The following is a 113,569-nucleotide window of genomic DNA, read 5'->3' as shown; positions in this document are numbered from 1 at the left end:
CGCCCGTCCAACAGGGCTGAACGTGCGTTACCGTGTGGAATCCTTCGGCACAACCGCCGACGGCCGAGACAAGCAGGAGTGGACATGGCCAGCAAGGCTGAGAAGATCGTCGCCGGGCTCGGCGGCCTCGACAACATCGAAGAGGTCGAAGGCTGCATCACCCGTCTCCGCACCGAGGTCGTCGACCCCTCCCTCGTCGACGAGGCCGCCCTCAAGGCCGCCGGCGCGCACGGCGTCGTGAAGATGGGCACCGCGATCCAGGTCGTCATCGGCACGGACGCCGACCCGATCGCGGCGGACATCGAAGACATGATGTGAACGTCGCGCGTCGAAGCCGCGAGGTGAGCTGAGCCGCCGGGCTCACGCTGAGCCGCCGCGCTCGCGCCGAGCCACCACGCCCGCGCTGAGCCGCCGCGCTCGCGGCGAAGGCCCCGTCCGTACGTGCGTACGTACCCGGAACGGGGCCTTCGGCATTCCCGATAGGGTCGTCACCATGTCTCGAATCGACGGCCGCACCCCCGAACAGCTCCGCCCCGTCACCATCCAGCGCGGATGGAGCAAGCACGCCGAGGGCTCCGTCCTCATCTCCTTCGGCGACACCAAGGTCTTCTGCACCGCCTCCGTCACCGAAGGCGTACCGCGCTGGCGCAAGGGCAGCGGCGAGGGCTGGGTGACCGCCGAGTACTCCATGCTCCCGCGCTCCACCAACACCCGCGGCGACCGCGAATCCGTCCGCGGCAAGATCGGCGGGCGCACGCACGAGATCTCCCGCCTCATCGGCCGCTCACTCCGCGCCGTCATCGACTACAAGGCCCTCGGCGAGAACACCATCGTCCTGGACTGCGACGTCCTCCAGGCCGACGGCGGCACCCGCACCGCGGCGATCACCGGCGCGTACGTCGCCCTCGCGGACGCCGTCGCCTGGGCCCAGGGCAAGAAGCTCATCAAGGCCGGCCGCAAGCCGCTCACCGGCACCGTCTCCGCCGTCTCCGTCGGCATCGTCGACGGCACGCCCCTCCTCGACCTCTGCTACGAGGAGGACGTCCGCGCCGAGACCGACATGAACGTCGTCTGCACCGGCGACGGCCGCTTCGTCGAGGTCCAGGGCACCGCCGAGGCCGAGCCCTTCGCCCGCGACGAGCTCAACGCCCTCCTGGACCTGGCCGTCACCGGCTGCACGGACCTGGACAAGGCCCAGCGCGAGGCCCTGGCCGCGACGCTGTGACGGGGCGCGCGAGCGCGCCGGGCGGTCGGTGTTTCTGCCGTTTTCAACGGTCCATTGGTGATCTGTGACGTTCCCCTCGTGGGGCGTGCATCTCTAGGAATGCACGTGCCACAGGCGCAAGGTGGGACGTGCGCCCGTACCGCGAGGTACCCGGGTGCGCGTCCACCAGCACCCCACGACGAGGAACCGCACCGTCATGCCTGCTGAAGCCGCTGCCGCCGCCCTCGACGCGCCCGCCGCCCGCACGGGTGGCCCCAACGACCACTCGCCGTGGATGGAACACGTCCTCGGCTGGACCCTCGTGGTCGTCCTCGCCATGTTCCTGACGCAGACGGGCCTGGTCTGACCGGACGGGCCTGGTCTGGCCCGATCCGGCCGGCCGAGCGGGCGTGACTTACGTATCGTTCCGCCGCAAACCCGGCACGATCCGGCCCCGTCGGCAACCAAATCCACGCGCCACGCGTTCCTCCCTTTGCCGGCTTTACCTGCTTTACCTGTTCCTTTACTTGTCATTGCCAAAGGGAGGGCCCTGCCCATGTCCGCGTACCGTCTCGCCCACCGCCGCCGCACGCCCGGCTCCGGTGCCCGGCCCGCCCGCCGCGCGGCCATGACCACCGCCTCCGCCGTGGCGGCCATCGCCCTGGCCGTTCCCGTCCTCACCGGCTGCGGGGCCGTCCAGACAGCCCTGGACTGCGCGCAGACCGCCACCGCCGTCGGGAAGAACGTCGACGAGCTTCAGCAGGCATTCTCCGGCGGAGCCGAGAACCCCGCGGAGGCCCAGCAGGCCCTCGACAAGATCGACAAGAACCTCGACGAGCTCGGCGACCAGAGCGACAACGCCGACATCGGCAAGGCCGTCGACGACCTCTCCCGCGGCGTCAAGGACGCCCAGCAGTCCCTCGACCAGGGCAAGACCCCCGACACCGCCCCCATCGAATCCGCCGCCGCAGAACTCACCAAGATCTGCACCCCGGGCTGAGCCGGGCGGCACGAGGGGCGACCCACGGGGGGCGAGGGGCCGCCCCCCCCGGAGGCGGGACCTGCTCATCTCGTGCGGCCCGACGGGGCGCCGGGCGGAGCCCACTCATGCCGTTGTCGTGCGCCCCGACCCGGCGTCGGGCGGGCCCCTCATGCCGTTGTCCTGCGGCCCGACGGGGCGTCGGGCGGGGCCCGCTCATCTCCTGCGGCCCGACCGGGATAATCGCTCACCATGAAGCACCAGCGCCTGATCCTCGCCACCCGCAACGCCGGCAAAATCACCGAACTCCGCGCCATCCTCACGGCGGCAGACCTCGACATCGAGCTGGTCGGCGCCGACGCCTACCCGGACGTTCCCGACGTCAAGGAAACCGGCGTCACCTTCGCCGAGAACGCCCTCCTGAAGGCCCACGCCCTCGCCCGGGCCACCGGCCACCCCGCCGTCGCCGACGACTCCGGCCTCTGCGTGGACGTACTCGGCGGCGCCCCCGGCATCTTCTCCGCCCGCTGGGCCGGCCGCCACGGCGACGACCAGGCCAACCTGGACCTGCTCCTCGCCCAGCTCTCCGACATCGCCGACGAACACCGCGCGGCCCACTTCGCCTGCGCCGCGGCCCTCGCCCTCCCCGACGGCACCGAACGCGTCGTCGAAGGCAAACTGGAGGGCACCCTCCGCCACACCCCCGCCGGCACCGGCGGCTTCGGCTACGACCCCATCCTCCAGCCCGAAGGCGACACCCGAACCTGCGCCGAGCTGACCGCGGACGAGAAGAACGCGATCAGCCACCGGGGTAAGGCATTCCGCGCCTTGGCGCCGGTGGTCCGGGAGCTGCTGGGCTGAACCCTGAAAAACAGCTCGGTCGTCTCCTCGCAGCGAGGAGACGACCGAACGCGGTGGGCCCGGTGGGACTCGAACCCACGACACACCGGACCTAAACCGGCGCCCTCTTGGCCAGCTGGGGTACGGGCCCGCGCCGCCCACTCTACTGGGTCCGGCTGGTGACATTGGGTCCGGTTGGCGTCAGCGGACGCCGCGGCGCCAATCACCTCCCCGGCACCAGGTACTTGTGATCGCATGGCAGTTGGGGCAGAGCAGTCGCAGATTCTCGGCCTGGTTGTCACTCCAGTCCCCGCTGATGTGATCGATCTCCAGCGTCATCGGCCGCCCGTGCCACGAGGGGGTGTGCCGCATGTGGCGCACCGTTCAGCGACGCCGATCTCCAGCAGCGCGCGGCGCAGCAGTGACGTGCGGGTGCGGTGCACGGCGTTGTTTTTCACCAGTACCTCGTCGGCGCGAAGTCTGGCAGGGTCAGGCTTTCCCCGCTTGTGCGCCTGCCCCAGGAAGTGGGTGGTATCGGATGACGTCTTCGGTCACCCACTGGCGGAACAACGTGCGAGTACGGGCGTTGACCGGCCTGCCCAGACGCCGGAGGGCACCTGCCACGGAGGACGATGCGCTGACGACAGCTCGCAGTGACTCCTTCGGGGGGCGCGGGTGCGCGGTGCGTCGTGGAACGGACGTGAAGTGCGATATGTCGATACCGAATTCTTCGAAGTGCCTCGCCAGACGACGCCGCAACTCCGGGTGCGAGTGACTACCGCAATAGGCGATCACCTCCTCGATATCGGTACAGCGGGTCGCGGCTTCGGTCAGCAGCTCCCGGGTGTACCGCACGCTTGCGCTCATGGGCGGCGGCCCCGGTAGGAGTCCGTCGTGGAATGACAGTTCGGGCACAGGAAGCGCAGGTTCTCCGGGCGGTTGTCGCGCCAGTCGCTGTTGATGTGATCCACCTCCAGCGGCAACGGCTGGTCCTGCCAGGTCGGGCCGATTCCGCACATGGCACAGCGCTCGGCCGCGCCGCGGACCAGTAGGGCGTGCCTCAGCCGTTGTGCCGGGATACGGCGGGCGTTGGCAGGGTCCTGCTTTCTCAGCAATTCCTCCCGTGCGCGTCGCCGACGCGTACTCGGCCCAGAGTGCTGCGTGTCGCCGAAGTGCGACGTGTCGATCCCCAACGCTCGTATCCGGCGGCTGATGTGCGTGTGGTGGCCGCCGACGACGTCCAGGCCGAGGTGGCGGAGGACGTCGCACATGTTGGTCGAGGAGGCCACGGCCGCTTCCAGGGCTTCCTTTGTCCAGCGGTTGCCTTCGCGTTCGAAGTGCGACGTGTCTATGCCCAGGGCCTTCATGCGGGCGCGCAGATAGCTGCGGGACGGACCTTTCGGGTCCACGCCGAGGCGGAGTAAGGCTTCCGAGAGGGTGCCGGAGGCGGCCGCGGCCTCGGAGAGGCGGGCTTGGGTATATGGGCTGGCGGGCATGGGGTCCCCCGTTCGACGGCCATCCGATGGGGCCGGTTGTTCTGATGTCGAACGGGTCAACGGCTGGACACTAGCGAGAGTTACGCAGAGTGAGGGCAGAAATGAAGAATCCCCCGATCGGGTGATCGGGGGATTCGGGGGAGGCGGCCCGTCGTCAGAAGCGGGGGTCCGGGGACTGGGCCGAAACCATTTCGACTGCTTCCTCGTGGGTGGCTACCGAGGGTGGGGAGCCTTCGAGGGGCTGTTGGGCGGTTTCCTTCATGAAGAGGACCGCGATGACGCCGACCAGGGCCGCGCCCATCGCGTAGTACGCCGGGACCATCTCGTTGCCGTGGAAGGCGCCCATCAGGGCGGTGATGACCAGCGGGGTCGTGCCGCCGAAGAGGGACGTGGAGAGGTTGTAGCCGATGGAGAGCGAGCCGTAGCGCACGTTGGTCGGGAAGAGCGCCGGGAGGGCCGCCGACATCGTGCCGAGCAGGCAGACCAGGGAGAAGCCCATCAGCAGCATGCCGATGCAGACGAACAGCAGGCTGCCGTCCTTGACCAGCATGAAGGAGGGGATGGAGAGGACGAAGAAGCCGAGCATGCCGGTCATGAGCAGCGGCTTGCGGCCGAAGCGGTCGTTGAGGCGGCCGACGTAGTTGATGACCAGCATCAGGACGACCATGGTGCCGAGCAGGACCAGCAGGCCGTGCGACTCCTTGTAGTGGAGCGTGTCGGTCAGGTACGTCGGCATGTACGACAGCAGCATGTAGTCGGTGATGTTGTACGCGCCGACCAGGCAGATGCACAGGATGAGCGCGGGCCACTGCTGGGAGAAGATCTCGCCGAGCTTCTTCTTGGGGGCGTTCTCGGAGAGGTGGGAGAACTCCGCCTCTTCTTCGGAGAGGGAGCCCGTCGCGCTGTGCGTCTCGCTGGCTTCGAGCTTCTGGAAGGCGGGGGTCTCGTCGAGCTTCATCCGCAGGTAGAGACCGACGATGCCGAGGGGGCCCGCGACGAGGAAGGGCAGGCGCCAGCCCCAGTCGCCCATGGCCCCGGAGCCGAGCAGGGTGTTCAGGAGCAGGACGAGGCCGGCCGCGCCGGTGTACCCGGCGAGGGTGCCGAACTCCAGGAAGCTGCCGAAGTAACCGCGCTTCTTGTCGGGGGCGTACTCGGCGATGAAGGTCGAGGCGCCGCCGTACTCGCCGCCCGTCGAGAAGCCCTGGACCAGCCGGAAGAGGATCAGCAGGACCGGCGCCCAGACGCCGATGGTGGCGTACGACGGGATGAGGCCGATGGCGAAGGTGCCGACGGCCATCATGATCATGGTGAACGCGAGGACCTTCTTGCGGCCGATGCGGTCGCCGAGCGGGCCGAAGTACGCGCCGCCGATGGGCCGTACGAGGAAGGCCACGGCGAACGTCGCGAACGAGGAGAGCAGGCTCGCGGTGTCGCTGCCGCTGGGGAAGAAGACGTGGCCGATCGTGACCGCGAGGTAGCTGTAGATGCCGAAGTCGAACCACTCCATCGCATTACCGACGGCGGCGGCCTTGACGGCGCGCTTCACGATCTTTTCGTCGGTGATGGTGATGTCGGTGCGGCGGAGTTTGGGGTTCCTGCGGCGGGCGACGGCACGGAAGAGCGTGCGGTGGCGCCTGACTGCCTCCCGGTCCAGCTCGGTCCCGGAGGCGGCATCGGTACTGCCGGTCGGCACGAGTGCGGTCCTCTCGCTCGGTCGGTCCGCGCACTGCGCGGTGGGCTCGTTTCGAAAGGGGCGCCTGCGCGGATACGGAGCCGGTCAAACCACTTTGAAGGCAGAACGCGAGATTCGTCACTCGGTGTGGGCCAGCGGGCCGCCAGCGCTTGCCCGGTCCGTGGGCCGGGAACGGCCCCGGGTTACAGCCCCAGGTCCTTGATGATCTTGGCAACGTGGCCGGTGGCCTTGACGTTGTACAGGGCGCGCTCGACCTTGCCGTCCTCGTCGACGATGACGGTGGAGCGGATGACGCCGGTCACCGTCTTGCCGTAGAGCTTCTTCTCGCCGAAGGCGCCGTACGCCTCCAGGACGCTCTTGTCGGGGTCACCGAGGAGGGTGACCTTCAGCTCCTCCTTCTCGCGGAACTTCGCGAGCTTCTCGGGCTTGTCGGGGGAGATGCCGATGACGTCGAAGCCGTGGCCGGCCAGGAAGTCGAGGTTGTCGGTGAAGTCGCACGCCTGCTTCGTGCAGCCGGGGGTCAGGGCCGCGGGGTAGAAGTAGACGATGACCTTGCGGCCCTTGCGGTCGGCGAGCGAGACCTGCTTGCCGTCCGCGTCGGGGAGGGTGAAGGCGGGGGCGGTGTCGCCGGGCTGCAGTCGCTCGCTCATGGTTCTCCTCAGAAGGGGAAGAAGGGTGGGCCGGTGGTACGTGCCGACCTCGGTGGGCGGGTGTTCCGTCCCGAGGTTACTGAGGGCCGCTGACAGGCCCTCCCGGCATCGGCCGGTTCCCCTCTTTGTACGCCGCGCGGGCGCGTTGATCGGGGGTGCCGTGGAGCGGGAAGGGTGGTGAGCTGACAGACTGTCCATCAGGAACCATCGAGGATCTGTACTCACCGGCCGAAACGACGGAGGCAGCGCGGTGTCGGATGCCAGGACCCCTGCGCAGATCGAGGCGGACATTCTCCGCCGGCGGCAGGAGCTCGCCGTGACGCTCGACGAGATCGGCGTGCGGCTGCACCCCAAGACGATCGTCGGCGACGCGAAGGCGAAGGCGGCGGCGGCCGTGGACCGTACGGCCGGGCGGGCGTACGTAGTGGCGAACCGAGCGGTCTCCGACGTCCGCGCGCAGCTCGTCTCGGAGGACGGCGCGCCGCGGATGGAGCGGATCGTGCCGGTGGCGCTGGTCGCGGTGGGCCTGGTGGGGCTGTTGGCGATGGGCGCGCGCAAGCGCCGGTCGTAGGACCAGTGGTAGGCATCGGTCCTACCACCGGTCGCAAGTGCCAGTCGTACCACCGGTTCGTAGGCACCAGTCGTACGCAGGGGGGCTTTACCTGCCGGGCCGGGGCCCGGCCCGTGCCCCGGTGCAGGTACGGTCTTGGCGTGAGCCCGAACAACACTCAGGACAGCCACGACAAGCTGCCGATCCGGATGCTGCACGACAGGGTGCTCGTCCGTACCGATATCGCCGAGGGCGAGCGGCGCTCGACCGGCGGGATCGTCATCCCCGCGACGGCCGCGGTGGGCCGTCGGCTGGCGTGGGCCGAGGTCGTCGCGGTGGGGCAGAACGTCCGTACCGTCGAGCCGGGGGACCGGGTGCTGTACGACCCGGAGGACCGTGCCGAGGTGGAGGTGCGCGGCGTCGCGTACGTACTGATGCGGGAGCGGGATCTGCACGCGGTGGCGGCGGAGCGCCTGGAGGGCGCCGAGGACTCCACCGGGCTGTATCTCTGAGCCGCCTCCCTGCCCGTCCAGCAAGACTCTGACCAGCACGTTCCGCGGGCGGTGACCGGTGTCACCGCCCGTTTCGGCATGGCTTGCTAAGGTCGGAGACATCCCGACGAGACGCGCCGTACCGGGTCATGACAAGACGACGCACCCCTGTAGATGCGCGCACGTGTGTGCGCTGGTCATGGAGGTGCCGTCATGGCATGGGTACTGCTGTTCGTCGCCGGTCTGCTGGAGGTCGGCTGGTCGATCGGGATGAAGTTCACCGAGGGGTTCACCCGGCTCTGGCCCAGCCTGTTCACGGGCGCGGGCATCATCGCGAGCATGGCCCTGCTGTCGTACGCCGCGAAGACGCTGCCGATCGGTACGGCGTACGGCGTGTGGGTGGGCATAGGTGCCGCCGGTGCGGCGGTGGTGGGCATGCTGGTGCTGGGTGAGCCGGCGACCGCGGCCCGGATCTTCTTCATCTGTCTGCTGCTGGTGGCCGTCGTGGGCCTGAAGGCGACCTCCGGGCACTGACCCCGTGACGAGAGCCCGCGACGGGAGCCCGTGACGAGGGCCCGTGACAAGCGCACGAGAACGGACCCCGGTGGCCGCCCGGCCACCGGGGTCCGGTGCGTCCTACTCCTGTCCCGGCGGTGTGCCCGGCGCCCCGCCCGGGCCGCCGCCCGGTTCCACCGTCGGGAAGTCCTCGGTGGGTGCCGTGGTGGGCGGCGGTTCGGACGGGAAGGTGGGCTCGGGCGGCTCGACGGTGGTGGGCGGCGCGGTGGTCGGCGGGAGCGTGGCCGTGGGCGGGGTCTGCGCCGGGGTGCTGGGCGCCCCGGTGTCGCCGCCCGGGGTGGTGGGCGGCGCGGTGGCCGTGGGCGCCGGTTCGGTGGCGCCGCTCTCCAGCTCCAGGTCGAAGTCCTTGGCGGGCTTGCCGTCCAGCGCGGCCGCGGTGTAGTCGGCCCAGATCTCGGCGGGGAAGCCGCCACCGTTGACGCGGGGCAGGCCGCCCGCGCCGTACAGCGGTTCCTGCGCCGCGGTCTTGGGGTTCTGGCCGAGTACGGCGACGACGGTGGCCAGGTCGGGGGTGTACCCGGCGAACCAGGCTGCCTTGTCCTCCTCGGCGGTGCCGGTCTTGCCGGCGGCGGGGCGGCCGGCCGCGCGCGCGGCCGCGCCGGTGCCGCCGGGGCTCTCGACGACGCTGCGCAGGATGGAGGTGGTGGTGTCGGCGGCCTCGCGGGGCATCGCGGTCTGCTCGGGCCGGTCGGGCAGGGTGAGGTTCTCGCCGTTCTTGGTGATCTTCTGGATGAAGGTGTACGGGACGTGCTTGCCGTGGTTGGCGAGGGTGGCGTACGCGCCGGTCATCTGCAGCACGCTGGGCGTGGCGGTGCCGAGCGAGATGGCGCCCTGGGACTCGCTGAGGCCGGGGGTCTGCGCGGGGATGCCGAGGTCGACGGCGGTGTCCTTGACCTTGTCGGGGCCGACGTCGATGCCCATCTGGGCGTAGACGGCGTTGACGGACTTGTCGGTGGCCTCGCTGACGGTGATCTGGCCGTAGCTCTTGTCGTCCTCGTTGGCGGGGGCGAAGCCGGTGGGCTGTCCGTCGTTGACGGTCATCCGCTTGTTGGTGCCGTCGTAGACGGTCTGCGGGGTGATCGTCTGCCCGTCCTGGGTCGTTGCGTGGTTGGCGACGGCGGAGGCGAAGACGAAGGGCTTGAAGGTGGAGCCGACCTGGTAGTCGGCGCGGGTGGCGCCGTTGACGAACTGCTGGGCGTAGTCGATGCCGCCGTACATGGCGACGACCTTGCCGGTGGCGGGGTCGATGGAGGCGCCGCCGGCCCGGACGTTCTTGTCGGCGTCGCGGTTCTTCTTGTCGAGCCGGTCCATCAGGCGGTCGTCGACGGCCTTTTCGAGGGCGAGCTGCTTCTTCTTGTCGATGGTGGTGGTGATGCGGTAGCCGCCGCCGGCCAGGTCGTCCTTGTCGAGGATGTCGTTCTCGGTGAGGTAGTCCTTGATGGCGTTGACGAAGTAGCCGCGGCGGCCGGAGAGGCCGGAGGGGGTCTTGGCCACGCCGGGCGGGTCGAACTTTATGGCGGCGCGCTGGGAGCCGGTCAGCCAGCCCTTCTTGACCATGCCGTCCATGACGTAGTTCCAGCGGGCCTCGGCGCGCTGCCGGTTCTCGGGGTGGACGACGATGTCGTACTCGCTGGGGGCGTTGAGGAGGGTGGCGAGGTAGGCGCCCTGCGCGACGTTCAGGTCCTCGACGTCCTTGTTGTAGTACGCCTGGGCCGCGGCCTGGATGCCGTAGGCGTTGCGTCCGTAGTAGCTGGTGTTGAGGTAGCCCTCCAGGATCTCGTCCTTGCTCACCTCGCGGTCCAGCTTGATGGCGATGAAGAACTCCTTGGCCTTGCGGGTGACGGTCTGTTCCTGGCCGAGGTAGTAGTTCTTGACGTACTGCTGGGTGATGGTGGAGCCGGACTGCTTGCCCTTGCCGATGACGGTGTTCCAGGCGGCGCGGACCATGGCGACGGGGTTGACCGCGGACTCGCTGTAGAAGTTGCGGTCCTCGGCGGCGAGGACGGCGTGCTGGACCTTCTTGGGGATCTGGCTGAGCTTGACGTTCTCGCGGTTCACGTCGCCGTCGCGGGCGAGCTGGGTGCCGTCGGTGAAGAGGAAGACGTTGCTCTGGGCCTTGGCGGCCTGGTTGGCGGGCGGGATGCCGACGAGGAGGTAGCCGGCGAGGAAGCCGCCGACGACGATCAGCAGGACCACCAGGATGCCGCCGAGGGTCATGCGCCAGGTGGGTACGGCGCGGCGCCAGCCGGTGCGCCGTGGGCGGCTCTTCTTGCCGGAGGGCGGTGCGGTGCTCGGTTCCTCCTCTGGGGAACCGTTACTTCCCTGACCGTCCTGCTGCGGATCGTCGTTCATGTCAGTACTGACTCCTCGGCCGCCGCCGATGGTTGTGCTGCGGCGGGATCGGTGTCGTGGTGGGCGATTCGCGCCCTACGTCAAAAAAAGGCTTTATCTATCGAAAAGAAGGTGTCGCCCGATAAGGGGCTGTCGCCCGATAAGAAACTCTCGCATCATGCGTTCCAGGCCCAGAGGGTGGCACGCACATGTGACCGGTCTGTGACCGGCCGAATGGGTTCCTTGCCTCACCAGTACGGGTGATAAACGCGTGGTGCGTCCCCGCCGACAGGGCTAGCCTCGGGTGTTTTGGCACCGGACGGCGGGGGGCGGGGCAGTGGGCGGAGCCGTGGGGCTGTACGCGGCCGTCGCGCGGGGCGGTTTCCGGCGGTACGCGACCTACCGCACCGCCACCGCCGCCGGCGTGTTCACCAACACCGTCTTCGGGTTCATCATCGCCTACACGTATCAGGCGCTGTGGGCCGAGCGGCCGCGGCTCGGCGGCTACGACCAGGCACAGGCGCTGACCTTCGTGTGGGTCGGCCAGGCGCTGCTGGCGACGGTGGCGCTGGCCATCGGGGGCGGCCTGGACGAGCTGCAGGAGCGCATCCGTAACGGGGACATCGCCGTCGACCTCCACCGGCCGGCCGACCTCCAACTGTGGTGGCTCGCCGCCGACCTGGGCCGGGCCGGCTTCCAGCTCCTCGGTCGCGGGGTGGTGCCGATGGCGGTCGGCGCGCTGGCCTTCGACCTCGCGCTGCCCGCCGATCCGGCCCTGTGGGCGGCCTTCCTGGTGTCCGTGGTGCTCGCGGTGACCGTCGGCTTCGCCCTGCGCTACCTCGTGGCGCTCACCGCTTTCTGGCTGCTGGACAGCGCCGGGGTGGCGGTGCTCAGCGGTCTGGCGGCGATGTTCTTCTCCGGGATGCTGCTGCCGCTGCGGGCCTTCCCCGGCGGCTTCGGCGAGGTCGCGCGGCTGCTGCCGTGGGCCTCGGCCCTCCAGGTGCCGGCCGATGTGCTGCTGGGGCGGTACGAGGGGGCCGCCGTGCTCGGCGCGCTGGCGTTCCAGGCGGGCTGGGCGGCGGCGCTGCTGACGGTGGGCCGGCTGGTCCAGTCGGCGGCCACCCGGAAGGTGGTGGTGCAGGGTGGCTGAGTCTTTCGGGCGGGCCGCGCTGGTGCGGCACGGGGTACGGGCGTACCTGCTGATCGTAGCGATGTGGGTCCGGTCCACACTCACCTACCGGGCGTCGTTTGTGATCATGGCCGTCGGCAATGCCGCGGGCAGCGGCCTGGAGTTCGTGACGATCCTTCTGATGTTCTCGCACATCGACACGCTCGGCGGATTCGGGCTGCCCGAAGTGGCCCTTTTGTGCGGGTCGTCGGCCACCGCGCTGGGGCTCGCGGACCTGTTGCTGGGCAACGTGGAGCGGCTCGGCTCACGGGTGCGCGACGGCACGCTGGACATCCTTCTGGTGCGCCCGGCGCCGGTGTACGTGCAGGTGGCCGCGGACCGGTTCGCGCTGCGCCGGGTCGGGCGGCTCGCGCAGGCCATGGTGGTACTGGGCTGGGCGCTGACCCGCGTTCAGGTGGACTGGACGCCGGGCCGGGTGGTGCTGGTCGCGGCGATGCTGCTGAGCGGCGCGGCGATATTCGGCGCGATCTTCACGCTCGGCGCCGCCTTCCAGTTCTGGGCCCAGGACGCCGCCCAGGTGCAGAACTCCTTCACATATGGCGGAAACGCGATGCTGCAGTACCCGCCCTCCGTCTTCGCCAAGGACCTGGTCCGGGGCGCCACCTTCGTCGTCCCGCTGGCCTTCGTGAACTGGCTGCCCGCGCTGCGCCTGATGGGCCGCGACGACCCGCTGGGGCTGCCGGGCTGGGTGGACTTCATGGGGCCGGTGGTGGCCGCGGTGATGTGCGGGGGAGCGGCGCTGGCGTGGCGGGCGGGGCTGCGCGGTTACCGGAGCACGGGGAGCTGATCATGACGGACGGTACTGGCGCGGAGACGCCCTTCATCGAACTGGACGGGGTGCGGAAGGTCTTCCAGGTGCGGCGCAAGGCGGGCCGGCTGCGGCGCACCAAGCACGAGGTGCGGGCCGTGGACGGCATCTCCTTCACCGTGGGGCGCGGCGAGATGGTGGGGTACATCGGCCCGAACGGCGCGGGGAAGTCCACCACCGTCAAGATGCTGACGGGCATTCTGGTGCCCAGCGCGGGCCGCATCCGGGTGGCGGGCATCGACCCCTCCCGCGAACGCACCGGGCTGGCCCGCCGGATGGGCGTGGTCTTCGGGCAGCGCACGACCCTGTGGTGGGACCTGCCGCTGCGGGACTCCTACGAGCTGGTGCGGCGGATGTACCGGGTGCCGTACGACACGTACCGCAAGAACCTCGACCGGTGCGTGGAACTGCTGGACCTCGGGCCGCTGCTGGCGGCGCCGGTGCGGCAGCTCTCGCTGGGGCAGCGGATGCGCGGGGACATCGCGGCGGCGCTGCTGCACGACCCGGAGGTGCTGTACCTGGACGAGCCGACGATCGGCCTCGATGTGATCAGCAAGGCGCGGGTGCGGGACTTCCTGCGCGAGGTGAACGCCTCGCTGGACACGACCGTCCTGCTCACCACCCACGACCTCACCGACATCGAGCAGTTGTGCCGGCGGGTGATGGTGATCGACCACGGGCGGCTGGTGTACGACGGCGGGCTCGCGGGGCTGCACGAGGTGGGGGAGAGCGAGCGGACGCTGGTGGTGGACCTGGCGCGGGAGATGGCGCCGATCGAGGGCGTGCCGGGCGCGCGGACGGTGAAGGTGGAGGGGCCGCGGCAGTGGCTGGCGTTCCCGGCGTCGCAGAGCGCGGCGCCGGTGGTGGCGGCGGTCGCGGAGCGCTGGCCGCTGGTGGACCTCTCGGTACGGGAGCCGGACATCGAGGACGTGATCGCACGGATGTACACGGGACGCGCCGAGTGAGGACCGGACCGGCGGGCGCTGAAGCAACAGCGCCCGCCGCCCTTACAGCGCCCGCCCTTACAGTGCCGCCGGCGTCGACCCCTTGAGGTGCTTGAGGTCCACCGAGCGGGCCATCGCCTTGTAGCCCTCGTCGCTGGGGTGCAGATGGTCACCGGAGTCGTACTCGGCGCGCAGCCGGTTCGGCTGGGCCGGGTCGCGCAGCGCCTTGTCGAAGTCGACCACGTTGTCGTACACGTTTCCGGCCCGGATCTGGGCGTTCACCGCCTGGCGCACCTGGTCCATCCGGACCGAGTAGCCGCGGTGGCCGTAGAACGGGGTGAGCGTGGAGCCGGTGACCCGCAGGCCGCGTGCGTGGGCCTGCTTGACGACCTTGCGCATGCCCGCGACCAGCTTCGCGGGGTCCCACTGACGCGGCGTCTTGAAGAGGTCGTTCAGCCCGATCTCGACGATGACGGCCTGCACGCCGGAGCGGGAGAGCGCGTCGCGGTCCAGCCGGGTGAGCACGCTGGGGCCGTTGTTGGGGGAGTAGCGGCTGCCGTCGATCAGCAGGCGGTTGCCGCTGATGCCCTGGTTGAGGACGCCCAGGCGGGGCGCGCCGGGCTCCTCGCGCAGCCGCTCGGCCAGGAAGTCGGTCCAGCGGTGGTTGGCGCCCATGGTGGAGGTGATGCCGTCGGTGATCGAGTCGCCGATGACGACGACCGAGCCCTTGGCCTCGCGGCTCCACACGTCGACGCCGGTGAGGTAGCGCCAGTACGGGCTCTGCTCGGTGTACGCCGTGCCCGCGTCGTCCGCCGCCCGGTCGCCGCGCGCCAGGTAGGAGGTCTGGCGGGCGTACGGGTGGTAGGTGACGGGCCCGGAGGGGGCCGGGGAGTACGTGGTGACCAGCAGGTCCGCGTCGTGCGGCACGTCCAGCCGCACCGGGTCGCTCGTTATCGCGCCGCCGGCCGGGATGACGACGGAGGTGCGGTCACCGAAGCTCAGGCGGCGCATCGTGCCGGCCGCCGCGGAGGGGTTGTTCGGGGCCGCGGCCAGCGCGATCGTGGCATGGGTGATCGCCAGAGGCCGGGTGCCGTAGAGGTTGGAGAGCTGGATGCGGGCGCTGGAGCCGCCGACGCTGGTGTGGATCACGTTCCGTATCGACATGCCCGCGTACCCGTCCAGGGTGCCCGGCTCGGCGGCCGCCGCGGAGGCGGACCAGGTGCCGATCCACTGGCCGGAGACGGCGGGGGCCGCGGAGTTCGGATTGTGCGGATCGCTGCCGGTGCCGCCGCCGCTGCCGCCGACCCCGACGAAGATCGCGGTCGAGACGAGGACCACCACTGCCGCCAGGCCGGCGAGCAGGGCGTAACCCACACTTTTGGTCATGCGGGGGCGTTCTCCTGGAGAAGGCGGAGCCACTGGCTCCGGATGGGCAAGGGCAGCGTCTGATCAGCGGCGCCGTCGCACTCCGATCGATCCGTCATGATCCCATGTCGGCCGGTGCGGATGCCCGGCGGCTCCCTCCCGCCGAAGAGGCTGAGAGGCGTTGCGCTCGACCTGTGGGACGACGGGAACTCGTGGTTCGTTCCAGGAGCGGGACCAGGACTAGGTCACAGTTGGACATACACGGGGACGGGGCGAACGGATGGAGCGGATGGAACGGACGGAGACGGACGTGGCCGCCGGCGCGGAGGAGGCCCCCGCGGCCGGCGTCGCCACCGGCCCTGTGGCCGGTTTCACATTCAACGAGGCCGACGAGGAGAAGCGGCGCGGGGTGCGCCGCATGAAGACCCTCGCCACCTGTCTGCTGCTGGCCGTCGCCCTGGTGTACGCGCTGGCGAAGTGGGCGGGTGCGGCCGGGGCCGGCGGCTGGACGGGCTATGTGGCAGCGGCCGCCGAGGCCGGCATGGTCGGCGCGCTCGCCGACTGGTTCGCGGTGACCGCGCTGTTCCGGCGGCCGCTCGGGCTGCCCATCCCGCACACCGCGATCATCCCGACGAAGAAGGACCAGCTCGGCCGGAGCCTCGGCGACTTCGTCGGGGAGAACTTCCTCTCCGGCGAGGTCGTACGGCAGCGGCTGCGCAAGGTCGGCATCGGCAGCAGGCTCGGCCACTGGCTCGCCGATCCCGAGCACGCGGACCGGGTCACCGCCGAGCTGTCGACGGCGCTGCGCGGCGCGCTGACCGTGCTGCGCGACTCCGACGTACAGGCCGTGGTCGGCGAGGCGATCACCCGCCGCGCCGACGCGCAGGAGATCGCCCCCGGGCTCGGCACGATGCTGGAGAAGGTCGTCGCGGACGGCGGCCACACCCGGATGGTGGACCTGGTGTGCGCGCGGGCCCACGACTGGCTCGTCACGCACTCAGCGCCCGTCATGGCGGCGGTGGCCGGCGGCGCGCCCGGCTGGACTCCGCGCTTCGTGGACCGCAAGGTCGGCGACCGGGTCTACAAGGAGCTGCTGCGCTTCGTGACGGAGATGCGGGACATGCCGGACCATCCCGCGCGCGGCGCGCTGGACCGCTTCCTGACCGACTTCGCGGGCGACCTGCAGACCGATACGGACACCCGGGCGCGGGTGGAGCGGCTGAAGTCGGAGGTGCTGGGCCGCGGCGAGGTGCAGGACCTGATCGCCTCGGCGTGGGGCTCGGTGCGCGCGATGATGGTCGCGGCCGCCGAGGACGAGCGGAGCGAGCTGCGGCTGCGGGTGCGCGGCGCGCTGCTGTCGCTGGGCAAGCGGCTGGCCGCCGACGGCCGGCTGCAGGGCAAGGTCGACGGCTGGCTGGAGGGCGCGGCGGTGTACGTCGTCACGACGTACCGCGACGAGATCACGCTGCTGATCACGGACACGGTCGCGGGCTGGGACGCCGAGCACACCTCGAAGAAGATCGAGGCGCACATCGGCCGGGACCTGCAGTTCATCCGGATCAACGGCACGGTCGTGGGCGCGCTGGCGGGCCTGGTGATCTACACGGTGTCGCGGGCGGTGGGCGGCTGACCCGGGCGCAGGGCCGCTGACGTGGCGTCAGCACTCTGGGGATTGCTCTGGTGATTGCAGGGCGCAGGCCCTACCGTGCCCGCGTGCGGGAGCGGATACCGGTGGTGGTGCGACTGGTGTGGACGGCGGCGGAGCTGGCGGTGACCCTCGGCGCCGTCCTGGTCCTGCTCGTGGTCCACCAGCTCTGGTGGACCAACCAGGAGGCGCGGGCGGACGCGCGGCAGCGGGTGTCCCGGCTGGAGCGGCAGTGGCGGGCGCCCGCGCCGCGGCCCGGTCCCTCCGAGGCCCCGAGCGCCACGCCGACGGCGAAAGTTCCCCGCCCCGCTCCGGACCCGGCGTACGCCGTCCTCCGCATCCCCCGCCTCGGCGTCACCGCGCCCGTCGCGGAGGGGATCGGCAAGACCGGCGTGCTCGACAAGGGGTACGTGGGGCACTACCCGCGGACGGCGCAGCCCGGCCGCGCGGGGAACGTCGCGCTGGCCGGGCACCGCAACACCCACGGTGAGCCGTTCCGCCGCCTCGACCGGCTGCGGCCCGGCGACACCGTACGCATCGACACCGCCGGGGCCCGCTACACCTATGTCGTCGAGCGGACGCTGCCGCAGACCACGCCCGGTGACGGGACGGTGCTGGCGAGGATCCCGCACAGCTCCGTCCACCCCGGCCACCGCTACACGGCCCCCGGGTACTACCTCACCCTGACGACCTGCACGCCGGAGTACACCTCGACGTACCGGCTGGTGGTCTGGGGGCGGCTGGCGAGGGCCGAGCCGCGTTAGTACGAGTACGAGCCGGTTGCCGCGGCCGACTTGGTGATCTTCTTGCCGTCCGGGCCGACCGTGAACCAGGTGCCCTTCACGCCCTGTCCGTTGACGTCGCCGGGCGCCTTGTCCCCCTTGAACAGGTACATCGGCCAGCAGTCCACGGCCAGTTGCTCGGTGCCGTCGGGGCGCTTGACGGTCGTGATCAGCTTGGCCGCCACCCCCTCGATCTTGCTCTTGTCGGCCGGTTTCGCGGGTTTCCAGGTGTCCAGGCAGGCGCCGGTGCAGGCGAACTTCATCGGCCAGGGGCTGTCCTTGGTGAAGCGGTACAGGGTGCGGCCCTTGCCGTCGACGATGATCTTCCCGAGCATCGCGTTGTCGGCGACCGAGACGTCCGCCCCGGGCGCGGCGGGGGGCTTCTGCGGGGCCGCCTCGCCGGCCTTGCCGCCGTCCGCCGCCAGCGCGTGCCAGACGCCGCCGACGTCCTGGCCCTTGGTATCCCCGGGCCCGGTGTCCTTGGCGTACCGGTACACCGGCCAGCCGCCGAGCGTGAGCTGCTTGCCGCCGTCGGCGCGGGTGACCGAGCCGAGGTCGGCCGCGTTGATGCCGGCGGCGGCCTTGGCGTCGGCCGCGGGGACCGGCGGCCAGGTCGAGGCGCAGTCGCCGGCGCAGGCGGACTTCGGCGGCTTGGCGGTGTCCTTGTCGAAGCGGTACAGGGTCACGCCCTGACCGTCGGTGACGATCTTGCCCAGCCCCGGCGCCTCCTTGAGGGCGAGGGTCTTGGCGGCCGCGCCCAGCCCGCCGGCCGCGGCGCCACCGGCCGAGTCCTTGCCGTATCCGCCGCCCTTGTCCGACCCCGACCCGTAGTCGTAGCCGGAGCCGTTGTCGGAGGCGCTTTGGCCGGCGGGCTGGACCCGGTCGCCGGCGGACGACGCGTAGTCCTTGCCGCCGCAGGCGGTGGTCAGGGCGAGTACGGCGAGCGCGGTGAGCGCGAGGCCCGCTTGGCGGCGGTTGACCGAGGCGGCTCGGGTGTTCATGGGGATCTCCTTCGGTGGGGGCGGCGGAGGTGCCGTCGGGACGGGGATACGGACCGGGATACGGGAGGCGGGGCGGCCGCCGTTCAACGCCTGCGGAAGTTGTCACTTCACGTCAAAAGACGGTGTACGGCGGGCAGTACAAGGGCGGAGGCGGATCGGCGTACGTCCGTTCGGGATCAGCCGGCGGCGGGCCGGAGGCGGAGGGCCAGCGCCGGGCAGCGGCGTACGGCGAGCCGGGCACGGCGGCGCATACGGGCGGGCAACGCCATGGCCGACTGCTGCGGGTAGCCGTCCGGGCCGAGCCGGACGACACCGGGCGCGAGGTCCGCACACAGGCCGTGGCCCCGGCACAGGGTCCAGTCCACGACCAGGTGCTCGTCCGGCGCGGCTGCGGGGACCCGGGCGGCGGGCGGCGCGGCGCTTCCGGGGAGCGGCAGGGCGCCCAGGACCGGGCGGCCGCAGCCGCCGCCGTACGCGTGCGCGGCGAACTCCCCGGGGAACGCGGCCTGCGCGGAGGCGACGAACCGGGACGTGCCGTCGGGGTGGCCGCACGCGCCGCGCCGCGCGACGGCCCGGGACCGGTCCCGTACGGCGGCCAGGGCGCGCTCGCCGCCGCCGCGCACCACCGCCTCCAGCGCGTCGGCGAGCGCGGGCAGGCCCAGCGCGCACGGGCCGCACTGGCCGGCCGACTCCCCGGCCAGCCAGCGCGCCACCGCGGCGGCCTCACCGGCCGGGCAGGTGCCCTCGGGGAGCGGGAGCACGGCGCCCGCGCCCAGGACCGCGCCGTGCGCGGCGAGCGCGGCACGGTCGAGCGTGACGGTGCGCGCGGCGGCCGGGGAGAGGAACGTGCCGTGGTAGCCGCCGATCAGCACGCCCTGGCCCGGACCGGTGCCGCAGTGCTCCAGTACACGGGCGAGCGGCACGCCGGTGGGGGCCTCCAGGACGCGGGTGCCGGCGACGGTCAGCAGGAGGGTGCCCGGCTCGTCGGGCACGCCCACCCGGCGGTACCCGAGCGCGCCCAGCCGGGCGGCGACGGCGAGCTGGGCGTATGTCTCGGTGTTGGACAGCAGCGTGGGCAGACCGCCGAGGCCGCGCTCGCTGGACCGGACCTTGCGCCCGGAGGGCAGGCCGGGGCCGCCGTCCAGACCGTCGACGAGAGCCGAGCCCTCGCCGGTGACGAACCGCTCCGGCAGGCGGGTCACGCGTAATTCCACGGACAGCGGGCCGAGTTCGGCGACCGCCCGGCGCACCGAGTCCGCCACGTCGGGCCGGGTCACCCCGACGGCGACCTGCTGCGCGCCGAGCGCCCGCGCGGCCAGCAGCGCACCGTCCAGCACGAGGTGCGGCGCGTAGAGCAGCAGCGCGGTGTCCTTCAGGCAGCCCGGCTCGCCCTCGGTGCCGTTGACGACGACCGCGGTACGGCTCCCGGTGCGGCGCCCCGCGGCCAGGACGGCCGTCAGCTTCCGAGCGAAGGGGAAGCCGGCGCCGCCGCGGCCGCGGAGTCCGATGTTTTCGGAGAGCGCTACGAGTTCGGCGGCGGGTAGTGCGCCGGGCAGGCTGCCGTGTGTGGCCAGATGGGGCACGCGGTCGAGCCGTGTGGCGTCGCCGTACGGGGTGGCGACGCCTGCCAGGAGGCGGGACGGCCACGGGGGCGGGACTGCTGCTTCGATGCCGGGTGCAGCGTCGTTGTGGCTGGTCGCGCAGTTCCCCGCGCCCCTGAGAGGCGCCCTCACGGGCGCCGTCCAGGGGTGCGCAGCCGGTATGCCAGGGTCGCGGCCGCGGCCGTCACGCACACGGCGTAGGCGGTGGTTACCCAGCCATCCGACGGGCGGCCCGCGCGCAGGCCGTGCACCAGGGCCGCGCCCCAGGCGAGGTACGCGGCCATGTGCAAGGCGCGCCACCAGCGGGCGGAGGACCGGCCGGTGAACGCGGTGCGGGCCGCGCCGGTCACCGCTACCGCGAGGAACGCATAACCGGCCAGCGTGCCCAGGCCGATCAGTACAGGCCGGGCGCCGTCGGCGAACGGCAGCGCGGCGGCCCGGCCGGTGGTCTGCCCGCGCGCCACCTTCACCCCGATGTGCAGCGCGAGGAAGCCGAGCCCGGCCACGCACGTGCCCCGGTGCACGGCCTGGGCCAGCAACCGGTGTCCGGAGGCCAGCACCCGCCGGTCGGTGGCGGCCAGGCCCCACAGCACGGTGCCGGTCAGCGCGACCAGGGCGAGCACCCCGGCCCCGAAGTCCAGGAAGTCCGCCGCCCGGGCGGCCGCGCCGGAGCGCAGCAGGAGGGCCAGGAAGAGCAGGAGGGCGGCGGGGAGCGCGGGGCGCAGCGGGAGCCGTCTCGCGGAGCGCGGAGCGGAATTCGGGCGGTGGCGGGTGCGCGGACCTGGCGCGGGCATCGGGCCTCCACGGAATTCGAGCGGAAGAATATGTAACGCCCAAGAAAAGGCGGGGAATTGCCGTACGTTCCGGCGGTGATGTGTGCGGCAGCATCGCGGACGCGTCCGGGGCCTTCCGGACCTTTATCGCGCTGTGACAAATTCCTGCACCGGCATCGCCGTCGCCGTGCCCGGTGCGGATGATGCCGACTCAGGCACTGACCCTCAGGCCCTGGCTCTCCGACACAACGGCCGTATCCCAGCCGCCCCCCGACGGCAGGAACGAGGTAGCGATGTGTGATCTCCTGAACCGCATCTGGTCACGCCCCCGAGGTGAGTGGACCCGGGTTCTGCGAAAGGAACTCCCGTCGCTCGCCGAAAAGGTGGTGGAAGAGCTGCGCATCGCTTTTCCCGCCTTTTCCGCCCTTCTCGCGGAATCACCCAGAGAAGAATCGGCCCAATGGGCCATGGAACAGGCCCTGTTGACCTCGCTCGGTTACCAGGAGCGGACGGAGTGCGAACGCCGCCCGGCCGGACTGGTCATCACGCCGATGCCGGTGTCCCGCGCCCGGCAGGTCCTCTTCACCGCGCTCGCCGGGCAGCGCCCGCTGTCGCCCGCCGCGCTCGCCGAACCGGCCCGGTGCGCCGGCTGGCCCGTACCGGCCGCCCTGCGGGCCGTCGTCCTCGGCTCCGCCGCCGAGGCCCCGCAACTGGCCGCGGCGCTGGGCGACGCGCTGATCGGCACCGTCGACGGCGACACCTGCCTCTTCGTGCCCGACCCGGACACCCAGACCCGGCCCCGGCTGGAGGCCGCGCTCAAGGGCCGCCCGGCGGCGGTCGGGCACACCGTGCCGGTGGCCGACGCCGCGTCCTCACTGCGCTGGGCCCGCGCGCTGCTCGCCTTCGGGCCGGCGCGCGGCGGGCCCGATGTGCGCCCGGTGTTCGTCGACGACCATCTCTCGGCGCTGCTGCTCCTGCAGGACGAGTCGCTGACCAGGGCGCTGGCCTCGCGCCGGCTCGGCCCGCTGGACGAGCTGACGCCCCGGCAGAGCGAGCGCCTGGAGGTCACGCTGCTGGCCTGGCTGGAGGGCGGCGGCGCGCCCGAGGCGGCGAAGGTGCTCCAGGTGCACCCGCAGACCGTGCGGTACCGGCTGCGCCAGATCGAGAAGCTCTTCGGCCCCGAGCTGCGGGATCCGCGCACCCGCTTCGAGCTGGAGATGGCGCTGCGCAGCCGGCGGCTGCTGGCCCACGTACGGCGGTACCGCTCCCGGACCGGGCGCCGGGCCCGGCCGGTGACCTCCGGCGTCCGCCCGCTGGGCGTCGCCAGGGAGGCGCGGGTGAACGGCCTCTGATCCGCCGTGCGTCGGCGCCCCACGGCGGCGGCCCCGGACCACACCAGGTCCGGGGCCGCCGCACGCACTCGGGCGCCCTCGCTCAGCCGCAGTCGCGGCCGCCGTTGATGCACTTGACCGCCTTGTTCATCAGCCGCTCCGGCATGACGTTGATGAAGTCGCCGTGGTCGGTGACCGGCTTGTGGAGCTGCTCGGGGAAGCTGTCCACCGCGAACTGCTCACCGGCCGGCACGTCGTAGGTGATCTTCTCCTGGAGCTGCGGGATGGCGCGGAACCCGGCCGGGCAGGAGCCGTCCTGCTGCGCGAACGCCACGTGCGTACGGTGGTTGGCGCTGTCGGTGTTCTGCCCGTCCCAGCAGCTCTGGAAGTTGAAGGTACGGACGACGTCCGCGCCGTTGGGGCAGATCGGGTACTTGTCCTTGAGCTGCCGGTCCTCGAAGCCCACGCAGCTCCAGGAGGCGTTGGCGTTGGCGGGCCCGTTGGTGAACGCCTTGGCGTCCCCGGTGATGATGCGCAGGAAGCGCGGCATCGCGGTCACGTCACCGGCCTGGCTGCCGCTGAAGGTGAGCTTGACGTCGGACGGGGTGAGGACCGAGCCCACGTTGCCGTCGTGGCCCGCGCCCGGCTTGTGCTCCGAGGTGCCGTCCAGGGTGCGCAGGACGGGCCAGTAGTACGTGGACAGGTCGCCGTTGCCGCAGGTGGTGCCGGACGCGGCCAGGCTCTGGTCGGTGGAGAAGGCGTCGGTGGTCTCGTTGCCGACGTAGTCGTGGGTGTGGTGGGCGCCGTTGCTGACGCCCGGCGTCACGATGACGTTGTCGGAGTTGAAGTGGCCCTCCTCGTTGGTACCGCACTCGGAGACGAACGTGCCGGTCGAGGCGCCGTCGCCCTGCGGCGGCTGCTGGGCGTTGGGCTGGACGGACCGGATGTCGGCGAAGTCGTCGGGGGAGGGACCACCGGGCGGCTGCTCCTGCGCGCCGCCGTCCTGCCCCTGCTGGGCGGCGTCTCCTTGACCTTGCTGGGCGCCGTCCTGCCCCTGCTGCGCCGCGTCGCCTTGGCCTTGCTGCGCGTCGTCCTGCCCTTGCTGGGCCGCGTCTCCTTCACCCTGCTGCTCGCCCACCGATATGGCCTGCCCCGTGGGCTTCATCTTGCAGGCGCTCATCTTCAGCAGGGCGTCGGGGCGGGGCGCCGACCGGCCGATGGCGTCGGCCATCGCCCCGATCGTCTTCTCGCGCTGCTGCCGGAGCTGCTGGAGCATCGCGTCCGTTTTGCCGCCGCGCCCGCCCGCCGTCATCTTCTCGTACGCCGTCGCCACCTGTCGGTCCAGCGCGGCGAGCCCGCGGGAGACCGGTAGTTGGGCACCGCGCGGCACCTGGCGCAGCCGGTCGCCGACGTCCGGGCAGGACACGGTCGAGGCCACGGCCGCCGGGCCGCTGCGCTGCGCCGGGCCGTCCTCGTCCGCGCCGTCGGCCGAGGCGCCGGCGGCGATCAGCGCGGTCCCGCCGCCGCCGAGCAGCAGCGCGGCTGCCGCGGCCACCAGGCGGGTGGTCAGGCGCGAGCGTTTATGGGCCTGTGGAGTCATGCGATCACTTCGCTTCGTGGGGAGTTGCGTGGGGAGTGGTAGGCAGTGGTGGGGAGAGTGAGGTGGGGGTGCGGCCGCGTGTTCGGGGAAACGTACGGCTGCCGGGGCCGGGCCGTCGCCAGGTTGCCGAAGTCGACCAGGCCGGTACCTTCCAGGACCGTGATGTGGTCCAGGACGACCGCATTCGTACGAGTGGCCAGCCGTCGCACCATCGTGTTGCGGCTCTGCGCCCGGACGAGCGCGACGAGTCCGAAGACCTTGCCGTGCGCGCGGCGCAGCAGTTGGGCGAAGAGCCGGTCGAAGTCCTGGCCGCGCGCCGAGTCCAACTGCCCGAGCCAGCCCTGCTGCTGCGGGGTGGGCTCGTCCGGCAGCGATACGCCCAGGTCACGTGCGGTCTGGACGGAGAGCCGGTCCAGTTCGGTGTGGCCGGCCACGAGGTGGTCGCCCGCGGTCCGCACGGCCTTCCGCGTACCGCGTTCCCGCGCCTGGCTCCCCGCGGGCAGCTCCCACAGCCCGGCGAGCCGTACCTTGCGCACGAAGTCCCGGTCCATGGGGGTGAGCAGGCCGTACGGGGTGCGGACGGTGCCGCCGCCGTCGTCCTCCCAGCCGGCGGCCGCGGCGGCCGTCGAGGTGTTCTGGCCGAAGAGCTGGACGGGCAGCAGCAGCGCGACGAGCGTGGCCACGAGGGCGGCGACGATCAGCCCGGTGGCGAGCGTTCGCGCGGGGACGGCGGAGAGCCGGCCGGCGATGGAGCGCACACGAAACCTCCCGGTCGGTCCGGTGGGGACGCCTCGGACGCTAGGCCGGTGCGGGGCGGCGGAACGCGGGGTTCGCGCGCCTGGACAAGAAAACGCCGGGACGGCGCGTGCGCTGCTACGGTGCGGCGCTCAGCCTGTGCACGACGCTGTGCACGGTGCCGTGCATGGCGCTGTGTACGGTGCCGTGCATGGCGCTGTGTACGGGGACGGCGCCGTGCACGGCGCGCCGCTCAGCCCGCGTACAGCGCCTCGATCTCCGTCGCGTACGCCCGCTCGATCGCCGCCCGGCGCAGCTTCAGCGAGGGCGTCACCAGGCCGTCGGCGACGCTGAACTCGCCGGGCAGGATGCGGAAGGCGCGGATGGACTCGGCGCGCGAGACCGAGGCGTTGGCGACCGCGACCGCCCGCTGGACCGCCGCCCGGACGCCTTCCTCCGGCGGGTCGCCGGGGCGCGCGTCCTCCAGCCCGCCGCGGTAGCGCCGCCAGTGCGCCAGCGCCTCGGGGTCCAGGGTGATCAGCGCCGCGACGTAGGGCCGGTTGTCGCCGACCACCAGGCACTGCGAGACCAGCGGGTGCGCGCGTACCCGCTCCTCCAGGCCGAGCGGGGCGACGCTCTTGCCGCCGCTGGTGATGATGATGTCCTTCTTGCGGCCGGTGATCACGAGGTAGCCGTCCTCGTCCAGGTGCCCCAGGTCGCCGGTGGCGAGCCAGCCGTCGTGCGGCGAGGTCCCGTGCTCGTCGACGTACCCGGCGAAGACCACGTCACCGCGCACCCACACCTCGCCGTCCTGGGCGATCCGTACCGCACAGCCGGGCAGCGGCCGCCCGACCGTACCGAACCGCACCCGCCCCGGCGGGCAGGCGGTGATCGCTCCGCTCGTCTCGCTGAGGCCGTACCCGTCGTAGACGGTCAGGCCGGCCCCGGCGAAGATCCGCCCCAGGTCGGCGCGGAGCGGCGACCCGCCCGAGACGGCGTTGCGCACCCGCCCGCCCAGCACCCCGCGGACGCGCCCGTACACCAGCCGTTCGTACACCGCGTGCCGGGCGCGCAGGGCCGGTCCCGGGCCGTGGCCGTGGCCCTGCTCGCGGCGCTCGACGGCGCGCGCGTACCGCAGCGCGGTGGCCGTCGCGACGTCGAACATCCGCAGCCGGCCGGCCTCTTCGGCGGCCCGGCGCGCGGTGTCGTAGATCTTCTCGAAGACGTACGGGACGCCGAAGAGGAAGGTGGGCCGGAAGGACGCGAGCGCGGGCAGCAGGGCCTGCGGGGTCAGCTCGGGCTCGTGGCCGAGCAGGATGCCGCCGCGCAGGCAGGCGACCTGGACCATCAGCCCGTAACTGTGCGCGAGCGGCAGGAACGCCAGGACCGACGGCTGGGTGCCGGGCGGCCCGGTGAGCCGGCCCCAGCCCGCGAGTAGCGTGTCGCACTCGGCGGCGAGGTTGCCGTGGGTGATCACGCAGCCGCGCGGCCGTCCGGTGGTGCCGGAGGTCTGGACGACCGCCGCGGTGTCCCGCGGCGTGACGGCCCGGCGCAGCCGGTGCACCTCGGCGTCGGGCAGATGCCCGCCGAGCCCGCTGAGCAGGCCGACGCAGTCCTGGTCCAGTTGCCAGACGCGGCGCAGCCGGCGGTCGGCGCCGCAGGCCGCCGCCACGGTCATGGCGTGCTGCTCGTGCTCGATGACGATGGTGTCGGCCTCGGTGGCGGCCAGCAGCGCGCGGAGCTGTTCGGTGGAGGCGGTGGGGTAGACGGGGACGAGCTGCGCGCCGAGCGACCACACCGCGTAGCTGAAGAGCGTCCACTCGTACCGGGTCCTGGACATCACCGCGACCCGGTCGCCGGGCCGCAGGCCGTCCGCGAGCAGCCCCTTGGCCAGCGCCAGCACCTCGGCGCGGAAGGCGGCGGCGGACACGTGGTGCCAGCGGCCGGGGTCCGCGGGGTCCCGGCGGGCGAGCTGGGCGAGCGCGGGCACCCGGTCGGCCAGGTCGTGGACGGTGTCGGCGAGGCCGCCGGTACGGGCCGCGGTCACCAGGGCGGGCGTGCTGACGTCGCGCACCACACCTCCCTCGTACGTCCCGGCCGTACGGCCGGGAGGGACGCAAGTTACCCGCTGGTGGCCCTACTGCACAGATCCCTGGTTACTCTTGAGCGGAAGAGGACAGAACCGAGCGGTTTTTGCGCACTCGGGCGGGAAGAACCGAGCGGGGGAGAGGAGAGCACGTATGCGGCGCATCGCCGATGCCTGGCGGCTGTACGTCGGCGCGCTCCTGTTCCTCCTGGCCGGCGTGCTGCTCACGCAGAGCGGCCTGACCTCGGCCCTGACCGCCGCCGCGACCACCGCGGCCGTCCTCCTCCTCTGCCGCGCGGTGCTCGTCGCCACGCTGGCCGGGCCCGCCCCGCCGGGCCGGGTCCGCACCGCCATCCGGGACCGGGAACGCCGTACGGCCTTCCTGCCCCAGCGCGATCCCGACGCCGCGGGCCGCCCGCGGCCCAGGGCACCCGGCCGCCGTCTGCCGACGGCCGCGTAGGCGCGCAGGCGCGCGCTCTTCTTCTCCGCGTACGGCTCCGCCACGCGGCTCGTCACACCGAAATCCGCATTGCCGAATTCAGCATTGCTTTCTTTCCGGTACTGACGAGACCCCCGGAGGGCTCACCCATGTCCGTTTTCGCCCCGCTCGGCGCCGCGCTCGGCCACCTCGCCGACGCGCTCTCCCCGCTCTTCGGCGCCTCGGCGACCGCCGCCGCCATCGTCGTCTGCACCCTGGTCGTGCGCGCCGCCCTGCACCCGCTCGCCCGCGCCGCCGTCCGCGGCGAGAAGTCCCGCAGCGCGCTGGCCCCGCAGATGGCCGAGATACGCCGGAAGTACGCCAAGGACCCCGAGCGCATGCAGCGCGAGGTGACCGATCTCTACCGGAAGGCGGGCGCCTCGCCGCTGGCCGGCTGCCTCCCGATGCTCCTGCAGCTCCCGGTCTTCTTCCTCATGTACCACCTCTTCACCTCCCGCAGCTCCGGGCTGCTGGGCGAGCGGCTGCTGGACGCGCCGCTCGGCGGCCGCTGGGTGGACGCGCTCGCCGACGGTGGCCCCTTCGGCGCGCACGGGCTGGTCTACTGCGCGCTGTTCGTGCTGGTCGCGGCGGTCGCGACCTGGAACTACCGGCGGGCGCGCAAGGTGACGGCGGCGGCCGGAGCCGCGGGCTCCGCCACGGAGGTGCCGGGCATGGGCGCCGTGACGAAGCTGGCGCCGCTGCTGTCCTTTGGCACCCTGCTGACCGTGGCCTTCGTACCGCTGGCCGCGAGCCTGTACGTGGTGACGAGCACGACCTGGACGGCGTGCGAGCGAGCGCTGCTGCTGCGCGACCGTGACCGTGCGCGGGGGCGGACGGGGGAGGAGACGCAGCCCGCTGCGGCCACTGCCAAGTCCCGGACCGCTACCGCCGAGTAAAGGTCCAGTACGTGAACGGGGTCTTGCGGGCGGGACCCCGTTCTTGGAGGATCGGCCAAATCGCTCGATGGCCGCACTCCATCGGCCGGCCCGGGAGACCCCTCTCCCGGGCCGACCCTTCGCATACGACCACGGGAGTTGTACTGATGAAGCTGCTGCGTGTCGGACCGGTGGGGGCGGAACGCCCGGCGCTGCTGGACGAGTCGGGAACCCTGCGTGACCTGTCGGGCATCGTGCCGGACATCGACGGAGCGCTGCTCGCGGACGAGACGGCGCTGGACCGCGTCCGTACGGCAGCGGCGGCCGGCGACCTGCCGGCGCTGGACGCCGCCGGGCTGCGCACGGGCGCGCCGCTCGGCCGCATCGGCAAGGTCGTGTGCATCGGGCTGAACTACCACGACCACGCCCGGGAGACCGGCGCGCCGATCCCGGCCGAGCCGATCGTCTTCATGAAGGCAGCGGACACCGTCGTCGGCCCGGACGACACCGTGCTCGTCCCGCGCGGCAGCGTGAAGACCGACTGGGAGGTCGAGCTGGCCGTCGTCATCGGCCGCACGGCCCGCTACCTGGAGACCGACGAGCAGGCGCTCGCCGCCGTCGCGGGCTACACCATCGCGCACGACGTCTCCGAGCGGGAGTTCCAGATCGAGCGCGGCGGCCAGTGGGACAAGGGCAAGAACTGCGAGACGTTCAACCCGCTGGGCCCCTGGCTGGTCACCGCCGACGAGGTACCCGACCCGCAGGCCCTCGGCCTGCGCCTGTGGGTGAACGGCGAGCTCAAGCAGGACGGCACGACGGCCGAGCAGATCTTCCCGGTCGCCGAAGTCGTCCGCTACCTCAGCCAGTTCATGACCCTCCACCCCGGCGACGTCATCAACACCGGCACCCCGGCCGGCGTCGCCATGGGCCGCCCCGACCCCAAGCCGTACCTCCGCGCCGGCGACGTGGTCGAACTCGAAATCGACGGCCTGGGCCACCAGCGCCAGGAACTGAAGGACGCGTGACGGGTGGGGTGGCCCTCAGCCCTTCGGGGTGAGGGCCACCCAGACCGGGCCCGGGGCGAAGGGGAGGGCGTGGCCTTCGGGGGTGGTGAAGGTGGTGCCGCCGTCCGCCGTGGAGCGGGACCACTCGGCCTGGTACTTCTTGCCGTCGCGGAGGACCAGGGCGTCGCCCGAGCCGACGGTCTGCGTGTACGGGGTGACGCTGCCCCACTTGTCGTGGAGGCGGGAGGAGCGGACGGTCACGTACTGGATCACCACCGTGGCGACGCCCAACTGCCCGGCTCCGGTGGTGCGGAAGGGCGTGCCGTCCATGGCGACCAGCCAGCGATCACGGCTCTCGGACCAGGTGAAGGAGAAGCGGGCCGCCGGGTAGCGGACGTCCTGTCGCATCGTCCTGGTGCCGCCTTTCGCGGGGGCGGCGCCGAAGCGGAAGCCGATGTCGGCGGGGGCCGAGGCGTCCGAGGCGGCTTTCAGGGCGCGGGCCGGGCGCACGTACAGGTTGTGCGGCGCGGCGCGGTCCGTGCTGCGGACGTACGCGTCGGGTGCCTTGCGTGGCGGCAGGGCGGAGATCGGGGCCGACTCCAGCGTGGGGCGCAGCTTGGCCTGCGCGCCCGAGTAGGCCAGTGCCGGGTGCCCGAACTGGCGGAGCAGTTCGAGGTCGGACTCGCGTGCGCTGCGGACCGGGCCGACGCGGTCGGGGAGGTGGGAGGCGAAGACGGCCAGTATCCGGGACAGGCCGGCCTCCACCTCTTCGGTGTAGAGGATGTCGGCGTCCTCCAGGCCGGTCTGCGGGCGGGCCGCGGCGACGTTGTCTATCTTGACGGCCAGTACCTGGTCGCCCGCGCCGTCCTTGCCGGTGAACGGCGACTTGCCGTCGTCGCCCGCCTGACACCCCGCCACCATCGGTGACAGGCCCGCGGCCAGGCCCGCTGCCAGCACGGTCCGCCGCGATGATCCCGTCCAGCTCGTCCGCCCGCCCGTCCACGCCATGGGGGTACCGCCTCTCTCTCGCCGGTTCCCCCACAGCTTTCCCGGTGGACCGGGCGGGCGCACGGATTCCGTCAGGCGGGGCGCAGAAAACGCTCCAACGCCTCGACGACGAGGGCGTGGTCGTCGGCCTGCGCGAGGCCGGAGACGGCCACCGCGCCGATGACCCCGGTGCCGCGGAGGCGGACCGGGAAGGCGCCACCGTGCGCGGCGTAGGTGTCCGGGTCCAGCCGGGAGGACTCCTCGAAGGTCCTGCCCTTGGCGCGGAATCGGGCGCCGACCAGGAAGGACGCCTCGCCGTACCGCTCCACGACCCGGCATTTGCGGTCCAGCCAGGCGTCGTTGTCGGCGCTGGTGCCGGGCAGCGCGTAGTGGAAGAGGCGCTGGGCGCCGCGGCGGATGCTGACCGTCACGGCGGCGTCCCGTTCGCGGGCCAGTTCGACGAGGAGGGTGCCGAGGGCCCAGGCGTCCTCATTGCTGAAGCGGTCGAAGACCAGCCGGCGCTCGTGCTCTTCGAGGGCCGCGATGTCGTCGGCGGCGGCGGTCATCGGGCGGCCTCGATCCGGACCGAGCGGCCCTCGGCGGCCGAGAGCTTGGCGGCCTCCAGGACGCGCAGCGCGGCGGCCGCCTCCAGGGCGGTGACCGGCGGCTCGCCGCCCGTACGCAGCGCTTCGGCGACCGCGGCGTAGTACGCGGGGTAGTCGCCCGGCAGGGTGGGCACGGGCTCGCCGCCGCCGGTCTGCGGGGACTCGCCGGCGCCGATACGGCCCCAGGCGGACTCCGGCTCCACGCCCCACTCGGCGTCGGCGGCGCCGGGCCGGCGGCCCTCGCGCAGCGCCGCCTCCTGCGGGTCCAGGCCGTACTTCACGTAACCGGCCTCGCTGCCGAGCACCCGGAAGCGCGGGCCGAGCTGCGCGGTGGTGGCGCTGACCCACAGGTGCGAGCGGACGCCGCTCGCGTGCGTGATCGCGATGAAGGTGTCGTCGTCGGCCTCGGCGCCGGGGCGGCGCACGTCGGACTCCGCGTACACCGAGACGGCCGGGCCGAAGAGGGTGAGCGCCTGGTCGGCGACGTGGCTGCCCAGGTCGTACAGCAGCCCGCCGATCTCGGCCGGGTCGCCGGACTCGCGCCAGCCGCCCTTGGGCTTGGGCCGCCACCGCTCGAACCGCGACTCGAAGCGCCACACCTCGCCGAGCGCGCCCTCCTCGACCAGCTTGCGCAGGGTCAGGAAGTCGTTGTCCCAGCGGCGGTTCTGGAAGACGGAGAGGAGCAGCCCGCGGTCCTTCGCCAGGGCGGCGAGCTGCTCGGCCTCGGCGGCGGTCCCGGCCAGCGGCTTGTCCACGACCACCGGCAGCCCGGCCTCCAGGGCAGCCGTGGCCAGCGGTACGTGCGTCTTGTTCGGCGAGGCCAGCACGATCAGGTCCAGCTCGGCGGCGCGCGCGAGCACCTCGTCGGGCGTGCCCACCGTGCGCACCTGGGGGTGCTCGGCGCGGGCCTGCGCCTGGCGGTCGGGGCTGGAGGTGGAGACCGTGTCGAGGACCAGACCCTCGGTCGCGGCGATCATCGGGGCGTGGAAGACGGAGCCGGCCAGGCCGTAACCGATGAGGCCGACGCGCAGGGGGCTGCCGGGGAGTGCGGTACCGGGGGAGTCGCTCGGGCTGCTCATGCCTCCCACTTAAGCAACGCTGTTGCCAAAGTGCAAGCGGTCCGCACAATAGAGGGGTGAGCAGCGAACACCCTCCCCCCTCCGACCTGGCCGAGCGCGCGCTCGGCGGCGCCAACCTCCCCCTGCTGCGCGGGCACAACGCGGCCGTGCTGCTCGGGCTGCTGCGCGCGGCGGGGGAGGGCGGCGTGAGCCGGCTGGAGCTGGCCGAGCGCAGCGGGCTCACCCCGCAGGCGGTCAGCAAGATCACGGCCCGGCTGCGCGAGGCGGGGCTCGCCGCCGAGGCCGGGCGGCGCGCGTCCACGGGCGGCAAGCCCCGTACGGTCCTGCGGCTGGTCCCCGGGGCCCGGTACGCGATCGGGCTGCACCTGGACCGGGACGAGAGCGTCGCGGTCCTCGCCGACCTGGCGGGCGAGCCGGTCGCGGTCCGCCGCGCGCCGCTGGACCTGGGCGCGGGCGCGGACGAGGTACTGGCGGCGGCCGCGGACCGGGTCGCCGAGGTGCGCGCCGCGGCGCCCGAGGCCCAGGTGATCGGCGCGGGTGTCGCCTGCCCCGGACCGCTGGACCACCGTACGGGCGTACTGCACCGGGTCACCGGCCTCCCGCGGTGGGACGGCTACCCGCTGCGCGCCGCGCTCGCCGAGCGGCTCGGCCTGCCCGTGGTCCTGGACAAGGACACCAACGCGGCGGCGCACGGACTGGCCCAGCAGGCCGACGGCGCCGAGTCGTTCGGCTATCTGCACCTGGGGACGGGGCTGGGCGCCGGGCTGGTGCTCGGCGGCGCGGTGCACCGCGGTGCGCGCACGGGTGCGGGGGAGTTCGGGCACCAGGTGGTGCAGCTCGACGGCCCGCGCTGCGGCTGCGGCAAGCGCGGCTGCATCGAGGCGCTGTGCCTGGCCGCGGTCGCGGCAGGTGACCCGGCGGAGGCGGCGCGAGTGCTCGGCGTCGGCGCCGCCAACCTCGTCGAGCTGCTGGACGTCGACCGGATCCTGCTGGGCGGCCGTACGGTACTGGCCGACCCCCAGGCGTACGTACGGGGAGTCGCCGCCTCGCTCGACGCCCAACTGCGCGCGCACGGTGCCGCCGGGGCCCGTGCCGTCCCGGTCGTGCCCGCGCCCGGCGGCGCGCAGATGGTCGCCCTCGGCGCGGCCCATCTGGTGCTGGCCACGCTCTTCGCCCCGCCGCGCGGCCCGTTCACGGGGGCGCGGGCGGCGCTCTGAGCGGGCTGCCCGCGGCGCTCTGAGCCGCGCCCCCGTGGCGCGCGGCTCAGACGAGGTCGACCAGGTCCGCGATCGAGTCGACGACGCTGGTCGGCCGGAACGGGTAGCGGTCCAGGTCGCCCTTGCCCGTCAGCCCGGTGAGCACCAGGAACGTCTCCATCCCGGCCTCCAGGCCCGCCAGCACATCGGTGTCCATCCGGTCACCGATCATGGCGGAGGTCTCGGAGTGCGCCCCGATGGTGTTCAGCGCCGTACGCATCATCAAGGGGTTCGGCTTGCCGATGAAGTACGGGTCCTTGCCGGTCGCCTTGGTGATCAGCGCGGCGACCGAACCGGTGGCCGGCAGGGCGCCCTGAGGGGAGGGCCCGGTGTTGTCGGGATTGGTCGCGATGAACCGCGCGCCGTCGTTGATCAGCCGGATCGCCTTGGTCAGCGCCTCGAACGAATACGTACGCGTCTCGCCCAGGATGACGAAATCCGGGTCCGCGTCGGACAGGACATAACCGGCATCGTGCAGAGCGGTGGTCAGCCCGGCCTCGCCGATCACATAGGCGGAGCCGCCGGGGTGCTGGTTGTCCAGGAACTTGGCGGTGGCGAGCGCCGAGGTCCAGATGTTCTCGACCGGCACCTCCAGCCCGATCCGGCTCAGCCGGACGTGCAGGTCCCGGGCCGTGTAGATCGAATTGTTGGTGAGCACCAGGAAGGGGCGACCGGCGTCGCGCAGCTTCTTGATGAAGGCGTCGGCTCCGGGGACGGGGATGCCCTCGTGCATCAGCACGCCATCCATGTCGGTGAGCCAGGATTCGATCGGCTTGCGCTCTGTCATGAGCGCCATGCTATGCACTCCCGCTCGCGTGCATCAGGGGTGACGGGAGAGCTTCCCGTCACCCCTGCGGCGCAAGCGGCGGCCCGCTCAGGATGCGGAGCGCGGCCGCCGGGCGGACCTTCGAAGTATCCGGAGGTTCACCATGCGTCCACCGCGTTTCACCGTCTGCACCTGCACGGCCTTCACCGCCTGCGTGGTCCTCGCCGGCACCGCGCACCCGGCGGGCCGGCTCGACGGGCAGCCCGGGCCGGTCGCCGCCACCGCGGGGGTGACGGCGCCGGCCGCCACGCCGCCGCCCGCCGAGTACCGCTCCTCTGGCTCGGTTCACCTCCGGGGCGCCGGAAGCCGGTGTCGAGAGGCCGACCGTGCTCAACCCTTCGGGCCTCCGCGCTCCCCCAAGCTCTCGGCTTCGCTCGAGCAGGGAGGTGCCCCCATGCCTCTCGACACCGGCGCGCCCCTTCGGCTCGTGACCGAGGACCGGCGGCCGGTCGGCGGGATGAACTCGGGCCGGTCGGCGGGGCTGGTGGTGGCCGGCGGCGTGGCCCTCGTCGTGATCGGCCGCATCGTGCACGTGCTGCGGAAGCGGGGTGGCGGTGGTGCCGAGTGAGGGGCTGCCCCTGGCGGGCGGGTACGGCCGGCTGCTGGCCGGCGTGGCCTGGGCACTGCTGCTGCTCGGGCTGTGGATATGGGGGCGAGGGCCGAGCGACGGGCAGCTCCCGGGCGCCGCCACCACCGGCGACGTCGCCGCCGTGGGCCGCCCCCTCCTCCAGGAACTCCCGCGGGCGCACGACCCGTTGCCCGCCGCCCGGCCCACCGCGATCGGCATCGGCGCGCTGGGCACGGCCCACGCAGACGTGGTGCCGGCCGCCGCCGGTGCGCCGAGCGGCGTCCTCGCGCCACCGGCCCGTACGCCGGGTGCCGTGGCCTGGAACGCGACAGGGCCGCAGCCGGGACGGCCGGGCGTGGCCGTGCTGGCCGGGCACGGTGCGGCGGGCCCGGGGCGCGGCGTCTTCGCCGGACTGGGCGAGGTCCGCGCCGGGGAGACCGTGCGGGTGGCCCGGTCGGACGGCTCCATCGCGGAGTTCACCGTGGAGGAGGTACAGGCGTACTCGCCGGCACGGTTCGACGCCGCGCGGATCACCGGCGCGCACGAGCGCGGCCGCGCCGAGCTGCGCCTCGTCAGCGACGACCGGATCGTCGTCTCGGCCTACTTGAGCGCGGTCAGCGGTCCCTGAGAGGAACGAGGAGGTGAGCGGAGTGCGGCACGCGGACGGCGGCGTACGATCGCCCGGCCGGGCCGGCGGCTCGCTCCCCCCTGAACCGCCGGCCGACCGGTCCTCGACCGCCGCGATTCAGGACTGCGGGAGTTGCCCTGCCGTCGGCGGGAGGCGCCATGAAGTGCGCGTTCCAGGCCGGGGGCCAGGGCCAGACCCACACTTTAGAACGCCTGCGCGCCCTCCGCATAGAGGGCGTTGGCAGCGGGCTGTAACAGGTTGCCCACGGGCCGTCGCCAGTGCACACGGGTGTGCCAGGATTGCTGCGACCGGCCAAGTTCCGTGCTCCGAGGGGGGAGTGGATGTACGGCGAAGTACCGGGGTCCGGGGGGACTTCGAGTGGACGGCGCGGTGACCGCCGCGTCATGAGGGTTGCCGTACCGGCGCTGGCGGCGCTGCTGCTGGCGGCCGGGGCGCTGGCCGGATGTTCCTCGTCCGACGGCTCCGCCGGCGGCCCGCCGGAGCAGCGGCCCAGGGGAACGGTGCCGTACTGGGTCAACCCGGACGGCAAGGCGGCCCGGCAGGCGGCCGCGTACCGCAAGGGCGACAAGCAGCACGACGCCGAGCTGATCGACCGCATCGCGACGCAGCCCGTCGCGGAGTGGATCGGCATCGAGGACCCGCAGGGCGAGGCCCGCGGCTTCACCGAGGCGGCCGCGAAGGCGGACCGCGACGCGCTGCTGGTGCTCTACAACATCCCGCACCGCGACTGCGGCAGCTATTCCAAGGGCGGCGCCGCCGACGGCAACGCGTACCGCGCGTGGCTGGACGGCGTGGTCAAGGGCATCGGCGACCGTGCCACGACGGTGATCCTGGAGCCCGACGCGCTGCCGCACATCGAGGACAAGTGCACGCCGGAGCAGTTCCACGAGGAGCGGTACGCGCTGCTGACCGAGGCCGTCGGCAAGCTCAAGGCGCTGCCGCACACCAAGGTCTACCTCGACGCGGGCAACCCGCACTGGATCAAGGACCCGGGGCGGATGGTGGAGCCCCTGAAGCGGGCCGGCATCGACCGCGCCGACGGCTTCGCGCTGAACATCTCCAACTACCAGACCACCGAGGAGAACGAGAAGTACGGCAAGCGGCTCTCCGCGATGGTGGGCGGCAAGCACTTCGTCATCGACACCAGCCGGAACGGCAACGGCCCGGCGCCGGGCGGCGACGACCCGGAGAACTGGTGCAACCCGCGGGGCCGGGCGCTGGGCGAGCCGCCGACCGTCAAGACGGACGACGGGCTGGTGGACGCCTACCTCTGGATCAAGCGGCCCGGGGAGTCGGACGGCCCGTGCAAGGGCGGCCCGCAGGCGGGCAAGTGGTGGCCGTCGTACGCGCTGGAGCTGGCCCGCAACAGCAAGCAGTGACGCGGTGAACGGCAAGCAGTGACGCGGTGAGGGGGCGCCCCGAGCATGGGGCGCCCCCTCCGTTCTTACGCGGCGTCAGGGCTTCTCGGCCGCGGGCACCTTCACCCACACCGCCTTCGACGGTGTGCCCTCGTCGTCGACGGCCATGACCATGTACCAGCCCGGCGGGACCAGGGCCGGGTCCTTGGGCAGGGTCACGGTCACCGAGTCACCCTTCGTCGTGAAGGCCAGTGCGAGGGAGCGCTGTTCGACGTTGGTGACATGGGTGAACGAGCCGGGCCTGATCAGCCGCAGCTTCTTGAGCGAGGAGCTGTGGGACGTCCCGAACGTCGCCTTGCCGCCCAGCTGCACGGTCGTGGGGCCCTTGGCCGTCAGGTCGGGGCGGGCGCCCTGGAAGAGGTAGGGCGGGGTGTAGAGGTCGATCTGCTGCTGGAAGACGCCCGGCCTGGTGTTGTCCTTGTCGGCGAAGAGCGAGTCGGAGCCGAAGGTCATCACCCGGCCGTCGGGGAGCAGCAGCGCGCCGGAGTGGTAGTTCCGGCCGACCAGGGGGTCTGCGACGCGGCGGGAGGTGTTCTTCGCCGGGTCGTACAGCTCGGCCGCCAGGATGTTGGAGTCGCTGCGGCCGCGGTAGTCGCCGGAGCCGTTGGTGGTCAGCACGGTGTCGTCCGGCATGATCACGCTGCTCGGATAGCGGGTCTTCGCATACAGGTCGGGCCCGTCCTGGAAGCGCGGCTTCGGCTTGGTCAGGTCCACGATCCGGGTCTTGTCCGTGGCGCGCGGGTCCTCGCCGACCCCGCCGCCGCCGAGAACCATGTACCGCTGGTCCTGCGCGGGCGGCAGCAGTACGGACATCGACGTCTCCAGGATGTCCGGATCACTCATCCCGGGCACCACCTGGAACTTGTTGCTCTTCAGGTCCCAGATCCCGGGCTTGCGGCCCTTGTTGTCCGGGCCGTACCCGGCGTTGGAGCCGGTGTAGAAGACCTGGCCCTTGCCGGACAGGAAGAGCGTCGGGTAGGTCGGGAAGAACCGCTGCTCGGGCAGGTACGTCCACTTCTTGGTCTTCGGGTCGTAGAGCTCGTTCTTCCCGGGGACGACCTGGCCGATCTCGTCGAGGCCGGAGACCGAGAGGACCTTGCCGTCCTCCATGGAGGTCAGCGTCGGATACCAGCGGGCCTCGTTCATCGGGTCGACGCGGATGTACCGCTCGGCGACCGGGTCGAACTCGAAGGTGTCCTTGATCCCCTGGAAGTCCTTCTTGTCGAAGGACAGCTTCTGCGCGATGCCGTAGAAGTTACGGGCGTCCGCGCCGGTCAGGCCGTGGATGCGGTAGTTGTCCTGGGCGCCTGTGGCGTACTGGCGGCCCTGCTTGCGCGCCTCGACGTAGACCCGGGCCTCGCTGTGCTCGACCCGTACCTTGCCCGTCGCCTTGTCCTTGATCTTCTTCGCCCGCGGCACGACGACCGGGTCCTTGGAGACGAACGTTTTGCCGTTCTCCTTGCCGGTGAAGAGCGTGCCGGCGGGGAAGGTCTTCGGGCCGTCCGGGTCCTCGTTGTAGATGATCATCAGGCCGCCGGCCTTCTTCACATCGCCCTTGAGGGTCTCGTAGCGCTGGGTGCCGCCCGCCACCAGCAGCTTGCCGTCCGGGAGCTGGGTGTGGCCGGAGCAGAACAGGTCGGTCGGCGTGGGGATGTTCTTGAAGGCGTTCTTCGCCGGGTCCCACAGGACCGTGCGGAAGGACTTGGCCTTGAAGTTCGCCGCGTTGTTGCCGGAGCCGGCGACCAGCAGGACCTTGCCGGTGTGCAGCAGGGCCGCGTGGATCGTATTGATCCTGTACTCGGCGGGGACGTCCAGCACGTCCCAGTGGCCGTTGCGCTGCTTGTACTCCGGCTGGTTGATCTTGTACGAGTGGTACTGCTCCGAGGCGAAGCCGTACACGGCCGGGCCGTTCATGGCGGCCAGCGCGGTCACCACCACCGCACCTATCCCCAAACGGCGGGTGCGGCGGCTCGGTCGGTATCTCATCGGTTGGTTCCCCCCACGGGAATCTGCACGGTCTGCGCGAGCTGGTCTTCGGCGGTCCCGGCCTCGGTGGCTCCGGCATCGGCCGCTTCGGGGGCCTCGGCATCGCCGGCGGGCCGCGCGTCCCGGCGCAGCGACCAGCGCCAGAGGGCGATCGGCACGCAGCAGACCAGCAGGGCCAGCACGGCCCAGACGATCATCGCCGGGTGGGCGTGGCCGAAGAAGAAGGAGGCGATCAGCGAGGAGCCGAAGACCAGGAGGAAGAAGAGGTGCACCCGGAAGGTCCCGAAGAGGGTGTCGGGGCTGGAGGAGTCGCCCTTCGGGGTCACCACGAACTTGCTCTTGCGGCGCAGCGCCGCGTCGAAGAGGGAGCGCGCGTAGATCGGTGCGGAGAGCGCGGACATCAGCATGCCGGCGACGCCGCCGGAGCCCTCCGGCTCATGGGGGGAGACATTGTGCCGGCGGTTCCACACGTACAGGCCGATCTGGAGCGCCGAGGCGTTGCCGTAGAGCATCATCCACACGGCCGGGTCGATCTGGACGCCGGAGGCGCCGAGCCCGAGGAAGAGCGCGCAGCTCAGGGCGGCGAGTATCCAGTTCAGCGCGGACATCGGGTAGAAGATGACCATCATCGTGTAGTTGAAGAAGCGGCCCGGGGACAGCGTGAAGGGCGCCTTCCAGAACTGCTTGAGCAGCGTTTCGTACGTCCCGCGCGACCAGCGGAGCTGCTGGGTGAAGAAGTCGGTCCAGGCGGTCGGGCCCTCGCCGACGGCGAGCACGTCGGGGGTGTAGACGGAAGCCCACTTCTTGCCCGTGGCGGGGTTGCGGTGGCGGTGCATCTCGAAGCCCGTGGCCATGTCCTCGGTGATCGAGTCGTACAGCCCGCCGATCTGCTTCAGGGCCTTGATGCGCACGGCGTTGGAGGTGCCGACGAACATGGGGGCGCCGTAGCGGTTGCCGGCCCGTTGGATCAGCGCGTGGAAGAGGAACTGCTGGGACTCGGCGGCCTTGGTGACGAACGTGTCGTAGTTGCCGTAGACCTGGGGCCCGATGACGAAGCCGACGTTCTCGTCGCGGAAGTAACCGAGCATCCGCTCCAGGTAGTTGGGCAGCGGTACGTGGTCGGTGTCGACCGAGGCGAAGAAGTCGTACTCGTCGCCGTGGGCCTGCAGCCAGGCGTTGTAGTTGCCGTGCTTCGTTCTTGCGCGGTGCGGGCCCTTGGGGCGGTTCCACTCCGGTATGCCGTGCCGGGTGAAGTGGCGCACCCCGAGTCTCGCGCAGACCTCTCTGACAGCCGGGTCGTCGCCCTCGTCCAGCAGCCAGACGTGCACCACGCCGCGGTGCCGCACCCGGACTGCGGCCTCCAGCGTCTTCGTCACCATCTCCAGTGGCTCCTTGCCGGGCACGAAGGAGGTGAGGAAGGCGACGCGGGTGCCGTTCTCCGGGACGACCGGTATGGGATCGCGGGCGACGAGCGTGGCGTGGGCGTTGGAGAGGACGTTCAGACAGCGGAAGAACTCGATCAGGCCGATCGAGACGAGCATGACGACGTCGAGGACGGGGAGGAAGGCGAACTGCGGATAGTCGCGCTGGGTCCAGTGGGCGGGCTGCAGCAGCCAGGCGAGAAGTCCGAGGGAGACCAGCGGGGCCGCGCCGAGCAGCAGGGCTGCCCGTAAGCGGTGCGGCTCGTCGGCGAGCAGGCTGCGGTACCGGACCTTGTACGGCTTGCCGGGCTCGGGCTGCGTCAGCGGGCCGGCGAGCCGGCTGTAGTGCTCGTAGTCGTAGCGCGGGAGCGGCTTCTTCTCCACCGGTCGCCGGCGCTGGTGGCCCGGCAGGCGTAAGCGCGTCGTCGCGGACGGGTCGTACTGGTGTTCCTGCCGGGCGCCGGTAGGCGTCGACGTCATGACTCCATCCCCCCGCACGCAGTACTGGCTGCGTGTCCGTGTGCTCTCGTCCGAGGCTTCGGTCCCCCTCGACCGGCTCGGCCCTGTGGTCTCGGCCGCCCGCGTACTCAGACGCGTGCCGTCCGCCTTCCGGTTGCCCGGTCGTGGTCTGCCGGCCTGGCAGCGCGCAGGGTTCCCCAACCCCTCGTGCGGCGCGGCCGGTGGTTCCTCCCCACGTGCTCGTCAAGGCCATGTTCGACCCATCCGTCACGTCAGGGTCCCTAACCGGCCTTCATGATCGCAAGGGCGGAATGCGTGCTTACGGGAGGTGTGGGCGTATCGGTGGACTCGGGGTAGTGCGCGGCGTTCCGCGCGCCCTCTCCTTCAGGAAGCGGAATCGAGAACCCGGGGCTGGGGTCTCTCCTGTTCGAGCGGAGCCGAGAGCTTGGGGAAGTCAGCGCTCGCCGGAACTGCGCAGCCGGTCGCGGATGTTGTCGAAGTGGTCGCGGACCGCCCGCTCCGCGCGGGGCCCGTCGCCGTCCCGCACCGCCGCCAGGATCTCCTCGTGCTGGCGGACCGTGGTCTCCGGGTCGGCGTGCGCCGCGACGAGATCGGTGCGCACCCGGTGGAAGGCGTCCCAGAACGCCTCCAGCACCTCGCTGAGCAGGAGGTTCTCCAGGCCGCGGTGGAGAGTGGCGTGGAATGCCCGGTCGGTCTCGGCCCGGACGCCGCCGGCCGCCGCCTCCGTCCGCATCCGCGCCACGATCGCGTCCAGCTCGGCCAGGTCGGCGGCGGGCACTCGCCCCGCCAGCCGCGCGATCAGCCCGGTCTCCACCGCCTCGCGCAGCTCCAGCAGCTGCAGCAGGCTGTCCTCGCCCCGGTAGTGCCCGGCCACCGTGCGGAAGGTCAGGCCCTCGATCATCGGGGCCATCGACATCGGCCCGACATAGGTACCGAAGCCGTGCCGGATCTCCACGATGCCCATGGCCTGCAGCGCCTTCAGCGCCTCGCGCACGGAGTTCCGGCTGACCCCGAGCAGCTCCATCAGCTCCGGCTCGGTCGGCAGGGACGCCCCGGACGGCAGCCGCCCATCGATGATCAGCTTCTTGATGCGCTCCTGGATGTCCCTCGCCATCCCGTGACTCTGCACCCCGGCACACCGTTTTGACCAGCACTTCCGCTCAAGGAAGCCGTAAAAAATGACCAAGGCCCCCTCGTCGTGACGAGGGGGCCTTGGCCCTACGTGCGCCGCCAGGGACTCGAACCCCGGACCCGCTGATTAAGAGTCAGCTGCTCTAACCAACTGAGCTAGCGGCGCGCGCTGACCTGGAAAACTCTACACGAACTCCAGGGGTGCTCCGGACCGCGGAAGGCCGTCCGGCGACCCGCCGAATGTGTGAGGTGTGACACTCCTGCCGGTATGGGTGCCGTCCGGCTTTTCTCCCGCGTGTCGCATCCCCCGTCGGGACTGATTGGCGCGATTTCGCCCGACGGTTCGCCGGTTTTGCTCCGGGGAAGAGGGTTTCCGTGCGCAAGGTCATCAGTTGCCCCGTCAGCATGCGATATGTACCGGTAGTTGAGAAGCTGTGCCCGTGTGAGGCCAATGAGAACGCAGTGGCCGGAAGGGGAACGGGAATGACGGTGCCGGTCTTCATCGAATTCGAGCCCGCGGACGACTGCCCCTGCGCGGGCTGCGCGCAGCAGCGGCGCACCCTCGCGCAGACAGCGCGGCTCAGGGACGGTGGCCACCCCGCCGCGCACGGCGCCCGCCGCGCGCTGGTGCTGGCGGCCGCCGCCGGTACGGTCCTGGCGACCCCGGCCGCCGGTGCCCTCCCCGCGATGGAGGCCGGCCGTCCCGCGGCCGGGCCGGCCGGCGGCACGGGACCGGCCCCGGCCCCGGATGCCACGCCGGGTACACAGGGCCCGGTCAGCGGCCTGTACGGCGGTGCGGCCGGCGGGCGCGCGCGGCCCGCCGACGAGCCGCGCTCCACCACTCGCGCGGCGATCATCGCGCGGGCGAAGGCGTGGATCGCGGCCCGGGTGCCGTACAACATGAACGGCTACTGGTCCGACGGCTACCGCGAGGACTGCTCCGGCTTCGTCTCGATGGCCTGGGGGCTGGGCAGCAACCAGTGGACCGGATCCCTCAGCCGGTACGCCGTGCGGATAACGAAGGACGAGCTGCGGCCCGGCGACATCCTGCTCTTCCACAACGCGGGGAACCCGTCGGCCGGCTCGCACGTGACCGTCTTCGGCGGCTGGGCGGACGCCTCGCGGAAGAAGTACGTCGCGTACGAACTGGCGCCGCAACACGCCCGGAAAAGGGTCACCCCGTACGCGTATTGGAGCAACGCCGACAAATACGTGCCCTATCGCTACCGGAATCTGGTCGACGGCGGCCTTCCTGATGGCGACGGCGGGCTTCCCGACGGCGGACTGCCGAACGGCTTCTCGCACTCCTTCCCCGGCCTCGGGCACTTCGGGCCCGGCGCCGACAACGCGTGGGTGACCAAGCTCGGGCGCCTGCTGGTGGCCCGCGGCGGCGGCGCGTTCTACCGCTCGGGGCCCGGGCCGCGCTGGAGCGCGGCGGACCGCGCCGCCACCCGCGCCTTCCAGCGCGCCCAGGGGTGGCGCGGCGCGGAGGCCGACGGCCTTCCCGGGCCGGACACCTGGGCGTATCTGACCGGCGGCAAGGGCCGGAACATCGGCGGCCACGCGGCCGCCGGCAAGGCGGGCGGCTTCCCCGGCGTCCGGCACTTCCGGCCCGGGCAGAGCGGCAGCCACATCACCCGGCTCGGCCGGCAGCTCGTGAAGAAGGGCTACGGCAAGTACTACACCTCGGGCCCCGGACCGCGCTGGTCGGAGGCGGACCGCAGGAACGTCGAGGCGTTCCAGCGCGCGCAGGGCTGGCGCGGCGCCGACGCGGACGGCCATCCGGGCCCCGAGACCTGGCGGCGACTCTTCCTATGACGGAGCACTTCATGGCAGGCAGAACGGACAGCGGACAGCCGGAGACTGTGTACCCGGCGGATCCGGCGGACCGGGCGGACCCGGCGGGGGCCGGGGCGCGGGGGTACGGACAGGCGCCGCGGATGGTCCCCCTGATGGACCCGGACACGGGACTGCCCTTCGTGGACGAATTCGGCGTCCCGGCCGGGGCCGCGCCGACGGGCGCGCAGGGAGCCGCACTCACGGATTCGCCGGGGTTCGCCCCCACGGACACCGAGGTACCCGCATCCACCGGCCGGCCCTCCGCCCCGTACTGGGCGGCCGCCTCGGAGCCGATGCCCGACCCGGCGCCCGTCCCGCGGCCCGAACCGGAACCCGTGCCGGAGCCCCAACCGGACCCGGGGCCGCAGGACCTGCCACCGACGGCCGGCATCGAGGCCGCCGAGGAGCTGCTCGACACCGCCGAGCGCGCGGTACTGACCGACGCCCTCGGCGTGGTCGACGCCGGCAGCCGGGTGACCTCCCCGGCCGCCGACGGGGAGAGCGGCCCGGGCCGTCCCGCGTCCGTACGGCCCGGCAGTCGGCGCGTCCCCGCCGAGGACCCGGACCTCGCCGAGCGGCGCGGCCCCTCGCTCCCCGGCGGGCCCGCGCTGTGCGCCGGGCTGCTCGCCGCCGCGTGCTGCGGGGCGCTGCTGTGGTGGCACGGGATGCTGCCCGACCAGGCCGTACGCCTGCTGCGACTGCCCGGCCGGGCCCCGACGCCGCTGCTGCCCCGCGACCTGGCGCTGCTCGTACTGGGCTGCGCGGCCACCCTCTTCGCGCTCGGCGGGCTGGCACGCGGCCGGGTCGGCGGTGCCTGGGTGCTCAGCCGCTTCGGGCGCTACCGCGGCACCGTCCGGCGCACCGGGCTGGTGTGGATCAGCCCGGTGCTGCGCCGCCGCCGGGTGGACGTGCGGCTGCGGCACTGGCGCAGCGAACCGATGCCGGCGGTGGACGCGGCCGGGGTGCAGCTGCGGGCCGTGGTGCTGGTGGTCTGGCGGGTCGTGGACGCCGCGCGGGCCCGGTACGCGGTCGACGACCACCTCACCTACCTGCGCGAACAGGTGGAGGCGGGGACCGCCCGGGTGCTCGGCCGGCTGCCCGCCGACGCCTTCCACGAGGAGTCCCCGAGCCTGCGGGACGCCGACGCGGTGGGCGACGCGCTGACCGCGCAGCTCGCCGCCGACTGCCGCCCGGTGGGCATCGAGGTGTTCTCCGCACAGCCCACGCGCATCGAGTACGCGCCGGAGGTGGCGGCGGCCATGCACCGCCGGCAGATCGCCGCGATCGACGCCCGGCACCGCGACACCGTGCTGACCTCGGTGGTGGACGCGGTGGACGACACCGTACGGCGGCTCACCACCCGGGGGCTGGTGGAGCTGGACGACTACGAACGCAAGGCGCTGGTCAAGGACCTGACCGTGGCGTTCTACACCGCCCGCGGCAGCGCGGCGGCGCAGGAGTGAGGCGCCGTGGTCGCCGCCACGACGCGCACCCTTGAGCTGCAGTTGCTGCTCGGCCCGGACACCGTCGTCCCGGTGGCGGGCCGGTTCGGCTACCGCAGCGACCGGCCGTACGAGGTGCGGGTCGCCTTCGTCAGCCAGGGCCGTACGGTCACGACCTGGGTGTTCTCGCGGGAGCTGCTGCTCGCCGGGCTGCGCGGCCCGGCGGGCGAGGGGGACGTGCGGATGCGGCCGTTCCGGGACGCGGTCGGGCTGCGCCGGGTCCACATCGAGCTGCGGGCCGCCGGGAGCGAGTGCGCGCTGACGGCCGAGGCGACGGACCTGGCGGCCTGGGTGCGGGCGACCGCCGAGGTGGTGCCCCCGGGGGAGGAGAGCCGCTTCCTCGACCTGGACGCACATCTCGCGCGGCTCTTCGCGGAGCGGAACTGAGCGCCTGCGTGCGCACCTTGCGGCCGCCTGAACGGGCGGCGGGGAACGGGTGACGAGTCGGTTGGCAATTGGTCTGGACAAGTGCAACAGCCCTCATTACGCTGCGACTTGGTCTAGACCGCAATGCACGGCTCTCACGGAACCTCCCCCACGTTCAGGAGCGAAGCATGCGCAAGAAGATCAGCGTCGCCGCGATCACCCTCGGCATAGCCGGCGCCTCCCTGCTCGCCACCGGCAGCGCCTCCAGCCATGGGTACGGCACCCAGCCCCCGAGCCGGCAGTCGCTGTGCGCCGCCGGCACCGTCAAGAACTGCGGCGCCATCCAGTGGGAGCCGCAGAGCGTCGAGGGCCCGAAGGGCTTCCCGGCCGCGGGCCCCGCCGACGGCAAGATCTGTGCCGGCGGTAACTCCGGGTTCGCCGAGCTCGACGACCCGCGCGGCGGCCAGTGGCCCGCCACCGCTCTCAAGGCGGGCCAGGGCTTCACCTTCACCTGGAAGATGACCGCGCGGCACGCCACGACGGACTTCCGGTACTACATCACCAAGCAGGGCTGGGACCCGAGCAAGCCGCTCACCCGCGCGGCACTCGAATCGCAGCCCTTCATGACCGTGCCGATGGGCGGCAAGCAGCCGCCGGAGGTCTGGTCCCAGCAGGGCACCGTCCCGACCGGCCACACGGGCCGGCACATGATCCTCGGCGTCTGGAACATCGCCGACACCGGCAACGCCTTCTACTCCTGCGCCGACGTGAACCTGTCGTAACACCCGGCCGCCGGCCGCCCCGGTACACGACGAAGGCTCCGCACACGACGAAGGCCCTCACCGGAGTGAGGGCCTTCGCTGTCTGTGCGCCGCCAGGGACTCGAACCCCGGACCCGCTGATTAAGAGTCAGCTGCTCTAACCAACTGAGCTAGCGGCGCCTGCTGACGACGTAAATACTACCTGGTCCCGAGAGGTGCTCCGGACCATGTGGCCCCGGCCACACCGCGGCCCGGCCGCCGGGAGCCTGCGTGCCCGGCGGCAGGTCAGAGCGCCAGCGACAGCAGGACCGGAGCCGCCCTGCGGTTCAGCGTGTCGGCCGCCTTGCGCAGCCGGTGGGCGTGCTCCAGCGGCATCGACAGTGCGAGGCAGCCCACCGTCGCGCCGGCCGTGATCGGGACGGCCGCGCAAACCGTGCCGACGGCGTACTCCTGGAGGTCCAGGACGGGGACGGAGGCCGGCTGACTGTCGAGCTTGTGGAAGAGCACCTTCTCGTTGGTGATCGTCCGGGAGGTGAGCCGGGCGGTCTTGTGCCGCGAGAGGTGGTCCCGCCGGCCGTCGTGGTCGAGCTGGGCGAGCAGGCACTTGCCCATCGCGCTCGCGTGCGCCGTGCGGTGGAACTCCGCCCATTCGTTGACCTTGGGGGCCTGCGGGCCGTCGGCGTAGTGCAGGATGCGCACCTCGCCGTCGATGTAACGGCTGATGTAGACCGCGGCGCCGACGGAGTCGCGCAGCTCGTCCAGCGAGGTCTGCAGCTTGTCGTTGAGGGCCTGGGCGCGGTCGACGCCGCCGCCGAGCAGCGACAGGGAATCCCCGACCACGTACGCGCCGTCGGAGAGCTGGTCGAGATAGCCCTCGCGGCGCAGCATCGCCAGCATGTGCGTGAGATGGGCGGCGGGCAGGCCGGTCTCCCGCGCTATCTGCGCGTCGGTCGTGCCGGTGGGGTGCCGGGAAACCGTTTCGAGCACACGGAGTGCGTAGCGCACCGAGTGGTAAGGCGCGGTGGGCTCGTACGTCGGCGCCACGGTGTCCCCCTAGCAGGTTGTGACCGTTTGCATCGTCACCGTCGCCACCCGTCACGGACACCATGCGTCGCGCGGCCTTACCGGGTGGCGGGGCTCGTACCACGATAGCGGTCAACCGGCCGTACAGGAGGGGGGCTTGAGTGAAAATCGTCGTTCAGCATGCTTCTGTTCAGCGATTCACCACCATGGCATATGCCAACGGCACTGTTTCCAAGGACAAAGCGGCCCGCCGCCCCCTGTGGGGCGGCGGGCCGCTGGTGCGCCGGGGGAGTCAGAGCACCGCGCTCAGGAACTCCCGCGTCCGCTCGTGCTCCGGCTCCGTGAAGATCTTCTCCGGCGGCCCGGACTCGATGACCCGGCCCGAGTCGAACATCAGGACGTCATCGGAGATGTCCCGCGCGAAGTTCATCTCGTGCGTCACGCACAGCATCGTGATGTCGGTCGTGTGCGCGATGTCCCGCAGCACATCCAGGACGCCGGCCACCAGCTCGGGGTCGAGCGCGGAGGTGACCTCGTCCAGGAGCAGCACCTGCGGCCGCATGGCCAGGGCACGCGCGATGGCGACCCGCTGCTGCTGGCCGCCGGAGAGCTGGCTGGGGTACTTGTCCACGTGCTCGGTCAGACCCACCAGGTCCAGCAGCTCGTGGGCGCGCTCCTCGGCCGCCTCCTTGGGCATGCCCAGCACGTGCACCGGCGCCTCGGTGACGTTGCGCAGCACCTTCATGTTGGGGAACAGGTTGAACTGCTGGAAGACCATGCCGATGTTCTTGCGCACCTCGCGGGTGTGCTTCTCGCCGGCCGGTACGAGCCGCTCGCCCTTCTTCTCGTGGGTGAGGTACTCCCCGCCCACCCGGATCGTGCCCTCGTCCGGCTTCAGCAGCGTCATCAGCAGCCGCAGGATCGTGGTCTTGCCGGACCCGGACGGGCCGATGAGGGTGACGTGCTTGCCAGAGGAGACCGTGAAGTCCAGCGAGTCCAGGACCGTATTGGTCCCGAAGCGCTTGGTGACGTGGTCGAAGCGGATCAGCTCGCTGCCGTCCACCGCCGGGTTGGCCGTTTCTTTCGAGATGCTGCTGTCAGCGGACAAGACGACGCTCCAGGGCTCGCAGGAGAAGGGAAGCCGGGTAGGCGATGACGATGAAGGCGAGGCCGACGACCGTGTAGGGCTCGATGGTCTGGAAGGTCTGCGAGGAGAACTGGCGGGCCTCGCCCAGCATCTCCAGCACGCCGATCACGAAGATCATCGGCGTGTCCTTCAGCATCGCGACGACGTAGTTGCCCAGTGCCGGCACGACCCGGCGGATCGCCTGGGGCAGGATCACCGCGCCCCAGGTCCGCGAGCGCGGCAGGCTGAGCGCGGTCGCCGCCTCCCACTGGCCCACCGGCACGCCGTCGATACCGGCGCGGTAGACCTCGGCGGTGTACGTCGAGTAGTGCAGACCGAGGCCGATCACGCCGGTGGTCAGCGCCGAGAGCGTGATGCCCCACTCGGGCAGCACGTAGTAGAGGAAGAAGAGCTGGACGAGGAGGGGGGTGTTACGGATGAACTCGGTGACCCCCACCACCGGCCAGCGCACCACGGCGTGCTCGGAGCGCTGCGCCATGGCCCAGAACAGCCCGAGGATGAAGGCGATCAGCGAGCCGAGCGCCAGGGCCTCCAGGGTGACCAGCAGGCCGTGCCAGAACATCGGCAGGAAGTCGCCGACCGCATTCCAGTTCCAGTTCACTGGCCCGCACCTCCCGCCGGGGCCGCGCCGGAGCGCGTGATGTCGCCGACCTGGCCGGCGCTCAGCTTGCTGCGCAGGCCCTCACGCTTCTCGGGGGCCTTGCCGATACCGGCCTTGGCGTGCCGCTCCACGACCCGCATCCCGCGCGTCAGCAGGAAGGCGAGGATGAAGTACATGACCAGGATGATCGTGTAGACGGGGGCGCTCTGGCCGGTGGCGTTGCGTACCAGCGAGGCGCCGAAGGCGATATCGGCCACGCCCATGATCGAGACCAGGGCCGTGCCCTTGAGCAGCTCGATCAGCAGGTTGTTGAACGGCGGGACCATCTCCGGCCACGCCTGCGGCAGGATGATCTTCCGGAGCTGCTGGGCGGGGCTGAAGCTGAGCGCGATGCCCGCCTCGCGCTGGGCGGGAGCGACGGCGTTCACGGCACCGCGGACGACTTCCGAACCGTACGCGCCGTAGCTCAGGCCGAGGGCGAGGGTGGCGGCCCACATGGGGACGAGCTGCCAGCCGAAGCCGATCGGGAGCACGAAGAAGATCCAGAACATCAGGATCAGCGCGGACGTGCCGCGGAAGATCTCGAAGTACGCGCCGGACAGGAAGCGCACGATCCACAGCCGGTGGGCCCGGGCCAGGCCGATGACGAAGGCCACCACGGCGGCGAGTGCGGCGCTGTAGACCGTGAGCTGGACGGTGATCCAGACGCCTTGGAGGAGGAGTTCCCACAAACCCCAGCTGATTTCGCTCATGGCTTGCACTTCTCCTTAGCGGTGATGGTCGTCATCTGGTCCTTCGTGAATCCGAAGGGCCGCATGATGTCCAGCAGTTCCCCGCTCTTCTTCATCTTGTGCAGCTCGCGGTTGAAGGCGTCCCGGAGATGGGTCTCCGGGCTGCGGAAGGCGAAGCCGCCGACGTCGATGACCGGCTTTCCGTCCACGTACGGCGTGACTTCCTCGGTGGCCTCCGCCTTTGTGGTCTCGGTCTCGCGCACGACGTTCCGCACGGTCACCGCGGTGCCGACGAACACGTCGATGCGCCCTTGCTCGACCGCGAGCAGGCCGGCGAGCTGGTCGGGCAGGGTCGTGATGTGCTTGACCCCGGCCTCCTTGGCGTAGTCGATCTCCGCGTAGCCGACGCCGGTCGCCATGCGCGCGCCGGCCTTGGCGATGTCCTTGTAGGAGCGCAGGTTCTTCGGATTCCCCTTCGGCACGATGAAGGCGTCGAGCATCTGGTATTCGGGATCGGCGAAGATCACCTGCTCGCAGCGTTCCGGATTGATGTACATCCCGGCGGCCACGACATCGAACTGGAGGGAATTCAGCCCGGTGATGAGCGAGCCGAATTCGGTGGCGAACGGCTGGACGTTCGCCACGCCCAGCCGCTTGAAGATTCGCTCGGCGATGGCCGGCGCCGAGCCGGTCATCTTCCCGTCCTTTCCGATATAGCTGTACGGCTGCTCGCCCGCCAGGCCCAGCCGTACGGTGCCCTTGGCACGAAGCTGTTCCAGCAGGTGTCCGCCGTCGCCGGTGTCGGCCGTCGAGACCCGGCTGCAGGCGCTCGTCGCGCCCATCGCGCCCGCCGCGCCGAGCGCCGCCACCCCCGCGAGCAGCGTGCGGCGGCGGAGGCCGCTGCCGGAACTTCGCCTGATTTCTTTGGTGTTCCCCATTGGTGGAGCCATGGGCGCGCGACTACCCGAAGCCGACGTACCTATGCCGATCGTTTCCGGCCCTTGATGCTTCCGGTACCGAAGGGGACCTACACGGAGTTGCGAGGGAAACCTGGGCGTAACAACGGCTATGTGTGGGGTGGTTGGGACAGGAGGGAAATGACTTCTCCCGTGCCGCCCGGGGAAGTGTCCGGGGGCGCCCTACGCTCAGGGTGCCGGGTGATACATCACCAATGACCGGCAAGAACCAGTAAGCCCGGTAAGCATGGCAATCAACCAAGAGGGGTCATCATGGCCGACCGCTTCATCGAGGTCTCCCTGGACAAGCGCGGCGTGCGCTGCACGGCCAAGCTGCTCGACGACCGCGCGCCCGTCACCTGCGCCGCCGTCTGGGACGCGCTCCCGCTCGGCGGCGACGTCTACCACGCCAAGTACGCCCGCAACGAGATCTACGCCCTGGTGCCGCCCTTCGCCCCCGAGGAGCCGCCGCTGGAGAACCCCACGATCACCCCGATCCCCGGCGACCTGTGCTACTTCACCTTCACCGACACCCAGCTCGCCACCTCCTCGTACGGATACGAGGCGGCGGCCGAGCGGCAGGGCGCGAAGGCCGCGCACGCCGAGCGCGCCACCGTCGTCGACCTCGCGCTCTTCTACGAGCGCAACAACCTGCTGATCAACGGCGACGCGGGCTGGGTCCCGGGCATCGTCTGGGGCTCCGTCGTGGACGGCCTGGACCGGATGGCCGACGCCTGCCAGGACCTCTGGCGGGCCGGCGCGCTCGGCGAGACGCTCAGCTTCCGCCGGGCGTAGCCGCGAGCGCCGGGGCCGGGATGTCCGCCACCCCGGTCCCGTACAGGGCGTGCGCGGCGCGCAGCACCAACGCGTCCGCGTGCCGCGCAGCGACCAGTTGCACCCCGATCGGCAGCCCGTCGCCGTCCACGCCGCACGGCAGCGACGCGGCGGGCTGCTGCGTCATGTTGAAGGGGTACGTGAACGGCGTCCAGCCCGTCCACCGCTCGTGCCCCGACCCCTTCGGCACCTCCACGCCCGCCTCGAAGGCCGTGATCGGCTCGGTCGGCGTGACGAGCAGGTCGTACGTCTCGTGGAACCGCCCCATCTGGCGTCCGAGTGCCATCCGTACGTCCATCGCCGCCAGATAGTCCAGCGCGCTGTAACGCTCGCCCTGCTCGCACACCGTGCGCAGCGCCGGCTCCAGCAGCTCGCGCGCCTCCTCCCCGAGCGGCTGCACGACCCGGGCGATCCCGCTGAACCACAGGGTGTGGAACGCCTCCACCGGGTCCTCGATCTCGGGGTCGACCTCCTCCACGTGCGCGCCCAGCTCCGCCAGCTTCTCCACGGCCCGCCGGACCGCCGCCGCGACCTCGGGCCGTACGGGCACGTCCCAGCCGAGCGTCGGGCTGTACGCCACCCGCAGTCCGGCCACCGGTCCCGAGAGCTGCTCCAGGAACGAGCCGGACACCGGGCCGAGCTGCGACCAGTCACGCCAGTCCGGCCCGGAGATCGCGTCCATCAGGAGCGCCGCGTCCGCCGCGTTCTTCGTCATCGGTCCCACATGGGCCAGCGTCCCGAACGGGCTGGAGGGGTACATCGGCACCCGCCCGTACGTCGGCTTCAGCGCGAAGACGCCGCAGAAGGAGGCGGGGATGCGGACCGAGCCGCCGCCGTCCGTGCCCAGGCTCAGCGGCCCGGCGCCCAGCGCCACCGCCGCCGCGCCGCCCCCGCTGGAGCCGCCCGCTGTGCGCTGCGGGTCGTACGGATTGCCGGTGATCCCCTGCAGGGGGCTGTCGGTGACGCCCTTCCAGGCGAACTCGGGCGTCGTGGTCTTCCCGATGAAGACCGCGCCCTGCTCCCGCAGCCGGGCGACCGAGGGCGCGTCCTCGTCCCACGCCTGACTCGCGCGCACGGTCCGCGAGCCGCGCAGGGTCGGCCCGCCGCGCATCAGGATGATGTCCTTCACCGTGACCGGTACGCCGTCCAGTGGTCCGGCCGGGGTGCCGGCCCGCCAGCGTTCCGCGGACTCCTTCGCGGCGGACAGTGCCTCGTCGGCCTCCAGCCGGGTGAAGGCGTTGACGTGCGGCTGCACCCGCTCCGCCCGGTCCAGCGCGGCCCGCGCCGCCTCGACGGGGGAGAACTCGCCCGCCGCGTAACCGGCCGTGAGCCGCAGTGCTGTGAGATCCGCCAGTTGAGTCATCAAGCCCTCCATCGGGGGAGTGGAGTGTGCGCGGAATGCGCCCCGGCGGACCGGGGCGCGGGCGGGCGCGGCGGAGCCGTACGCGCGGGCTTACTGCACCGGCACGTACCCCAGCCGCTTGTCGACGACGTTCAGCAGCGGCTCGCCGGCCGCCCAGCGGTCGTAGTTGTCCACGAACTGCTCGGCGAGCGCGTCCCGCCAGCCGAGGGTGTCCCCGCACATGTGCGGCGAGACGATCAGGTGCGGGACGTCCCAGAGCGGGCTGTCCGTCCCCAGCGGCTCCTGCTGGAAGACATCCAGCGCGGCGGCCGCGATCTTCCAGCCCCGGAGCGCCTCGACGAGATCCTGCTCGATCACCATCGGGCCGCGCCCCACGTTCACGAAACGGGCCGATTCCTTCATCCGGCCGAACGCCCGCCGGTCGAAAAGGCCGCGCGTCTCCTCGGTGAGCGGAGCGGCGCACACCACCCAGTCGGCGGCCGGTAGCAGCCCGTCCAGCGCGTCGCTCGCATGCACCAGTCCGAACTGTGGATCATCCGGCCGCTCCCGGCGTCCGACCAGGTCGACCTTGATCCCGAGCACCTTCAGGGTCTGCCCGATGGCCCGCCCGATCGGCCCGGAACCGACCACGACGGCCCGCGATCCGGCCACCCGCAGCGTTTCCCTGTGCTGCCATCGGCGCTGCCGCTGGAGTTCCCAACTGCCATAAAAATCCTTGGCCATCGCGATCACCAAACCGGCGACGTACTCCGCGATCGGCTGCTCGAAAACGCCCCGCGCATTGGTCACAACGGTCTCGTCCTCGACGAGCCCGGGGCACAGCAGCCGGTCCACGCCGGCGCTCGCGGTGTGCACCCAGGCGGGCCGCGGGCCGCCGGCGGCCCAGGCGTCGCGGATGGCGTCGGAGGTGAAATCCCAGGCCAAGAGCACATCGGCGGTGGGAAGTTGACCGGCGAGCGTGGTCTCGTCCGCAAAGATCACTTTGGCGCGTCCGGACAGTCTGTCGAGCTTCGGCGGCGGGTCGGAGCCAAGGACAAGGACGGTGTTTTCGGTCATGGGCCAGAAACCGTTCTGAAACGTGTGCCCCTTTAAATGAAAGAGGCGCCGACAGATGCCTGAGATGCGAGGATTGACCACGCTAAGAAGTCGTATCTACCGTGTCAACAACGGCTCTGTCCCGACGTCCCGGCTTGTGCCGGCAGTTTCAGATTCCCTGGCCAATGGCCTAGCCCTTCGTTCTTCTAGGGGCCATTCATGGACGTCTCTTTTCTCGGGGGCCCACAGCCTCAGTGCGGCGTGGGTGTCGTAGCGCCCTTCGACTTCGCACTCGACCGTGAGCTGTGGCGCTGGGTTCCCGACGACGTGTCCCTGCACCTCACCCGCACCCCTTTCGTACCGGTCGAGGTCTCGCTCGACCTCGCCCGGATGGTCAGCGAGCACGAAACGCTCCGGGAAGCGGTCCAGGCGCTGTCCGCGGTCTCGCCGCGGGTGGTCTCCTACGCCTGCACCTCGGGCAGCTTCGTCGGCGGCGTGGCGGGCGAGCGCGCCATGTGCGCCGCCATGCAGCAGGCCGGTGAGGTGCCCTCGATGACCACTTCGGGGGCGCTGCTGGACGCGCTGTGCGAGATCGGTGCACGGCGGGTCGCCCTGGTCACGCCGTACACCAAATCCGTCACCGACTCTCTGGAGGAGTATCTGGCAGAAGCCGGCATCACGGTCACGGGCCGCGCCTACCTGGGCCTGACCCGGCACATCTGGAAGGTGCCCTACCGCGACGTCGTCGACATGGCGCGGCAGGCGGTGGTGGGCGCGACCGACGCGCTCTTCATCAGCTGCACCAACCTCCCGACGTACGACGTGATCCCGCAGCTCGAGGCGGAGCTGCGGATGCCCGTCCTGTCGGCCAACCAGGTCACCATGTGGGGTGCGCTGCGTGCCATCGGCAGCCACGCGGTAGGCCCGTACCAGGCACTGCTCGACCCCGTCGCGAGACGCGGCCCCGCGGCGCTGTCCGGATCGCCGGACGCCGTGCCGCGACACCGGCCGGAGCCCGAGGCGGCCTTCGCGGGTCCGCCCGCGGCACCGGAGGCCGAAGCGGCCGAGGGGCTCGACGCCCCGCCCTTTCCGGACGATACGTACGACGCCTGACGGCCTCCCGGCCACAGGCGCGTACGCCATCTGAACAGCACGTCGCTCCGTACACCCGCACCCGCACCACGTATGGGAGATCTGCATGGCCACGGTCGGCTTCCTCTACCCCGGCTACTCCGCCGAGGACGACTACCCCCGTATCGAGTCCCTCCTGGGCGGCGGTGTCCGGCTGCCGCTGGTCCACACCGACATCGGTGAGGACGCGCACCGGGTGGACGCCCTGCTCGAAATGGGGTCGGCGGCGCGGCTGGCCGCAGGGGTCGCCGACCTGAAGGACCAGGGGGCGGAGGCCGTCGTCTGGTCCTGCACCAGCGCCAGCTTCGTCTTCGGCTGGGAGGGCGCGCAGGAGCAGGTCCGGGAGCTGTCGGCCACCGCCGGGCTGCCCGCCTCCAGTACCTCCTTCGCCTTCGCGCGGGCCATCCAGGCGCTGGGTGCCGAGCGGGTGGCCATCGCGGCGACCTATCCGGAGGACGTGGCCGAGTACTTCCACGCCTTCCTGAAGTCGGCCGGTACGGAGGTCGTCTCGACCTGCGGCAGCGGCATCATCACCGCTGCCGAGGTGGGGACGTGGGGTCTGGAGGACGTGCTGCACCTCGCCCGTACGGGCGACCATTCGGACGCCGAGGTGGTCCTGCTGCCCGACACCGCGCTGCACACCGCCGCATACATCCCCGCCGTGGAGGAGGCGCTGCACAAGCCGGTACTCACCGCCAACCAGGTCACGGTCTGGGAGGGCCTGCGGCTGCTGGACCGGGAGATCGTCCGGCCGGAGCTGGGCACCCTCTTCGCCGGGCCGCGGCGGGAGGGCTGACGGGGGCCGGCGGGGCCCGACCGGGCCCCGCGAACCGGCCGCCGGGAATAAACGGAGTTCTACTCCGGTTGGTCGCGGGGAAGACCCGCTACCTAGGAGGACCCGCACCGTGAGCGGCCACCACGACGCAAGCCGGGGCCCGGCCCCTGAACCCGACCGGGCCTCCGGCACGCCCGCCACCGACGACGAGATCCGGGGCACGGCGCAGGGCACCGCGCCCGTACCGCTGTCCGTGCTGGACCTGCTGACCGTCGGCGCCGGAAACACCGCCACCGATGCGCTGCGCACCGCGGCCGCCATCGCGCAGACCGCCGAGCGCCGCGGCTACCACCGTTACTGGGTCGCCGAGCACCACTCCATGCCCGGCGTCGCCTCCTCCTCGCCGGCCGTCATCCTGGCCCACCTCGCCGCGCAGACCGAGTCCATCCGGCTCGGCTCCGGCGGCGTCATGCTGCCCAACCACGCGCCGCTGGTGATCGCCGAGCAGTTCGGCACCCTCGAAGCGATGGCTCCGGGGCGCGTCGACCTCGGCCTCGGCCGCGCGCCCGGCACCGACGGCGCCACCGCCGCCGCGCTGCGCCGCACCGAACGGCTCAACGAGGGTGCCGACGACTTCCCGCAGCAGCTCTCCGAACTGATCCGCTTCCTGGACGACGACTTCCCCGACGGGCACCCCTACGCCCGTATTCACGCGGTACCGGGCCCGGTCCAGGCCACCTCGCCCGGCGGCGTCCAGTCCGCGCACCGCCCGCCGGTCTGGCTGCTCGGCTCCTCCGGCTTCAGCGCCCGGCTCGCCGCCCAGCTCGGCCTGCCGTTCGCCTTCGCGCACCACTTCTCCGCGCAGAACACCATCCCCGCGCTGGACCTGTACCGCGAGACCTTCCGTCCCTCGGCCGTGCTGGACGAGCCGTACGCGCTGATCGGCGTCGGCGCGCTGGCGAGCGAGACCGAGGCGGAGGCCCGCCGCCAGGTGCTGGCCGGGGCGCTGTCCATGATCCGGCTGCGCACGGGCCGGCCCGGCCTCGTGCCCACGCCGGAGGAGGCGGAGAACCACCCGTACAGCATGGTCGAGGAGGACTTCGTCGAGAGCTGGCTCGGCAACGTCGTGTACGGCACGCCCGACGCGGTCCGCCAAGGCCTGGACGACCTCGCCAAGCGCACCGGCGCGAACGAGCTGATGATCACTGCCAACGCCCACGGCGGCGCGGCCCGCCTCCGCTCGTACGAGCTGATCGCGGACGCGTACGGACTGCCGGGCGCGTCCTCCTAGACGGGGGACGGGACTGGCGGGGCGGTGACGGGCCCCGTCAGTCCCGGTTCTCCTCTTCGGGGGTTTCCGGGGTTCCGGCCAGCAGCGCCGGGACCCGGTCGGCCGGCAGCGGGCGGGAGTACAGCCAGCCCTGGCCGGTGTCGCAACCGATCCGGCGCAGCCGTGCGGCCTGCTCGGCGTTCTCCACGCACTCCGCCGTGACCGTCAGGCCCAGCCGGTGCGCCAGCGCGACCAGCGCCTCCACGATCGTCTCGTCCGCCGGGTTCGGATGTTCCTCGGAGCGGAAGCCGCGGACGAAGGAGCCGTCCAGCTTCAGTACGGAGACGGGCAGCCGGCTGAGGTAGGCCAGGTTGGAGTAGCCGGTACCGAAGTCGTCGATGGCGATGCGGACGCCCATGTCGCTGAGCGCCTGAAGGGCCTGCAGCGGGCGGCCCGCCGAGCCCATCACGGCCGACTCGGTCAGCTCCAGTTGCAGCAGCTCGGGCGCCAGCCCGGTCTCGGCGAGGATCCGGGCCACATCCGCGACCAGGTCGGAGTCCCAGACCTGACGGACGGCCACATTCACGCTCACGAAGAGCGGCGGCTCCTCGGGGCGGGCGAGCTGCCAGGCGCGCGCCTGGTGGCAGGCGCGCTCCAGGACCCAGCGGCCCAGCTCGACGATCGCGCCGTTCTCCTCCGCCAGTCCGATGAACCGATTCGGCGGAAGTGTCCCGAACTGCGGGTGCCGCCACCGTACGAGCGCCTCCACGCCCTGCGCCCGGCCGTCGCCGAGCCCGACCAGCGGCTGGTACTCCAGTGTGAACTCGCCGCGGTCGACGGCCGGGCGCAGCGTGCTGGAGAGCGCCTGCCGGGTCATGCGGTGCGCGTTGCGCTCCGGGTCGAAGAGCGTCCAGCGGGCCTTGCCGTCCGCCTTGGCCCAGTACAGCGTCGTGTCGGCGGCCTGCATCAGGCCCGTCGCCGTCGTGCCGGCCGCGGCCCGCTCCACCACCCCGATGCTCGCCGACACCGACAGCCGCTGCCCCGCCAGATCGAACGGCCGCTGCAGCGCGTCCAGCACCGACTGCGCCAGGTCAGCGAGCTGCTCGGTGCCGGTGGAGTCCTCGACCAGCAGCGCGAATTCGTCGCCGCCCAGCCGGGCCACGAGCTGTCCGCCGCGCCCGGCGCGGCCGGACGGGTGCTCGCCGCAGCGGGTCAGCCGCTGTGCCACGGCACCCAGCAGCCGGTCGCCGACGCGGTGCCCGAGCGTGTCGTTGACCGCCTTGAAGCCGTCCAGGTCGAGGTAGCACAGGCCGATCCGGCCCGTGCCGCCCCGGTCGTACGTCGCCGACTCCAGGGCCGCGGCCAGCCGCTCGAAGAACAGGGCGCGGTTGGGCAACCGGGTCACCGGGTCGTGCATCTGGAGGTGGCGCAGCCGGGCCTGCAGGTCGTGCCGGTCGCTGACGTCCGTGACCGAGAGCAGGACGCGGTCCCCGCCGGGCAGCGGCTCGACGCTCACCTCGGCCCAGAGGGAGTGGCCCTCGGGGTGCTTCAGGCGGCGGGTGCAGCGCAGCCGGTCGCTGCGGCCGGCGAGCACGTCGCGGTACGCGGTCCAGATGTGCGGGTCGCCGCCGAGGTCGGTGAGGTCGGCGGCGGAGGCGGTGACCAGCGCGTGCGGGTCCTTGCCCAGCAGCTCGCCGAAGGCGGGGTTGGCGGCGGTCACCAGCCCGTCGCGGCCGAGGACGGCCATCGGCAGCCGGGCGGCCTCGAAGGCGGCGCGGTAGCCGTGGGGGGAGACGCGGAGGGGCGCGGGGGCGGTCCCGGGGGCGGGCCCCGGGGCGTCGTCCGGGGCGGCGGTGTGCTGGGCGCCCGTAGGCGTGCCACCGTCGCATTCGTTGGCCGCTTCGTCACCCTCCGTGACCGCGGGCAGTGTCGCTCCGGGGGCGCGGCTCGTGCCGTCGGAGTGTCCGCTCACTGCTCGCTCCCGCTTGGCGCTGGTCCGGTCGGTCGGTCTCGGGGAAGGGGAATCCGCGGTGTAAGTGTGGCGATCATAGAGGTTTCCCGGACGGCCTAGCCAGCAACACCACTGCGATGATCCGTATCGATGACGGATGTTTGATGGTTTCTGTGCGCGCCTGTGCGGCGACCGGTCCTGACCGATCGATTGTGACGTTCTGTGATCACGGAGCGGGGCGTAGCTGTCACTCAACTGGCCCCATGGAACAGGACGAACCCCAACGAACCCCCACAGGGTGGATGGGGTGTTCCGAATCCGTTCCGGGAGGTCGATGTGCCGCACTCCCAGACACTCCAGGGGGTGGACCGTGGACGGCTGCGGCGGTTCGCCGCGATCGCCACCTCGCTGGTCGCCCTGGTCGCCACCTCGATCGTCGCCGCCCCCGCCACCGCCTCCGAAGCCACCCTCTCCTGCGCCCTGCCCCGCACCGACGTCCACCACTCCGAGGGCCTGGACTCCTGGAACGGCACCTACGCGCGCCCGCGGGGCTCCCTCGACGCCGTCATGGTCTTCCTGTCCTTCCCCGACGCGCGGCCGCGCGTGGCCCCCCGCCGGCTCGCCACCGACTACTTCCCCGCCACCGGCCGCTTCTTCGAGACGGCCTCGTACGGCAGGTTCCGGCTGCGCCCGCACATCCAGCGGCGCTGGGTGAAGATGCCGCGCACGTCCACCGCGTACGGGATACAGCGCGACTGGGACGCCGCGGGGCGCAGCGCGTACCTCGACGACGCGGTGGCGGCGGCCGACGCGGAGGTCGACTTCGGCCGGTACGACATGGTCTACCTGGTCGCCGACCCGGACGCGCCCGGCGTCGACTCCGATGCGACCAAGGTCGTCAACCTCGACCAGCCGCTGACGGCGGACGGCGCCCCGCTCCACCGCTTCGTCACGGTCTTCGAGAACAACCCGCCGGACCACAACGTCCTCGCCCATGAGACCGGCCACGTCTTCGACCTGCCGGACCTCTACCACCGGCCGGCCGACGGCATGGGCGACTGGGACACGTACGTGGGGGACTGGGACCTCATGGGCAGCCAGTTCGGGATGGCCCCCGAGCCCTTCGCCTGGCACAAGTGGAAGCTCGGCTGGCTCTCCGACCGCCAGGTCGACTGCATCCCCACGACCGGGAGCGCGGTGCGCACGCTGCACCCCCTCTCCGCACCCATGCGCCCCGGCGACCGGCAGCGGTCGCGGCTGCTCGTCGCCCGGACGGGGGAGAGCGGCGCGATCGCCGTCGAGGCGCGGAACGCGGCCGGCAGCGACCGCGGTATCTGCCGCGAGGGCGTGCTCGTCTACCGCGTCCGCGGCGCCACGCCCTCCAGCGAGGGCCCGGTGCAGGTGCTCGACGGCCACCCGCACTCCTCGGCCTGCTGGGGTGCCTCGGTCCACCCGCCGCTCGCGGACGCGCCGCTGGACGTCGGCGAGAGCCTGGACGCGGGGGACGGCGTACGGGTGGCGGTGACGGGCCGGACGGCGGCGGGCGGCTGGACGGTAAGGGTCACGCGCGGTTGAGCCTGTGGCCCGGCCCCGTCCCGGCATACGACGAAGGCCCTCACCGGAGTGAGGGCCTTCGTGTGTCTGTGCGCCGCCAGGGACTCGAACCCCGGACCCGCTGATTAAGAGTCAGCTGCTCTAACCAACTGAGCTAGCGGCGCCTGCTGACGTGGAAAACCTTAGCATCCTGATCGGGGAGGGCAAAAATCGATTCGCCGCTGATGATCGACGCCGTGACCGGCACGGTGATCGACGCCGTGAGGGGGCTCGGGACGGGCGCTCAAGGGGGTGGGTGGCCAGGAGGGGGACGCCTCAGGGGCGGGCGTCGGCGCCGGTCGTGGCCGGGCGTACGGCGTCGGGCGCGGCGGGGCTCTCCGAAGGGGTCGCGCGGGCCGCCCGTACGCACGCCCACAGCAGGACGTCCGGGCCCGGCAGCCAGGGATCGCGGACATCCGGGGCGACCAGCCAGCGAGAGGACGGCGGCGCGGAGTCCGGCGTGGGCGGGAAGGGGTGCAGCGGCGGAATGCTCACCGCGTCCCCCGCGCCATGACACAGCAGCGGCGGCACCGACCGCGCCCACTCCTCCCAGGAGAGCAGCGCCGGCAGCCGCTGGGCGGCGCCGCGGGCCGCGAACAGCAGCACCCGGCCGCGGTGCACGGCGACCGGCCCGGAGCCGGGTCCCGCCGCCCATAAGCAGTCGGCCATCCGGCGGCCGAACAGGGCGGGTGCGTTGATCACGTCGAACACCGTGCCGCAGGGCAGCACGCTCGGTGCCGTGGGATGGGTGGCCCACAGGTGGTGCACCCGGCGGGGGTGCGGACTCGCCGAAGCGAGCCAGTCGGCACCGGCGAGCGTGACGTACGACGCGGGGTGGTGGAAGTCGGGGGCCGGGGGCTGGGGCCAGTCACTCATGGCGTCAGGTCTACCGGTGGAAGAGGTTCCGTTTCTGCGGATTGCCGGAAAACGGGACACGGGAGAGTGAGACGGAGTATCTTCCGACCCGCATATGCCAACGGCCCATGATCGCCGCCGTACGGATCATGAGCCGCGACCCCGGGCCGGCGCCTCCGGGCGGTCTATCCGACCTCGTCCGGGCGGGTGTCGCCGTTCCGTATCAGCGAGCGGCCGAACTCCACCATCTTGCGGGCGTAGTCCTCGGTCCAGCCGGCCCGCTCCGCGAGCACTGCCAGCGGCAGCCGGTCGAACCGCCGCGGATCGGCGAGCTGCGCCGCCGCCATTGCCTGGAACTCCGTCGCCCGGTCGGCCGCCGCGCGGAAGGCGAGCGCCAGCTCCGTGGAGCGGGACAGCAGCTCGCGCGGATCCTCGATCGACTCCAGGTCGAAGAAGTGCTCGGGGTCCGCCGTGGCCTCGGGCGGCTCGAACAGCAGCGGCGCCGGTTTCAGGCGCCGGGGCGCGGGGGCCGCACCGCGCGGATCGGGAGCCGACTGCGGCTCGGACATGTACCTACCTCCAGAATCGTGTGCCGCGTCCCATTGTCCCGCGCCGCGCAAGTACGCCCCGGCAGCCGGGACCACCGCAGCTACGGGCGCCACGGCACGCGGTGCTCCGCCAGATGCGCCAGCACCGCGTGGTTCGCCTCCCAGCCGTCCGGGAACTTCACCGTCACCCCGAGCTGGACCGGCTCCGTGGACGGGTGCTCGTCCAGGAGCTGTGTCACGCCCTCGCGGCAGACCACGATGCAGGCGTGACGGTGGCGGGAGGCCAGGACGCACAGGCGGCCCGTCTCCAGGTGGAAGGCCGTCGCGTCCGGGCGGCCGGAGAGCGGGTGCAGGACGACCGTGACGTCGAACTCGCGGCCCTGGAGGCGGTTCGCCGTGTCCACCGCGACGCCCGTGACGCCCAGCCCGGACAGCGCGGCGCGCACCGCCGCCGCCTGGTCCCGGTGCGCCGTGCCGACCGCGATCCGGTCGGCCGTCAGCGGCGCCGGGTCCGGGCCGCGCTCGCTGACCGTCGCGCCGCCGCGGTCCAGCAGCCGCCGCACCACCTGGGCCACGGCCCGCACCGCCTCGGGGTCCGTGCGCGGCGTGTGGCGCGCGGGCAGTTCGAGCAGGCCCCAGCCGGTCTCCGCCGCCTCGTCCACCACCCGGTCCACCGCCGAGCCGTCCGACGGCACGCCCAGCGTCAGCCGCCGGTCGCCGTAGCCGGTGCCGCTGCGGAACGGGGTGTACGGATAGAACGCGTGCGACACCAGGGGCGCCGCCGAGGCCGGCAGCCGCCAGGACACCGGGAGGCGGTGCTGCGGGAGGTCCGGATTGTGTGCGAGGAGCGTCGAGACCGCGCTGGCCGACGGGTCGTACGACAGCCCCGCCCACTGGTCGGCGCCCACCACGCTGAACGGGTCGAGCTGGCCCGGATCGCCGACGAAGAGAGCACGCTCGAACAGCCCCGCCACGGTCAGCAGCGCGTCGGACCGCATCTGGTACGCCTCGTCCACGATCGCGTGCGGCCAGGGCTCGTCCACCTTCGTGTAGGCCCACTTCGCCGCGGTCGCGACGACGATCGGGAGGCCCTTGAGGTCGGCGACCTTCGCGGCCGTACGGACGGAGGGGACGTCCTCCAGCGCCGGGTCGTAGGCGCCGGGCTCGCTGCTGTGCAGCCGGCCGACGGGCAGCTCGGGGTCCTTCTCGGCCAGCCGCAGCACCAGGTCGTCGACCTGCGCGTTCGTCTGCGCGACGATCATCAGCGGGCGGCCCGCGGCGGCCAGCTCGCGCGCGGCGCGCACCACGAGCGTGGACTTGCCCGCGCCCGGCGGCGAGTCCACGACGACGCCGCGCCGGTCGCCGTGCAGCGTGTCGCGCAGGATCGCCTCGGTCGCGGCGGTGGCCGCGGCGCCCGGGTCGAAGGCCGTACCGGCCGGCGCGGGAATTCCGCGGCTCACAGGAAGTCCTCCGCGGTCACGGGGTCGGGGTCGGGGAGCGGGGCGGCGGCGGGCGCGGAGCCGGTGGTGTGCGCGGGCGCCGTGGCCTGCGCCGGGACAGTCGTACCGGCGTCACCGCTGCCCGGCGGCGGTCCGCCGTGCGTCCACGGCGTGTCCTCCGGATCGGGCAGCTCGGGGCCGCCGCGCGGGGCGTGCTCGAAGAGCGTCCAGCACACCCGGTCGCCCTTCTCCGGCACCGAGCCCGGCTCCGGTGTCTTCCCGCGGCCCATGCCGCCGGTCAGCCGCACGACCAGCGTGCCCGGCTGCTCCGGTACGTGCGCGACGAACTCCGCGGTCTGCGTCTTCCCGCCGTCCAGCGGGCGGTACAGCTTGGCCCGCTCCTCCAACTGCGGCCGGTCGCCCGTGCGCAGCGTGACCAGCGGCCGGGGCATCGGCCGCTTGCCCTCGGACATCGCCATCTCCACCTCGGTCACCTCCCCCTCCAGCGCCTCGCCCGTGAGCCGCCGCCCGGCCATCACCAGCGGGTCGTCCAGCGCCTCCTGCGCGTCGAGCTGGGCCTGCGCGGTCTCCCGGGAAGCGAGCTTCTGCGCGGCCGTGACCGCGTCGTCCAGCCGGGGCTGCGGCGGCTCGCCGGACCGCACCCGGTCCCGGTGCGCGGTGTAGGACCAGCGGTCGCGCCGCCAGCGGTCGGCGACCCGCGCGCCCTCGGGCAGCGCGCGCAGCAGGCCGATGCCGCGCCACACCGCGTCCCAGGTCGGCCGCAGCACGCTCGCCACCAGCGCGTCGAACTCCTCGCGCGCGCCGGGCAGTTCGGCGTCGTACCGTGCGATGGCCGGCGAGAGCAGGCCGTTGTCGAACGCCGGGTCCGTCGCGGGCCCGGCCGGCGGGCACAGCAACTGCCCGCGCGCGTCCCTGGCGGTCTCGGCACGCAGCGCGGCGTCCTGGCCCGACTCGCCCTCCGGCGGGTCGATCCAGGCGAGCAGCGCGCCCAGATGCTGGTCCTCGACGAGGCTCTGGCCGGTCGCCCAGTGGCGGGAGAGCAGCCCCGTCATCGGCAGCAGCAGGCTCGATCCGGGCACCCGGGCCCGCTCGCCGAAGTGCGTGAGCCAGCGGCCCAGCAGCGGGACGTGCGGCGGCGCGGGATGCGGGGTGTCCGGGTCCTGCTCGGCCGTCCGCCGGAAGCGCATGGACCGGCCCAGCAGCCGTACGAAGTCGACGCCCGCGGCGCTCGCCACGATCATCTGCGGGGCGTCCGCGCACAGCTCGGTCTCGACCGTGACCCGCTTGCCGGTCTGCGGGTCGGTCTCCTTGCGCTCGGCGGGCTCGACGTCGTCGGCGAAGGAGTCCACGTACGGCAGGACGGCGGCGGCCAGCTCGGCGAAGAACGCGAACCGCAGGTCACGGTCGCGCGGCTGCGGCACGGTCAGCAGCAGCGGCGCCTCGGGGTCCGTGCCGACCAGCGCGCCGAGCGGCGCACCGGTCTCGCCGGCGGTCGTCAGCGGGACGAACACCAGGGGGCGCGGGGAGAGATGGCGGTGCCGTACGGTCGCCAGCGGCATGGCCCTCCCCGCCGCCACGGCCTCCATCCTGGCCAGCACGTCGATCAGCGACATTCCGCCTCCTCACGGGGGGCCGGGGCCTGCGCCGGTACCGGAGCGGAGGCCGCGGCCAGCGCTTCGGCGCGCAGGGCCGCGGCACGCCGGAGCGCCTCGGCCGCGGGATCGTCGTCAGTGGCGTGCGCACCGGCCGGATCCGGGGGCGTCCGCTCGCCGTCCGCCGGCCCCGAGGCCGCCGCCAGTACCTCGCCGACCGTGCGCAGCCCGCCCAGCTCGCCGCGCACACCGCGGCCCAGTGACTCCACCAGGCCGGCCTCGCGGGCCCGGCCGCGGCAGTGGAAGGCCAGCTCGCACGCGGCCAGGCACTCCGGTGCGTACGCCGCGCCCACCGACTCCACGGCCTCGGTCAGCTCCTCGGCCGGGCGTGTCGCGGTCTTGCCGTCGTCCGCGAGGCGCAGGTCGAAGGTGGTGTCCTCGGGGAGCGCGGCGGCCAGCTCGTCGACCCGGGTGAGCCGGGCGAGCTGGCGGCGGGTCGTGGCGAGCTGCTTGCGCAGGTCCACCGGGGCCGCTGCCGGGAGGTTCGAGAAGTCCTTGGGGCAGACCAGCAGGGCGCGGTCGCCGACCCGCGGCGCGTGCCCCTCGCCCTCGGGGGTGTGCCGCGCCACCTGCTCGGCGACCTGCTCCAGCGCGAGGGCGTACACCGCCGACTGGCGGGCCGCCGCGCCCACCTTGGCCGTGTCGGCCGTCCCGTCGATCATCGGGAACGACTTGATCTCGATGACGCTCCACAGCCCGTCGGGGCGGACGACCACGGCGTCCGGCTCCAAGTACGCGGGCGAACCGGCCACGTCCAGCGCGAGCATCGGGTGGTCCAGGAGCGTCCAGCCGCCGCGCGCGGCCGCCTCCCGGAGGGCCAGCGCCGTCCGCGCGGCCCGTCCCTGCGGACCGGCCGCCGACAGGTCGGGCGTGGCCGCGGCGCCGGGCTCCGGAGCCTGTGCACCGCCCCCGAGATGCTCGGCGGCCAGCCGGATCAGCTCGGCGCCGCCGTCGGCCTTGACCCGCGCCTCGAAGGAATGGCCGCGCGCGATCGCGAACTGGGACTGCCCGAAGGGCGCCGGCGAGCCCAGGGCCCGGGCCAGCGCGGCCTTGTCCACGCCCGCGCCGTCCAGCAGCGCGCGGCGCCGGCAGCCGGGGTTCGCGGCCAGCGCGGCGAGCGCCCTGGCGTCCAGCGGGCGGGGCGGCACGCCGGGGCCGCGCAGCTCGGCCAGGCGTGCGCGCAGCCCCGTCGCCGGCCGCGGCCGCGCCTCGCGCGCCGCCGCCGGCTCGGGCCGACTGTCGCGGAAAACGTTCACCTGCGGAAGTCTCGCATCCACCACCGACATTCGCGCGAAGACCAGGCGTACCACCGCGCGCACGGACAACGATCACGCCACGCGCTTCGAGGAGGCGAGGTGCGGCGTGCCTCTTTGGGGCAGCGCCCGCAGGGGCCCACGTGGTCCGTGGAACGCATGCGCGATGATGGACCGGACGGAACGAGACGTACTGCCGCCGGCCCCGTACGGCGGCACGAACGAGCAAGGCCGGCGGCGAGCGGGTTCGCGCCGGTGAGAGGTAATCCCATGGCACCGCGCATCCTGCTGGCCCGGCACGGGCAGACGGAGTGGTCCCTGTCCGGCAAGCACACCGGGCGCACGGACATCCCGCTCCTCGACGAGGGCCGGCGCGGCGCCAAGCTGCTCGGCGAGCGGCTGCACCGCGCGCCCTGGAACGGGCTCCCGGACGTCGAGGTGCGCACCAGCCCCCTGATCCGCGCCAAGGAGACCTGCGAGCTGGCCGGCTTCGGGGACCGCGCGGCGGACTGGGACGCGCTCATGGAGATCGACTACGGCGCGTACGAGGGGCTGACGCCCGCCGAGATCAAGGCGGACCGGCCCGACTGGCTCATCTGGCGGGACGGCGTCCCCGAGGGCGAGACGCTCGCCCAGGTGACACAGCGCGTGGACGGCGTCATCGAGGAGGTGCGCACAGGTGGCCGCGACGTGCTCGTCTTCGCGCACGGCCACATCCTGCGCTCGCTGTGCGCCCGCTGGCTCGGCGAGGACATCTCCTTCGGGGCCCGCATCCGCCTCGACCCGACCTCCCTGTCGGTGCTCGGCTGGGCCTACGGCGCCCCGGCCATCGAACGCTGGAACGACACGGGCCACCTGGGCTGAGAGCCGGTGGCCGGTCCGGCCGGGCGCTCAGGCCGGCCGGACCGCCAGCGCCTGCCGGTCCAGGAAGGCGGCGACGCCCGTGGCGCGGCGCTGCGGGCGCAGCGCCCTGGCCGTACCGGCCAGCATCGTACGGATACGGGCCGAGCCGACCTCGTCCAGCAGGTCCAGCGCGCGGAGCCCGGCGGCGGCCGCCTCGTCGGGCGCGCCGCTGCCCGCCAGATTGCCCGCCAGCTCCGCCGTGTACAGCGCGATGTTGCGCGTGAAGTGCGGGTTCTGGAGCGTCACGGCGCGGCGCGCGTGCTCCGCCGCGCGCCCCCGTTCCCCCAGCGCCGACCAGCACTGCGCCTCCAGGCCCGCGAGTTCGGCGTCCCCGTAGAAGGACATCCACTCCGGGTCGGCGTCGGACGGCCCGTGGGCGAAGAGCCGGTGCGCCCGCAGCAGCGCCTCCTCGCAGCCCGCCCGGTCGCCGAGCCCCGCCCAGCCGCCCGCCTCGCGCAGCGCCAGCAGGGACAGCAGACGGCGCGAGGAGAGGTGCTTCGCGGCGTGCTGGGCGGCCTGCGCCGCGCGCACCGCCTCCCGCGGCCTCCCCGCGTCCCGGGCGAGGAACGCGGTGTTGCAGAACGCGTGCGCCTCCAGGGCCGGGTCGCCCGCCACCCGCGCGGTGGCCAGCGCCTCCGCGTAGTGCGAGCGGGCGTCCCCGAAGCGGCCCGAGTCGTGGGCCAGCCAGCCCACCGAGATGGCCAGTTCGCCGGCGCCCGCGTGCAGCCGGTCGGTGACCGACTGGCGGTGCGTCCCGGCGTCCAGGAGTTCGTAGGCGGCGCGCAGCGGCTGTGCCGCACGCTGGTAGATGCCCTCGGCGCCGTGCCGGTCGTCCAACAGCCGGATGCGGCGCACCGCGTCCTCCACGGCCGCCGCCTCGGCTCCTCCCGCGCGTCTCGCGCCGCCCAGGAGAGGCGGTACGGACTGTGCGGACCCGAAGGGCGCCAGGCCGGCGATCCCCAGCGCGGCGGCCGGGCCGCCGGTCATGAACGCGCGACGCAGCACGTCGCTCTCCTCGTAGCTCTGAGTGGATGTGTCGCGGTGGTGGGGAATGGTGGTACGGGCGTGATCGTGCGGCGGAGGGGGCGCGGCGCGCGCCCCCCGTCCGCGTACCGTCTCGCGCGGTGCGAACCCCATGTCGGCCGGTGTGAGGCCGGGGAACATGTGCCGGAACACCCGCTCGTAGGCGTAGTTGGGGCAGCGGATCTCCCCGGCCTCGACGCGCCCCACGTAGCGCGCGTCGCACGAGACCTGCTCGCCGATCTCCCGGGCGGCCCGGCGCACGGCAGCCGCGAACTCGCCGGGTGACAACCGGCCGCGCAACTGCCGGAAGGCGGTGTTCGGGCGGGCCGGAAGGTCGCGGGCGGGCGCTGCTGGACCTGTGGGCGACGTCATGGCGGACCCTCTCCATGCCATCCGTGCGGCGATGCCGCACCCTGGGCGGCGCGGCGGGACGACGGTACCGTCCGTGACACCCTCGATACGGAGAGTTTGTTTACAAAAGGGATATCTCACCCGGGATCCGCCATGAAGTGCCATCCTTTACAGCGTTCTGACGCCGTTGCTGTTGACGCGCTTCCGCGTTGCATCAGGTGTAGGGAGCGGCGCGTCAGGAGGAGGGGTTTCCGTGCTGAAAACCGGCGGGGGCAAGGATGTCGTCGAGATCGCTGCGGGTGTGCCGGGCGTCATCGGGGTCGCCGAGCCGCCCCTCGACCTCGACCTGGTCACGGTGCCGGCCCGGCAGGGTCTGGAGGCGGTGGACATCCTCCGGCTGCGGGACGGCGTCGGCCCGGTCCTGCACGACGGCACGTGCGACACCCTCGGCTTCCTGGTGCCCCCGGGCACGGCCGCCGGCTGGGACCTGCCCGGCAGCGCCTGTACGCAGACGTACGGCGGCGGGCGGGGGAGCGGCGTGCGGGGCGCGGCCGAGCCGCCGGTCGCCGGCGCGGGGTGGCTCGTCCCCCCGGAGGGCGCGTTCGCCGCGGCGACCGACCCCGTGGTGCTGCGCGCCGCGCTCGGTGAGGCGGCCCGCACGATCGAGGCCGTCGACCGCTGCCGCTGAGCGGCCTCCCGCGGCCGTCCCGGCACCATGCCACCCGCGGCCGGCCCGAGTCCGCTGAGCCGCCTCCCCGCGGCCCGCCCGGCACCGTCGGGGATACTGGCCGGATGGCGAAAAACAGGCGGGCGCGTGCGGCGCGGGAGCCGCTGACGGCGGAGGTGACCGGCGGCCGCGCCGAGCTGCGGCCCGACCGGGACCGGCCGCGCGGCTGGACGCTGCTGATCGACGGGGCCCCGCAGTCCTTCGTGGACCTCGACGACCCGGCGTATCTCGACTTCTCCTACCAGCGCCGCCTCGGCCACATCGCCGACCTCGCGGCCCCGCCCGGCAAGCCGCTGCGCGTCCTGCACCTCGGAGGCGGCGCGCTCACCCTGGCGCGTTACGTCGCGGCGACCCGTCCCCGCTCCACCCAGCAAGTCGTGGAGATCGACGCGCCGCTCGTGCAGTTCGTCCGCGAGGAGCTGCCGCTGGACTCCGGGGCGCGCATCAAGGTACGCGGCGGAGACGCCCGCGCCGGACTCGCCAAGGTCCCGGACGGCTGGGCCGACCTGATCATCGCGGACGTCTTCAGCGGTGCCCGCACGCCCGCGCATCTGACCAGTACGGAGTTCGTCACCGAGGCGGCGCGGGCGCTGGCACCCGGCGGCCGGTACGCGGCCAATCTCGCGGACGGCCCGCCGCTGGCCTTCGTACGCGCCCAGATCGCCACCGTGGGCGCGGTCTTCGGCGAGCTGTGCCTGACCGCCGCGCCCCCGGTGCTGCGCGGCAAGCGCTTCGGGAACGCCGTACTGCTCGCCGCCGACGGCCCGCTGCCGGTCGCCGAGCTGACCCGGCGGGCCGCGACCGACCCGGAGACCGGCCGCGTCGAACACGGGCGCGCGCTGCGGGACTTCGCAGGCGGCGCGGTGCCGGTCACGGACGCCACCGCGGTCGCCTCACCCGCGCCGCCGCCGGGCACCTTCGACTGAGAGCGCGGCACAGCGCCCCTATTGCGCGTGGTTGTCCGTGGTGACGACCGGCGGATGGCCGTTCCAGGCGCAGATCACCGAGGTGTGGTCATCGCCCCGGGTGAAGTCGACCCGGAGCCAGCCGTCCTGCTTCCAGACCTGCATCTGCCAGCCGGGCCCGGGGGTCGCCGACACCAGCTCCGCGTACGAGGACTTCAGGTCCAGGACGACCCGGCCGCCGTCGGTGCGGTAGCCCCTGACCGTGCTCGGCGCGGCGGAACCGGGGGCGGCGGAGGAGCGGTCCGGTACCGGGCTGTGCGACGGCGAGGACGGCCCTTCCTGGGGGCGGCCGGTGGTCCGGCTGGGGGAGGGCGACGGCGTGCTGGACGGCTTGGGGCGGTGGGTGGACGACGCGCGGGGTGGGATGCCGCTCGCGGAACCGGGCTGCGCGCCGGGCGCGTTGTCGGAGATCGGGAGCGCGCGCGGTGGGTCGTACGCCGTACCGGAGACCACCGTGTGCACGCCGAACCACGACAGCGTGACCGCGGCGCCCGTCGCCAGCGTCCAGGCGCCCGCGTGAACCAGTCCTCGTCGCACCCGGTTCATACTGCACCACCCCGGGTGCCGCGCACGACGCTCCGCCGCAGGGCCGCGCGAAACGGACGGCAGGGCCCTGCGAAACGGACGACGATCGTCAATGGCCGGTCAAGAAATGCACTCGAATGGCGTACGGTGCCGCCCATGGCTCGTGTGCTTGTGGTCGAGGACGACCAGTTCGTACGCTCGGCCCTCATCCGGCATCTGTCCGACGCCGCACACACCGTGCGCAGCGTCGGCACCGCCCTGGAGGCGCTGCGCGAGGTGGCCCAGGTCGGCTTCGATGTGGTCGTCCTGGACCTCGGGCTGCCCGACCTGGACGGGCGCGAGGCGCTGAAGATGCTGCGCGGCATCACCGATGTCCCCGTGATCGTCGCCACAGCGCGCGACGACGAGGCGGAGATCGTCCGATTGCTCAACGATGGCGCCGACGACTACCTCACCAAGCCGTTCTCCGTGGAGCACCTGTCCGCCCGGATGGCCGCCGTACTGCGCCGCGCTCACGGGTCCGCAGGCGGGCCGCCGCCCTCCCGGGTACTCCAGGTCGGCGGCCTGACCGTCGACCCGCTGCGCCGCCGGGCCGACCTGGACGGCGCGCCGCTGGACCTGACCCGCCGCGAGTTCGACCTGCTGGCGTTCCTGGCGGGCCGCCCCGGCGTGGTCGTGGCCCGCAAGGAGCTGCTCGCCGAGGTGTGGCAGCAGTCCTACGGCGACGACCAGACCATCGACGTCCACCTGTCCTGGCTGCGCCGCAAACTGGGCGAGACCGCCGCCAGCCCTCGCTACCTGCACACGCTGCGCGGCGTCGGCGTCAAGCTGGAGCCGCCGCAGGCCGGGCCCCGGCCGTGAGATGGGCGCTGGTCAAGGTCGCGCTCGCGGTCACGGCCATGGTGGTGATCGCGTTCGCCGTCCCGCTCGGCATGGTCGTCAAGGAGCTGGCCCGGGATCGCGCGTTCGCCAACGCCGAGCGGCAGGCAGCCGCGATCGGCCCGGTACTCGCCATCACCACCGACCGCGCGGAGCTGACCCGCGCGGTCGCCAGCGCCGAGACCGGGCCCGGCGGCCAGCTCGGCGTCCACGTACCGCCGACGGGCCGGGGCGGCGCGCCCGCGGTGATCGGCGCGGGCCGGGCGGCGGCAGCGGAGGTCGCGCGGGCCGCCCGGTACGGTCGCGCGTCCGTCGCCACCGTCCGCGGCGGCTCCTCGCTGCTCCAGCCCACCGCGGTCGCCTCGGGCACCGCCGTGGTCGAGGTCTTCGTCCCGGAAGCGGCGGTCACCAACGGCGTCACGACGTCCTGGGTCCTGCTCGCCGGCGTCGGCCTCGCGCTGATCGTCGGCTCGGTGGCGGTCGCCGACCGGCTCGGTACCCGGATGGTGCGGCCCGCCGAGCGGCTCGCGGGCGCGGCGCATGACCTGGGCGACGGCAAGCTGGGCGTACGGGTCCTGGAGGACGGCCCCAAGGAGCTGCGCTCGGCCGCCGTGGCCTTCAACTCCATGGCCGACCAGGTCGTCCAGCTCCTCGCCAATGAACGCGAGCTGGCCGCCGACCTCTCGCACAGGCTCCGTACGCCGCTGACCGTGCTCCGCCTGAACGCGGCCTCGCTCGGCGACGGCCCGGCCGCCGAGCACACCCGCGCCGCCGTCGCCCAGTTGGAGCGCGAGGTCGACCAGATCATCCGGACCGCGCGTGAGCAGCAGGCGCTGCCCCAGCAGGTGGCCGCGGCGGCCGGGTGCGACGCCGCCGAGGTGATCCGGGAGCGGATGGGCTTCTGGTCGGCGCTCGCGGAGGACGAGGGGCGCACGGTACGAGTGGCGGGCGCGGACCGTCCCGTACGCGTCCCCGTCGCGCGCCCCGAGCTGGCCGCCGCGCTGGACGCGCTGCTCGGCAACGTCTTCCGGCACACCCCCGAGGGCACCGCGTTCGCCGTGGACGTGCACCACGCCGAGGACGCGGTGATCGTCCTGGTGTCGGACGCGGGGCCCGGCATCGCCGACCCGGCCGCCGCGCTGCGGCGCGGCCACGGCCACGGCGGCGACGGCTCGACCGGGCTGGGCCTGGACATCGCCCGCCGCCTCGCGGAGTCCACCGGCGGCGACGTCCGGATCGGCCGGTCCGTCCTGGGCGGTACCGAGGTACGCATCTGGCTCGCCCTGGACGGCCGGCGCGGTCGGACGGCGGGCCGCCGCCACCGGGCCCGGCGCCGGCTGGGCCGGATCCGTCGCCGGATGCCCGGAGCGCGGCGCTTCAGAGCGCGGCGCTGAGCCTCCGCTTAACCCGTCCCTTTCCGTTCCTTAAGCGGGTCATAAGTCCGCTGCCCGGCGCGCGGAACCTACCGATTGTCCGTTTCCCGCTCGCTAGCGTGCGGGACGTCACCCCCCCACGGGATGTCCCCCCACGGGCCCCACGAGACAACAGGCAGGCAGCAGATGACTTCTCCGGCACACCGCCGCCGTACGAGCCGCACGGCCAAGCTGATCGGCGCGGGCGCCGCCGCCGCGCTCGCCGCGGGCGGCGCGTTCGCCCTCGCCGGCGCGGCCCAGGCGAGCAAGGCGGGCCCGGCCGAACCGGCCGCGGCGGGCGGCGCGTTCGCCCCGTACGTCGACACCTCGCTCAGCCCCGCGTACGACCTGGTGGACACGGCGAAGAAGACCGGAGTGAAGACGTTCAACCTCGCCTTCATCACCTCCGGCGGCGGCTGCGACCCCAAGTGGGGCGGCACCGGCGCGCTGGACGGTGATCCGGTCGCGCAGCAGATACCGAAGCTGCGCGCCGAAGGCGGCGACGTACGCGTCTCGTTCGGCGGCGCGGCCGGCTCCGAGCTGGGGCTCGCCTGCGGCTCGGCGGACGAACTGGCCGCCGCGTACGGCAAGGTCGTCGACGCCTACGACCTGAAGAAGGCCGACTTCGACATCGAGGGCGGCGCGCTGCCGAACGCCGAGGCCAACACCCGCCGCGCGCAGGCCATCGCCAAGCTCCAGAAGGACCACCCGGACCTGGACGTCTCCTTCACCCTCCCCGTCATGCCCGAGGGGCTGACCCAGGACGGCGTGGGCCTCCTCGCCGACGCCAAGAAGAACGGGGTGAAGATCTCCGCCGTCAACATCATGGCGATGGACTACGGGGCCTCGTACGACGGCGACATGGGGAAGTACGCGATCCAGGCCGCCACCGCCACCCAGAAGCAGGTCAAGGACGCCCTCGGGCTGAGCGAAGCGGACGCCTGGAAGGCGGTCGCCGTGACCCCGATGATCGGCGTCAACGACGTGGCGACCGAGGTCTTCACGCAGGACGACGCCAAGGAGCTGGCGGACTTCGCCGCCACCGAGCACCTCGGCTGGCTGTCCATGTGGTCCGCCACCCGCGACAAGGCGTGCGACGGCGGCTCCTCCGGCACCGCCCAGCCGACCTGCAGCTCCATCGACCAGCAGCCGCTGGACTTCACCAAGGCCCTCGGCGCGTACCAGGGCTGACCCGGACCACCCCCCACCGGCGGGGCGCAGCGGACACCCACCCCCACAGCCGCTGCGCCCCGCGCTTCCGCTTGTTCCGCACCGCACCGACCTGGCGCCGCTTTCTGCCGTTCCGCCGCGTTCCGCTGTGTAATGGCCGTATACATTCGGCCGGGAGTCCGGAGGCAGCCATGGCAGCGGCAGGGCGCGGTGGTCGGCGCGGCGGACGCCCCACGCTCGAGGAGGTGGCGGCGCGGGCCGGCGTCGGCCGGGGCACCGTCTCCCGGGTCGTCAACGGCTCGCCCCGGGTGAGCCCCCGCACGCGCGCCGCCGTCGAGCGCGCCATCGCCGAGCTGCAGTACGTACCGCACGGTGCGGCCCGCGCGCTGGCCGCCGACCGGACCGACTCCGTCGCGCTCGTCATCCCGGAGCCGGAGACCCGGCTGTTCGCCGAGCCGTACTTCTCCGGGATCATCCGCGGGGTCGGCGCCGGCCTCGCCGACACCGACCTCCAGCTCCTGCTGATCCTGGTCCGCACGCCCAAGGAGCGGGAGCGGCTGGGCCAGTACCTCTCCGCGCACCGTGTGGACGGCGTGCTGCTGGTCTCCGTGCACGCGGACGACCCGCTGCCCGACCTGCTGTCCCGGCTGGAGCTGCCTGCGGTGCTCAGCGGCCGCCGCTCCGCCCGGGAGACCGTGCCGTACGTCGACTCCGACAACACCGGCGGGGCCCGGGCCGCGGCGCGGCACCTCTTGGAACGCGGCCGGCGGACGATCGCCACGATCGCCGGGCCGCCGGACATGTACGCGGCGCAGTGCCGGCTGGCCGGCTACCGGCAGGCGCTGGAGGACGCCGGGCGCGACCCGGACGAGGCGCTGATCGTCCCGGCGGACTTCACCGAGGACGGCGGGCGGCGGGCGATGGCCGCGCTGCTGGATCGCCGCCCGGACGTGGACGCGGTCTTCGCGGCCTCGGACGTGATGGCGGCCGGGGCGCTGGCGGTACTGCGGGAACGCGGGCGCCGGGTCCCGGAGGACGTGGCGCTGGTCGGGTTCGACGACTCGGTCGTCGCGCGCCATCTGGACCCGCCGCTGAGCAGTGTGCGGCAGCCGATCGAGGAGATGGGCCGGGCGATGGCCCGGGTACTGATCGAGGAGATCGCCGAACGCTCCCGCGAGCGCCCGCAGCTGGTCCTGCCGACGGAACTGGTCGTACGCGAGTCCTCCTGAGAGCCGGTGTCCGACCCTGACAGCCGGTACCTGACCCGCCGTCACGTCCCGCCGCGCACGCTCTCGCGGAAGGCGATCGGCGTGACGCCCGCCCGGTGCAGGAAGTACTTGCTGAAGTTCGTCGCGTCCTCGAAGCCGAGGCGGCGGGCGATCCGGGCGGCCGGGAGATCGCCGTGCGCGAGCAGCCGCTTGGCCTCCAGCACCACCCTGCGGTCGATGAACTCCTTCGCGCCGGTCCCGGCGGCGGCCTCCGTCGCGCGGGAGAGCGTACGCGGCGAATAGCCCAGCGCCCGGGCGTAGTCGGCGACCCGGCGGCTGACCGCGAAGTCCCGCTCGACGGCGTCCCGGAAGCGCAGGAACGTCGCCGTCGCCGCGCAGTCGCCGGCGTCCTCCGCCGCGTCCCGCACCAGATGCGCGGCGCGCAGCACCAGTACCGACAGCAGATGCCGCAGCACCTCCAGGTGCGCCTCCAGTGGCAGCCCGGACAGCGCACCGAACTCGCGGTGCAGATGGTCCAGGGCCGCCCGCGCGGCTTCCCCGGCCGCGTCCTCCGGATGGCGCACGGCCGGGCCGTACCAGTCCTCCAGGCGTGCCGCGGTGGCCGTCGCCGGGTCGAGGAAGCGGGACTCGAAGAGCACGAGGACGCCCTGCGCGCCCGCCAGGTCCCCGAAGTGCTGCACCTGGCCCGGCCGCACCCACAGCCAGTCGCCCGGCGCCAGCTCGTACCGGCGGAAGTCGACGGTGTGCGACAGCCGGCCCGCGTCCAGCGCGAGGAGGTGGTGGAAGCCGGGGCGGTGTGGGACGGCCAGTGCGCAGGCATCCGCCCGCGCGCGCAGCTCGGCGAGCGTCATGACCTCCACGCCCGCGGGCCGCCCGGCCGGCGCCGAGAACTGCACCTCCGGAATGCTCTCCGCACGTTCACTGCCCTGCATGTCGTCTTTTCACCATCGCTCGTCGCGCACTTACCCCGGAATGCCCGGATACCACCCCTAGCGTAGAAGACGTCACCGCGAAGGATGACGGAAAACGGAAACCCTCACCTGGAGTACCCATGTCCAAGATCGCTCTGTTCGGCGCCAACGGCACCATCGGCGGCCGTGTCCTCGACGAGGCCCTGGAGCGCGGCCACGAGGTCACCGCGGTGGTCCGGGACCCCGCGAAGATCACCAAGAGCCACCCGAAGCTCGCCGTGACCACCGGCGACGTCCTGGACCCGGCCGCCGTGGCCGCGGCCGCCGAGGGCCAGGACGTACTGATCAGCGCGGTCGGCGGCGGCGACGGGCCCGGCCACCTCGCCACCATCAAGCCCTCGGCCGAGTCCCTGGTGGCCGGCCTGCGGAAGCTGGGCAGCGAAGCGCCGCGGCTGATCGCGGTCGGCGGCGCCGGGTCGCTGCGCACGCCCGACGGCAAGCAGGTCTGGGACGCGGACGGGCTGCCGGAGTTCCTGCTGCAGATCATGCACGCGCACGGCGACGCGCTGGACTACTTCCGCACCGTCACCGACGTGCGCTGGACCAGCCTCAGCCCGGCGGCCCTGATCGAACCCGGCACCCGTACGGGCAGCTACCGCACCGCCACCGACGACCTGGTCGCCGCGGCGGACGGCACCAGCCGGATATCCACCGAGGACTACGCGGTCGCCCTCCTCGACGAGATCGAGCAGCCCCGCCACATCGGCGAGCGCTTCACCGTCGGCTACTGAGGACGGTCGGCCACTGGGCACACCGGCCCCGGACGCGACGAAGGCCCGGTCTGCTTCCGCAGACCGGGCCTTCACCGTTGGGGTGAGTAACGGGACTTGAACCCGCGACATCCTGGACCACAACCAGGTGCTCTACCAGCTGAGCTATACCCACCATGACCGGTGCTGTGTGGTGTCTTGTTCCCCACCGGCTGAAGAAAAGTGTACAGGGTCCGAAGGGGTGCTCGCTCCCGGCTTTCCCCCCAGCCGGGAGCGAGCTGCGTCACTCTCCTGCCGGCTGCTTCTCAGCAGGCAGGACGTGCTTGGCCGCGATCGCCTTCGCGGTGTCGGAGTCGGGCCCCGGCTGCGGCACGAAGACCGCCTCCCGGTAGTACCGCAGCTCCGCGATCGACTCACGGATGTCGGCGAGCGCCCGGTGGTTCCCGTTCTTCTCCGGGCTGTTGAAGTACGCCCTCGGGTACCAGCGCCGCGCCAGCTCCTTCACCGACGAGACATCGACGATCCGGTAGTGGAGGTAGTCCTCCAGCTCCGGCATGTCGCGCAGCAGGAAGCCGCGGTCGGTGCCGACGGAGTTGCCGCACAGCGGGGCCTTGCCCGGCTCCGGTACGTGACTCTTGATGTAGTCCATGACCTGCCGCTCGGCGTCGGCGAGGGTCGTCCCGCCGTCCAGCTCCGCCAGCAGACCCGAGGAGGTGTGCATCTCGCGCACCACCTCGGGCATGGTCTCCAGGGCCTCGGCGGGGGGACGGATGACGATGTCCACCCCCTCGCCCAGGATGTTCAGCTCCGAGTCGGTGACCAGTGCGGCCACCTCGATGAGCGCGTCGTTCGCCAGCGAGAGCCCCGTCATCTCGCAGTCGATCCACACCATGCGATCGTTCATGCGTCTCACCCTACGGGGCGCTCCCGCTGGCTGGGCAGCACCGGGCGTCCGGTGGAGCGGCCGACGGCGGGCTCACCGAGCCGGGACGCATACGCGTCCGACTCCGGTTTGCCCGGTTCGTGCGCACCGAACGGAGCGCCCTGACCCGGTACCGGGGCATGGGCCCCGAAGCGCTCGGCCGCCGGGGTTCCCGTGCGGTCCAGGCGCTCCGGCCGTTCGGAGGGACGGCCCGCGGACCCTGGTGGCTCCCCGGTGCCGTTCTGTGGCCGCCGGGCGCGGTAGGCCGCCCGGTAGGCCGCCGGGGAGGACCCCAGCTGCCGCCGGAAATGACCACGCAGCGCGACGGGGGAGCGGAAGCCGCAGCGGCCCGCCACCTCGTCCACCGAGTAGTCGGATGTCTCCAGCAGCCGCTGTGCCTGCAGTACGCGCTGAGTGATCAGCCACTGCAGGGGAGCGCTCCCAGTAAGTGAGCGGAACCGGCGGTCGAACGTCCGGCGGCTCATGTAAGCGCGCGCGGCGAGCGTCTCCACGTCGAACTGCTCGTGGAGGTGCTCCAGCGCCCAGGCGACGACCTCGGCCAGCGGGTCGGCGCCGATCTCCTCTGGTAATGACCTGTCGAGATAGCGCTGGTGCCCCAACTCCGACGCGGTGCGCCGGGGCGGCACGACCAGCCGGCGGGCGAGCGCGTTGGCCGCGTCGGCGCCGTGGTCGGTCCGCACGATGTGGAGGCACAGGTCGATACCGGCGGCCGTGCCCGCCGACGTCAGCACATCGCCGTCGTCGACGAACAGTTCCCGTGGATCGACATGGACGGACGGGTAACGCTTCGCGAGCGTCGGTGCGTACATCCAGTGTGTGGTCGCCGGGCGGCCGTCCAGCAGCCCTGCGGCCGCCAGCACGAACGCGCCCGTGCACAGCCCGACGATGCGGGCTCCTTCTTCGTGCGCGCGCCGGAGTGCGTCCAGCGCGGCAGGTGGTGGCGCCTGGGTGATCGAACGCCAGGCGGGCACCACGACGGTACCTGCCCGGGAGATCGCTTCCAGGCCGTATGGAGCGGAAAGCTCCAGTCCGCCGGTCGTGCGCAAAGGCGCATCTTCGCCCGCGCACACAAGCAACCGGTACCTCGGCACGCCCGCGTCCTGGCGGTCGATGCCGAATACTGAGAGCGGAATGGAGCTCTCGAAAATGGGGCCGCCACTGAAGAGGAGCACCGCGACTACTTCGCGGCGTCGTCGGGCGGCGAGCTTGCGTGCGGCATCTGGTACGGCAGCGGAGTCCTGGCTCATGGCACTAAGCCCCCCTCGGTCGTCTCGCCCTCTCGGTCCTGCACTGTTCCCCCGCCGTGATTGCCAAGATCGAATCTACTGTGTCCCGTGAGGATGGAGTGCCAAGTTCACCACCTGCTGGTAAGTCGATATGGCAACTTGGCGCGAAGCATTCGATCACGAAGCGTTCCACTCGTGGGCCTCGGTGGGAAGTGCGCGTCCCGCCCCCGGCCGCCCGTCGTAGGGCACAACCACGCCGTGCGGTCCTTTCCGGCCTGTTCAAAGGCCGGTTGCGGGTCGCTTTTGCCAAGGGATGTAACGGGGGTCGAACTTGGCTGAAAAGGGTCGCGGGCACTCGTGCGAGCACCGCCGGAGTCGCGCGGAAGCGCCTCAATCCCCCGGCGTGCGCCCCCCTCCGTGACGTCCGCCCCGGTGCGCCCCCAGGCCCGTTCTGCCGTGCCGTCCGCGGTGCACGGAGGCCCGTTCGACGGCCAGCCGGGCGGCAGTCCGCTCCGACTGCCGCAGCAGCGCCCGGCAGGCGCAGGTGACCGCCGCGAGGCCGATGGCGGTACCGACGGCGCCGATGGGCGACGAGCCGCACACGAGGAGGACAAGCGGAACCAGCGCGCAGCTGAACGCGCCCCAGCGGACGACGTCGCTCACGGGGTCCGTCGGCGGGTGCGGCGTACCGGGCAAGGGGGTCTCCTTCCGAGGGCTCCACGCCGACCGCGCGGACCACTGGAACAACGCGGCCGGCCACGGGGAGTCACCGTGAGGGGTACGGACGGAGCAGAGGCGGCCGTACCGGAACAGAGGCGTCCGTATCGGAGCCGGGGCGTCCGTATGTAAGGGCGGCGGGCCATTGCCAACGGCGCGACGCTCCGGCATGCTCCGGGGAACGTTCGGGGGCGCTGTCCGGTCAAAAGGGACAACCGCCGTTTACGGAGGCCCTGGGCAGGGGAGGAGTGGCGCCGTACTCTTGGGGTATGGGGTTGGGAAGATGATTCCCGGCCGTATTGTTCGGCATTGAACCATCGCCGTCGCCCCGCTCTCCGCCCAGCTCAGTCAACTCCCCGAACAAGTCAATCGCCGTTCCCCTCCGCCCCTGGGCACGAGGGCTCCCCTTCGCCGAGACACTCATGGCCGGTCACGAATTCCCCGATCCCGCGGACCGCAAGCAGGTCGCCGATCCGATGGCGGACCTCGAAGCGGCGGAACAGTCACGCCACTCCTGCGACCCCGCCTTCCAGCACGGTGTGGTGGTGGGCTTCGACGGCTCGGTGTCCAGTGAACGGGCCCTGGCCTACGCCATCGGCATGGCCCGGCGCTCCGGCTCGGGCCTGATCATCGTGCATGTCGCCAACCGGCTCCCGACGACGGTGTGGGCGGGCTGCGAGCCGCCGGTCTTCGTCGACGTCCCCGACCACCGCACGGAGGTCCTGGGGCTGGAGCTGGCCTGCGCGGACCATCTCTCCGAGCTCTCCTGGATCCTGGTCGAGCGCGGCGGCGACATCTGCCACGAACTGGAGGAGGTCGGCCGGGAGTACGCGGCCGACGCGATCGTGGTCGGCTCGACGCACGGCATCGTCGGGCGGATCTTCGGCTCGGTCGCCGGGCGGCTGGCGCGGCGCGCGCAGCGACCGGTGATCGTCGTGCCGTGAGGGCCGGCGGCCCTCCTCTTCCGTACGTATCCGGCCTCATCCCCCGTCCACCGTGTGACGTCACCTTGGCATGACGGAGCGTCATACCCTGGTAGTAGTCGACAAATCTACTGACTCGTAGAGGTGGGTTGCGCGCCGGTGAGGGGTACAAACCTTCACACGGCGTGCTGCCGCCCGGGGTGTGACGGTTCCCGGGAAGGCGGCATCACTGCCGGCGTTAGGGCGACGCCGGCACCGATGAGGTGGACCCCCGTTCGTATGGTGGCGCGAGCCGGGGGCCCACCTCATCTCTTTGCGGCTAAGCCGCCGCCGCTCTCGCGGACCGGGTGCTCGCCATCGTGGTTCCTCAATTGATGGTTGCGGTGCCCGGTCGATGTTTTTGCGGTTACTCGACCGTCACCGACTTGGCGAGGTTGCGGGGCTTGTCGATGTCGCGGCCGAGGGACAGGGCCGTGTGGTACGCGAGGAGTTGGAGCGGGATGCCCATGAGGATGGGGTCGAGCTCGGGCTCGTTCTTCGGCACCACGATCGTGTGGTCCGCCTTCTCCTGCTCCTGGTGCGCGACGGCGAGGATGCGGCCGCTGCGGGCCTTGATCTCCTCCAGCGCCGCGCGGTTCTTCTCCAGCAGGTCGTCGTCCGGGACGATCGCCACGGTCGGCATCGCCGGCTCGATGAGTGCCAGCGGGCCGTGCTTCAGCTCGGAGGCCGGGTACGCCTCGGCGTGGATGTAGGAGACCTCCTTGAGCTTCAGGGATGCCTCGCGCGCCACCGGATAGCCGCGGACCCGCCCGATGAACATCATCGACTTCGCATCCGCATACAGTCCGGCGAGCTTCTTGATCTCCGCCTCGCCGGCCAGGATCTCGGTGATCTGCTGCGGCAGCCGGCGCAGCCCGTCGATGATCCGCTTGCCGTCCGCCACGGACAGGTCGCGGATGCGGCCCAGGTGCAGCGCGAGCAGCGCGAAGGAGACCACCATGTTGGTGAAGCACTTGGTGGAGACCACGCAGACCTCCGGGCCGGCGTGCACGTAGATGCCGCCGTCGGTCTCCCGGGCGATCGCCGAGCCGACGACGTTCACCAGGCCCAGCACCCGCGCGCCCTTGCGCTTGAGCTCCTGGACGGCGGCGAGCACGTCGTAGGTCTCACCGGACTGCGAGACCGCCACGTACAGCGTGTCGGGGTCCACGACCGGGTTGCGGTACCGGAACTCGGAGGCCGGCTCGGCGTCCGAGGGGATGCGGGCCAGCTCCTCGATCATCTGTGCGCCGATCTGGCCCGCGTGGTACGAGGTGCCGCAGCCCAGGATCTTGACCCGGCGGACGCCGCGCGCCTCGCGCGCGTCCAGGTTGAGGCCGCCCAGGTGCACGGTGGAGAAGCGGTCGTCGATCCGGCCGCGCAGCGCGCGGTCCACCGCGTCCGCCTGCTCGGAGATCTCCTTGTGCATGTACGTGTCGTGCGCGCCCATGTCGTAGGACTCGGCGGCGTACTCGACGGTCTCCGGGGAGGACGTCGTGCGCGAGCCCTCGGTGGTGTACGTGCGGTAGTCGTCGGCCTTCAGGGTGGCCATCTCGCCGTCGTCGAGGGTGACGACCTGGCGGGTGTGCGAGACGAGGGCGGCGACGTCGGAGGAGACGAACATCTCCTTCTCGCCGATGCCCAGCACGACCGGCGAGCCGTTGCGCGCGACGACGATGCGGTCGGCGAAGTCGGAGTGCAGCACGGCGATGCCGTACGTGCCCTCGATGTGCCGCAGCGCCTCGCGGACCTTCTCCTCCAGCTTCTCGGCCTGCGAGCGGCCGATGAGGTGCGCGAGGACCTCGGTGTCGGTCTCGGAGGCGAACTCCACGCCGTCGGCGGTCAGCTTGGCGCGCAGCTCGGCGGCGTTGTCGATGATGCCGTTGTGGACGACGGCGACCTTGCCCTCGGCGTCCACGTGCGGGTGGGCGTTCTCGTCGTTGGGCGCGCCGTGGGTGGCCCAGCGGGTGTGGGCGATGCCGGTGGTGCCGGCGAAGCGCTTCGGCAGGCGCGACTCCAGCTCCCGCACCCGGCCCTTGGCCTTGGCGGTCTTCAGCCCGCCGGTCTTGCCGGAGGCGTGGATGGCGATGCCGGCGGAGTCGTAGCCGCGGTACTCCAGGCGCTGCAGGCCCTCGAGGAGCAGCGGCGCGACATCGCGTTTGCCGATATAACCGACGATTCCACACATGTGGGGTGACCCTCCCGGATTGACGGTACGTAGGTGCTCGGCGTCTCAGCCGTAGACGAGGCGGCGCAACTGGCGTATCGAGAGCTCGGGCGGGGCCACGGCGCGGTGCGGCAGCTCGTGGGCGATCCGCTCGAAGATGGCGTCGTTGCGCAGGCCCTGTGCCTGCAGTTCGCGGTGTCTGCGGCGCACGAACGTCTCGGCCGTCTCATCGAAGTACGCGAGCACGTCCTGGATCACCCGGACGGCCTCGCCGCGCTGCAGCGGCGTACTGCGTACCAGGTGTTCTACGAGGTCCTCGTGGGACGGACGGCGATCGAGCACCCGTCGATACTCATGGAGCGCGGCGCTTTTCGCAAGAAATCTGCCCGATATCGGGCAGTAGCGTGTCTGGGTGAGTGGTCTCAATAACTCGGCTGTGGTCTACACCTTGACCGCGTGTGGGGCACACGGTACTTAAGGTGAGCGTTCGGTTGCTCCATGCCATGCACGACTCATGCGCGAAGCTCGCCGAAGGGATCACTCGTGCCACTTGTGAGACCACGCAGACTGCTCTGTTCCCTCGTCCTGGTGGCCGCGGCCGGTCTGAGCACGGCGGGCCCCGCTCCCGCCGCCGGACGGCCCGCCGCTGACCCCGCGCCCCTCGACCGCGTCGTCCCCGCCCCGGCCTCCGTGCGGCCCGCCCAGGGCGCGTACCGCCTCACGGACCGGACGGCGATCCGGGTCCCGGGCGCCACCGGCGAGACGAAGCGGGTCGCCGGCTACCTCGCGGACGTGCTGCGGCCGTCGACCGGGTATCCGCTGCCCGTGACGACCCGCGGCGGCGACGGCATCGTGCTCCGGCTCGGCGCCGAGGGGCTGGGGGAGGAGGGTTACCGGCTGACCGTCACCGGCCGCGCGGTCACCCTGAGCGCGAGCCGCCCGGCCGGCCTCTTCCGCGGCGTCCAGACGCTGCGCCAGTTGCTGCCCGCCGCGGCGGAGCGGCGCACGAAGCAGCCCGGGCCCTGGACGGTCGCCGCCGGCACGGTCACCGACACTCCGCGCTACGCCTACCGCGGCGCGATGCTGGACGTCTCGCGGCACTTCTTCTCCGTGGAGAAGGTCAAGCGGTACATCGACCAGCTCGCCCTCTACAAGATCAACAAGCTGCATTTGCACCTCTCCGACGACCAGGGCTGGCGCATCGCGATCGACTCCTGGCCCCGGCTGACGACGTACGGCGGCTCCACCCAGGTCGGCGGCGGTCCCGGTGGCTACTACACCAAGGCCGATTACCAAGAGATCGTCCGGTACGCGCAGAGCCGCTACCTGACCGTCGTCCCCGAGATCGACATGCCGGGCCACACCAACGCGGCCCTCGCCTCGTACGCCGAGCTGAACTGCGACGGCATCGCGCCACCCCTCTACACCGGGACGAACGTCGGCTTCAGCTCCTTCTGCGTGCCCAAGCCGGTGACGTACGACTTCGTGGACGACGTCCTCCGCGAGCTGGCGGCGATGACCCCCGGCCCGTACCTCCACATCGGCGGCGACGAGGCGCACTCCACCAGCCACGAGGACTACGTCACCTTCATGAACAAGGTGCAGCCGGTGGTCGCGAAGTACGGCAAGACGGTGATCGGCTGGCACCAGCTCACCGGCGCGACGCCGATCAAGGGCGCGGTGGCGCAGTACTGGGGCTACGACGCGACCGGCGCGGCCGAGAAGGCGCAGGTGGCGGAGGCGGCGAAGAAGGGGACGCGGCTGATCCTCTCGCCCGCCGACCGGGCCTACCTGGACATGAAGTACACCAAGGACACCGAGCTCGGGCTGAGCTGGGCCGGGTACGTCGAGGCGCGGCGCTCGTACGACTGGGACCCGGGCGCGTACCTCGCGGGGGCCCCGGCCGGCTCCGTCCTCGGCGTCGAGGCCCCGATGTGGTCCGAGACGCTCTCCGAGAGCGACCAGGTGGAGTACATGGCCTTCCCGCGGCTGCCGGGGATCGCGGAGCTGGGCTGGTCCCCGGCGAGCACGCACGACTGGGACACCTACAAGGTGCGGCTCGCATCCCAGGGGCCGCGCTGGGACGCGATGGGCATCGACTACTACCGGTCGCCGCAGGTGCCGTGGCCTACGGGGTGATGGTCACAGCCCCATCTCCCGTGCGATCAGCATCCGCTGGACCTCGCTCGTGCCCTCGCCGATCTCCAGGATCTTGGAGTCGCGCCACATGCGGGCGACCGGGTACTCGTTCATGAAGCCGTAGCCGCCGTGGATCTGGGTGGCCTCGCGGGCGTTGGTGACCGCGATCTCCGAGGAGTACAGCTTCGCCAGCGCGGCCTCCTTCTTGAAGCGCTCGCCGTGCACCAGGCGGGAGGCCGCGTCGCGCCAGGCCAGCCGGGAGGTGTGGGCCCGCATCTCCATGTCGGCGAGCTTGAACTGGATGGCCTGGTTCTCCCCGATCGGCTTCCCGAAGGACTTCCGCTCCTTGGCGTACCGCAGCGACTCGTCCACGCAGCCCTGTGCGAGGCCCGTGGCCAGCGCCGCGATGGCGATCCGGCCCTCGTCCAGGATGCGCAGGAACTGGGCGTAGCCGCGGCCCTCCTCGCCGAGGAGGTTCGCGGCCGGCACGCGGACGTCGGTGAAGGAGAGCTCCCGGGTGTCCGAGGCGTTCCAGCCGACCTTGGAGTACGGCGCCGCGACCGTGAAGCCGGGGGTGCCGGACGGCACGATGATCGCGGAGATCAGCGGGCGGACGCCGGAGGAATCAGACGCAGCCTTGTGGCCGGTGACGGCCGTGACCGTCACCAGGCCCGTGATGTCCGTGCCCGAGTTGGTGATGAAGCACTTGCTGCCGTTGATCACCCACTCGTCGGTCGCCGCGTCCAGCCGCGCCGTGGTCTTCGTACCGCCCGCGTCGGACCCGGCCTCCGGCTCGGTCAGCCCGAACGCGCCCAGCATCTCGCCCGTGCAGAGCTTCGGCAGCCAGGTCTGCTTCTGCTCCTCCGTGCCGAAGTGGTACAGCGGCATGGCGCCGAGCGAGACGCCCGCCTCCAGGGTGATCGCCACCGAGGAGTCGACCCGCGCCAGCTCCTCCAGGGCGATGCCGAGCGCCAGATAGTCGCCGCCCATCCCGCCGTACTCCTCGGGGAACGGCAGCCCGAAGAGGCCCATCCGGCCCATCTCGCGGACTATCTCGTACGGGAACTGGTGGTTCTCGTAGTACTCGCCGATCTTCGGGGCGACGACGTCGTGCGCGAACGCCTCGACCGTGGTGCGCAGTTCTTCCAGTTCGGAAGGGAGGCGGTGGTCCAGGGACATGGGGGTCACTCCTTGTGGGAGTCGTGGGAGCCGAGGGAGGGTGAGAGGGCGCGGACGGTGCGGGACGGGCTCGGCCGGCCGAGCTGCTCCGCCATCCACACGCTCGTGGCGGTCAGCCGGTCCAGGTCGACCCCGGTCTCGATGCCGAGGCCCTGGAGCATCCACACCAGGTCTTCCGTGGCGAGGTTGCCGGTGGCGGACTTGGCGTACGGGCAGCCGCCCAGGCCGCCCGCCGAGGCGTCGATGGTGGTGACGCCGTGCTGCAGCGCGGCCAGGGTGTTGGCCAGCGCCTGTCCATAGGTGTCGTGGAAGTGGACGCCGATCACGTCGGTACCGACGCCCGCTTCGTTCAGCGCCGTGAGCAGCGCGGTGACGTGGCCGGGCGTGGCGACGCCGATGGTGTCGCCCAGGCTCAGCTCGTCACAGCCCTGGTCCAGCAGCGCGCGGCAGACCCGTACGACCTGGGGGACGGGGACCGGGCCCTCCCAGGGGTCGCCGAAGCACATGGAGAGGTAGCCGCGGACGTGCGCGCCCGCGTCCTTGGCACGGGCGACGACCGGCGCGAACATCGCCAGCGCCTCGTCGACCGTGCGGTTGAGGTTGGCCTTGGCGAAGGACTCGGTGGCGCTGCCGAAGACGGCGATCCGGTCGGCACCGAGGGCGAGGGCCCGGTCCAGGCCGCGCTCGTTCGGTACGAGGACGGGCAGCCGGGCATCGAGATCGCTCACCAGCGGGAACAGCCGTTCCGCGTCCGCCAGTTGGGGCACCCACTTGGGGTGCACGAAGCTGGTCGCCTCGACGGTGTCCAGGCCCGCGTCCGCGAGGCGGCGGATGAACTCCGCCTTGACCTCGGTCGGGATCACGGTCTGCTCGTTCTGCAGCCCGTCCCGCGCGCCGACCTCGTGGATACGGACCCGGGCGGGCAGGCCGGGGGCCGGTACGGACATGGGCAGTCCCGGTGTCATCGCTGGTCATCCTCCGGCTCGTCGGGGGTGATCACGGCCAGCACCTGGTCCATGGCGACCGTGCTGCCCGGCGTCACGTCGAGTTCGGCGACGGTGCCCGCGTGCGGCGCGGAGATGACGTGCTCCATCTTCATCGCCTCGACCACCAGCAGGCCCTGGCCCGCGGTGACGTGGTCGCCGACCGCGGCCTTGACGACCGTGACCGTGCCGGGCATGGGGGCGGTGAGGGACTCCGCGCCGTGCGCACCGGCCGCGCCGCTGAGCGTGGCCGCCACCGGGTCGTGGTCCTGCACGTGCCAGGCGTCGCCGTCCCGGCCGAGCCAGTCCCCGGACCGTACGAAGGTGTGCCGCACGCCGTCGACGGTGACGGCCACCCGGTCCTCGGTGACCTGGCCGCTGCCGGACGCCTGTACGGGCTCGTGGCCGGGCACGCGCAGCCAGAAGGCGGGCGGGGACGGCTCGCCGCCCAGCCGGAAGCCGCTGGGCACGGAGAACGGGTCGGTCCAGCCCTCGCCCGAAGGGGCCAGGGCCGCCGCGCGCACCGCCGCGCCCGCCGCGTACACCTCCTCGGGCACGTCCTGGCTCACCAGTCCGTCCGCCTCGCGCTCCACCAGCCCCGTGTCCAGCTCGCCCGCCACCACCGCCGGGTGGGCCAGCAGCCGGCGCAGGAAGCCGGTGTTCGTCGGCACGCCGAGGATCACCGTGTTGGCGAGCGCGGCCCGCAGCTTGCGCAGTGCGGTGGCCCGGTCCGGCCCGTACGCGATGACCTTCGACAGCATCGGGTCGTACAGGGAGCCGACCTCCGTGCCCTCGGACAGCCCGGAGTCCGTGCGTATCCCGTCACCCTGCGGCTCGCCGAGCGCCAGGACCGTGCCGCCGGACGGCAGGAAACCCCGGGAGGGGTCTTCGGCGCAGATCCGGGCCTCGACCGCGTGTCCGGTGAGCGTGATGTCGTCCTGCGCGTACGGGAGTTCCTCGCCCGCCGCGACCCGCAGCTGCCACTCGACCAGGTCGATCCCCGTGACCAGCTCGGTGACCGGGTGCTCGACCTGAAGCCGGGTGTTCATCTCCATGAAGTAGTACGAGGCGGGATCGTCGCCGGGGACGATGAACTCGACCGTGCCCGCGCCCACGTATCCGCACGAGCGGGCCGCTTCCACGGCGGCGGAGCCCATGGCAGAGCGGGTCGCCTCGTCCAGCAGGACGCTCGGCGCCTCCTCGATGATCTTCTGGTGGCGGCGCTGGAGGGAGCACTCGCGCTCCCCGAGGTGGACGACGTTGCCGTGGCCGTCGGCGAGCACCTGGATCTCGATGTGGCGCGGGCGGTCGACCCAGCGCTCGACCAGCAGCGTGTCGTCGCCGAAGGAACCGCGGGCCTCGCGCCGCGCCGCCGCGATCTCGTCCGCGAGCAGCGCCTCGTCGCGCACCAGCCGCATGCCCTTGCCGCCGCCGCCCGCGGACGGCTTCAGCAGCACCGGCATGCCGATCTCCCGGGCAGCGGCGGCCAGTTCGCCGTCGGACAGGCCGCTGCCGGAGGAGCCCGGCACGACGGGCACGCCGGCCGCCTCGACCGTCTCCTTCGCCCGGATCTTGTCGCCCATCAGGTCGATGGCACCGGCCGACGGGCCGATGAAGACCAGCCCGGCGTCCGTCACCGCCCGCGCGAAGGCGGCGTTCTCGGCGAGGAAGCCGTAGCCGGGATGGATCGCCTCCGCGCCGCTGCGCCGGGCGGCGTCCAGCAGCGCGTCGATCCGCAGATAGCTTTCGGCGGCGGCCGGCGGGCCGATGCGGACGGCCGTGTCGGCCTCCCGGACATGCCGGGCGTCCGCGTCCGCGTCGCTGAAGACGGCGACCGAGCGGATGCCCAGGGAGCGGAGGGTGCGGAGGACGCGGACGGCGATCTCGCCGCGGTTGGCGACCAGAACAGTACTGAACATGGTGGAGGTCCTCACATCCGGAAGACGCCGAAGGCGGGGTCGGTCAGCGGGGCGTTGGCGCAGGCGGTGAGGGCCAGGCCCAGCACCTGCCGGGTCTCCATCGGGTCGATCACGCCGTCGTCCCAGAGCCGCGCCGTCGCGTAATAGGCGTTGCCCTGCGTCTCGTACTGCTCGCGGATGGGGGCCTTGAAGGCGTCCTCCTCCTCGGCGGGCCACTCCTCGCCGCGCGCCTCCATCTGGTCGCGCTTGACCGTGGCGAGGACGGACGCCGCCTGCTCGCCGCCCATGACGGAGATCTTGGCGTTCGGCCACATCCACAGGAAGCGGGGGGAGTACGCCCGGCCGCACATGGAGTAGTTGCCCGCGCCGTAGGAACCGCCGATCACGACGGTCAGCTTCGGTACTCGTGTGCAGGCCACCGCCGTGACCATCTTGGCGCCGTGCTTGGCGATGCCGCCGGCCTCGTAGTCCTTGCCGACCATGAAGCCGGAGATGTTCTGCAGGAAGACCAGCGGGATGCCGCGCTGGTCGCACAGCTCGATGAAGTGCGCGCCCTTCTGGGCGGACTCGGAGAAGAGGATGCCGTTGTTGGCGACGACGCCGACCGGGTGGCCGTGCAGGTGCGCGAAGCCGGTGACCAGCGTCTGGCCGTACTCGGACTTGAACTCCGCGAAGCGGGAGCCGTCGACGATCCGGGCGATGACCTCGCGGACGTCGTAGGGGGTGCGGGAGTCGGTGGGGACCATGCCGTACAGCCCGGCCGGGTCCGCCTTGGGCTCCTCCACCGTCCGTACGGTCCAGGGGAGCGGCGCGCGCTCGCCGAGCGTGGAGACGATCGTGCGGACGATCCGCAGCGCGTGTGCGTCGTCCTCGGCGAGGTGGTCGGTGACGCCGGACGTACGGGAGTGCACCTCGCCGCCGCCCAGCTCCTCGGCCGTGACGACCTCGCCGGTCGCGGCCTTCACCAGCGGCGGGCCGCCGAGGAAGATCGTGCCCTGGTTCCGCACGATCACGGCCTCGTCGCTCATCGCGGGAACGTACGCGCCGCCGGCCGTGCAGGACCCGAGGACGGCCGCGATCTGCGGAATCCCGGCGCCCGACATCCGGGCCTGGTTGTAGAAGATCCGCCCGAAGTGCTCGCGGTCGGGGAAGACCTCGTCCTGCATCGGCAGGAAGGCGCCGCCGGAGTCGACGAGGTAGATGCAGGGGAGGCGGTTCTCCAGGGCCACCTCCTGGGCGCGGAGGTGCTTCTTGACCGTCATCGGGTAGTACGTGCCGCCCTTGACCGTGGCGTCATTGGCGACGATCACCACGTCGCGGCCGCTCACCCGCCCGATCCCCGCGATGACACCCGCCGCCGGAGCCGCACCCCCGTACATCCCGTCCGCCGCCAGCGGAGCGATCTCCAGGAACGGCGAGCCCGGGTCCAGCAGGGTGTCCACCCGGTCCCGGGGCAGCAGCTTGCCGCGGGCCGTGTGCCGCGCCCTGGCCTTCTCACCGCCGCCCAGCCGGGCCGCCGCGAGCTTCCCGCGCAGCTCCTCGACGAGCTCGCGGTGCGCGGCCTCGTTGGCCCGCCAGGAGTCTGCCGCGGGGTCTGCGACGCTCCCCAGTACGGGTGCCTGCTCCATCGTCGTACCCGCCCCTTGTTAGTGGTCGTTAACACGATTGCCTTCAGGTTAACGAGCACTAACCCGCCTGTCTACAATTGGAGCCATGAGCAGCACCAAGGCCCCCGCCACCGTCAGCCGCCGCGAGCAGATCCTCAAGGAGGCCGCCCGGCTCTTCGCCGAGCGCGGCTTCCACGGCGTCGGCGTGGACGAGATAGGCGCGGCGGTCGGGATCTCCGGTCCCGGCCTGTACCGCCACTTCGCCGGCAAGGACGCGATGCTCGCCGAGCTGCTGGTCGGCATCAGCGAGCGGCTGCTGGACGGCGGCCGGCTGCGGGTCGCCGACGGCGGCGAGAGCGCCGAGGAGGTGCTGCACGCGCTGATCGAGGGGCACATCGACTTCGCCCTGGACGACCGCCCGCTGATCACCGTGCACGACCGGGAGCTGGACCGGCTGCGCGAGGCGGACCGCAAGCGGGTGCGCCAGCTCCAGCGCCAGTACGTCGAGCTGTGGGTCGAGGTCGTCCGCGAGGTCTATCCGGCCTGCACGGAGTCCGAGGCGCGTGCCGCCGTGCACGCCGTCTTCGGCCTGCTGAACTCCACCCCGCACCTGAGTCCGCGCGCCAGCCTCCCGCCCCGCACGGCCACCGAGGCGCTGCTCAAGCGCCTCGCGCTGGGCGCCTTCGGTGCGGCGGCGGGCCGGGAGGGCTGAGCTCGCCGGCTCCGGCGCCGGTGTGACGACTGCGTCGTACGGGACCCCTGGACAGAGAACATAACTCCCGGGTAGCTTTCGCTGAGCAAGCGCTTAGCCAGCGTGCTGTTCAGTAGATGCTCCAGGAGGCCCACAGTGCAGCGGACGGTATTCAACGAGGACCACGAGGCGTTCCGGGACACCATCCGCGCCTTCATCGAGGGCGAGGTCGTGCCCGTCTACGACGAGTGGTTCGCCGCGGGCCAGGTGCCCCGCGAGTTCTACTCCAAGCTCGCCGACCTGGGCCTCTTCGGCATCAACGTCCCGGAGGAGTACGGCGGCGCCGGCATCGACTCGCACAAGTTCGAGGCGATCCAGTACGAGGAGACCGCCCGCGCGGGCGTCACCTTCGGCGGCTCCGGCGTGCACGTGCTGCTCGCCCTGCCGTACATCAAGATGCTTGCCACCGACGAGCAGAAGAAGCGTTACCTCCCGAAGTTCGTCTCCGCCGAGGAGATGTGGGCGCTGGCGATGACCGAGCCGGGCACCGGCTCCGACCTCGCGGGCATGAAGACCACCGCCAAGCTCTCCGAGGACGGCACGCACTACGTCCTCAACGGCGCCAAGACCTTCATCACCGGCGGCGTGCACGCCGACCGCGTGATCGTCTGCGCCCGTACCTCGGCGCCCAAGGAGGACGACCGCCGCTTCGGCATCTCCCTCTTCGCCGTCGACACCAAGTCCGAGGGCTACTCCGTCGGCCGCAAGCTGGACAAGCTGGGCCTGCGCACCTCCGACACCGCCGAGCTGGCGTTCGTCGACGTGAAGGTGCCGGCCGAGGACCTGCTCGGCGAGGAGAACAAGGGCTTCTACTACCTCGGCCAGAACCTGCCCTCCGAGCGCTGGGGCATCGCCTACGGCGCGTACGCGCAGGCCAAGGCCGCGGTCCGGTTCGCGCAGCAGTACGTGCAGGAGCGCACCGTCTTCGGCAAGACCGTCGCGTCCTTCCAGAACACCAAGTTCGAGCTGGCCGCCTGCCAGGCCGAGGTGGACGCCGCCGAGGCCGTCGCCGACCGCGCCCTGGAGGCCCTGGACGCGGGCGAGCTGACCGCGGCCGAGGCCGCCTCCGCCAAGCTGTTCTGCACCGAGGTCGCGCACCGCGTCATCGACAAGTGCCTCCAGCTCCACGGCGGCTACGGCTACATGAACGAGTACCCGATCGCCCGCCTGTACGCGGACAACCGCGTCAACCGCATCTACGGCGGCACCAACGAGGTCATGAAGTCGATCATCGCCAAGTCGATGGGCCTCTAGGTCCCTCCCTAGGCTGACGTCCGTGAACGACGCACTGGAATCCCTCCTCGATCTGCTCACCCTGGAGCAGATCGAGGAGGACATCTACCGCGGTCAGAGCCGCCCGGCCGTCGTCCCCCGGGTCTTCGGCGGCCAGGTCGCCGCGCAGGCCCTGGTGGCGGCCGGGCGCACGGTCCCCGCCGAGCGGCCCCCGCACTCCCTGCACGCGTACTTCCTGCGCCCCGGGGATCCGGGCGCGCCGATCGTCTACACCGTCGACCGCATCCGCGACGGCCGGTCCTTCACCACCCGCAGGGTCGTCGCCGTCCAGCACGGCCAGCAGATCTTCCACCTCACCGCGTCCTTCCAGGCGCACGAGGAGGGCCTGGAGCACCAGGAGCCGATGCCCCGGGTGCCGGACCCGCTGACCCTGCCGACGGCCGCCGAGATGCTGCCCCGGTACGCCGACCGGTTCGTGGCCGAAGGCGTGGCCGAGCGGCTGCTGGAGGCCCGGGCGGCGGTCGACCTGCGGTACGTGGACGCGCCGCCGTTCGCCACCGCGGGCGAGGTCCGCGAGCCCCGCTCGCAGGTCTGGTTCCGCACTCAGGGCAAGCTCGACGGTGACACAGGCATCCCCCGGCCGCTGCTGGACATCTGCCTGGTCACCTATGTCTCCGACATGACACTGCTGGACTCGGTGCTGCTCGCCCACGGGCGCGGCGGCTGGGCAGTCGGCGACGTGGTCGGCGCGAGCCTGGACCACGCGATGTGGTTCCACCGGCCGGTGCGCGCCGACGAGTGGCTGCTGTACGACCAGGAGTCGCCGACCGCGCAGGGCGGCCGGGGCCTGGCCAAGGGCCGGATCTTCACGGCCGAGGGGCAGCTCGCGGTCTCGGTGATCCAGGAGGGCGTGATCCGGACGCCGCGCGCCTGAGTCTCCCCGGGTGAGGCGCCCCATATCCCCGGCATAGGTGTCCTTATCAGGCATACTCCCGCTTCATGGGCCGGACAGAGGAAGCGCGCGACGCGCCCGGAGGGGGCGAGGGCGAGAGCACTGCCACCGTCCTCGTCGCCGCCGGGGCCAATCTCGGCATCGCCGCCGCCAAGGCCGTCGGCGGCATCCTCAGCGGGTCCAGCGCGATGCTCTCCGAAGCCGCGCACTCCGTCGCCGACACGGTCACCGAACTGCTGCTGCTCACCGCGCTGAAACGCAGCGCCCGGCCGGCGGACGAGGACCATCCGCTCGGCCACGGCCAGGAGCGCTACATCTGGGCGCTGCTCGCCTCCGTCGCCACCTTCGTGGGCGGCGCGGTCTTCTCCGTGTACGACGGGATCCACACCCTCACGCACGGCGAGGAGCTGGGCGACCCCCTGGCCTCCTACGTGATCCTCGCCGTCGCCTTCCTCCTGGAGGGCTACTCGCTGCGTACCGGACTGAAGCAGGCGCGCCAGGAGGCGGCGCGCTTCGGCGTGCCCCTGGGCCAGTACCTCCACCACACCCCGGACACCGCGGTGAAGGCCGTCGTCATGGAGGACTCCGCGGCCCTGGCCGGCCTGGTGCTGGCGGCCGGCGGCCTGCTCGGCGGGCAGCTCACCGGGTCGGGCGTCTGGGACGGCGTCGCGGCGATCCTGATCGGGCTGCTGCTGGTGTACGTGGCGTGGGTGCTGGGGCGCAGCAATGCCCAGCTCCTCATCGGGCGCTCGCTGCCGCCCTTCCTGCGGAACGCCGTACGGGAGCAACTGCGCGCGGTGCCGCAGGTGGTGGACGTACTGGAGCTGGTCACGATCGTGCAGGGGCCGCGGGAGGTACTGATCGCCGCGAAGGTCGACTTCCGCGACCTGGCCACCGCCGCGGAGATCGAGTGGGCCTGCGAGCAGGCCGAACGCGACCTCCGCGCCCGCTTCCCGGCGGTCCGCCGGGTCTTCCTGGACCCGACGCCGGGGCGCGGGGAACCGGCCCCCTGAGAGGCCCGTTGGTCAGTCCGCCAGACCGGCCGCGTGCAGCAGGTACGCGGTCAGCGGGTCGTAGTAGCGGGGGCTGCGGACGTGGTCGTCCAGGGGGACCGTGACCTGGACGGTGCCCTCCGCCTCGGCCAGGAAGAGCGCCGGGTCGTTCGAGTCCGCGTAGCCGACGGCGTCGATGCCGCGCTGCCCCGCGCAGCCCGCCCAGCCGTGGTCCGCCACGACCAGGTCCGGCAGCGCCTCGCCCGCCGCCTCCAGGCCGTCCAGGATCGCCGCCATCGGGGCCGGCGAGTGCGTGTGCCACAGGGTCGCGCCCCGCTCGAGCATCGCGACCTGGCCGAACTGGAAGACCACGCCGTCGTCGGCGGTCAGCCCGTCCGGCGCGACCACGATGTCGCAGCCCGCCGCCCGCAGCGCGGCGGCCGTGGCGATGTGCACGTCCAGCAGCCCGCCCGGGTGACCGGTCGCGAGGAGCACCCGCCGGCGGCCGGCGGCCGCCTTGCGCAGCACCGCCGCCATCCGCTCCAGCGCGTCCACCGTCAGCTCGGGGTCGATGGTGTCCTGGCCGTGCCGGTGGTCCGGGTCGTCGACGACGCCGCAGCGCTCGGCCATCACGGCGAGTACGTCCTGCTCGTCTCTCCAGCGGTCGCCCAGCTCCAGGCCGAACCAGTAGTGGCGGTTGCCGTTGGCGAGCTTGCGGTAGTGGTCGAGGTTGTTCTCGCGGGGCGTCGCGACGTCACCGGCGATGCGGGTGCGTACGAGGTGCTCGACCAGTTCGGCGCGGCTGGGGGCGGGGGCGGAGGTTATCGGCATGAGGCCCATTGTGCCGGTGCGGATCAGCGCGGGGCGGGGGAGTTCCGCCGCGTGGACACCTCGCGGGGCCCGAGCGCGCCGCCCTCGGCCCCGGGAGACCGCGTGAACGCGTCCATCGATACGGTCCGTCGAATGGACGCCGTGTCGAATGGCGCCCCCGTACCTCACAGATATGTCCATGGGGCGAACGCGGCGCCGTCTCTACGCTCAGCGCCATGACCACCGCATCTGCCGCATCCTCCGAGCCCGTCGGTCCCGTCGACTCCTCCCGCGTCCCGCGTTACGCAGGCCCGGCGACCTTCGCCCGGCTGCCGCGCATCGACGAGGTCGGCGGCCGCGCCGATGTGGCCGTCGTGGGCGTCCCGTTCGACACCGGTGTCTCCTACCGCCCCGGCGCCCGCTTCGGCGGCAACGCCATCCGCGAGGCGTCCCGCCTGCTGCGCCCGTACAACCCGGCGCAGGACGCCTCGCCCTTCGCGCTGGCCCAGGTGGCCGACGCCGGTGACATCGCCGCCAATCCGTTCAACATCAACGAGGCGGTCGAGACGGTCGAGGCCGCGGCGGACGACCTGCTCGGCACCGGCGCCCGTCTGATGACCCTCGGCGGCGACCACACCATCGCGCTGCCCCTGCTCCGCTCGGTCGCCAAGAAGCACGGCCCGGTGGCGCTGCTGCACTTCGACGCGCACCTGGACACCTGGGACACCTACTTCGGCGCGGAGTACACCCACGGCACGCCGTTCCGCCGCGCGGTCGAGGAAGGCATCCTCGACACCTCGGCGCTCTCGCACGTCGGCACGCGCGGCCCGCTGTACGGCAAGAAGGACCTCACCGACGACGAGAAGATGGGCTTCGGCATCGTCACCTCGGCCGATGTCATGCGCCGCGGCGTGGACGAGGTCGCCGACCAGCTCCGCCAGCGCATCGGTGACCGCCCGCTGTACATCTCCATCGACATCGACGTCCTGGACCCGGCGCACGCGCCCGGCACCGGCACCCCCGAGGCCGGCGGCCTGACCTCGCGCGAGCTGCTGGAGATCCTGCGCGGCCTGGCCTCCTGCAACCTGGTCTCCGCCGACCTGGTCGAGGTGTCCCCGGCGTACGACCACGCGGAGATGACCTCGGTCGCGGCCTCCCACACGGCGTACGAGCTGACCACGATCATGTCCCGGCAGATCGCGGCCGCACGCGGCTGACCGTCCTTTCCCACGCGGAACACGCCAGGGCCCCGGAACCGAGAGGTTCCGGGGCCCTGGCGTTTGGCAGGCGTTGCTCAGATGCCGGCGGTGGGCAGCTGGCCGGCCAGGCCGTTGACCTTGGCGATGCCGTCCGTGGCGAGGCCCTCGACGGCCTGCACGGCGGTGCCGTCGACGGTCACACCGGCGCCGTAGCCGGCGATGCTGCCGCCGATGGTCGCGGCGCCGGCGGCGATGCCGTCCAGCTCGGTGTCGGCGATCTCGGCGGTCTCGATGAAGTCACGCATGACTTTTCTTCCCTTCGAAGCACGGGGACGCGGAAGAACAGGGGTTACGCCGGGAATAGTGCCGGGGTGGAGCGCGTAAGGCAAGTTTCTCTCCAGGGCCCGTGCATTACGCCGAAAAATGCCCACCACATGCGTTGTGAAGTGCGTTTTTGAATGCCGATGCCGTCGATGTCGGACGTCGCCCGGTGGAATTCAGGAAGGGGCGGCGAAAGGGCGGCGAGGTCCGGTGAAAAGGACATGTCCGTAATCGCGTCCAGAATTCAGGAATGGGTGCCGAGAGCGAACCACAGCTCCATCCGGACGTCCGGGTCGTCGGGGTCGGTGTCGAGCAGGGCGGCGACGCGGGCGATGCGCTGCCGGACCGTGTTGCGGTGAATGCCGAGCGCGGTTGCCGTACGGTCCCAGCTCCCGTGCAGCGAGAGCCAGGTGCGCAACGTCTCGCGGAGCGCCGGGGTGCCGTCGAGCGGCGCCAGTACGGCCGCCGCGTGCGCGCGGGCCTCGGCCGGCGGAACCAGCGCGGCGACGCCGCCCGTGCCGCCGATGCCGGGGGAGCGGTGGCGGACGAGCGGGGTCCGGCCGGCCACCGCGCGGCGCAGCGCGGCCGCGGCGTGCGCGTCCCCGGCGGGCAGTGTGGACACCGGTACCGGCTCGCTCACGCCGAGCGTCCAGCCCGGCTGCGCGGTGACCTCCCGGCCGGCCGGGACCAGGGCCCGGACGGTGTCGTCGCCCGGCGCGACCAGGGACGTGCCCAGCCCCGCGGCGAGGGCGGCGGCGGGCGCTTCGCCGCCGCGCCGGGCGCGGGCGTGCACGACGGTCCAGTGCGGGTGCTTCAGCAGCGGCGCCACGTCGGCGGGCCCCTCCCCGAGCAGCAGCCGGACCAGCGCGGCGGAGTGCCCGCCGTCGGCCGCCTCCGCGTACGGGCCGGTGAGCAGGGACAGCAGTACCGCGGCGACACCGACGACGGCGCGGGCCGCCGGATCGGGCGGCGGCGCGGCGACGATCAGCGCGCGCGTACGTTCCGGGGCCCGGCCGCCGAGCGCGTACGCGGCGAGATGCGTACCGGCCGCCTCGGCCGGGGCGTCACTCGCGGCTGCCGGGTCGCCGGGGACTGCTCCCACCGGGTCGCCCGGGGCCGCCGCCACCGGGGTGTCGCTTGCCGCTGCCGGGCTGCCCGGGACCGCCGCCGCCAGGGTGTCGCTCGCCGCCGCCGGGCCGCCCGGGGTTGCCACGCGGCGTGCGAGCCGGGCCGCCGCCGATCGCGCGGGAGCGGGCAGCCGCGGTCCGGCGGCGGCCAGTTCGCCGTCGCCGCCCGGCCCCGACACCGCGGCCCAGCCGCCCACTTGGCGGGCGAGCGTGCGCAGCACGGCCGGTACCGGGTCGGGCCCGCCCGCGGCCGCGGCCAGCGCGCGCTGGCCGTCGCCGATGCGGGTCAGCTCGCGGTGCCGGGCCTCGGTCATGGCCTGCCACACGGCGCTCTCCACCGCCGTGAACGGGGTCCCGGCCGGCACCTCCAGCAGCCGCAGCCCGTACCGGTCGCAGGCCGCGACCAGCGCCCGCGGCACCGCGTCGTGCACCGGCGCGATCCCGAACCCGAGCGCCACCGCACCCGCCGCGACCGTGCGCTCCGCGTAGCCGTCGAGGTAGGCCCCCGACCCCGCCGCCTCGTCGAGGTGCACCCCGGCCGTCAGCAGCAGCTCACCGCCGAGCAGATACGGCTCCGGGTCGGCCATCTCGGAGGTGTGCACCCAGTGGATGTCGGCGTCGGCACGCGGCCCGGCGATCTGCCGCAGCCCGAGGTCGGCGCGGGCGAGCAGTGCGGACAGCGGGACGCCCGGGGTGGGCGGCGGCGAGTGGTGCGGCGCGTCAGCCATGTGCGGACCATCCAATTCCGAGCGGCACGGTGGAGGAAACGTACACTTCTGCGCCGCCACGCCATTTCCTAAGGTCAACCCACGTCAGCGCACGAAAATCCGCCCCACCCCCACCTTCACTCCCGCCTGCCGAAGGGATGGCCCATGGCTGTCGACTACGCGGTGATCGTCCTTTACCTTGCCGGCATGCTCGCCGTGGGCTGGTGGGGCATGCGCCGCGCCCGCTCCAAGAGCGAATTCCTGGTCGCCGGGCGGCGCCTGGGCCCGTTCATGTACTCCGGGACCATGGCCGCGATCGTCCTGGGCGGCGCCTCCACGATCGGCGGCGTCGGCCTCGGCTATCAGTACGGCCTCTCCGGCGCCTGGATGGTCTTCACCATCGGTCTCGGCCTGCTCGCGCTGAGCCTCTTCTTCTCCGCGCGGATCGCCCGGCTGAAGGTCTACACCGTCTCCGAGATGCTCGACCTGCGTTACGGCGGCTCGGCCGGCGTCATCTCCGGCGTCGTGATGTGGGCGTACACCCTGATGCTCGCGGTCACGTCCACGATCGCGTACGCCACGATCTTCGACGTCCTGTTCGGCCTGGACCGCACGGTGTCGATCATCCTCGGCGGCGCGATCGTCGTCGCGTATTCCACTCTCGGCGGCATGTGGTCGATCACCCTCACCGACATGGTGCAGTTCGTGGTCAAGACGATCGGCGTCCTGCTCCTCCTGCTGCCCATCGCCGTCGTCAAGGCAGGCGGCTTCGGCGAGTTGCGGGCCGAACTCCCCGACGACTATTTCGCCCCGCTCGGCATCGGCGGCCAGACCGTCTTCACCTACGTCCTCATCTACTCCTTCGGCATGCTGATCGGCCAGGACATCTGGCAGCGGGTGTTCACGGCGCGCAGCGACCGCGTCGCGCGGCTGGGCGGCACGGCCGCCGGCACGTACTGCCTGGTGTACGCGCTCGCCGGAGCCGTGATCGGTACGGCGGCCAAGGTGCTCTACCCCCATCTCGGCAGCCCCGACGACGCGTTCGCCACGATCGTCAAGGACGCCCTGCCGATGGGCGTACGCGGACTGGTGCTGGCGGCGGCGCTCTCCGCCGTGATGTCCACGTCCTCGGGCGCGCTGATCGCCTGCGCGACGGTGGCCAACAACGACATCTGGTCCCGGCTCCGGGGCGCGGTGGGCGGTGGTACGGCCGCCGGTGAACGCGACGAGGTACGCGGCAACCGCGCGTTCATCCTCCTCATGGGCATCGCCGTCATCTGCATCGCCATCGCCCTCAACGACGTCGTCCAGGCCCTGACGGTCGCCTACAACCTCCTCGTCGGCGGCCTCCTGGTCCCGATCCTCGGCGGCCTCCTCTGGAAGCGCGGCACGGGAACGGGCGCGCTTGCCGCTGTCGCGACGGGCGGCGCGACGGTGATCGCCCTGATGGCCTGGCGCGGCGTCCTGGCGAACGAACCGATCTATTACGGGCTGCTGGTGTCGCTGGTGGCGTACGTGATCGTCAGCCTGTCGACCCGCCCGACGGATCCGGCGGTACTGGCCGAGTGGCGGGCCCGCCTGGCACAAAAAAGCCCGTCCGGCGTTTGAGGACGAGCGGCCGAAGGCCGTGATCGCCCGCACCCCCACGCACCCGCAGAGAGGCACGACGTTGAGCCCCACCGACCCCTCGGCCCCCGCCGCGCAGCGCCAACGCACAGGGGGCGACCTCGTCGTCGAATCGCTGCAAGCGCTCGGCGCGCAGACCGTCTTCGGCCTCCCCGGCCAACACGCCCTGGGCCTCTTCGACGCGCTGGGCCGCAGCCCCCTGCGGTACGTCGGACTGCGCGTGGAGAACAACGCGGGGTTCGCCGCCGACGCCTACGCCCGCCGCACCGGCGGCATCGCCCCGCTCATGGTCTCCACCGGCCCCGGCGCCCTCATGACGCTCGCCGCGCTGCAGGAGTCCGCCGCCGCCTCGGCCGCCGTCCTCGCGATCGGCAGCCAGGTGCCGGTCGCCGGACTCGGCGGCGGCCGCCACGGCTACCTGCACGAACTCCCCGACCAGAGCGCAGCCTTCCGCGGCGTGGTGAAGTCCGTGCACACCGCCCGCACGCACTCGCAGATCCCGTCCGCGATCGCCGCGGCCTGGAAGTCCGCGCTGACGGCCCCGCACGGCCCGGTCTGGGTGGAGATCCCGCAGGACGTACTGCTCGCGCCGACGGCGATCCCGGTGGTCACGGGCCTGGCCGCGGACCCGGAAGAGCTGCCCCCGCGCCCCGAACTGACCACCGTGGCCGCCGACCTGCTGACCGACGCGGAGCGCCCGGTGATCCTCGCGGGCGGCGGCATCGTACGGGCCGGGGCCGAGCCCGAGCTGCGGGCGCTGGCCGAGCGGCTCCGGGCGCCGGTCGCGACGACCTTCGGCGGCAAGGGCGCGTTCCCCTGGACCCACCCCCTCTCCCTCCAGTCCTGGCTGGAGGACCGCCACACCACGGATTTCCTGGAGGACGCGGACGTCCTGCTGGTGGTGGGTTCGGGCCTGGGCGAACTCTCCTCGAATTACCACACGTTCAGGCCCCGCGGCCGGGTCATCCAGATCGAGGCCGACGCGGGCAAGCTGGAGTCCAACCACCCCGCGCTCGGCATCCACGCGGACGCGCGCCTCGCGCTCCGGGCCCTGCTGGAGACGGTCGGCGCGCGCGAGGACGACACGGCGCCCGCCCGCGTACGGGCACTGCTGGACTGCGTGGGGGAGCGGATCGCGTCCCAGGAACTCACCCTGGAACAGGACGTACTGGCCGCCGTCCGCGAGGCACTCCCGCCCCGGTCGCCCTCCTTCTGGGACATGACGATCCTGGCGTACTGGGCCTGGTCGGCCTTCGACGCCCGCCACCCGAACACCATGCACTCGGCGCAGGGCGCGGGCGGCCTCGGCTACGCCTTCCCGGCGGCGCTGGGCGCGGCGGTGGCCGACCCGGCGCGGCCGGTGCTCGCGGTCTCCGGCGACGGCGGCGCCATGTACTCGCTCGCCGAGCTGGCCACGGCGCGCCAGTACGACGCGCCGGTGACCTGGCTGATCGTGGACGACGGGGGCTACGGCATCCTGCGCGAGTACATGGAGGACGCGTTCGGGCGGGCGACCGGCACCGAGCTGGCGCGGCCCGACTTCGCCGCGCTCGCCGAGTCCTTCGGCGTGCCGGCGGTGACGAGCGCTCCGGAGCGGCTGCGGGACGACCTCGCCGCCGCGCTGGCGGCCCCCGGCCCCTCCGTGGTCGTGCTCCCGGCCCGGCTGCGGATGTTCGCCCCCACCCATCTCGGCGATTCCCCGACCCAACCGGGCCATTCCCCGACCCAACCGGGCGATTCCCTGGCTTCGGAAAGTTAACAAAGCGCGTGGACCGTTGACGTGATCTGTTCATAACTTTAGGTTCGCTGCGGGCAGCGACAGATCTGGCTCTCTGCCCCCGTGCCCGACGCCCGACGATCCGTCGACGGAGAACAATGTCGTACTCCCCACGTCCGCTGCCGCGTACCGGCAGACGGCTGCTCGTCCCCCTGCTCGCGGGCGCGCTCATCGCGGCCGTACCCCCTGCGTCCTCCGCGGCGGCACCGGACGGCGGCCGCGCCACGGGCCCGGCGACGGGCGCCACCCCGGCCGCCGACGGCTCGTGCGCCACCGACGGGCCCGGCTGGCAGCCCACGTCCACCCGCATCGACCCCGACGACAGCCACCACCCGTACGTCGGCAACGGCTACCTCGGGCAGCGCGTGCCGCCCAACGGCACCGGGTACGCGGCGACCGGCGGCAAGACCGGCTTCCCCCTCTACACCCCGCGCTACGACGGCGCCTTCGCCGCCGGCCTGTACGCCGAGGGCCCCAAGTCGGTGAAGAAGCGGCAGGCCATCGCCGCGCTGCCCACCTGGACCACGCTGAACGTGGCCACCGGCGGTCCCGGCGCCGAGACCTTCGGCTCGGCCACGAAGCCCGGCCGGATCTCGCACTACCGGCAGTCCCTCCTGATGCGCTGCGGCCTGGTCCGTACCTCGCTGACCTGGACCGCCGCCGACGGCCGCGCCACCGACCTGGTCTTCGACGTGCTCGCGGACCGCACGCACGCGCACACCGGTGCCGTACGGCTGCGGATGACGCCGCACTGGAGCGGCCCGGCGACCGTCACCGACACCCTCGACGGGCGTGGTGCGCGCCGGATTTCGCAGACCGGCGGCGGCGCCCGATCCGGCGACCGCACGCAGGACGTCACCTTCCGCACCGACGGGACGAAGACGGCGGGCGCGGTGGCCTCCACGCTCCGTACGGGTCCGGGCATTCGTTCGGAAAGTGAACAGAAGGCCAAGGCGCCCGAGAAGCTGACGGCGCATCAGGGCGTCAGCTTCCCCGTGCACAAGGGCCGCACCTACGAGGTCTCCAAGTACGTCGGCGTGGACACCGCGCTCACCTCGCACGACCCCAGAGCCGCCGCCACCCGCGCCTCCCAGCAGGCCGCGGCGCAGGGCTGGGACCGGCTGTACCACGCGCACGCCACCGCCTGGCAGAACCTGTGGCACTCCGACATCGAGGTGCGCGGCCGCGAGCAGCGCGACCTGCAGGCGTGGGTGCGCTCGGCGCAGTACGGACTGCTCGCCAACTCCCGCGAGGGCTCCTCGGACAGCATCGCCCCGACGGGTCTGACCAGCGACAACTACGCGGGCGAGATCTTCTGGGACGCCGAGACCTGGATGTACCCCGGCCTGCTGGCCGCCCATCCGGAGCTCGCCCGGTCCATCGTCGAGTACCGCTACAAGACCCGGGCCGGTGCCCGCGCGAACGCCAAGAAGCTCGGCTACGACGGCCTGTTCTTCCCGTGGACCAGCGGCGGCAAGGGTGATCTGTGGAAGGAGTGCCACAGCTGGGACCCGCCGCACTGCAAGACCCAGAACCACCTGATGGGCGACGTCTCGCTGGCTGCCTGGCAGTACTACCTCGCCACCAAGGACACCGGCTGGCTGCGGGAGCGCGGCTGGCCCCTCATGCAGGGCATCGCGCAGTTCTGGGCCTCCCGGGTCACCAAGAACGGTGACGGCAGCTACTCGGTCAAGAACGTCGCGGGCCCGGACGAGTACAGCAACGGCGTCGACGACGGCGTGTTCACCAACGCGGGCGCCGCCACCGCGCTCCGGCACGCCACCCGCGCCGCCGCCGTCCTCGGCAAGAAGGCTCCCGCCTCCTGGAACACCATCGCGGACAAGCTGCGCATCCCGTACGACAAGAAGAAGCAGGTCTTCCAGCAGTACGACGGCTACAAGGGCACCACCATCAAGCAGGCCGACACCGTGCTCCTGCAGTACCCGCTGCAGTGGCCGATGTCGGACGCGGCCAAGACGAAGACGCTGGACTACTACGCCGCGCACACCGACCCCGACGGCCCGGCCATGACCGACTCGGTGCACGCCATCGACGCCGCCGAGATCGGCGAGGCCGGCTGCGCGACGTACACCTATCTCCAGCGGTCCGTGCGGCCGTTCATGCGCGGTCCGTTCCACCTCTTCTCCGAGGCGCGCGGCGAGAAGGCCGGCGCCGAGGACCCCCTCGCGGGCTCGCCGTCCCAGGACTTCCTGACCGGCAAGGGCGGCTTCCTGCAGGTCTTCACCCACGGCCTGACCGGCCTGCGGCTGGGCGAGGACCGGATCACCCTGGACCCGACGCTGCCGCCGCAGCTCGCCGACGGCGTCACCCTGCGCGGCCTGCACTGGCAGGGCCGGACGTACGACATCGCGCTCGGCGCGCACCACACCGAGGTGCGGCTGACCGGCGGTGAGCCGATGACGGTCGCGACGCCGGAGGGCGAGCGGATCGTCGGCCAGGGAGCGCCCCTGACGCTGAAGACCCGCCGCCCCGACCAGGAGCCGACGGCCAACGTGGCCCGCTGCCGCACGGCGAAGGCCACCTCGGAGGAGCCCGGGATGTACGCGGGCGCCGCGCTGGACGGCAACACCACCACCGCGTGGGTGCCCGACGCCGCCACCGGCACCCTCACCGCCGACCTGGGCAGCGTCCGCCGCATCGGCACGGTCACCCCGCACTGGACGGCCACGAAGCCCGCGTCGTACCAGGTCCAGGTCTCGCGCGACGGACGGCACTGGACCGGCACCGGCTATGACGGGAAGTCCCCGGCGCGGTACGTCCGGGTCACCGTGCGCGGCAAGGCGGACGCCAAGAAGCACCCGGGCATCGCGGAGCTGAGCGTGGCCGAGGCCAAGACCAGCAGCAAGGCCGGCGCCGAGGACTGACGGCCGCCGTTCCGCGGAACGGAACGCGTGATGCGGGCGGGGCGCCCGGGGGAAGGAACCCCCGGGCGCCCCGCCCGTTGCCGTCCTGCCGACCGGAAGGATCCCCGTGCGCCTCACCGCCGCCGTATCCGCCGCCCTCGCCGCCACGCTGCTCGCCGCCGGAACGCTCCCGGCGGCCGCGGCCCCGCCCGGGGCGCAGGCCACCGGCGCCTGTTCCGCCCGCGTCTCCATCGACCAGTACTCCGACGCCCTGGACAAGCGCTCCGTCGACGGCCTCTACGCCGGGAACTTCTCCGCGCTCGCCCGCGACACCGACGGCGATCTGCTCGCGCTCTCCGACCGGTCCGCGCTGGTCACCCTCGACGGCCGGACGCGCGAGCCGCTGCGCGGCGTCCCGCTCGCCGACGAGGACGGAAAGCCGCTGGACTCCGAGGGGCTGGTCGTCGAGAAGGACGGTAACCGGCTGATCACCTCCGAGACGGAGCCGTCGGTGCGTCGCTACGACCGGGCCGGGCACCCGGTCGGACGGCTGCCCGTGCCGGACGGGCTGCGGGTCGCCCCGGCAGGGCGGGCCACCGCCAACCAGACCTTCGAGGGCCTGGCCGCGGGCCCCGGCGGCCGTACGCTCACCGCGTCCATGGAGGGCCCGCTCGCCGGTGACGGCAACGGCGCGCAGGGCCGTCCGCTGCACCGCTTCCAGACCTGGCAGCGGCAGCCGCACGGCGGCTACGCCCTCGGCAGGCAGTACGCCTACCCGGCCGAGCGGGGCATGACGGTCCCCGAGATCACCTCGCTCGGCGACGGCCGCCTGCTCGTACTCGAACGTAAATTCGAGCCTCAGGGCAACACCATCCGCCTCTACCTCGCCGACCCGCGCCCCGCGGACGACACTCGCGGCACCGAGAAGCTGACCGCCGCCACCCGCCCCGCCGCCAAGACCCTGCTCGCCGACCTCACGCGCTGCCCCTCCCTCGGCGCGCCCGCCCGGCAGCCCCAGATCAACCCCCTCCTGGACAACATCGAGGGCATGGCCGTCCTGGGGCACGCGCACGGACGGCTGCACCTGCTCCTGATCAGCGACGACAATCAGCGGGCGCAGCAGATCACCCGGCTGTACGACATGACCGTCCGCCTTTGAGGCCAATGACCGCCATTGGCCGCCCGTGACCGCGGGAATTGTTGCGGTGGGATGAAAACACCGGCCGCCGCTGTTGGTGCCTTGCGGTAAGAAGTCGACCGGCGGGAGGCGTCGCGTGGCAGGGGCGGACACGGATACGGCGGAAGAGGGCTGGGCGCGGCGCCTGATGCGCACGTGCTGGCGGTACAAACAGGATGTACTGCTCGCGCTCGGCTCCTCGCTCGCCGGGATGGCCGTCATGGCGCTCGTCCCGCTCGTACCGAAGCTGATCATCGACGATGTGATCGTCAAGCACGAACGGTCCCTCGCGCCGTGGGCCACCCTGCTGATCGTCGCCGCGCTCGCCGTGTACGTACTGACGTACATCCGCCGCTTCTACGGCGGCCGGCTCGCCCTGGACGTCCAGCACGACCTGCGGACCCGGATGTACCGGGCCATCACCCGGCTGGACGGCCGGCGGCAGGACGAACTCAGTACGGGGCAGGTCGTCGGCCGCGGCACCAGCGACCTCCAGCTCGTGCAGTCGCTGCTGTTCATGGTGCCGATGATGCTGGGCAACGTCCTGCTGTTCGTCATCTCCCTGGTGATCATGCTGGTGCTCTCCCCGCTGCTCACCGTCGTCGCCCTCGCCGTCGCCCCCGCCCTGTGGTGGATCGCCAAGCGCAGCCGCCTCCGGCTCTTCCCCGCGACCTGGTACGCGCAGGGCCAGGCGGCGGCCGTGGCGGGCGTGGTGGACGGCGCGGTCTCCGGCGTCCGCGTCGTGAAGGGCTTCGGCCAGGAGGAGCAGGAGACCGGCAAGCTCCGCGAGGTCGGCCGGCGGCTCTTCGCCGGGCGGCTGCGCACCGTACGCCTCAACGCCCGCTACACCCCGGCCCTGCAGGCCGTCCCCTCCCTCGGGCAGGTCGCGATGCTCGCGCTCGGCGGCTGGATGGCCACCCGGGGCCAGGTCTCGCTGGGCACCTTCGTCGCCTTCTCCACCTACCTCGCGCAGCTCGTCGGCCCGGTCCGGATGCTCGCCATGATGCTGACCGTGGGCCAGCAGGCCCGCGCGGGCGTGGAGCGGGTCTTCGAGCTGATCGACACCGAGCCGGTCATCGAGGAGCGCCCGGACGCCGTCCCGCTGCCCGCCGACGCGCCCGCCACGGTCGAGTTCGACCACGTCACCTTCGGGTACGGCGACGAGCAGGGCGCTCACCAGGTCCTGACGGACTTCTCGCTGCGCATCGAGCCCGGCGAGACCGTCGCCGTCGTCGGCACTTCCGGCAGCGGCAAGTCCACCGTCTCGCTGCTGCTGCCGCGCTTCTACGACGTGAGCGCGGGGCGGGTGCTCGTCGGCGGCCGGGACGTGCGCGACCTGACCGCCGACTCGCTGCGCGGCGCCATCGGCCTGGTCCCCGAGACCAGCTTCCTCTTCTCCGACTCGATCCGGGACAACATCGCCTACGGCGCCCCGGACGCCACCGACGAGCAGATCCGGGCCGCGGCCCGCGCCGCCCAGGCCGACGGCTTCATCTCCGCGCTCCCCGACGGGTACGACACCGAGGTCGGCGAGCAGGGCCTGAGCCTGTCCGGCGGCCAGCGGCAGCGCGTGGCGCTCGCCCGCGCGATCCTCACCGACCCGCGCGTGCTGGTCCTGGACGACGCGACCTCCGCGGTCGACGCCCGGGTCGAGCACGAGATCCACGAAGCGCTGCGCGGCGTGATGGCGGGCCGTACGACCCTGCTCATCGCGCACCGCGCCTCCACCCTGGCGCTGGCCGACCGGGTCGCCGTCCTCGACGGCGGCCGACTGCTGGACATCGGTACGCGGGAGGAGCTGGAGGAGCGCTGCGAGCTGTACCGCAGGCTGCTCACCGACCCGGACGAGCTGGGCGGCGTGGAGCGGGACCCGGCGGGGCAGGTCGCGGCGGCCGGGGCCTTCTCCGGCGAGGCGGCGGCCACCGGGCTGCTGGAGCCGGCGACCACCACCGGCCTTGTGGCGCCGGAAAGCACGCCCGCCACGGAGGCCACCCGCCCCCGCCGCGTCATCGACGGCGTGACGCCCGAGCTGTGGGTCCGTACGGGCGAGGAGTCCGACGGCGTGCAGCCGCGGGAGGGCGGCAGCGCTTCCGCCGCCGCGCTCGCCGGCCGCCCCGGCGGCATGGCCGGCGCGCTGGCCGGCATGCCCGCGACGCCCGAGCTGCTCGAAAAGGTCGCGGCGCTGCCCCCGGCCACCGACACCCCCGACATCGACGAGGAGCAGGCAGCGCGGCCGGAGAGCTCCTACGGCCTGCGCCGCCTGCTGCGCGGCTTCGGCCGGCCGCTGCTGATCGCCCTGCTGCTGGTCGCCGTGGACGCGGTCGCCGGGCTGCTGCTGCCCGTACTGATCCGGCACGGCATCGACGACGGCGTACAGCGCGCCGCGCTCAACGGCGTGTGGGCCGCGTCCGCCGCCGCCCTGCTCGTCGTGCTCGCCCAGTGGGCCGCGCAGATCGGCTCGAACCGGATGACGGGGCGTACCGGCGAACGCGTCCTGTACTCACTCCGCGTCAAGATCTTCGCCCAGCTCCAGCGCCTCGGCCTGGACTACTACGAGCGCGAGCTGACCGGCCGGATCATGACCCGGATGACCACGGACGTCGACGCGCTCTCCACCTTCCTGCAGACCGGCCTGGTCACTGCCGTCGTCTCCGTCCTCACCTTTTTCGGCATCCTGGTCGCCCTGCTGGCCATCGACGTGCAGCTCGCGCTGGTCGTCTTCGCCACGCTGCCGCCGCTGATCATCGGCACGTACTTCTTCCGCAAGCAGAGCGTCAAGGCGTACGAGCTGGCGCGTGAGCGGATCAGCGTCGTCAACGGCGACCTCCAGGAGAGCGTCGCCGGGCTGCGCATCGTGCAGGCGTTCCGCCGCGAGGGCAGCGGCGTCGCGCGCTTCACCGAGCGCAGCGCCGCGTACCGGCAGGCCCGCACCCGCGGCCAGTTCCTGATCTCGGTCTACTTCCCGTTCGTGCAGCTCCTGTCGTCCGTGGCCGCCGCGCTGGTGCTGATCGTCGGCGCGGACCGGGTGAGCGCCGGGACGCTGACCGCGGGTGCCCTGGTCGCGTACCTCCTCTACATCGACCTCTTCTTCTCCCCCGTCCAGCAGCTCTCCCAGGTCTTCGACGGCTACCAGCAGGCGTCCGTGTCGCTCGGCCGCATCCAGGAGCTGCTGCGCGAGCCGACCACCACCCCGGCGGCCGAGAACCCCCGCCCGGTGAAGGAGCTGGCGGGCGAGATCACCTTCGACGACGTCCACTTCCGCTACGCGACCGCCGACGGTGAGCAGGCCGAGGCCCTCTCCGGCATCGCCCTGACCATCCCCGCCGGCCAGACCGTCGCGTTCGTCGGCGAGACCGGCGCCGGCAAGTCCACGCTGGTCAAGCTGGTCGCCCGGTTCTACGACCCGACGACCGGCGCCGTCCGCGTCGACGGCACCGACCTGCGCGAACTGGACCTGACCGGCTACCGCCACCGGCTGGGCGTCGTCCCCCAGGAGTCGTACCTCTTCCCCGGCACGGTCCGCGACGCCATCGCGTACGGCCGCCCGGACGCCACCGACGCCGAAGTGGAGGCGGCGGCCCGGGCGGTGGGCGCGCACGACATGATCGCCACGCTCGACGGCGGCTACCTCCACGAGGTCGCCGAGCGCGGCCGCAACCTCTCCGCAGGCCAGCGCCAGCTCCTCGCGCTCGCCCGCGCCGAACTGGTCGACCCCGACGTGCTGTTGCTCGACGAGGCGACCGCGGCGCTCGACCTGGCCACCGAGTCCGTCGTCAACCACGCGACGGACCGGCTGGCCGGCCGCCGCACGACCCTGGTCGTCGCCCACCGCCTGACGACCGCGGCCCGCGCCGACCGGGTCGTCGTACTGGACCGCGGCCGCGTCGCCGAGGACGGCACGCACGCCGAACTCCTCGCCCGGGGCGGCCGGTACGCGGAACTGTGGCGCTCCTTCACCGGCGAGACGGTGGAGGCCGGGGTATAGCGCCGTGCACTGTGGAGGCCGGAGTGCAGCGCCGTGCGCCCCGCCGCCTGCCCCGCCGGCCAACTCCCCGTCCGCTACCGCCGGTCGGGGGGTGGTCGGCGAGGGGCCGCCCCGATAGGTTCAGCGCGACCTTTGCGAACCCCAGGGGAGGGCGCATGCGCAAAACGCTCAGATGGCTGCTGTCACTCACCGTGCTCATAGGCACGGTCGGCGCGGGCACGGCCACGGCAACGGCGGCCACCGCCGCCGCGCCGGCCGGTACGACCGCGGACAGCCGCGCGGAAGCGGACATCAAGGACCGTCTCCTCGCGATACCGGGAATGAGCCTCGTTCAGGAGAAGCCGGTCGACGGTTACCGCTTCTTCGTCCTGAACTACACCCAGCCGGTCGACCACCGGCACCCGGGCAAGGGCACCTTCCAGCAGCGCATCACCGTGCTGCACAAGTCGACCGCCCGCCCCACCGTCTTCTTCACCTCCGGCTACAACGTCAACACCGAGCCGACGCGCAGCGAGCCCACCAAGCTCATCGACGGCAACCAGGTGTCGATGGAGTACCGCTACTTCACCCCGTCCCGGCCCGAGCCCGCGGACTGGAAGAAGCTGGACATCCAGCAGGCCGCCGCCGACCAGCACCGCATCTTCACGGCGCTGAACGGCATCTACGCCAAGAACTGGATCGCCACCGGCGGCAGCAAGGGCGGCATGACGGCGACGTACTACCGCCGCTTCTACCCGCACGACATGGACGGCACGGTCGCGTACGTCGCGCCCAACGACGTCGTCAACGACGAGGACTCGGCCTACGACCGCTTCTTCGCCACCGTCGGCACCGCCGAGTGCCGCAAGGACCTCGCCGCGATCGAGCGCGAGGCGCTGAAGCGCCGCGGCGAGATGGTCGACCGCTTCCAGAAGAAGGCCGCCACCGAGGGCTGGACCTTCAAGCTCGCCGGCAACGCCGACCGCGCGTACGAAATCATGGTGACCGACCTGGTCTTCGGCTTCTGGCAGTACCAGCCCGCCGCCACCGCCTGCGCCGAGGTCCCGAAGCCGACCGCGTCCACCGACTCCCTCTGGTCCTGGATGGACCAGGTCGGCGGCTTCGACAGCTACACCGACCAGGGCATGCAGCCCTACCTGCCGTACTACTACCAGGCAGGCACCCAGCTCGGTGAGCCCGGCTACGCCTACCCGAACGTCGCGGACCTGCTCCGCTACCCGGGCATCAACAACTCCCGCACCTTCGTCCCGCGCGACATCCCCATGTCCTTCGACAAGAAGGCCATGCCGGACGTGGACCGCTGGGTGCGGCACCACGCCGAGCGGATGATGTTCGTCAACGGCCAGTACGACCCGTGGAGTTCGGAGCATTTCGAGATCGGCAAGGGCGCGAGGGACTCCTACGTCTTCACCGTCCCCGGCGGCAACCACGGCTCCAACATCACCAAGCTGAAGGAAGCCGACCGCACCAAGGCCACGGCCCGCCTCCTGAAGTGGGCCGGCGTGACCCCGGCCGCGGGCGAGACGGCCCCGGCGGCTCCGTACAACAAGAAGCTGGACAAGCAGCAGTCGCAGCGGATGCCGATGCTGCGCCCGTGACGGGCGGTCGGTACTGACCGGTGGGCCCGGGGCGACCGACCGCCCCGGGCCCACCGCGCTGCCGGTGGATCAGCGGGTCAGCAACAGCGCGTCGCCCACGGCACGTTCACCCGTGGCGTCCGACGGGGTCGTGATCAGACGGCCGTCGACGGCCATGCCCACGGAGCCGCCGCCGTCGAGGTTCATGGCCTGCGTGGCGCCGAGCGACTTGATGAGCGCCGCGGCCTCGTTCAGCCCGAGACCGTCGCTGTAACCGGGCTGCCGGCCCGCGCTGGTCAGCAGGATGACCCGGCCCGCCCGGTCGGTGCCGAGGACCATCCGCGGATTGCGCCTGATGCCCCAGGTGTACGCGAACGAGCGGTCACCGGCGTGCTCGATGCCGTCCGCGGCGTAGTCGACGGCCACCCTGCCGTCGCGCACCAGCTCCGGGCCGCCGTTGACGATGTCGTCCTGTGCCGTGAGGCGGACGGGGCGGCCGTCGGTATCGGTGATCTTCTCGTCCAGCCGTACCGCGGAGCCGGGCGCGGCATGGTCACGCAGCCACCCCTCGCCCGCGCCGATACCGGCCAGTACCGTGCCGCCCTCCGGTACTGGACCGCCGCGCGGCCGCAGCGTCTGGACGAGGCCCTCGCCGTTCAGCACCGCCTCCACGCCGGGCCCGGCGGGGGTGGCGTCCCCCAGCTCCGGCGTGAAGCGCACGATCTCGTCCGGATCCGTGCAGGTCACGTCGTGCTGCGGCCGCTCGGTCGGCACATCACCGCCCGTCCCGCCGCAGTTGCGGACCTTCCCCGGAACGCGGTTGATGCCGTCCACCGGCTCGGTGGCGCCGCCCGCCGTCACCTTCGACTCCGTACGCAGATGCCGGAACTCGGGGTGCAGGCCGTCGCCCCGGAGGACCGCGGCGATCCGCCCGTTCGTCGCGGCGCTCTGCAGCCGCCCGTTGTACGCGGCGATGCCCGCGGCGGCACCCGGTACGCCGTCCTTCTCCTCCATCACGAAGAACCCGGCGTTCACCGCGAGCAGCGCGTTCGCGCGGGCGGCCATGTCGGTGACCTTCTCCCGCCCGGCGACCGCGGTCCCGTAACCGGCGTCCAGCCGCCCGCGGTACGCCCGGGGATCGATGACGGCGACCTTGACGCGGGCCAGTCCCGTACCGGGCGTGCCGTCGCCGCCGGTCCACTCGCTGACGGCGTCGAAGCCCGCCGCCGCCAGTTCCTTGCGGGCGTTGTCGGCCTGGTCCCGGCCGCCGTACGTGCCGGTGCGGACGCGTACCCCGACCGTGCCACGCCGGTCGGAGCCGGCCGGCCAGTGGACCTCCTCGGTACGTGGCGCGAACCCGGCCGCGCGCAACCCGTCGGCCAGCGCGTCGGCCGTCTCGCGGCTGTGCAGCACCGCGCCGTCCTTCCGCACGGTGACCGTCCAGTGGTCGGCACCGGGCCGCCCGGCGAGCATGCCCTGGTACAGGTCGACGCCGGGGGCGAGCCGGTCGTGCTGCCAGTCGTCGTACTTCTTGGGCAGCGAGAAGGTGGCCGGGGCCGCGGCATCGGCCGGACGGACGGCGGCACCGGGGATCACGAAGGTCGCGGCGAGAGTGCCGGCGAGGACGGTGGTCAGCGCGGGGGAGAGGCTGTCTCTTATACACATCTCCGAGCCCACGAGACTCC

General features: G+C 72.4%; 97 protein-coding genes, 5 tRNA genes, 1 pseudogene and 1 riboswitch. Of the genes and pseudogenes, 51 read left to right on the top strand and 52 right to left on the bottom strand.

Features of this window, described 5'->3' with window-relative positions; all coding sequences use genetic code 11:
• Positions 1–84: 84 nt before the first annotated feature.
• From IG84_RS0128820 to rdgB, 5 genes are all read left to right on the top strand, one after another.
• Positions 85–318, top strand: a complete 234-nt coding sequence (locus IG84_RS0128820; protein WP_030250235.1) for a PTS sugar transporter subunit IIB — start codon at positions 85–87, stop codon at positions 316–318.
• Between the two features lie 175 nt (positions 319–493).
• Positions 494–1,225 carry a ribonuclease PH gene (gene rph / locus IG84_RS0128815; RefSeq protein ID WP_031063195.1) on the top strand — a complete coding sequence of 244 codons (732 nt, stop codon included), beginning with the start codon at positions 494–496 and terminating at the stop codon, positions 1,223–1,225.
• 196 nt (positions 1,226–1,421) lie between these two features.
• Entirely contained in the window at positions 1,422–1,571 is a 150-nt protein-coding gene (locus tag IG84_RS38260) for an SCO1431 family membrane protein (protein ID WP_107053988.1), read from the top strand.
• Positions 1,572–1,760: 189 nt separating this feature from the next.
• Positions 1,761–2,204, top strand: a complete 444-nt coding sequence (locus tag IG84_RS0128805) for a hypothetical protein (RefSeq protein WP_245659633.1) — start codon at positions 1,761–1,763, stop codon at positions 2,202–2,204.
• 231 nt (positions 2,205–2,435) lie between these two features.
• Positions 2,436–3,044 carry an RdgB/HAM1 family non-canonical purine NTP pyrophosphatase gene (gene rdgB, locus IG84_RS0128800; protein WP_031063190.1) on the top strand — a complete coding sequence of 203 codons (609 nt, stop codon included), beginning with the start codon at positions 2,436–2,438 and terminating at the stop codon, positions 3,042–3,044.
• Positions 3,045–3,098: 54 nt separating this feature from the next.
• On the opposite strand, the gene IG84_RS0128795 is transcribed toward rdgB, so the two are convergent.
• The 4 genes from IG84_RS0128795 to bcp all read right to left on the bottom strand — a co-directional run bounded on the left by IG84_RS0128795 (position 3,099) and on the right by bcp (position 6,862).
• Positions 3,099–3,174 (bottom strand) — tRNA-Leu (locus IG84_RS0128795).
• Between the two features lie 712 nt (positions 3,175–3,886).
• On the bottom strand, positions 3,887–4,519 hold the full coding sequence (locus IG84_RS0128790) for an HNH endonuclease signature motif containing protein (protein ID WP_031063187.1): 633 nt from the start codon (positions 4,517–4,519) through the stop codon (positions 3,887–3,889).
• Positions 4,520–4,673: 154 nt separating this feature from the next.
• On the bottom strand, positions 4,674–6,212 hold the full coding sequence (locus IG84_RS0128785; RefSeq protein ID WP_031063184.1) for an MFS transporter: 1,539 nt from the start codon (positions 6,210–6,212) through the stop codon (positions 4,674–4,676).
• Between the two features lie 182 nt (positions 6,213–6,394).
• Positions 6,395–6,862 (bottom strand): thioredoxin-dependent thiol peroxidase, encoded by a 468-nt coding sequence (gene bcp, locus IG84_RS0128780; protein WP_031063181.1) that lies wholly within the window; start codon positions 6,860–6,862, stop codon positions 6,395–6,397.
• A 250-nt stretch (positions 6,863–7,112) separates the two neighbouring features.
• On the opposite strand from bcp, the gene IG84_RS0128775 reads away from it, so the two are divergent.
• The 3 genes from IG84_RS0128775 to IG84_RS0128765 all read left to right on the top strand — a co-directional run bounded on the left by IG84_RS0128775 (position 7,113) and on the right by IG84_RS0128765 (position 8,437).
• Positions 7,113–7,433 carry a DUF3618 domain-containing protein gene (locus IG84_RS0128775; protein WP_031063178.1) on the top strand — a complete coding sequence of 107 codons (321 nt, stop codon included), beginning with the start codon at positions 7,113–7,115 and terminating at the stop codon, positions 7,431–7,433.
• A gap of 188 nt (positions 7,434–7,621) precedes the next feature.
• Positions 7,622–7,924: a GroES family chaperonin gene (locus tag IG84_RS0128770; protein WP_019711573.1), complete on the top strand. Its 303-nt coding sequence runs from the start codon at positions 7,622–7,624 to the stop codon at positions 7,922–7,924.
• Positions 7,925–8,010: 86 nt separating this feature from the next.
• A riboswitch (guanidine-III (ykkC-III) riboswitch) is annotated at positions 8,011–8,070 on the top strand.
• 46 nt (positions 8,071–8,116) lie between these two features.
• A complete protein-coding gene (locus IG84_RS0128765; RefSeq protein WP_031063175.1) occupies positions 8,117–8,437 on the top strand; it encodes a DMT family transporter in 321 nt (106 codons plus the stop codon).
• Between the two features lie 102 nt (positions 8,438–8,539).
• Here IG84_RS0128765 and IG84_RS0128760 read toward each other — a convergent pair whose 3' ends face one another.
• Positions 8,540–10,831, bottom strand: coding sequence for a transglycosylase domain-containing protein (locus IG84_RS0128760; protein ID WP_031063172.1), 2,292 nt, complete (start codon positions 10,829–10,831; stop codon positions 8,540–8,542).
• Between the two features lie 316 nt (positions 10,832–11,147).
• Here IG84_RS0128760 and IG84_RS0128755 point away from each other — a divergent pair, with 316 nt between their 5' ends.
• The 3 genes from IG84_RS0128755 (at position 11,148) to IG84_RS0128745 (ending at position 13,772) form a co-directional block, all read left to right on the top strand.
• Entirely contained in the window at positions 11,148–11,960 is an 813-nt protein-coding gene (locus IG84_RS0128755; protein WP_245659632.1) for an ABC transporter permease, read from the top strand.
• A 61-nt stretch (positions 11,961–12,021) separates the two neighbouring features.
• Complete coding sequence (locus tag IG84_RS0128750; protein ID WP_078649505.1) at positions 12,022–12,786, top strand: ABC transporter permease; 765 nt, start codon at positions 12,022–12,024, stop codon at positions 12,784–12,786.
• A gap of 2 nt (positions 12,787–12,788) precedes the next feature.
• The gene (locus tag IG84_RS0128745) at positions 12,789–13,772 is read left to right on the top strand and encodes an ABC transporter ATP-binding protein (protein WP_031063164.1); all 984 of its coding nucleotides are present in this window, start codon (positions 12,789–12,791) and stop codon (positions 13,770–13,772) included.
• A gap of 57 nt (positions 13,773–13,829) precedes the next feature.
• Here the strand turns inward: IG84_RS0128745 and IG84_RS0128740 are convergent, their stop codons facing one another.
• A complete protein-coding gene (locus IG84_RS0128740) occupies positions 13,830–15,137 on the bottom strand; it encodes an SGNH/GDSL hydrolase family protein (RefSeq protein WP_031063162.1) in 1,308 nt (435 codons plus the stop codon).
• 259 nt (positions 15,138–15,396) lie between these two features.
• Here IG84_RS0128740 and IG84_RS0128735 point away from each other — a divergent pair, with 259 nt between their 5' ends.
• Together IG84_RS0128735 and IG84_RS0128730 are read left to right on the top strand one after the other, a co-directional pair.
• A complete protein-coding gene (locus tag IG84_RS0128735) occupies positions 15,397–16,746 on the top strand; it encodes a DUF445 domain-containing protein (RefSeq protein ID WP_031063160.1) in 1,350 nt (449 codons plus the stop codon).
• Between the two features lie 83 nt (positions 16,747–16,829).
• Positions 16,830–17,525, top strand: coding sequence for a class E sortase (locus IG84_RS0128730; RefSeq protein WP_051862535.1), 696 nt, complete (start codon positions 16,830–16,832; stop codon positions 17,523–17,525).
• Here the strand turns inward: IG84_RS0128730 and IG84_RS0128725 are convergent.
• The 3 genes from IG84_RS0128725 to IG84_RS0128715 form a co-directional block, all read right to left on the bottom strand.
• Positions 17,522–18,544: an SCO0930 family lipoprotein gene (locus tag IG84_RS0128725; RefSeq protein WP_031063154.1), complete on the bottom strand. Its 1,023-nt coding sequence runs from the start codon at positions 18,542–18,544 to the stop codon at positions 17,522–17,524. The two genes, IG84_RS0128730 and IG84_RS0128725, sit on opposite strands and share 4 nt — an antisense overlap.
• Positions 18,545–18,720: 176 nt before the next feature.
• Positions 18,721–20,277, bottom strand: a complete 1,557-nt coding sequence (locus tag IG84_RS0128720; RefSeq protein ID WP_342668470.1) for an NADH-ubiquinone oxidoreductase-F iron-sulfur binding region domain-containing protein — start codon at positions 20,275–20,277, stop codon at positions 18,721–18,723.
• The gene (locus tag IG84_RS0128715) at positions 20,274–20,939 is read right to left on the bottom strand and encodes a hypothetical protein (RefSeq protein WP_245659631.1); all 666 of its coding nucleotides are present in this window, start codon (positions 20,937–20,939) and stop codon (positions 20,274–20,276) included. Before IG84_RS0128715 ends, IG84_RS0128720 begins: the two co-directional genes overlap by 4 nt.
• 446 nt (positions 20,940–21,385) lie before the next feature.
• Here IG84_RS0128715 and IG84_RS0128710 point away from each other — a divergent pair, with 446 nt between their 5' ends.
• On the top strand, positions 21,386–22,270 hold the full coding sequence (locus IG84_RS0128710) for a PucR family transcriptional regulator (RefSeq protein ID WP_342668469.1): 885 nt from the start codon (positions 21,386–21,388) through the stop codon (positions 22,268–22,270).
• A gap of 82 nt (positions 22,271–22,352) precedes the next feature.
• Here IG84_RS0128710 and IG84_RS0128705 read toward each other — a convergent pair whose 3' ends face one another.
• The 3 genes from IG84_RS0128705 to IG84_RS0128690 all read right to left on the bottom strand — a co-directional run bounded on the left by IG84_RS0128705 (position 22,353) and on the right by IG84_RS0128690 (position 26,658).
• The gene (locus IG84_RS0128705) at positions 22,353–23,849 is read right to left on the bottom strand and encodes a DUF1996 domain-containing protein (RefSeq protein WP_031063143.1); all 1,497 of its coding nucleotides are present in this window, start codon (positions 23,847–23,849) and stop codon (positions 22,353–22,355) included.
• On the bottom strand, positions 23,846–24,607 hold the full coding sequence (locus IG84_RS0128700) for a DUF4142 domain-containing protein (protein ID WP_078649490.1): 762 nt from the start codon (positions 24,605–24,607) through the stop codon (positions 23,846–23,848). The genes IG84_RS0128705 and IG84_RS0128700 overlap by 4 nt, the downstream gene beginning before the upstream one ends.
• Positions 24,608–24,837: 230 nt before the next feature.
• Positions 24,838–26,658 (bottom strand): AMP-dependent synthetase/ligase, encoded by a 1,821-nt coding sequence (locus IG84_RS0128690; RefSeq protein WP_031063137.1) that lies wholly within the window; start codon positions 26,656–26,658, stop codon positions 24,838–24,840.
• 166 nt (positions 26,659–26,824) lie between these two features.
• Here IG84_RS0128690 and IG84_RS0128685 point away from each other — a divergent pair, with 166 nt between their 5' ends.
• The 3 genes from IG84_RS0128685 (at position 26,825) to IG84_RS0128675 (ending at position 29,048) form a co-directional block, all read left to right on the top strand.
• Entirely contained in the window at positions 26,825–27,130 is a 306-nt protein-coding gene (locus tag IG84_RS0128685; RefSeq protein WP_031063134.1) for a DUF6412 domain-containing protein, read from the top strand.
• Between the two features lie 128 nt (positions 27,131–27,258).
• Entirely contained in the window at positions 27,259–28,044 is a 786-nt protein-coding gene (locus IG84_RS0128680; protein ID WP_031063130.1) for a YidC/Oxa1 family membrane protein insertase, read from the top strand.
• A gap of 146 nt (positions 28,045–28,190) precedes the next feature.
• Entirely contained in the window at positions 28,191–29,048 is an 858-nt protein-coding gene (locus tag IG84_RS0128675) for a fumarylacetoacetate hydrolase family protein (protein ID WP_031063126.1), read from the top strand.
• Positions 29,049–29,063: 15 nt separating this feature from the next.
• Here the strand turns inward: IG84_RS0128675 and IG84_RS0128670 are convergent, their stop codons facing one another.
• The 3 genes from IG84_RS0128670 to IG84_RS0128660 all read right to left on the bottom strand — a co-directional run bounded on the left by IG84_RS0128670 (position 29,064) and on the right by IG84_RS0128660 (position 31,698).
• On the bottom strand, positions 29,064–30,035 hold the full coding sequence (locus tag IG84_RS0128670) for a DUF3048 domain-containing protein (RefSeq protein WP_031063123.1): 972 nt from the start codon (positions 30,033–30,035) through the stop codon (positions 29,064–29,066).
• A gap of 71 nt (positions 30,036–30,106) precedes the next feature.
• A complete protein-coding gene (locus IG84_RS0128665; RefSeq protein WP_031063121.1) occupies positions 30,107–30,580 on the bottom strand; it encodes a heme-degrading domain-containing protein in 474 nt (157 codons plus the stop codon).
• Positions 30,577–31,698 carry a Gfo/Idh/MocA family oxidoreductase gene (locus IG84_RS0128660; RefSeq protein ID WP_031063118.1) on the bottom strand — a complete coding sequence of 374 codons (1,122 nt, stop codon included), beginning with the start codon at positions 31,696–31,698 and terminating at the stop codon, positions 30,577–30,579. The genes IG84_RS0128665 and IG84_RS0128660 overlap by 4 nt, the downstream gene beginning before the upstream one ends.
• Before the next feature lie 56 nt (positions 31,699–31,754).
• Between IG84_RS0128660 and IG84_RS0128655 the strand changes: the two genes are divergently transcribed.
• Entirely contained in the window at positions 31,755–32,915 is a 1,161-nt protein-coding gene (locus tag IG84_RS0128655) for an ROK family transcriptional regulator (protein WP_245659630.1), read from the top strand.
• A gap of 46 nt (positions 32,916–32,961) precedes the next feature.
• Here IG84_RS0128655 and IG84_RS0128650 read toward each other — a convergent pair whose 3' ends face one another.
• The gene (locus tag IG84_RS0128650; RefSeq protein WP_031063111.1) at positions 32,962–33,741 is read right to left on the bottom strand and encodes an HAD-IIA family hydrolase; all 780 of its coding nucleotides are present in this window, start codon (positions 33,739–33,741) and stop codon (positions 32,962–32,964) included.
• Positions 33,742–34,174: 433 nt separating this feature from the next.
• Here IG84_RS0128650 and IG84_RS41270 point away from each other — a divergent pair, with 433 nt between their 5' ends.
• The 3 genes from IG84_RS41270 to IG84_RS0128630 all read left to right on the top strand — a co-directional run bounded on the left by IG84_RS41270 (position 34,175) and on the right by IG84_RS0128630 (position 36,376).
• On the top strand, positions 34,175–34,348 hold the full coding sequence (locus IG84_RS41270; RefSeq protein WP_157848952.1) for a hypothetical protein: 174 nt from the start codon (positions 34,175–34,177) through the stop codon (positions 34,346–34,348).
• Positions 34,335–34,976: a sortase domain-containing protein gene (locus IG84_RS0128640; RefSeq protein WP_211266538.1), complete on the top strand. Its 642-nt coding sequence runs from the start codon at positions 34,335–34,337 to the stop codon at positions 34,974–34,976. The genes IG84_RS41270 and IG84_RS0128640 overlap by 14 nt, the downstream gene beginning before the upstream one ends.
• A 341-nt stretch (positions 34,977–35,317) precedes the next feature.
• Positions 35,318–36,376, top strand: a complete 1,059-nt coding sequence (locus tag IG84_RS0128630; RefSeq protein WP_031063101.1) for a glycoside hydrolase family 6 protein — start codon at positions 35,318–35,320, stop codon at positions 36,374–36,376.
• Positions 36,377–36,451: 75 nt separating this feature from the next.
• Here the strand turns inward: IG84_RS0128630 and glxA are convergent, their stop codons facing one another.
• From glxA to IG84_RS0128610, 4 genes are all read right to left on the bottom strand, one after another.
• Positions 36,452–38,401 carry a radical copper oxidase GlxA gene (gene glxA, locus IG84_RS0128625; protein ID WP_031063099.1) on the bottom strand — a complete coding sequence of 650 codons (1,950 nt, stop codon included), beginning with the start codon at positions 38,399–38,401 and terminating at the stop codon, positions 36,452–36,454.
• The gene (locus IG84_RS0128620; protein WP_031063098.1) at positions 38,398–40,302 is read right to left on the bottom strand and encodes a glycosyltransferase family 2 protein; all 1,905 of its coding nucleotides are present in this window, start codon (positions 40,300–40,302) and stop codon (positions 38,398–38,400) included. The genes glxA and IG84_RS0128620 overlap by 4 nt, the downstream gene beginning before the upstream one ends.
• Before the next feature lie 433 nt (positions 40,303–40,735).
• Complete coding sequence (locus tag IG84_RS0128615; protein WP_031063094.1) at positions 40,736–41,416, bottom strand: FadR/GntR family transcriptional regulator; 681 nt, start codon at positions 41,414–41,416, stop codon at positions 40,736–40,738.
• Positions 41,417–41,525: 109 nt separating this feature from the next.
• A tRNA-Lys gene (locus tag IG84_RS0128610) sits at positions 41,526–41,599 on the bottom strand.
• 317 nt (positions 41,600–41,916) lie between these two features.
• Here IG84_RS0128610 and IG84_RS0128605 point away from each other — a divergent pair.
• The 4 genes from IG84_RS0128605 (at position 41,917) to IG84_RS0128590 (ending at position 45,922) form a co-directional block, all read left to right on the top strand.
• Positions 41,917–43,251: a peptidoglycan-binding protein gene (locus IG84_RS0128605; protein ID WP_031063091.1), complete on the top strand. Its 1,335-nt coding sequence runs from the start codon at positions 41,917–41,919 to the stop codon at positions 43,249–43,251.
• 11 nt (positions 43,252–43,262) lie between these two features.
• Positions 43,263–44,735, top strand: coding sequence for an SPFH domain-containing protein (locus IG84_RS43000; protein ID WP_078649488.1), 1,473 nt, complete (start codon positions 43,263–43,265; stop codon positions 44,733–44,735).
• A gap of 6 nt (positions 44,736–44,741) precedes the next feature.
• Complete coding sequence (locus IG84_RS0128595) at positions 44,742–45,161, top strand: SsgA family sporulation/cell division regulator (RefSeq protein ID WP_031063086.1); 420 nt, start codon at positions 44,742–44,744, stop codon at positions 45,159–45,161.
• A gap of 167 nt (positions 45,162–45,328) precedes the next feature.
• A complete protein-coding gene (locus tag IG84_RS0128590; protein ID WP_031063083.1) occupies positions 45,329–45,922 on the top strand; it encodes a lytic polysaccharide monooxygenase auxiliary activity family 9 protein in 594 nt (197 codons plus the stop codon).
• Between the two features lie 85 nt (positions 45,923–46,007).
• Here the strand turns inward: IG84_RS0128590 and IG84_RS0128585 are convergent.
• The 6 genes from IG84_RS0128585 to ehuB form a co-directional block, all read right to left on the bottom strand.
• Positions 46,008–46,081: transfer RNA gene (locus tag IG84_RS0128585), tRNA-Lys, on the bottom strand.
• A gap of 105 nt (positions 46,082–46,186) precedes the next feature.
• On the bottom strand, positions 46,187–46,945 hold the full coding sequence (locus IG84_RS0128580) for an IclR family transcriptional regulator (protein WP_031063080.1): 759 nt from the start codon (positions 46,943–46,945) through the stop codon (positions 46,187–46,189).
• 271 nt (positions 46,946–47,216) lie between these two features.
• Positions 47,217–47,987, bottom strand: coding sequence for an ectoine/hydroxyectoine ABC transporter ATP-binding protein EhuA (ehuA, locus tag IG84_RS0128575; protein ID WP_078649486.1), 771 nt, complete (start codon positions 47,985–47,987; stop codon positions 47,217–47,219).
• A 34-nt stretch (positions 47,988–48,021) separates the two neighbouring features.
• On the bottom strand, positions 48,022–48,672 hold the full coding sequence (gene ehuD / locus IG84_RS0128570; RefSeq protein ID WP_031063075.1) for an ectoine/hydroxyectoine ABC transporter permease subunit EhuD: 651 nt from the start codon (positions 48,670–48,672) through the stop codon (positions 48,022–48,024).
• Positions 48,669–49,424: an ectoine/hydroxyectoine ABC transporter permease subunit EhuC gene (ehuC, locus tag IG84_RS0128565; RefSeq protein WP_037800960.1), complete on the bottom strand. Its 756-nt coding sequence runs from the start codon at positions 49,422–49,424 to the stop codon at positions 48,669–48,671. The genes ehuD and ehuC overlap by 4 nt, the downstream gene beginning before the upstream one ends.
• Positions 49,421–50,353, bottom strand: coding sequence for an ectoine/hydroxyectoine ABC transporter substrate-binding protein EhuB (ehuB, locus tag IG84_RS0128560; RefSeq protein WP_031063069.1), 933 nt, complete (start codon positions 50,351–50,353; stop codon positions 49,421–49,423). Before ehuB ends, ehuC begins: the two co-directional genes overlap by 4 nt.
• A gap of 279 nt (positions 50,354–50,632) precedes the next feature.
• On the opposite strand from ehuB, the gene IG84_RS0128555 reads away from it, so the two are divergent.
• Positions 50,633–51,154, top strand: coding sequence for a DUF3830 family protein (locus IG84_RS0128555; RefSeq protein WP_031063065.1), 522 nt, complete (start codon positions 50,633–50,635; stop codon positions 51,152–51,154).
• On the opposite strand, the gene IG84_RS0128550 is transcribed toward IG84_RS0128555, so the two are convergent.
• Together IG84_RS0128550 and IG84_RS0128545 are read right to left on the bottom strand one after the other, a co-directional pair.
• Positions 51,135–52,556, bottom strand: a complete 1,422-nt coding sequence (locus IG84_RS0128550) for an amidase (protein WP_037800959.1) — start codon at positions 52,554–52,556, stop codon at positions 51,135–51,137. The two genes, IG84_RS0128555 and IG84_RS0128550, sit on opposite strands and share 20 nt — an antisense overlap.
• A gap of 90 nt (positions 52,557–52,646) precedes the next feature.
• A complete protein-coding gene (locus IG84_RS0128545) occupies positions 52,647–53,612 on the bottom strand; it encodes a D-2-hydroxyacid dehydrogenase (RefSeq protein ID WP_031063060.1) in 966 nt (321 codons plus the stop codon).
• A 198-nt stretch (positions 53,613–53,810) separates the two neighbouring features.
• On the opposite strand from IG84_RS0128545, the gene IG84_RS0128540 reads away from it, so the two are divergent.
• The 3 genes from IG84_RS0128540 (at position 53,811) to IG84_RS0128530 (ending at position 56,788) form a co-directional block, all read left to right on the top strand.
• Positions 53,811–54,704, top strand: a complete 894-nt coding sequence (locus tag IG84_RS0128540; protein WP_031063059.1) for a maleate cis-trans isomerase family protein — start codon at positions 53,811–53,813, stop codon at positions 54,702–54,704.
• Between the two features lie 85 nt (positions 54,705–54,789).
• Positions 54,790–55,518: a maleate cis-trans isomerase family protein gene (locus IG84_RS0128535; RefSeq protein WP_031063057.1), complete on the top strand. Its 729-nt coding sequence runs from the start codon at positions 54,790–54,792 to the stop codon at positions 55,516–55,518.
• A gap of 190 nt (positions 55,519–55,708) precedes the next feature.
• Positions 55,709–56,788 carry an LLM class flavin-dependent oxidoreductase gene (locus IG84_RS0128530; RefSeq protein ID WP_031063056.1) on the top strand — a complete coding sequence of 360 codons (1,080 nt, stop codon included), beginning with the start codon at positions 55,709–55,711 and terminating at the stop codon, positions 56,786–56,788.
• Between the two features lie 37 nt (positions 56,789–56,825).
• Here the strand turns inward: IG84_RS0128530 and IG84_RS0128525 are convergent, their stop codons facing one another.
• The gene (locus IG84_RS0128525; RefSeq protein WP_031063054.1) at positions 56,826–58,739 is read right to left on the bottom strand and encodes a putative bifunctional diguanylate cyclase/phosphodiesterase; all 1,914 of its coding nucleotides are present in this window, start codon (positions 58,737–58,739) and stop codon (positions 56,826–56,828) included.
• 342 nt (positions 58,740–59,081) lie between these two features.
• On the opposite strand from IG84_RS0128525, the gene IG84_RS0128520 reads away from it, so the two are divergent.
• Positions 59,082–60,293, top strand: a complete 1,212-nt coding sequence (locus tag IG84_RS0128520) for a M6 family metalloprotease domain-containing protein (protein WP_342668468.1) — start codon at positions 59,082–59,084, stop codon at positions 60,291–60,293.
• A gap of 69 nt (positions 60,294–60,362) precedes the next feature.
• On the opposite strand, the gene IG84_RS0128515 is transcribed toward IG84_RS0128520, so the two are convergent.
• The 6 genes from IG84_RS0128515 to IG84_RS0128490 form a co-directional block, all read right to left on the bottom strand.
• A tRNA-Lys gene (locus IG84_RS0128515) sits at positions 60,363–60,436 on the bottom strand.
• Between the two features lie 151 nt (positions 60,437–60,587).
• The gene (locus tag IG84_RS0128510) at positions 60,588–61,187 is read right to left on the bottom strand and encodes a bifunctional DNA primase/polymerase (RefSeq protein ID WP_037800958.1); all 600 of its coding nucleotides are present in this window, start codon (positions 61,185–61,187) and stop codon (positions 60,588–60,590) included.
• A 164-nt stretch (positions 61,188–61,351) separates the two neighbouring features.
• A complete protein-coding gene (locus tag IG84_RS0128505; protein WP_031063044.1) occupies positions 61,352–61,735 on the bottom strand; it encodes a hypothetical protein in 384 nt (127 codons plus the stop codon).
• A gap of 80 nt (positions 61,736–61,815) precedes the next feature.
• Positions 61,816–63,174 carry an AAA domain-containing protein gene (locus tag IG84_RS0128500; RefSeq protein WP_051862531.1) on the bottom strand — a complete coding sequence of 453 codons (1,359 nt, stop codon included), beginning with the start codon at positions 63,172–63,174 and terminating at the stop codon, positions 61,816–61,818.
• Positions 63,171–64,787, bottom strand: a complete 1,617-nt coding sequence (locus tag IG84_RS0128495; RefSeq protein ID WP_031063038.1) for a hypothetical protein — start codon at positions 64,785–64,787, stop codon at positions 63,171–63,173. The genes IG84_RS0128500 and IG84_RS0128495 overlap by 4 nt, the downstream gene beginning before the upstream one ends.
• Positions 64,778–66,112 carry a hypothetical protein gene (locus IG84_RS0128490; protein ID WP_382467349.1) on the bottom strand — a complete coding sequence of 445 codons (1,335 nt, stop codon included), beginning with the start codon at positions 66,110–66,112 and terminating at the stop codon, positions 64,778–64,780. The genes IG84_RS0128495 and IG84_RS0128490 overlap by 10 nt, the downstream gene beginning before the upstream one ends.
• Before the next feature lie 237 nt (positions 66,113–66,349).
• On the opposite strand from IG84_RS0128490, the gene IG84_RS0128485 reads away from it, so the two are divergent.
• Complete coding sequence (locus IG84_RS0128485) at positions 66,350–66,943, top strand: histidine phosphatase family protein (protein ID WP_031063035.1); 594 nt, start codon at positions 66,350–66,352, stop codon at positions 66,941–66,943.
• A 27-nt stretch (positions 66,944–66,970) separates the two neighbouring features.
• Here IG84_RS0128485 and IG84_RS0128480 read toward each other — a convergent pair whose 3' ends face one another.
• Entirely contained in the window at positions 66,971–68,377 is a 1,407-nt protein-coding gene (locus IG84_RS0128480) for an NsdA family TPR-like regulatory protein (protein WP_037800957.1), read from the bottom strand.
• Between the two features lie 268 nt (positions 68,378–68,645).
• On the opposite strand from IG84_RS0128480, the gene IG84_RS0128475 reads away from it, so the two are divergent.
• Together IG84_RS0128475 and IG84_RS0128470 are read left to right on the top strand one after the other, a co-directional pair.
• Positions 68,646–69,044, top strand: coding sequence for a hypothetical protein (locus IG84_RS0128475; RefSeq protein ID WP_037800971.1), 399 nt, complete (start codon positions 68,646–68,648; stop codon positions 69,042–69,044).
• A 104-nt stretch (positions 69,045–69,148) separates the two neighbouring features.
• Complete coding sequence (locus IG84_RS0128470) at positions 69,149–70,009, top strand: spermidine synthase (RefSeq protein ID WP_031063029.1); 861 nt, start codon at positions 69,149–69,151, stop codon at positions 70,007–70,009.
• A gap of 18 nt (positions 70,010–70,027) precedes the next feature.
• On the opposite strand, the gene IG84_RS0128465 is transcribed toward IG84_RS0128470, so the two are convergent.
• A complete protein-coding gene (locus IG84_RS0128465) occupies positions 70,028–70,594 on the bottom strand; it encodes a hypothetical protein (protein ID WP_031063028.1) in 567 nt (188 codons plus the stop codon).
• A gap of 135 nt (positions 70,595–70,729) precedes the next feature.
• Between IG84_RS0128465 and IG84_RS0128460 the strand changes: the two genes are divergently transcribed.
• From IG84_RS0128460 to IG84_RS0128445, 4 genes and pseudogenes are all read left to right on the top strand, one after another.
• Complete coding sequence (locus IG84_RS0128460) at positions 70,730–71,434, top strand: response regulator transcription factor (protein ID WP_031063023.1); 705 nt, start codon at positions 70,730–70,732, stop codon at positions 71,432–71,434.
• Positions 71,431–72,846, top strand: a complete 1,416-nt coding sequence (locus tag IG84_RS0128455; protein ID WP_031063021.1) for a sensor histidine kinase — start codon at positions 71,431–71,433, stop codon at positions 72,844–72,846. Before IG84_RS0128460 ends, IG84_RS0128455 begins: the two co-directional genes overlap by 4 nt.
• Positions 72,847–73,161: 315 nt before the next feature.
• Positions 73,162–74,055 (top strand): annotated as a pseudogene (locus IG84_RS0128450) (chitinase); the annotation flags it as partial.
• 170 nt (positions 74,056–74,225) lie between these two features.
• Entirely contained in the window at positions 74,226–75,263 is a 1,038-nt protein-coding gene (locus IG84_RS0128445; protein ID WP_031063015.1) for a LacI family DNA-binding transcriptional regulator, read from the top strand.
• Positions 75,264–75,304: 41 nt separating this feature from the next.
• On the opposite strand, the gene IG84_RS0128440 is transcribed toward IG84_RS0128445, so the two are convergent.
• Entirely contained in the window at positions 75,305–76,195 is an 891-nt protein-coding gene (locus IG84_RS0128440; protein ID WP_031063012.1) for a helix-turn-helix domain-containing protein, read from the bottom strand.
• A gap of 119 nt (positions 76,196–76,314) precedes the next feature.
• Here IG84_RS0128440 and IG84_RS0128435 point away from each other — a divergent pair, with 119 nt between their 5' ends.
• Complete coding sequence (locus IG84_RS0128435; protein ID WP_031063010.1) at positions 76,315–76,965, top strand: NAD(P)-dependent oxidoreductase; 651 nt, start codon at positions 76,315–76,317, stop codon at positions 76,963–76,965.
• 78 nt (positions 76,966–77,043) lie between these two features.
• Here IG84_RS0128435 and IG84_RS0128430 read toward each other — a convergent pair.
• The 4 genes from IG84_RS0128430 to IG84_RS0128415 form a co-directional block, all read right to left on the bottom strand.
• Positions 77,044–77,119, bottom strand: a tRNA-His gene (locus IG84_RS0128430).
• Between the two features lie 108 nt (positions 77,120–77,227).
• Entirely contained in the window at positions 77,228–77,848 is a 621-nt protein-coding gene (orn, locus tag IG84_RS0128425) for an oligoribonuclease (RefSeq protein ID WP_031063006.1), read from the bottom strand.
• Positions 77,849–77,853: 5 nt separating this feature from the next.
• On the bottom strand, positions 77,854–79,134 hold the full coding sequence (locus IG84_RS0128420; RefSeq protein ID WP_031063003.1) for a GlxA family transcriptional regulator: 1,281 nt from the start codon (positions 79,132–79,134) through the stop codon (positions 77,854–77,856).
• A 369-nt stretch (positions 79,135–79,503) separates the two neighbouring features.
• Positions 79,504–79,809 (bottom strand): hypothetical protein, encoded by a 306-nt coding sequence (locus IG84_RS0128415; RefSeq protein ID WP_031063000.1) that lies wholly within the window; start codon positions 79,807–79,809, stop codon positions 79,504–79,506.
• 443 nt (positions 79,810–80,252) lie between these two features.
• Here IG84_RS0128415 and IG84_RS0128410 point away from each other — a divergent pair, with 443 nt between their 5' ends.
• Positions 80,253–80,774 (top strand): universal stress protein, encoded by a 522-nt coding sequence (locus IG84_RS0128410; RefSeq protein ID WP_031062997.1) that lies wholly within the window; start codon positions 80,253–80,255, stop codon positions 80,772–80,774.
• A gap of 385 nt (positions 80,775–81,159) precedes the next feature.
• On the opposite strand, the gene glmS is transcribed toward IG84_RS0128410, so the two are convergent.
• Together glmS and IG84_RS0128400 are read right to left on the bottom strand one after the other, a co-directional pair.
• Positions 81,160–82,980 (bottom strand): glutamine--fructose-6-phosphate transaminase (isomerizing), encoded by a 1,821-nt coding sequence (glmS, locus tag IG84_RS0128405; RefSeq protein ID WP_031062995.1) that lies wholly within the window; start codon positions 82,978–82,980, stop codon positions 81,160–81,162.
• A gap of 45 nt (positions 82,981–83,025) precedes the next feature.
• The gene (locus tag IG84_RS0128400) at positions 83,026–83,301 is read right to left on the bottom strand and encodes a hypothetical protein (protein WP_030250040.1); all 276 of its coding nucleotides are present in this window, start codon (positions 83,299–83,301) and stop codon (positions 83,026–83,028) included.
• Between the two features lie 210 nt (positions 83,302–83,511).
• On the opposite strand from IG84_RS0128400, the gene IG84_RS0128395 reads away from it, so the two are divergent.
• The gene (locus tag IG84_RS0128395) at positions 83,512–85,098 is read left to right on the top strand and encodes a beta-N-acetylhexosaminidase (protein ID WP_031062992.1); all 1,587 of its coding nucleotides are present in this window, start codon (positions 83,512–83,514) and stop codon (positions 85,096–85,098) included.
• 3 nt (positions 85,099–85,101) lie between these two features.
• On the opposite strand, the gene IG84_RS0128390 is transcribed toward IG84_RS0128395, so the two are convergent.
• The 4 genes from IG84_RS0128390 to IG84_RS0128375 are packed head-to-tail and all read right to left on the bottom strand — an operon-like array spanning position 85,102 to position 90,807.
• Complete coding sequence (locus IG84_RS0128390; protein WP_037800967.1) at positions 85,102–86,271, bottom strand: acyl-CoA dehydrogenase family protein; 1,170 nt, start codon at positions 86,269–86,271, stop codon at positions 85,102–85,104.
• 11 nt (positions 86,272–86,282) lie between these two features.
• A complete protein-coding gene (locus IG84_RS0128385; RefSeq protein ID WP_031062984.1) occupies positions 86,283–87,242 on the bottom strand; it encodes a hydroxymethylglutaryl-CoA lyase in 960 nt (319 codons plus the stop codon).
• Positions 87,239–89,179, bottom strand: a complete 1,941-nt coding sequence (locus IG84_RS0128380) for an acetyl-CoA carboxylase biotin carboxylase subunit (protein WP_031062980.1) — start codon at positions 89,177–89,179, stop codon at positions 87,239–87,241. Before IG84_RS0128380 ends, IG84_RS0128385 begins: the two co-directional genes overlap by 4 nt.
• An 11-nt stretch (positions 89,180–89,190) precedes the next feature.
• Positions 89,191–90,807 (bottom strand): carboxyl transferase domain-containing protein, encoded by a 1,617-nt coding sequence (locus tag IG84_RS0128375; protein WP_031062977.1) that lies wholly within the window; start codon positions 90,805–90,807, stop codon positions 89,191–89,193.
• 85 nt (positions 90,808–90,892) lie between these two features.
• Between IG84_RS0128375 and IG84_RS0128370 the strand changes: the two genes are divergently transcribed.
• From IG84_RS0128370 to IG84_RS0128355, 4 genes are all read left to right on the top strand, one after another.
• Positions 90,893–91,498 (top strand): SACE_7040 family transcriptional regulator, encoded by a 606-nt coding sequence (locus IG84_RS0128370; protein ID WP_031062974.1) that lies wholly within the window; start codon positions 90,893–90,895, stop codon positions 91,496–91,498.
• 135 nt (positions 91,499–91,633) lie between these two features.
• Positions 91,634–92,791, top strand: coding sequence for an acyl-CoA dehydrogenase family protein (locus tag IG84_RS0128365; protein WP_031062971.1), 1,158 nt, complete (start codon positions 91,634–91,636; stop codon positions 92,789–92,791).
• Between the two features lie 22 nt (positions 92,792–92,813).
• Entirely contained in the window at positions 92,814–93,704 is an 891-nt protein-coding gene (locus IG84_RS0128360; RefSeq protein ID WP_031062967.1) for an acyl-CoA thioesterase, read from the top strand.
• 65 nt (positions 93,705–93,769) lie between these two features.
• On the top strand, positions 93,770–94,735 hold the full coding sequence (locus IG84_RS0128355) for a cation diffusion facilitator family transporter (protein WP_031062964.1): 966 nt from the start codon (positions 93,770–93,772) through the stop codon (positions 94,733–94,735).
• A 12-nt stretch (positions 94,736–94,747) separates the two neighbouring features.
• Here IG84_RS0128355 and IG84_RS0128350 read toward each other — a convergent pair whose 3' ends face one another.
• Positions 94,748–95,545, bottom strand: a complete 798-nt coding sequence (locus IG84_RS0128350) for a phosphatase (protein ID WP_031062961.1) — start codon at positions 95,543–95,545, stop codon at positions 94,748–94,750.
• Between the two features lie 215 nt (positions 95,546–95,760).
• Here IG84_RS0128350 and speB point away from each other — a divergent pair, with 215 nt between their 5' ends.
• Positions 95,761–96,741: an agmatinase gene (speB, locus tag IG84_RS0128345; protein ID WP_031062959.1), complete on the top strand. Its 981-nt coding sequence runs from the start codon at positions 95,761–95,763 to the stop codon at positions 96,739–96,741.
• A 77-nt stretch (positions 96,742–96,818) separates the two neighbouring features.
• Here the strand turns inward: speB and IG84_RS41895 are convergent, their stop codons facing one another.
• Together IG84_RS41895 and IG84_RS0128335 are read right to left on the bottom strand one after the other, a co-directional pair.
• Positions 96,819–97,028 (bottom strand): hypothetical protein, encoded by a 210-nt coding sequence (locus IG84_RS41895; protein ID WP_031062956.1) that lies wholly within the window; start codon positions 97,026–97,028, stop codon positions 96,819–96,821.
• Positions 97,029–97,288: 260 nt separating this feature from the next.
• Positions 97,289–98,899 carry a PucR family transcriptional regulator gene (locus IG84_RS0128335; protein ID WP_107053980.1) on the bottom strand — a complete coding sequence of 537 codons (1,611 nt, stop codon included), beginning with the start codon at positions 98,897–98,899 and terminating at the stop codon, positions 97,289–97,291.
• Positions 98,900–99,043: 144 nt separating this feature from the next.
• On the opposite strand from IG84_RS0128335, the gene IG84_RS0128330 reads away from it, so the two are divergent.
• The 6 genes from IG84_RS0128330 (at position 99,044) to IG84_RS0128305 (ending at position 111,905) form a co-directional block, all read left to right on the top strand.
• Positions 99,044–100,486, top strand: coding sequence for a sodium:solute symporter family protein (locus IG84_RS0128330; protein WP_031062950.1), 1,443 nt, complete (start codon positions 99,044–99,046; stop codon positions 100,484–100,486).
• 61 nt (positions 100,487–100,547) lie between these two features.
• Positions 100,548–102,263, top strand: a complete 1,716-nt coding sequence (locus IG84_RS0128325) for a thiamine pyrophosphate-binding protein (protein WP_051862549.1) — start codon at positions 100,548–100,550, stop codon at positions 102,261–102,263.
• A gap of 116 nt (positions 102,264–102,379) precedes the next feature.
• A complete protein-coding gene (locus IG84_RS0128320) occupies positions 102,380–105,166 on the top strand; it encodes a discoidin domain-containing protein (protein WP_051862529.1) in 2,787 nt (928 codons plus the stop codon).
• Positions 105,167–105,266: 100 nt separating this feature from the next.
• The gene (locus tag IG84_RS0128315) at positions 105,267–106,304 is read left to right on the top strand and encodes an esterase-like activity of phytase family protein (RefSeq protein WP_382467350.1); all 1,038 of its coding nucleotides are present in this window, start codon (positions 105,267–105,269) and stop codon (positions 106,302–106,304) included.
• A 166-nt stretch (positions 106,305–106,470) separates the two neighbouring features.
• Positions 106,471–110,307, top strand: coding sequence for an ABC transporter ATP-binding protein (locus tag IG84_RS0128310; protein WP_078649498.1), 3,837 nt, complete (start codon positions 106,471–106,473; stop codon positions 110,305–110,307).
• 155 nt (positions 110,308–110,462) lie between these two features.
• On the top strand, positions 110,463–111,905 hold the full coding sequence (locus tag IG84_RS0128305; protein WP_031062935.1) for a S28 family serine protease: 1,443 nt from the start codon (positions 110,463–110,465) through the stop codon (positions 111,903–111,905).
• A 69-nt stretch (positions 111,906–111,974) separates the two neighbouring features.
• On the opposite strand, the gene IG84_RS0128300 is transcribed toward IG84_RS0128305, so the two are convergent.
• Positions 111,975–113,549 (bottom strand): phosphodiester glycosidase family protein, encoded by a 1,575-nt coding sequence (locus IG84_RS0128300; protein ID WP_031062932.1) that lies wholly within the window; start codon positions 113,547–113,549, stop codon positions 111,975–111,977.
• Between the last annotated feature and the right edge of the window lie 20 nt (positions 113,550–113,569).

Origin of the sequence: Streptomyces ochraceiscleroticus (genome assembly GCF_000720485.1) — a bacterium.
Taxonomy (GTDB): domain Bacteria; phylum Actinomycetota; class Actinomycetes; order Streptomycetales; family Streptomycetaceae; genus Streptomyces; species Streptomyces ochraceiscleroticus.
This window is presented reverse-complemented; position numbering and strand designations above follow the sequence as displayed.

Bases quoted from the DNA above. Each gene is read 5' to 3' on its own strand.
- IG84_RS0128820 (WP_030250235.1), top strand. From the start codon at position 85: ATGGCCAGCAAGGCTGAGAAGATCGTCGCCGGGCTCGGCGGCCTCGAC.
- rph (WP_031063195.1), top strand. From the start codon at position 494: ATGTCTCGAATCGACGGCCGCACCCCCGAACAGCTCCGCCCCGTCACC.
- IG84_RS38260 (WP_107053988.1), top strand. From the start codon at position 1,422: ATGCCTGCTGAAGCCGCTGCCGCCGCCCTCGACGCGCCCGCCGCCCGC.
- IG84_RS0128805 (WP_245659633.1), top strand. From the start codon at position 1,761: ATGTCCGCGTACCGTCTCGCCCACCGCCGCCGCACGCCCGGCTCCGGT.
- rdgB (WP_031063190.1), top strand. From the start codon at position 2,436: ATGAAGCACCAGCGCCTGATCCTCGCCACCCGCAACGCCGGCAAAATC.
- IG84_RS0128790 (WP_031063187.1), bottom strand. From the start codon at position 4,519: ATGCCCGCCAGCCCATATACCCAAGCCCGCCTCTCCGAGGCCGCGGCC.
- bcp (WP_031063181.1), bottom strand. From the start codon at position 6,862: ATGAGCGAGCGACTGCAGCCCGGCGACACCGCCCCCGCCTTCACCCTC.
- IG84_RS0128770 (WP_019711573.1), top strand. From the start codon at position 7,622: ATGCTGCACGACAGGGTGCTCGTCCGTACCGATATCGCCGAGGGCGAG.
- IG84_RS0128765 (WP_031063175.1), top strand. From the start codon at position 8,117: ATGGCATGGGTACTGCTGTTCGTCGCCGGTCTGCTGGAGGTCGGCTGG.
- IG84_RS0128760 (WP_031063172.1), bottom strand. From the start codon at position 10,831: ATGAACGACGATCCGCAGCAGGACGGTCAGGGAAGTAACGGTTCCCCA.
- IG84_RS0128750 (WP_078649505.1), top strand. From the start codon at position 12,022: ATGTGGGTCCGGTCCACACTCACCTACCGGGCGTCGTTTGTGATCATG.
- IG84_RS0128745 (WP_031063164.1), top strand. From the start codon at position 12,789: ATGACGGACGGTACTGGCGCGGAGACGCCCTTCATCGAACTGGACGGG.
- IG84_RS0128740 (WP_031063162.1), bottom strand. From the start codon at position 15,137: ATGACCAAAAGTGTGGGTTACGCCCTGCTCGCCGGCCTGGCGGCAGTG.
- IG84_RS0128735 (WP_031063160.1), top strand. From the start codon at position 15,397: ATGGAGCGGATGGAACGGACGGAGACGGACGTGGCCGCCGGCGCGGAG.
- IG84_RS0128725 (WP_031063154.1), bottom strand. From the start codon at position 18,544: ATGAACACCCGAGCCGCCTCGGTCAACCGCCGCCAAGCGGGCCTCGCG.
- IG84_RS0128715 (WP_245659631.1), bottom strand. From the start codon at position 20,939: ATGCCCGCGCCAGGTCCGCGCACCCGCCACCGCCCGAATTCCGCTCCG.
- IG84_RS0128710 (WP_342668469.1), top strand. From the start codon at position 21,386: ATGGAACAGGCCCTGTTGACCTCGCTCGGTTACCAGGAGCGGACGGAG.
- IG84_RS0128705 (WP_031063143.1), bottom strand. From the start codon at position 23,849: ATGACTCCACAGGCCCATAAACGCTCGCGCCTGACCACCCGCCTGGTG.
- IG84_RS0128685 (WP_031063134.1), top strand. From the start codon at position 26,825: ATGCGGCGCATCGCCGATGCCTGGCGGCTGTACGTCGGCGCGCTCCTG.
- IG84_RS0128680 (WP_031063130.1), top strand. From the start codon at position 27,259: ATGTCCGTTTTCGCCCCGCTCGGCGCCGCGCTCGGCCACCTCGCCGAC.
- IG84_RS0128675 (WP_031063126.1), top strand. From the start codon at position 28,191: ATGAAGCTGCTGCGTGTCGGACCGGTGGGGGCGGAACGCCCGGCGCTG.
- IG84_RS0128670 (WP_031063123.1), bottom strand. From the start codon at position 30,035: ATGGCGTGGACGGGCGGGCGGACGAGCTGGACGGGATCATCGCGGCGG.
- IG84_RS0128665 (WP_031063121.1), bottom strand. From the start codon at position 30,580: ATGACCGCCGCCGCCGACGACATCGCGGCCCTCGAAGAGCACGAGCGC.
- IG84_RS0128660 (WP_031063118.1), bottom strand. From the start codon at position 31,698: ATGAGCAGCCCGAGCGACTCCCCCGGTACCGCACTCCCCGGCAGCCCC.
- IG84_RS0128650 (WP_031063111.1), bottom strand. From the start codon at position 33,741: ATGACAGAGCGCAAGCCGATCGAATCCTGGCTCACCGACATGGATGGC.
- IG84_RS41270 (WP_157848952.1), top strand. From the start codon at position 34,175: ATGCCTCTCGACACCGGCGCGCCCCTTCGGCTCGTGACCGAGGACCGG.
- IG84_RS0128630 (WP_031063101.1), top strand. From the start codon at position 35,318: ATGTACGGCGAAGTACCGGGGTCCGGGGGGACTTCGAGTGGACGGCGC.
- glxA (WP_031063099.1), bottom strand. From the start codon at position 38,401: ATGAGATACCGACCGAGCCGCCGCACCCGCCGTTTGGGGATAGGTGCG.
- IG84_RS0128620 (WP_031063098.1), bottom strand. From the start codon at position 40,302: ATGACGTCGACGCCTACCGGCGCCCGGCAGGAACACCAGTACGACCCG.
- IG84_RS0128615 (WP_031063094.1), bottom strand. From the start codon at position 41,416: ATGGCGAGGGACATCCAGGAGCGCATCAAGAAGCTGATCATCGATGGG.
- IG84_RS0128605 (WP_031063091.1), top strand. From the start codon at position 41,917: ATGACGGTGCCGGTCTTCATCGAATTCGAGCCCGCGGACGACTGCCCC.
- IG84_RS43000 (WP_078649488.1), top strand. From the start codon at position 43,263: ATGGCAGGCAGAACGGACAGCGGACAGCCGGAGACTGTGTACCCGGCG.
- IG84_RS0128590 (WP_031063083.1), top strand. From the start codon at position 45,329: ATGCGCAAGAAGATCAGCGTCGCCGCGATCACCCTCGGCATAGCCGGC.
- ehuC (WP_037800960.1), bottom strand. From the start codon at position 49,424: ATGAGCGAAATCAGCTGGGGTTTGTGGGAACTCCTCCTCCAAGGCGTC.
- ehuB (WP_031063069.1), bottom strand. From the start codon at position 50,353: ATGGCTCCACCAATGGGGAACACCAAAGAAATCAGGCGAAGTTCCGGC.
- IG84_RS0128555 (WP_031063065.1), top strand. From the start codon at position 50,633: ATGGCCGACCGCTTCATCGAGGTCTCCCTGGACAAGCGCGGCGTGCGC.
- IG84_RS0128550 (WP_037800959.1), bottom strand. From the start codon at position 52,556: ATGACTCAACTGGCGGATCTCACAGCACTGCGGCTCACGGCCGGTTAC.
- IG84_RS0128545 (WP_031063060.1), bottom strand. From the start codon at position 53,612: ATGACCGAAAACACCGTCCTTGTCCTTGGCTCCGACCCGCCGCCGAAG.
- IG84_RS0128540 (WP_031063059.1), top strand. From the start codon at position 53,811: ATGGACGTCTCTTTTCTCGGGGGCCCACAGCCTCAGTGCGGCGTGGGT.
- IG84_RS0128535 (WP_031063057.1), top strand. From the start codon at position 54,790: ATGGCCACGGTCGGCTTCCTCTACCCCGGCTACTCCGCCGAGGACGAC.
- IG84_RS0128510 (WP_037800958.1), bottom strand. From the start codon at position 61,187: ATGAGTGACTGGCCCCAGCCCCCGGCCCCCGACTTCCACCACCCCGCG.
- IG84_RS0128505 (WP_031063044.1), bottom strand. From the start codon at position 61,735: ATGTCCGAGCCGCAGTCGGCTCCCGATCCGCGCGGTGCGGCCCCCGCG.
- IG84_RS0128495 (WP_031063038.1), bottom strand. From the start codon at position 64,787: ATGTCGCTGATCGACGTGCTGGCCAGGATGGAGGCCGTGGCGGCGGGG.
- IG84_RS0128490 (WP_382467349.1), bottom strand. From the start codon at position 66,112: ATGTCGGTGGTGGATGCGAGACTTCCGCAGGTGAACGTTTTCCGCGAC.
- IG84_RS0128485 (WP_031063035.1), top strand. From the start codon at position 66,350: ATGGCACCGCGCATCCTGCTGGCCCGGCACGGGCAGACGGAGTGGTCC.
- IG84_RS0128480 (WP_037800957.1), bottom strand. From the start codon at position 68,377: ATGACGTCGCCCACAGGTCCAGCAGCGCCCGCCCGCGACCTTCCGGCC.
- IG84_RS0128470 (WP_031063029.1), top strand. From the start codon at position 69,149: ATGGCGAAAAACAGGCGGGCGCGTGCGGCGCGGGAGCCGCTGACGGCG.
- IG84_RS0128465 (WP_031063028.1), bottom strand. From the start codon at position 70,594: ATGAACCGGGTGCGACGAGGACTGGTTCACGCGGGCGCCTGGACGCTG.
- IG84_RS0128460 (WP_031063023.1), top strand. From the start codon at position 70,730: ATGGCTCGTGTGCTTGTGGTCGAGGACGACCAGTTCGTACGCTCGGCC.
- IG84_RS0128445 (WP_031063015.1), top strand. From the start codon at position 74,226: ATGGCAGCGGCAGGGCGCGGTGGTCGGCGCGGCGGACGCCCCACGCTC.
- IG84_RS0128440 (WP_031063012.1), bottom strand. From the start codon at position 76,195: ATGCAGGGCAGTGAACGTGCGGAGAGCATTCCGGAGGTGCAGTTCTCG.
- IG84_RS0128435 (WP_031063010.1), top strand. From the start codon at position 76,315: ATGTCCAAGATCGCTCTGTTCGGCGCCAACGGCACCATCGGCGGCCGT.
- orn (WP_031063006.1), bottom strand. From the start codon at position 77,848: ATGAACGATCGCATGGTGTGGATCGACTGCGAGATGACGGGGCTCTCG.
- IG84_RS0128420 (WP_031063003.1), bottom strand. From the start codon at position 79,134: ATGAGCCAGGACTCCGCTGCCGTACCAGATGCCGCACGCAAGCTCGCC.
- IG84_RS0128410 (WP_031062997.1), top strand. From the start codon at position 80,253: ATGGCCGGTCACGAATTCCCCGATCCCGCGGACCGCAAGCAGGTCGCC.
- glmS (WP_031062995.1), bottom strand. From the start codon at position 82,980: ATGTGTGGAATCGTCGGTTATATCGGCAAACGCGATGTCGCGCCGCTG.
- IG84_RS0128385 (WP_031062984.1), bottom strand. From the start codon at position 87,242: ATGACACCGGGACTGCCCATGTCCGTACCGGCCCCCGGCCTGCCCGCC.
- IG84_RS0128380 (WP_031062980.1), bottom strand. From the start codon at position 89,179: ATGTTCAGTACTGTTCTGGTCGCCAACCGCGGCGAGATCGCCGTCCGC.
- IG84_RS0128375 (WP_031062977.1), bottom strand. From the start codon at position 90,807: ATGGAGCAGGCACCCGTACTGGGGAGCGTCGCAGACCCCGCGGCAGAC.
- IG84_RS0128370 (WP_031062974.1), top strand. From the start codon at position 90,893: ATGAGCAGCACCAAGGCCCCCGCCACCGTCAGCCGCCGCGAGCAGATC.
- IG84_RS0128355 (WP_031062964.1), top strand. From the start codon at position 93,770: ATGGGCCGGACAGAGGAAGCGCGCGACGCGCCCGGAGGGGGCGAGGGC.
- IG84_RS0128350 (WP_031062961.1), bottom strand. From the start codon at position 95,545: ATGCCGATAACCTCCGCCCCCGCCCCCAGCCGCGCCGAACTGGTCGAG.
- speB (WP_031062959.1), top strand. From the start codon at position 95,761: ATGACCACCGCATCTGCCGCATCCTCCGAGCCCGTCGGTCCCGTCGAC.
- IG84_RS41895 (WP_031062956.1), bottom strand. From the start codon at position 97,028: ATGCGTGACTTCATCGAGACCGCCGAGATCGCCGACACCGAGCTGGAC.
- IG84_RS0128335 (WP_107053980.1), bottom strand. From the start codon at position 98,899: ATGGCTGACGCGCCGCACCACTCGCCGCCGCCCACCCCGGGCGTCCCG.
- IG84_RS0128330 (WP_031062950.1), top strand. From the start codon at position 99,044: ATGGCTGTCGACTACGCGGTGATCGTCCTTTACCTTGCCGGCATGCTC.
- IG84_RS0128320 (WP_051862529.1), top strand. From the start codon at position 102,380: ATGTCGTACTCCCCACGTCCGCTGCCGCGTACCGGCAGACGGCTGCTC.
- IG84_RS0128310 (WP_078649498.1), top strand. From the start codon at position 106,471: ATGCGCACGTGCTGGCGGTACAAACAGGATGTACTGCTCGCGCTCGGC.
- IG84_RS0128305 (WP_031062935.1), top strand. From the start codon at position 110,463: ATGCGCAAAACGCTCAGATGGCTGCTGTCACTCACCGTGCTCATAGGC.
- IG84_RS0128300 (WP_031062932.1), bottom strand. From the start codon at position 113,549: ATGTGTATAAGAGACAGCCTCTCCCCCGCGCTGACCACCGTCCTCGCC.